Source organism: Pseudomonas sp. TH04 (genome assembly GCF_016651355.1).
In the GTDB taxonomy this organism is placed as follows: domain Bacteria; phylum Pseudomonadota; class Gammaproteobacteria; order Pseudomonadales; family Pseudomonadaceae; genus Aquipseudomonas; species Aquipseudomonas fluorescens.
Map to the genome: position 1 here is coordinate 2065691 of NZ_JAEKEA010000001.1, position 114432 is coordinate 2180122.

General features: G+C 60.1%; 107 protein-coding genes (2 of these 107 only partly in view). 46 read left to right on the forward strand and 61 right to left on the reverse strand.

The genetic code is table 11. From position 1 onward, the window contains the following. On the forward strand, positions 1-399 hold the 3' portion of the coding sequence (locus JFT85_RS09260) for an HvfC/BufC N-terminal domain-containing protein (RefSeq protein WP_201229735.1). Its footprint begins 378 nt before the window's first position; only the last 399 of its 777 coding nucleotides appear in the window; its start codon lies beyond the left edge, outside the window; the stop codon is at positions 397-399. Beyond that, a complete protein-coding gene (locus JFT85_RS09265) occupies positions 396-881 on the forward strand; it encodes a DoxX family protein (protein WP_201229737.1) in 486 nt (161 codons plus the stop codon). Before JFT85_RS09260 ends, JFT85_RS09265 begins: the two co-directional genes overlap by 4 nt. Here JFT85_RS09265 and JFT85_RS09270 read toward each other — a convergent pair. Further along, on the reverse strand, positions 878-1786 hold the full coding sequence (locus tag JFT85_RS09270) for a LysR family transcriptional regulator (protein WP_053254790.1): 909 nt from the start codon (positions 1784-1786) through the stop codon (positions 878-880). The two genes, JFT85_RS09265 and JFT85_RS09270, sit on opposite strands and share 4 nt — an antisense overlap. A gap of 103 nt (positions 1787-1889) precedes the next feature. On the opposite strand from JFT85_RS09270, the gene JFT85_RS09275 reads away from it, so the two are divergent. The 3 genes from JFT85_RS09275 (at position 1890) to JFT85_RS09285 (ending at position 4978) form a co-directional block, all read left to right on the forward strand. Continuing rightward, a complete protein-coding gene (locus JFT85_RS09275; RefSeq protein WP_069552048.1) occupies positions 1890-2489 on the forward strand; it encodes a short chain dehydrogenase in 600 nt (199 codons plus the stop codon). A gap of 97 nt (positions 2490-2586) precedes the next feature. After that, the gene (locus tag JFT85_RS09280; protein WP_053254788.1) at positions 2587-3258 is read left to right on the forward strand and encodes a COG3650 family protein; all 672 of its coding nucleotides are present in this window, start codon (positions 2587-2589) and stop codon (positions 3256-3258) included. Between the two features lie 106 nt (positions 3259-3364). Continuing rightward, positions 3365-4978, forward strand: coding sequence for an NAD(P)/FAD-dependent oxidoreductase (locus tag JFT85_RS09285; protein WP_053254787.1), 1614 nt, complete (start codon positions 3365-3367; stop codon positions 4976-4978). A gap of 59 nt (positions 4979-5037) precedes the next feature. On the opposite strand, the gene JFT85_RS09290 is transcribed toward JFT85_RS09285, so the two are convergent. Then, positions 5038-5955 carry an IS110 family transposase gene (locus tag JFT85_RS09290; RefSeq protein WP_201229744.1) on the reverse strand — a complete coding sequence of 306 codons (918 nt, stop codon included), beginning with the start codon at positions 5953-5955 and terminating at the stop codon, positions 5038-5040. A 308-nt stretch (positions 5956-6263) separates the two neighbouring features. Then, positions 6264-7358 (reverse strand): PLP-dependent cysteine synthase family protein, encoded by a 1095-nt coding sequence (locus JFT85_RS09295; RefSeq protein WP_201229746.1) that lies wholly within the window; start codon positions 7356-7358, stop codon positions 6264-6266. Between the two features lie 216 nt (positions 7359-7574). On the opposite strand from JFT85_RS09295, the gene nhaA reads away from it, so the two are divergent. The 3 genes from nhaA (at position 7575) to JFT85_RS09310 (ending at position 11451) form a co-directional block, all read left to right on the forward strand. After that, positions 7575-8750, forward strand: coding sequence for a Na+/H+ antiporter NhaA (nhaA, locus tag JFT85_RS09300; protein ID WP_069552046.1), 1176 nt, complete (start codon positions 7575-7577; stop codon positions 8748-8750). A gap of 209 nt (positions 8751-8959) precedes the next feature. Continuing rightward, on the forward strand, positions 8960-10582 hold the full coding sequence (locus tag JFT85_RS09305) for a methyl-accepting chemotaxis protein (RefSeq protein WP_053254784.1): 1623 nt from the start codon (positions 8960-8962) through the stop codon (positions 10580-10582). A gap of 548 nt (positions 10583-11130) precedes the next feature. After that, the gene (locus tag JFT85_RS09310; protein ID WP_053254783.1) at positions 11131-11451 is read left to right on the forward strand and encodes a DUF6124 family protein; all 321 of its coding nucleotides are present in this window, start codon (positions 11131-11133) and stop codon (positions 11449-11451) included. Positions 11452-11556: 105 nt separating this feature from the next. Here the strand turns inward: JFT85_RS09310 and JFT85_RS09315 are convergent, their stop codons facing one another. From JFT85_RS09315 to dinG, 6 genes are all read right to left on the reverse strand, one after another. After that, the gene (locus tag JFT85_RS09315; RefSeq protein ID WP_053254782.1) at positions 11557-12021 is read right to left on the reverse strand and encodes a glycine zipper 2TM domain-containing protein; all 465 of its coding nucleotides are present in this window, start codon (positions 12019-12021) and stop codon (positions 11557-11559) included. 263 nt (positions 12022-12284) lie between these two features. Next, positions 12285-12932 (reverse strand): pyridoxamine 5'-phosphate oxidase, encoded by a 648-nt coding sequence (gene pdxH, locus JFT85_RS09320; RefSeq protein ID WP_053254781.1) that lies wholly within the window; start codon positions 12930-12932, stop codon positions 12285-12287. A gap of 27 nt (positions 12933-12959) precedes the next feature. Beyond that, positions 12960-14138, reverse strand: coding sequence for an OmpA family protein (locus JFT85_RS09325; RefSeq protein ID WP_053254780.1), 1179 nt, complete (start codon positions 14136-14138; stop codon positions 12960-12962). A 142-nt stretch (positions 14139-14280) separates the two neighbouring features. Beyond that, complete coding sequence (locus tag JFT85_RS09330; protein ID WP_053254779.1) at positions 14281-15426, reverse strand: serine hydrolase domain-containing protein; 1146 nt, start codon at positions 15424-15426, stop codon at positions 14281-14283. A gap of 82 nt (positions 15427-15508) precedes the next feature. Then, positions 15509-17806, reverse strand: a complete 2298-nt coding sequence (locus JFT85_RS09335) for a beta-galactosidase (RefSeq protein ID WP_053254778.1) — start codon at positions 17804-17806, stop codon at positions 15509-15511. Between the two features lie 98 nt (positions 17807-17904). Continuing rightward, positions 17905-20049, reverse strand: a complete 2145-nt coding sequence (gene dinG / locus JFT85_RS09340) for an ATP-dependent DNA helicase DinG (RefSeq protein ID WP_053254777.1) — start codon at positions 20047-20049, stop codon at positions 17905-17907. A 99-nt stretch (positions 20050-20148) separates the two neighbouring features. On the opposite strand from dinG, the gene JFT85_RS09345 reads away from it, so the two are divergent. Beyond that, the gene (locus JFT85_RS09345; protein ID WP_053254776.1) at positions 20149-20613 is read left to right on the forward strand and encodes a CopD family protein; all 465 of its coding nucleotides are present in this window, start codon (positions 20149-20151) and stop codon (positions 20611-20613) included. A gap of 102 nt (positions 20614-20715) precedes the next feature. Here the strand turns inward: JFT85_RS09345 and JFT85_RS09350 are convergent, their stop codons facing one another. The 3 genes from JFT85_RS09350 to JFT85_RS09360 form a co-directional block, all read right to left on the reverse strand. Beyond that, on the reverse strand, positions 20716-21474 hold the full coding sequence (locus JFT85_RS09350; protein ID WP_053254775.1) for a hypothetical protein: 759 nt from the start codon (positions 21472-21474) through the stop codon (positions 20716-20718). After that, entirely contained in the window at positions 21467-21760 is a 294-nt protein-coding gene (locus JFT85_RS09355; RefSeq protein ID WP_053254774.1) for a DUF1145 domain-containing protein, read from the reverse strand. Before JFT85_RS09355 ends, JFT85_RS09350 begins: the two co-directional genes overlap by 8 nt. Before the next feature lie 132 nt (positions 21761-21892). Beyond that, complete coding sequence (locus tag JFT85_RS09360; protein WP_053254773.1) at positions 21893-22591, reverse strand: OmpA family protein; 699 nt, start codon at positions 22589-22591, stop codon at positions 21893-21895. A 190-nt stretch (positions 22592-22781) separates the two neighbouring features. Between JFT85_RS09360 and JFT85_RS09365 the strand changes: the two genes are divergently transcribed. From JFT85_RS09365 to pdeM, 15 genes are all read left to right on the forward strand, one after another. After that, positions 22782-23279, forward strand: coding sequence for a DUF6231 family protein (locus tag JFT85_RS09365; protein ID WP_053254772.1), 498 nt, complete (start codon positions 22782-22784; stop codon positions 23277-23279). Positions 23280-23281: 2 nt separating this feature from the next. Beyond that, entirely contained in the window at positions 23282-23752 is a 471-nt protein-coding gene (locus JFT85_RS09370) for a YchJ family protein (RefSeq protein ID WP_053254771.1), read from the forward strand. Between the two features lie 19 nt (positions 23753-23771). Beyond that, positions 23772-24254 carry an LEA type 2 family protein gene (locus JFT85_RS09375; protein ID WP_053254770.1) on the forward strand — a complete coding sequence of 161 codons (483 nt, stop codon included), beginning with the start codon at positions 23772-23774 and terminating at the stop codon, positions 24252-24254. After that, positions 24251-24451, forward strand: a complete 201-nt coding sequence (locus tag JFT85_RS09380) for an SEC-C metal-binding domain-containing protein (protein ID WP_053254769.1) — start codon at positions 24251-24253, stop codon at positions 24449-24451. The genes JFT85_RS09375 and JFT85_RS09380 overlap by 4 nt, the downstream gene beginning before the upstream one ends. Positions 24452-24714: 263 nt before the next feature. Then, complete coding sequence (locus JFT85_RS09385) at positions 24715-25359, forward strand: glutathione S-transferase N-terminal domain-containing protein (protein ID WP_069552044.1); 645 nt, start codon at positions 24715-24717, stop codon at positions 25357-25359. 209 nt (positions 25360-25568) lie between these two features. Further along, on the forward strand, positions 25569-28010 hold the full coding sequence (locus JFT85_RS09390; RefSeq protein ID WP_053254767.1) for a penicillin acylase family protein: 2442 nt from the start codon (positions 25569-25571) through the stop codon (positions 28008-28010). Between the two features lie 201 nt (positions 28011-28211). Further along, complete coding sequence (locus JFT85_RS09395; protein ID WP_053254766.1) at positions 28212-29216, forward strand: ligase-associated DNA damage response exonuclease; 1005 nt, start codon at positions 28212-28214, stop codon at positions 29214-29216. Beyond that, the gene (locus JFT85_RS09400) at positions 29213-30847 is read left to right on the forward strand and encodes an ATP-dependent DNA ligase (RefSeq protein WP_201229748.1); all 1635 of its coding nucleotides are present in this window, start codon (positions 29213-29215) and stop codon (positions 30845-30847) included. Before JFT85_RS09395 ends, JFT85_RS09400 begins: the two co-directional genes overlap by 4 nt. Positions 30848-31120: 273 nt before the next feature. Beyond that, the gene (locus JFT85_RS09405) at positions 31121-31900 is read left to right on the forward strand and encodes a transporter substrate-binding domain-containing protein (RefSeq protein WP_053254764.1); all 780 of its coding nucleotides are present in this window, start codon (positions 31121-31123) and stop codon (positions 31898-31900) included. Positions 31901-31959: 59 nt separating this feature from the next. After that, on the forward strand, positions 31960-32688 hold the full coding sequence (locus JFT85_RS09410; RefSeq protein WP_053254763.1) for an ABC transporter permease: 729 nt from the start codon (positions 31960-31962) through the stop codon (positions 32686-32688). Then, the gene (locus JFT85_RS09415) at positions 32685-33395 is read left to right on the forward strand and encodes an ABC transporter permease (protein WP_053254762.1); all 711 of its coding nucleotides are present in this window, start codon (positions 32685-32687) and stop codon (positions 33393-33395) included. Before JFT85_RS09410 ends, JFT85_RS09415 begins: the two co-directional genes overlap by 4 nt. 9 nt (positions 33396-33404) lie before the next feature. After that, a complete protein-coding gene (locus JFT85_RS09420; RefSeq protein ID WP_053254761.1) occupies positions 33405-34523 on the forward strand; it encodes a succinylglutamate desuccinylase/aspartoacylase family protein in 1119 nt (372 codons plus the stop codon). 13 nt (positions 34524-34536) lie between these two features. Then, positions 34537-35301, forward strand: coding sequence for an ABC transporter ATP-binding protein (locus JFT85_RS09425; protein ID WP_053254760.1), 765 nt, complete (start codon positions 34537-34539; stop codon positions 35299-35301). A gap of 57 nt (positions 35302-35358) precedes the next feature. Beyond that, the gene (locus tag JFT85_RS09430) at positions 35359-37839 is read left to right on the forward strand and encodes a ligase-associated DNA damage response DEXH box helicase (RefSeq protein WP_201230884.1); all 2481 of its coding nucleotides are present in this window, start codon (positions 35359-35361) and stop codon (positions 37837-37839) included. A gap of 14 nt (positions 37840-37853) precedes the next feature. Continuing rightward, complete coding sequence (gene pdeM, locus JFT85_RS09435; RefSeq protein WP_053255348.1) at positions 37854-38489, forward strand: ligase-associated DNA damage response endonuclease PdeM; 636 nt, start codon at positions 37854-37856, stop codon at positions 38487-38489. A 29-nt stretch (positions 38490-38518) separates the two neighbouring features. Here the strand turns inward: pdeM and JFT85_RS09440 are convergent, their stop codons facing one another. Together JFT85_RS09440 and dcd are read right to left on the reverse strand one after the other, a co-directional pair. Then, the gene (locus JFT85_RS09440) at positions 38519-38719 is read right to left on the reverse strand and encodes a hypothetical protein (protein ID WP_027604457.1); all 201 of its coding nucleotides are present in this window, start codon (positions 38717-38719) and stop codon (positions 38519-38521) included. A gap of 107 nt (positions 38720-38826) precedes the next feature. Further along, entirely contained in the window at positions 38827-39393 is a 567-nt protein-coding gene (dcd, locus tag JFT85_RS09445) for a dCTP deaminase (protein WP_017137166.1), read from the reverse strand. Between the two features lie 389 nt (positions 39394-39782). Between dcd and JFT85_RS09450 the strand changes: the two genes are divergently transcribed. Then, positions 39783-39992 carry a cold-shock protein gene (locus JFT85_RS09450; RefSeq protein ID WP_002554837.1) on the forward strand — a complete coding sequence of 70 codons (210 nt, stop codon included), beginning with the start codon at positions 39783-39785 and terminating at the stop codon, positions 39990-39992. A gap of 234 nt (positions 39993-40226) precedes the next feature. On the opposite strand, the gene rpoS is transcribed toward JFT85_RS09450, so the two are convergent. The 8 genes from rpoS to JFT85_RS09490 form a co-directional block, all read right to left on the reverse strand. Beyond that, positions 40227-41234 carry an RNA polymerase sigma factor RpoS gene (gene rpoS, locus JFT85_RS09455; RefSeq protein ID WP_053254759.1) on the reverse strand — a complete coding sequence of 336 codons (1008 nt, stop codon included), beginning with the start codon at positions 41232-41234 and terminating at the stop codon, positions 40227-40229. 106 nt (positions 41235-41340) lie between these two features. Beyond that, the gene (locus JFT85_RS09460; protein ID WP_069552040.1) at positions 41341-42177 is read right to left on the reverse strand and encodes a peptidoglycan DD-metalloendopeptidase family protein; all 837 of its coding nucleotides are present in this window, start codon (positions 42175-42177) and stop codon (positions 41341-41343) included. Positions 42178-42386: 209 nt separating this feature from the next. After that, positions 42387-43022 carry a protein-L-isoaspartate(D-aspartate) O-methyltransferase gene (locus JFT85_RS09465; protein ID WP_169850588.1) on the reverse strand — a complete coding sequence of 212 codons (636 nt, stop codon included), beginning with the start codon at positions 43020-43022 and terminating at the stop codon, positions 42387-42389. A gap of 41 nt (positions 43023-43063) precedes the next feature. Continuing rightward, complete coding sequence (gene surE, locus JFT85_RS09470) at positions 43064-43813, reverse strand: 5'/3'-nucleotidase SurE (RefSeq protein ID WP_069552039.1); 750 nt, start codon at positions 43811-43813, stop codon at positions 43064-43066. After that, entirely contained in the window at positions 43801-44859 is a 1059-nt protein-coding gene (truD, locus tag JFT85_RS09475) for a tRNA pseudouridine(13) synthase TruD (protein WP_053254756.1), read from the reverse strand. Before truD ends, surE begins: the two co-directional genes overlap by 13 nt. Further along, entirely contained in the window at positions 44856-45329 is a 474-nt protein-coding gene (gene ispF, locus JFT85_RS09480; protein ID WP_053254755.1) for a 2-C-methyl-D-erythritol 2,4-cyclodiphosphate synthase, read from the reverse strand. The genes truD and ispF overlap by 4 nt, the downstream gene beginning before the upstream one ends. Before the next feature lie 54 nt (positions 45330-45383). After that, positions 45384-46229 carry an S-formylglutathione hydrolase gene (gene fghA, locus JFT85_RS09485; RefSeq protein WP_053254754.1) on the reverse strand — a complete coding sequence of 282 codons (846 nt, stop codon included), beginning with the start codon at positions 46227-46229 and terminating at the stop codon, positions 45384-45386. Positions 46230-46237: 8 nt separating this feature from the next. Further along, positions 46238-47350 carry an S-(hydroxymethyl)glutathione dehydrogenase/class III alcohol dehydrogenase gene (locus tag JFT85_RS09490; protein ID WP_025855143.1) on the reverse strand — a complete coding sequence of 371 codons (1113 nt, stop codon included), beginning with the start codon at positions 47348-47350 and terminating at the stop codon, positions 46238-46240. A gap of 109 nt (positions 47351-47459) precedes the next feature. Between JFT85_RS09490 and JFT85_RS09495 the strand changes: the two genes are divergently transcribed. Then, the gene (locus JFT85_RS09495; RefSeq protein ID WP_053254753.1) at positions 47460-48356 is read left to right on the forward strand and encodes a LysR substrate-binding domain-containing protein; all 897 of its coding nucleotides are present in this window, start codon (positions 47460-47462) and stop codon (positions 48354-48356) included. 111 nt (positions 48357-48467) lie between these two features. Here the strand turns inward: JFT85_RS09495 and ispD are convergent, their stop codons facing one another. From ispD to rpsB, 23 genes are all read right to left on the reverse strand, one after another. After that, complete coding sequence (gene ispD / locus JFT85_RS09500) at positions 48468-49175, reverse strand: 2-C-methyl-D-erythritol 4-phosphate cytidylyltransferase (RefSeq protein WP_187601836.1); 708 nt, start codon at positions 49173-49175, stop codon at positions 48468-48470. Continuing rightward, the gene (gene ftsB / locus JFT85_RS09505) at positions 49172-49450 is read right to left on the reverse strand and encodes a cell division protein FtsB (RefSeq protein WP_053254751.1); all 279 of its coding nucleotides are present in this window, start codon (positions 49448-49450) and stop codon (positions 49172-49174) included. The genes ispD and ftsB overlap by 4 nt, the downstream gene beginning before the upstream one ends. A 171-nt stretch (positions 49451-49621) precedes the next feature. Further along, complete coding sequence (eno, locus tag JFT85_RS09510; protein ID WP_053254750.1) at positions 49622-50911, reverse strand: phosphopyruvate hydratase; 1290 nt, start codon at positions 50909-50911, stop codon at positions 49622-49624. Positions 50912-51068: 157 nt separating this feature from the next. Next, positions 51069-51914, reverse strand: a complete 846-nt coding sequence (gene kdsA / locus JFT85_RS09515; protein WP_010212442.1) for a 3-deoxy-8-phosphooctulonate synthase — start codon at positions 51912-51914, stop codon at positions 51069-51071. A gap of 5 nt (positions 51915-51919) precedes the next feature. Then, positions 51920-53551 carry a CTP synthase gene (locus JFT85_RS09520; RefSeq protein WP_053254749.1) on the reverse strand — a complete coding sequence of 544 codons (1632 nt, stop codon included), beginning with the start codon at positions 53549-53551 and terminating at the stop codon, positions 51920-51922. 273 nt (positions 53552-53824) lie between these two features. Further along, positions 53825-55144, reverse strand: coding sequence for a tRNA lysidine(34) synthetase TilS (gene tilS, locus JFT85_RS09525; RefSeq protein WP_201229751.1), 1320 nt, complete (start codon positions 55142-55144; stop codon positions 53825-53827). Positions 55145-55321: 177 nt separating this feature from the next. Continuing rightward, on the reverse strand, positions 55322-56269 hold the full coding sequence (locus JFT85_RS09530; protein ID WP_016976871.1) for an acetyl-CoA carboxylase carboxyltransferase subunit alpha: 948 nt from the start codon (positions 56267-56269) through the stop codon (positions 55322-55324). Between the two features lie 129 nt (positions 56270-56398). Next, positions 56399-59920, reverse strand: a complete 3522-nt coding sequence (gene dnaE, locus JFT85_RS09535) for a DNA polymerase III subunit alpha (RefSeq protein ID WP_053254747.1) — start codon at positions 59918-59920, stop codon at positions 56399-56401. A 113-nt stretch (positions 59921-60033) separates the two neighbouring features. Continuing rightward, positions 60034-60666, reverse strand: a complete 633-nt coding sequence (gene rnhB, locus JFT85_RS09540) for a ribonuclease HII (protein ID WP_053254746.1) — start codon at positions 60664-60666, stop codon at positions 60034-60036. Beyond that, the gene (gene lpxB / locus JFT85_RS09545) at positions 60663-61802 is read right to left on the reverse strand and encodes a lipid-A-disaccharide synthase (RefSeq protein WP_069552036.1); all 1140 of its coding nucleotides are present in this window, start codon (positions 61800-61802) and stop codon (positions 60663-60665) included. The genes rnhB and lpxB overlap by 4 nt, the downstream gene beginning before the upstream one ends. Before the next feature lie 2 nt (positions 61803-61804). Next, positions 61805-62581 carry an acyl-ACP--UDP-N-acetylglucosamine O-acyltransferase gene (gene lpxA, locus JFT85_RS09550; protein ID WP_201229752.1) on the reverse strand — a complete coding sequence of 259 codons (777 nt, stop codon included), beginning with the start codon at positions 62579-62581 and terminating at the stop codon, positions 61805-61807. Next, on the reverse strand, positions 62578-63018 hold the full coding sequence (fabZ, locus tag JFT85_RS09555; RefSeq protein ID WP_003172281.1) for a 3-hydroxyacyl-ACP dehydratase FabZ: 441 nt from the start codon (positions 63016-63018) through the stop codon (positions 62578-62580). The genes lpxA and fabZ overlap by 4 nt, the downstream gene beginning before the upstream one ends. Before the next feature lie 111 nt (positions 63019-63129). Then, positions 63130-64185 carry a UDP-3-O-(3-hydroxymyristoyl)glucosamine N-acyltransferase gene (gene lpxD / locus JFT85_RS09560; protein WP_053254743.1) on the reverse strand — a complete coding sequence of 352 codons (1056 nt, stop codon included), beginning with the start codon at positions 64183-64185 and terminating at the stop codon, positions 63130-63132. Between the two features lie 3 nt (positions 64186-64188). Beyond that, positions 64189-64692 (reverse strand): OmpH family outer membrane protein, encoded by a 504-nt coding sequence (locus JFT85_RS09565; RefSeq protein ID WP_003189173.1) that lies wholly within the window; start codon positions 64690-64692, stop codon positions 64189-64191. A 45-nt stretch (positions 64693-64737) separates the two neighbouring features. Continuing rightward, positions 64738-67125: an outer membrane protein assembly factor BamA gene (bamA, locus tag JFT85_RS09570; RefSeq protein WP_053254742.1), complete on the reverse strand. Its 2388-nt coding sequence runs from the start codon at positions 67123-67125 to the stop codon at positions 64738-64740. A 74-nt stretch (positions 67126-67199) separates the two neighbouring features. Next, the gene (gene rseP, locus JFT85_RS09575; RefSeq protein ID WP_069552034.1) at positions 67200-68552 is read right to left on the reverse strand and encodes a sigma E protease regulator RseP; all 1353 of its coding nucleotides are present in this window, start codon (positions 68550-68552) and stop codon (positions 67200-67202) included. Positions 68553-68606: 54 nt separating this feature from the next. Next, on the reverse strand, positions 68607-69797 hold the full coding sequence (gene ispC, locus JFT85_RS09580; RefSeq protein ID WP_053254740.1) for a 1-deoxy-D-xylulose-5-phosphate reductoisomerase: 1191 nt from the start codon (positions 69795-69797) through the stop codon (positions 68607-68609). Continuing rightward, a complete protein-coding gene (locus JFT85_RS09585) occupies positions 69794-70603 on the reverse strand; it encodes a phosphatidate cytidylyltransferase (protein WP_053254739.1) in 810 nt (269 codons plus the stop codon). Before JFT85_RS09585 ends, ispC begins: the two co-directional genes overlap by 4 nt. Further along, positions 70603-71358 carry a polyprenyl diphosphate synthase gene (gene uppS, locus JFT85_RS09590; RefSeq protein WP_053254738.1) on the reverse strand — a complete coding sequence of 252 codons (756 nt, stop codon included), beginning with the start codon at positions 71356-71358 and terminating at the stop codon, positions 70603-70605. The genes JFT85_RS09585 and uppS overlap by 1 nt, the downstream gene beginning before the upstream one ends. Before the next feature lie 17 nt (positions 71359-71375). Next, positions 71376-71933, reverse strand: coding sequence for a ribosome recycling factor (frr, locus tag JFT85_RS09595; protein WP_053254737.1), 558 nt, complete (start codon positions 71931-71933; stop codon positions 71376-71378). After that, complete coding sequence (gene pyrH / locus JFT85_RS09600) at positions 71930-72673, reverse strand: UMP kinase (RefSeq protein ID WP_003172271.1); 744 nt, start codon at positions 72671-72673, stop codon at positions 71930-71932. The genes frr and pyrH overlap by 4 nt, the downstream gene beginning before the upstream one ends. Positions 72674-72884: 211 nt before the next feature. After that, positions 72885-73748 (reverse strand): translation elongation factor Ts, encoded by an 864-nt coding sequence (gene tsf / locus JFT85_RS09605; RefSeq protein WP_053254736.1) that lies wholly within the window; start codon positions 73746-73748, stop codon positions 72885-72887. Positions 73749-73950: 202 nt separating this feature from the next. Beyond that, positions 73951-74688, reverse strand: coding sequence for a 30S ribosomal protein S2 (rpsB, locus tag JFT85_RS09610; RefSeq protein WP_003219330.1), 738 nt, complete (start codon positions 74686-74688; stop codon positions 73951-73953). A gap of 385 nt (positions 74689-75073) precedes the next feature. On the opposite strand from rpsB, the gene map reads away from it, so the two are divergent. From map to JFT85_RS09630, 4 genes are all read left to right on the forward strand, one after another. Then, the gene (gene map / locus JFT85_RS09615; protein WP_053254735.1) at positions 75074-75856 is read left to right on the forward strand and encodes a type I methionyl aminopeptidase; all 783 of its coding nucleotides are present in this window, start codon (positions 75074-75076) and stop codon (positions 75854-75856) included. Positions 75857-75923: 67 nt separating this feature from the next. Continuing rightward, positions 75924-78626: a [protein-PII] uridylyltransferase gene (locus JFT85_RS09620; protein ID WP_053254734.1), complete on the forward strand. Its 2703-nt coding sequence runs from the start codon at positions 75924-75926 to the stop codon at positions 78624-78626. Positions 78627-78804: 178 nt separating this feature from the next. After that, positions 78805-80004, forward strand: coding sequence for a succinyldiaminopimelate transaminase (gene dapC / locus JFT85_RS09625; protein ID WP_201229753.1), 1200 nt, complete (start codon positions 78805-78807; stop codon positions 80002-80004). Positions 80005-80131: 127 nt separating this feature from the next. Continuing rightward, entirely contained in the window at positions 80132-80863 is a 732-nt protein-coding gene (locus JFT85_RS09630; RefSeq protein ID WP_201229755.1) for a M12 family metallopeptidase, read from the forward strand. A gap of 33 nt (positions 80864-80896) precedes the next feature. Here the strand turns inward: JFT85_RS09630 and JFT85_RS09635 are convergent, their stop codons facing one another. Continuing rightward, positions 80897-82540 (reverse strand): Na+/H+ antiporter, encoded by a 1644-nt coding sequence (locus tag JFT85_RS09635; protein WP_201229757.1) that lies wholly within the window; start codon positions 82538-82540, stop codon positions 80897-80899. A gap of 214 nt (positions 82541-82754) precedes the next feature. On the opposite strand from JFT85_RS09635, the gene JFT85_RS09640 reads away from it, so the two are divergent. From JFT85_RS09640 to JFT85_RS09655, 4 genes are all read left to right on the forward strand, one after another. Continuing rightward, on the forward strand, positions 82755-83117 hold the full coding sequence (locus tag JFT85_RS09640) for an ArsC family reductase (protein WP_053254730.1): 363 nt from the start codon (positions 82755-82757) through the stop codon (positions 83115-83117). A 31-nt stretch (positions 83118-83148) separates the two neighbouring features. Then, complete coding sequence (gene dapD, locus JFT85_RS09645; RefSeq protein WP_053254729.1) at positions 83149-84183, forward strand: 2,3,4,5-tetrahydropyridine-2,6-dicarboxylate N-succinyltransferase; 1035 nt, start codon at positions 83149-83151, stop codon at positions 84181-84183. Between the two features lie 69 nt (positions 84184-84252). Further along, a complete protein-coding gene (locus JFT85_RS09650; protein ID WP_201229759.1) occupies positions 84253-85458 on the forward strand; it encodes an aminotransferase class V-fold PLP-dependent enzyme in 1206 nt (401 codons plus the stop codon). After that, the gene (locus JFT85_RS09655) at positions 85455-85862 is read left to right on the forward strand and encodes a SufE family protein (RefSeq protein ID WP_073637217.1); all 408 of its coding nucleotides are present in this window, start codon (positions 85455-85457) and stop codon (positions 85860-85862) included. Before JFT85_RS09650 ends, JFT85_RS09655 begins: the two co-directional genes overlap by 4 nt. A 122-nt stretch (positions 85863-85984) precedes the next feature. On the opposite strand, the gene tcdA is transcribed toward JFT85_RS09655, so the two are convergent. Then, positions 85985-86794, reverse strand: coding sequence for a tRNA cyclic N6-threonylcarbamoyladenosine(37) synthase TcdA (gene tcdA, locus JFT85_RS09660; protein ID WP_446739706.1), 810 nt, complete (start codon positions 86792-86794; stop codon positions 85985-85987). A 217-nt stretch (positions 86795-87011) separates the two neighbouring features. Here tcdA and JFT85_RS09665 point away from each other — a divergent pair, with 217 nt between their 5' ends. The 4 genes from JFT85_RS09665 (at position 87012) to JFT85_RS09680 (ending at position 92250) form a co-directional block, all read left to right on the forward strand. Continuing rightward, complete coding sequence (locus JFT85_RS09665; RefSeq protein ID WP_201229770.1) at positions 87012-89603, forward strand: glycosyltransferase; 2592 nt, start codon at positions 87012-87014, stop codon at positions 89601-89603. A gap of 254 nt (positions 89604-89857) precedes the next feature. Then, entirely contained in the window at positions 89858-91009 is a 1152-nt protein-coding gene (gene dapE / locus JFT85_RS09670) for a succinyl-diaminopimelate desuccinylase (protein WP_053254724.1), read from the forward strand. Next, positions 91009-91818, forward strand: coding sequence for a putative RNA methyltransferase (locus tag JFT85_RS09675; RefSeq protein ID WP_053254723.1), 810 nt, complete (start codon positions 91009-91011; stop codon positions 91816-91818). The genes dapE and JFT85_RS09675 overlap by 1 nt, the downstream gene beginning before the upstream one ends. 54 nt (positions 91819-91872) lie before the next feature. Then, the gene (locus JFT85_RS09680; protein WP_014717220.1) at positions 91873-92250 is read left to right on the forward strand and encodes a hypothetical protein; all 378 of its coding nucleotides are present in this window, start codon (positions 91873-91875) and stop codon (positions 92248-92250) included. A 140-nt stretch (positions 92251-92390) separates the two neighbouring features. Here JFT85_RS09680 and JFT85_RS09685 read toward each other — a convergent pair whose 3' ends face one another. Then, positions 92391-92600: a cold-shock protein gene (locus JFT85_RS09685; RefSeq protein WP_003219353.1), complete on the reverse strand. Its 210-nt coding sequence runs from the start codon at positions 92598-92600 to the stop codon at positions 92391-92393. Between the two features lie 182 nt (positions 92601-92782). Here JFT85_RS09685 and plsB point away from each other — a divergent pair, with 182 nt between their 5' ends. Genes plsB through JFT85_RS09700 form a run of 3 tightly spaced genes read left to right on the forward strand, consistent with a single transcriptional unit; the run spans position 92783 to position 96469 of the window. Continuing rightward, positions 92783-95287, forward strand: a complete 2505-nt coding sequence (gene plsB, locus JFT85_RS09690) for a glycerol-3-phosphate 1-O-acyltransferase PlsB (RefSeq protein ID WP_201229771.1) — start codon at positions 92783-92785, stop codon at positions 95285-95287. Positions 95288-95338: 51 nt separating this feature from the next. Next, positions 95339-95740, forward strand: coding sequence for a YbaY family lipoprotein (locus tag JFT85_RS09695; protein WP_201229774.1), 402 nt, complete (start codon positions 95339-95341; stop codon positions 95738-95740). Positions 95741-95779: 39 nt separating this feature from the next. Further along, a complete protein-coding gene (locus tag JFT85_RS09700) occupies positions 95780-96469 on the forward strand; it encodes a DUF4197 domain-containing protein (RefSeq protein WP_053254720.1) in 690 nt (229 codons plus the stop codon). A 507-nt stretch (positions 96470-96976) separates the two neighbouring features. Here JFT85_RS09700 and JFT85_RS09705 read toward each other — a convergent pair. The 3 genes from JFT85_RS09705 to JFT85_RS09715 are packed head-to-tail and all read right to left on the reverse strand — an operon-like array spanning position 96977 to position 101745. Further along, positions 96977-97570 (reverse strand): LysE family translocator, encoded by a 594-nt coding sequence (locus JFT85_RS09705; RefSeq protein ID WP_053254719.1) that lies wholly within the window; start codon positions 97568-97570, stop codon positions 96977-96979. Between the two features lie 2 nt (positions 97571-97572). Continuing rightward, on the reverse strand, positions 97573-100638 hold the full coding sequence (locus JFT85_RS09710; protein ID WP_069553637.1) for an efflux RND transporter permease subunit: 3066 nt from the start codon (positions 100636-100638) through the stop codon (positions 97573-97575). 6 nt (positions 100639-100644) lie between these two features. Beyond that, positions 100645-101745 (reverse strand): efflux RND transporter periplasmic adaptor subunit, encoded by a 1101-nt coding sequence (locus tag JFT85_RS09715; RefSeq protein WP_053254717.1) that lies wholly within the window; start codon positions 101743-101745, stop codon positions 100645-100647. 93 nt (positions 101746-101838) lie between these two features. Between JFT85_RS09715 and JFT85_RS09720 the strand changes: the two genes are divergently transcribed. Then, positions 101839-102474: a TetR/AcrR family transcriptional regulator gene (locus JFT85_RS09720; RefSeq protein WP_069553636.1), complete on the forward strand. Its 636-nt coding sequence runs from the start codon at positions 101839-101841 to the stop codon at positions 102472-102474. Positions 102475-102752: 278 nt separating this feature from the next. Here JFT85_RS09720 and JFT85_RS09725 read toward each other — a convergent pair whose 3' ends face one another. Continuing rightward, complete coding sequence (locus tag JFT85_RS09725; RefSeq protein ID WP_069552197.1) at positions 102753-103535, reverse strand: class I SAM-dependent methyltransferase; 783 nt, start codon at positions 103533-103535, stop codon at positions 102753-102755. 96 nt (positions 103536-103631) lie between these two features. Here JFT85_RS09725 and JFT85_RS09730 point away from each other — a divergent pair, with 96 nt between their 5' ends. After that, positions 103632-104252, forward strand: coding sequence for a hypothetical protein (locus JFT85_RS09730; RefSeq protein ID WP_053254714.1), 621 nt, complete (start codon positions 103632-103634; stop codon positions 104250-104252). 3 nt (positions 104253-104255) lie between these two features. Here JFT85_RS09730 and JFT85_RS09735 read toward each other — a convergent pair whose 3' ends face one another. The 7 genes from JFT85_RS09735 to ppc form a co-directional block, all read right to left on the reverse strand. After that, positions 104256-104954, reverse strand: a complete 699-nt coding sequence (locus JFT85_RS09735; RefSeq protein WP_187601830.1) for an extensin-like domain-containing protein — start codon at positions 104952-104954, stop codon at positions 104256-104258. A 3-nt stretch (positions 104955-104957) separates the two neighbouring features. Then, complete coding sequence (locus JFT85_RS09740; RefSeq protein ID WP_201229776.1) at positions 104958-105785, reverse strand: isocitrate lyase/PEP mutase family protein; 828 nt, start codon at positions 105783-105785, stop codon at positions 104958-104960. 27 nt (positions 105786-105812) lie between these two features. Beyond that, positions 105813-106673, reverse strand: coding sequence for a DUF72 domain-containing protein (locus JFT85_RS09745; protein ID WP_201229778.1), 861 nt, complete (start codon positions 106671-106673; stop codon positions 105813-105815). Next, positions 106673-106975: a hypothetical protein gene (locus tag JFT85_RS09750; protein WP_053254710.1), complete on the reverse strand. Its 303-nt coding sequence runs from the start codon at positions 106973-106975 to the stop codon at positions 106673-106675. Before JFT85_RS09750 ends, JFT85_RS09745 begins: the two co-directional genes overlap by 1 nt. A 160-nt stretch (positions 106976-107135) precedes the next feature. Then, a complete protein-coding gene (tsaB, locus tag JFT85_RS09755) occupies positions 107136-107822 on the reverse strand; it encodes a tRNA (adenosine(37)-N6)-threonylcarbamoyltransferase complex dimerization subunit type 1 TsaB (protein ID WP_078827827.1) in 687 nt (228 codons plus the stop codon). 90 nt (positions 107823-107912) lie between these two features. Next, positions 107913-108560, reverse strand: coding sequence for an adenylate kinase (gene adk / locus JFT85_RS09760; protein ID WP_078827826.1), 648 nt, complete (start codon positions 108558-108560; stop codon positions 107913-107915). Positions 108561-108855: 295 nt separating this feature from the next. Further along, positions 108856-111501 carry a phosphoenolpyruvate carboxylase gene (ppc, locus tag JFT85_RS09765; RefSeq protein ID WP_073637223.1) on the reverse strand — a complete coding sequence of 882 codons (2646 nt, stop codon included), beginning with the start codon at positions 111499-111501 and terminating at the stop codon, positions 108856-108858. Between the two features lie 185 nt (positions 111502-111686). Between ppc and JFT85_RS09770 the strand changes: the two genes are divergently transcribed. The 3 genes from JFT85_RS09770 to JFT85_RS09780 all read left to right on the forward strand — a co-directional run bounded on the left by JFT85_RS09770 (position 111687) and on the right by JFT85_RS09780 (position 113582). Beyond that, on the forward strand, positions 111687-112031 hold the full coding sequence (locus JFT85_RS09770) for a hypothetical protein (RefSeq protein ID WP_053254706.1): 345 nt from the start codon (positions 111687-111689) through the stop codon (positions 112029-112031). Between the two features lie 284 nt (positions 112032-112315). Beyond that, on the forward strand, positions 112316-112741 hold the full coding sequence (locus JFT85_RS09775; protein ID WP_064451039.1) for a DUF4398 domain-containing protein: 426 nt from the start codon (positions 112316-112318) through the stop codon (positions 112739-112741). 55 nt (positions 112742-112796) lie between these two features. Further along, positions 112797-113582, forward strand: a complete 786-nt coding sequence (locus tag JFT85_RS09780) for an OmpA family protein (RefSeq protein ID WP_053254704.1) — start codon at positions 112797-112799, stop codon at positions 113580-113582. 317 nt (positions 113583-113899) lie between these two features. Here JFT85_RS09780 and JFT85_RS09785 read toward each other — a convergent pair whose 3' ends face one another. Together JFT85_RS09785 and JFT85_RS09790 are read right to left on the reverse strand one after the other, a co-directional pair. Beyond that, positions 113900-114226 (reverse strand): hypothetical protein, encoded by a 327-nt coding sequence (locus JFT85_RS09785; RefSeq protein WP_053254703.1) that lies wholly within the window; start codon positions 114224-114226, stop codon positions 113900-113902. After that, positions 114223-114432 carry the final stretch of an alpha/beta hydrolase gene (locus JFT85_RS09790; RefSeq protein ID WP_053254702.1) on the reverse strand. It continues 696 nt past the right edge of the window, so 210 of the gene's 906 nt are visible here — the last part of the coding sequence; its start codon lies off the right edge, out of view; the stop codon is at positions 114223-114225. The genes JFT85_RS09785 and JFT85_RS09790 overlap by 4 nt, the downstream gene beginning before the upstream one ends.

Sequence of the window (114432 nt, forward strand, 5' to 3'; positions counted from 1 at the left end):
CCACTGCAACAACAGGCCGTGTTGCAGGCACTGCAAACCCAAACCCACTTGGGCGAACTACGCCTGCAACTGCATCCCTCACTCGCCACGTTGAACTCCGCCTACGCGATCGTCGCCGTCTGGGCAGCGCACCAGACCGAGGGGGCCATTGCCAGTTTGAATGCCTGGCATGCGCAAAGTGCCTTGGTGTTACGCCAGGGGCTGGCCGTCCAGGTATTCGCAATAGACGCAGGTTCGGTCGCGTTCATCAACAGCCTCAACCACGGCGCTGGGCTGGAAATGGCCGTGACCCAGGCCCTGGAAGCCGCCAGCGAATTCGACCTGAACCAGTGCCTGACCCTGCTGATCAGCCACGACGCCATCACTCATTTGCACACAGAACAAAAGGAATCGCCATGAACACTTCCCCTACTTGCCTGGTAAAACGGACCATCGCTCTGTTCGAAAAAATCCCCTACAGCCTGATCGCCTTTCTCGCGCGTTTTTCGATTGCTGCGGTTTTCTGGAAGTCGGGGCAAACCAAGGTCGAAGGCTTTGCCATCGACCTGATCAGCGGCACGTTCCAACTGGGCGAACCACGCCTTGCCGCCTCCACCCTGCCGCTGTTTCGCAGTGAATATCACGTGCCTTTGCTGTCGCCGGAAGTCGCCGCGCACATGGCAGCCTTTGCCGAACACTTTTTTCCGGTGTTGATTCTGGTCGGCTTGGCCACACGCTTCTCGGCCCTGGCCCTGATTGGCATGACCCTGACCATTCAACTCTTCGTCTACCCCGACGCGTACCCGACCCATGGCACCTGGCTTGCCTTGTTGCTACTGCTGGTCGCCAAAGGCCCGGGCAGCCTGTCGATTGATCACCTGATTGCAAGTCGCTACCGTTAAAGCCGGTCCAACGTTTCACCGCTGCGCTTGAACCAATCCACCAGGTAATCGGCGAGCACCTGAGTGCGGCGCGGCAAGCCGCCCTGATACGGGTGAACCAGATGCATCGGCATGCTGCGAGTCTGATAATCGCGCAAGAGCCAGCGCAATCGACCGTCAGCCAGTTCCGCCGGTAAAACGTAGGACGGCAGGCGGGCGATACCGGCGCCCACCAGTGCGGCTTTTTTCAACAGGTTGTAGTGGTTGGAAGCAAATGTGCCGCTGACCCGCACACGCAGCAGTTCGTGTTGCTGGTGGTACAGCCATTCTTCACGCCCGCTGTAGTGACTGTTCAACAGGCAGGTATGAGCTGCCAGGTCCGCCGGGGTCAGCGGCTCGCCGTGCTGTTCCAGATAGGCCGGGCTGGCGCAGGTCATCTCATGCCAGGCCAGCAATGGCTTGGCCACCAGACGCTCGTTTTCGATGGCCCCCATGCGCACGCCCAAATCAAAGCCATCGCGCGCCAGGTCCCGGTAACTGTTGCTCAATTCCAGTTCGATCTGCACCTGCGGGTACTGCTTGGAAAACTCGAGCAGCAAACCATCGAAGAAGGTTTCCCCCAACGACACCGGAACCGTCATACGCACCGGCCCGGCCAGGTCGTCCTTGAGCCGCGCCAATGCCTGTCGGGCGCGCTCCACCTGTACCACCAGCGCCTGGGCCTGGGGCAACAACGCCGCACCGGCTGCGGTCAGGCTCAACTTGCGGGTGGTACGGTGCAGCAACACCACGCAAAACCGCGCTTCCAGTTGGCTGATGCGCTTGGACAGCTGGCCCTTGCTGCACCCCAACTGCTCGGCCGCGACGGTAAAACTGCCGGCTTCGATCAGCACGGCAAACGCCGCCAGGTCATCCATCTCGCTCATGGATTGTTTCCATTTGAAAACCAAAGGTTGCCTATTAGCGCGTTTATCCGACCGAAAAGCCACACTAGACTGAAACCTCACTTACCCCTGGAGGAACAGCACGATGAAAATCCTATTGATTGGTGCCAGCGGCACAATCGGCTCGGCCGTCAAAGCAGAACTCGCCCAGCGTCACGAGGTGATCAGCATCGGTCGCACCCATGGCGACTTCCAGGTGGACATCAGTGACAGCGCTTCAATCCGCAAGCTATTCGAACAGACCGGCAAGTTCGATGCCCTGGTCTGCGCGGCTGGCAGTGTGAATTTCGTGCCGTTGGGTGACATGAGCGAAACCGATTTTGAACTGGGCCTGCGCGACAAGCTGATGGGCCAGGTCAACCTGCTGTTGATCGGCCGCGAATACGCCAACGATGGCGCCTCGTTCACCTTCACCAGCGGCATTCTCAACCGTGACCCGATCCGCACCGGCGCATCTGCCGCACTGGTCAACGGCGCACTGGATGCCTTCGTCAAAGCTGCCGCGATCGAGTTGCCACGGGGCCTGCGCGTCAATTCCGTGAGCCCGACCGTGCTGCTGGAAGCCATGGGCAGCTACGCGCCCTACTTCCGTGGCTACAAACCTGCACCCGCTGCTGATGTGGCATTGGCCTACGCGAAAAGTGTCGAAGGTTTACAGACGGGCCAGACCTTTATCGTCGGCTGAATTTTGTGTCTGTCAGAAATTCCTGAAGCCGGCCGACGGGCTTGTGGTGCGGCGTCAGCCTGCGTAACGTGGCGGCACTTGTTTGGAGACCCGATAAATGCGCGCCGCCCGTACCCTTGCCCTGTTTGCCCTGCTGCCCCTGTTCACCGCTTGCCAGATGTTCGAGAGCGAACCGGCCAAACCGTCGACTGCGGGGCTGACCCGTATGCAGGGTGAATTGACAGCGGTGGCCGGCAAACTGTTGTTCCAGCCGTGCGGCGACAAACGCAACTACGTGGTCAACGACACCGGCGGCACCAGCATCCTGCAGGAGGCCGCCTCCCTGGCCGGCCAACAGGGTGTGCTGTTTGCCGACTTGCGCGGCAAGTTTTCCGGTGTTGCCAGCGGCACCCAGGGTTCGGTAGACCTCCAGCAGCTGTATCGGGTCGAGCGCTCGACCTCGGCCTGCGATGACCCGGATTTCAAGCGCATGACCCTGCGGGCCAACGGCCACAAACCCGCCTGGGCGATGAACGTCACCGCCAAGGGCATGGTGCTCGAGCGTGAGGGCCAGCCACCCCTGGCGGTGCCCTACGTAGAAGAGCAAATGGGCGACGGCCGCTTTAACCTGATGACGGAAGCCAACAACCAACACATCGAACTGTGGGTGGCGCCGCAACGCTGCATCGACAGCGTCAGTGGCAGCTTGCAACACATGACCGCCGAGTTGCGAGTCAACGGCCAGGTACAACGGGGTTGCGCATCGTTCGGCGGCTCTCGCGACGACTGAATCAGCCCTGCGCTGTTTTAACATGACGAAAAACCGCCATTGGGGCTTATAATCGCCGGTTTGCAAAACAGCCGGCCTCTTTTCCCGCCGCCTACCGGATCCCGTCATGTTACGAATCACCGAACTCAAGCTGCCCATCGACCATCCCGAAGAAGACCTACGGCCTGCCATCGTGCAGCGCCTGGGCATCGCCAGTGATGACCTGCTCGATTTCACCCTGTTCAAACGCAGCTACGACGCCCGTAAAAAATCGTCGGAGCTGTGCTTCATCTACACCATCGACCTGAACGTGAAGGGCGAAGCCGCGCTGCTGCTCAAGTTCGCCGATGATCGCAACGTCAACCCGGCCCCGGATGTCAGCTACAAGGTGGTGGGCCAGGCGCCGCACGGCCTGGTTGAACGGCCAATCGTGGTCGGTTTTGGTCCGTGCGGGATCTTCGCCGGGCTGCTGCTGGCCCAAATGGGCTTCAAGCCGATCATCCTCGAACGCGGCAAGGAAGTGCGCCAGCGCACCAAGGACACCTGGGGCCTGTGGCGCAAAAACGTGCTCAACCCGGAGTCCAACGTGCAGTTCGGCGAAGGCGGCGCCGGGACCTTCTCCGACGGCAAGCTCTACAGCCAGATCAAGGACCCGAAATTCCACGGTCGCAAAGTGCTGCACGAGTTCGTGAAAGCCGGTGCACCGGAAGAAATCCTCTACGTCAGCAAGCCGCACATCGGTACATTCCGCCTGACCGGCGTGGTGGAAAACATGCGCGAGCAGATCATCGCCCTGGGCGGTGAAGTGCGCTTCGAACAGCGGGTTACCGACGTGCTGATCGAAGATGGCCAGTTGAACGGCGTCGTGGTGAATGACGGTGAGCAGATCCTCTCCAGGCACGTGATCCTCGCCCTTGGCCACAGCGCCCGCGACACTTTCCGCATGCTCCACGGGCGTGGCGTGTACATGGAGGCCAAGCCGTTTTCGGTGGGTTTCCGTATCGAACACCCGCAGTCGCTGATCGACGCGGCGCGCCTGGGCAAATACGCCGGGCACCCAAAACTCGGAGCTGCCGACTACAAGCTGGTGCACCACGCCAAGAACGGCCGCTCGGTCTACAGCTTCTGCATGTGCCCAGGCGGTACGGTAGTGGCAGCCACTTCCGAGCCCAACCGTGTCGTCACCAACGGCATGAGCCAGTATTCGCGTAACGAACGCAATGCCAACTCCGGCATCGTGGTCGGCATCACCCCGGAAGTGGACTACCCAGGTGGCCCGTTGGCCGGCATCGAGTTGCAGGAGCGCCTGGAGTCCCACGCCTACATCCTCGGTGGCAGCAACTACGAGGCACCGGCGCAGCTGGTGGGCGATTTCATTGCCGGTAAGCCGTCCACCGCCATCGGCAGTGTCGAACCGTCCTACAAACCGGGTGTGGCACTCGGTGACCTGGCCCTGGCCTTGCCGGACTTCGCCATTGAAGCGATTCGTGAAGCGTTGCCGGCGTTCGAGAAACAGATCAAAGGCTACTCGCTGCACGACGCCGTGTTGACCGGTATCGAAACACGCACGTCATCACCGTTGCGGATTACCCGTAACGAGTCGATGCAGAGTTTGAACGTGAAAGGCCTGTTCCCGGCGGGCGAAGGCGCGGGTTACGCCGGTGGGATTCTGTCGGCGGGTGTCGACGGTATTCGAATTGCCGAAGCATTGGCGCGGGACATGCTCGGTATCGAGGCCTAAACCGAATCTGAACAGACAGCAACTCAAATGTGGGAGCAACTGTCTTAACCCACCGTCCGTCAGCGCCATTCTGTACCGTCTCGCAGCATGGCATTTAGTCTGATCAGCAGTATCCGCATGCAGGCGATGAGCGCGACTTTCGCGCTCTTGCCTCGCTCCCTTAGAGCCTCGTAGCGCGTTTTAAAGTCTGCTTGAAAGCGGATAACAACCCAACTCGATATGTATAACGCATGCCTGACACGGGTTCTTCCTCCGTATATCTGCCGTTTTCCATTGTGGTTTCCGCTGTCGTCGTTGTAAGGGGCTATGCCCGCTAACGCCGCCACTTCTCTGCGATCCAACTCGCCCAACTCCGGCAAGTAAACCAGCAAACTGGCGGCCGCGACTTTGCCAATCCCCTTCACAGACATGAGTCGCCTGGCCTTTTCTACATCCAAATCAAACATGCCCTGAACGAGGTGTTTTTCCAGGGCTTTGATCTGCGCTTGCAGGTAGCGAATATGATCCTTGGTAGCGCTGACAACGGTTGGCAACTGAGCCTGCTGAAGTCGACGCTTATTGTCGTCGCGCTGCTGAACGAAGTGCTCACGTAATTGGATCAGTTCGCGCAGAGCTTCGCGCTCAGGAGAAATGACCTTTTCGTGAGACCCATGCAGCACTTCGGCAAAATCAGCCAGAACTGCCGCATCAATCGGGTCGGTCTTGGCATTTTTGCCCATGGCCACCGCGAAGGCTCTGGCCCGACGAGGATTGATTCGGAGCACTTGGAAATTCGTCTGTTGCAGTGCCGCCATGACCTGGCGCTCGTAGCCTCCCGTGGCCTCCAGCAATACCCGGCCAACCTCATAGCAGCTCAATCGTTTGATCAGCTCAACAAAGCCTTCAGATGTGTTTGGAATCTCGAAGCCTTCTTTCTGAGGTTGAACCCAGACAACAAGGTTTGATTTAGAGATATCGATGCCGACCCAGGAAATCATGGCAAAACCCTCTTACACTCAGGAGTGAGAGTGCTCTGGCTATGCCCACGCTTGTGATTCGAGTGGTGCTCGTCCAACTGTTCGGGCTTGTCGGCCAGAGTGGAAAGGTGGATGGCAGCTTTGCTCCCACTCGTGCTTCTAGCACCGCGGACTCACAGCTTGCCATCCACCCCTCTCACCTCAGAGTTTATTCCCAGATCAAGACACAAGCGGGCCTGCTCGCGAATGCGGTGGTTCAGTCAACGATTTTTCGACTGACCGTCCGCATTCGCGAGCAAGCCCGCTCCCACATTGGGTGTTGCGCTGTATCAGATGTTGGCGCGCAGGACGCTGTCCGGCAGCGGCTCGCCCTGTTCAACACTGGCCGCAACGGCCGCGATCAAACCGTCAAGTTCATAGCCCTGCCCCGTCAGCCACGCCTGATCGTAATAAGTGGTGGCATAGCGCTCCCCACCATCACACAAGATCGCCACGATCGACCCCGACTCCCCCGCCGCTTTCATCTGCTGCGCGGCCACCAGGGCACCAATCAGGTTAGTCCCGCTGGAGCCGCCAACCCGCCGCCCCAGCCGTTCGGCCAGGTAGTGCATGGCGGCCAGTGACAGCGCGTCCGGCACCTTGACCATGGCATCAATCACCTTGGGCAGAAACGACGCTTCAACCCGTGGCCGGCCGATGCCTTCGATGCGCGAACCGCACTCCAGGCGCAGGCTGGCGTCGCCGGTCTGGTAGTAATCAAAGAACACTGAACGTTCGGCATCGGCGCACAACACGCGGGTGCAATGCTGGCGATAACGCACATAGCGTCCCAGGGTAGCGGTCGTGCCACCGGTGCCGGGGCTTGAGATCAACCAGCTCGGTTCGGGGTAATGCTCAAAGCGCATCTGCTGGAAGATCGACTCGGCGATGTTGTTGTTTGCCCGCCAGTCCGTCGCCCGCTCGGCGTAGGTGAATTGGTCCATGAAGTGACCGCCACTTTCCTTCGCCAACCGTTCGGACTCGGCGTATATCTGCGTCGGATCATTCACCAGATGGCTCTTGCCACCGTAGAAAGCGATCTGTGCGATCTTCTCTTTCGACGTGGTGGCCGGCATCACCGCAATAAACGGCAGGCCGAGCAAGCGTGCAAAGTACGCCTCGGAGATCGCCGTCGAACCGCTGGATGCCTCGATCACTGGTGCACCCGGCTTGAGCCAGCCGTTACACAAGGCATACAGGAACAGCGAACGTGCCAGCCGATGCTTGAGGCTGCCGGTGGGGTGGCTGGACTCATCCTTGAAGTACAACTCGATACCCGGCAAGCCCGGCAATGGCAACGGGATCAGGTGTGTGTCGGCGCTGCGTTGAAAGTCCGCTTCGATGATGCGAATGGCTTCACGGGCCCAGATACGGTGGTCACTCATAGGGTGCGTCTCTAAAGATTTCAGCCCCGATTTTAGGGGGTTTCCTACACTGCACACAGATACAGTGACGTATCAATTAGACACACAATTGCTAGGCTTCGGCCCATCATCGATCCTGACCATCGCTTATAACAAATAAGAATATAACTTTTGTTTTAACAACTAACGGTACGGGTTAGGGTACCCACCTATTGAACCTGGATTGGAGAGCATCCCTTGCCTCTGCGTAGCACTTTCACCCGTTTCTTCCAGCTGGAAGCCGCCAGCGGTCTGTTGTTGATCGCCGCTGCCGCCTTGGCGCTGATCATTAATAACTCACCGTTGTCGCACCTCTACGGTGCCTTCCTCGATACCCCGGTAGTGGCGCAGATTGGCGCACTCAAAATCGCCAAGCCCGCCTTGCTATGGATCAACGATGGCCTGATGGCCCTGTTCTTCCTGCTGATCGGCCTGGAGGTGAAGCGCGAGTTGCTCGACGGTCACCTGTCCAAGCCCTCGCAAGTGGTCTTGCCCGGTGCAGCGGCCATTGGCGGCATGGTCGTACCCGCGCTGATCTACTGGGCGATCAACAAGGATTACCCCGCCGCGCTGTCCGGCTGGGCGATCCCCATGGCCACCGATATCGCTTTTGCCCTTGGCGTACTGGCCCTGCTGGGCAAGCGCGTGCCGGTGTCGCTGAAACTGTTCCTGATGACCTTGGCCATCATCGATGACCTCGGTGCAATCATCGTCATCGCCGTGTTCTATTCAGCCGACCTGTCGGGCGCCGCCCTGGCAGGTGCGGGCGCGTGTCTGGTTGCGTTGATCGCGATGAACCGCCTGGGCGTGATCAAACTCGGGCCCTATCTGATCGTTGGCCTGATCCTGTGGGTCTGTGTACTCAAGAGCGGCGTCCACGCCACGCTGGCTGGCGTGACCTTGGCGTTCTGCATTCCGCTGCGCACCAAAAACGCCGAACCTTCGCCATTGCTGACCCTGGAGCACGCGCTGCACCCGTGGGTGGCCTACGCCATCCTGCCGTTGTTCGCGTTCGCCAACGCGGGCGTATCCCTCACCGGCGTGAGCCTGGAAAGCTTCACCCACCACGTGCCCCTGGGCATCGCCGCTGGCCTGCTGATCGGCAAGACCATTGGTGTGTTCGGCCTCACCTGGCTGGCCATCAAGACCGGCCTTGCCGCCCTGCCCAGTGGCGCTAACTGGGGTCAGGTGTTCGGCGTGGCGATCCTGTGCGGTATCGGCTTCACCATGAGCCTGTTTGTCGGCTCCCTGGCATTTGTGCCGGGCGCCAGCGAATTCGCCGGCGAGGATCGGATGGGGATTCTGACCGGGTCGATCCTGGCAGCGTGTATCGGCTATGCCGTGACGGCGATGGCGAGTCGCAAGAAAGCCTGACTCCAGTCTGAAACACCCCAAAACCCCAGCCGGTCGCCCGGTTGGGGTTTTTCTTTTTCCGCCGCCTACGTTTAGCCGGCAATCCGGCTGCCCCACCTAAAGACTTTCGCTCAGCCGCCGACTAGAGGGTATGGCGATCTCACCGTCCGCGCCTGGGACACCCGCCCGACACTGCTTCCCAACGCGTTTTCAGCCCGAGCGACATGCCCATGTTCCTGAGAAATATAAGAATCGCAGCCAGAGCCTTCATCGGCTTCGCCGCTATTGCATCACTGAGTGTGTTTCTCGGCCTGTTTGCCCTCAAGCAGATTGGCGAAGTCCAGTCACAAGCCGCTGACATTCAGAACAACTGGATGCAACGCGTCAGGATCCTCGCCTTGGCCAATGCGTCCCTCGACCGTTATCGCCTGGGCGAGATGGCGCACATCCTGTCTTCCAGCGATGCCGACATGCAGACCTACGAAGACAAATCCGCCGGCCGCCTGAAAAGCGTCAAGGAGCAGCTTGGCCAATATGCAGCGCTGCTGAGCACTGCTGAGGAAAAATCACGCCTCGATGTGTTCAACCAAAGCCTCGATGGGTACGCGAAGAACCACACCGAGATGCTCAAACGCTCGCGTTCCGGCGACAAGGCCGGCGCCCGCGACTTTCTCAACAGCATTCGAGAAAGTTATGAGCAGATGACCAAGAACTTCGACCAACTGATAGACCTGGCCAACAAAGGCGCAGAACAGGCCGGCCAGACGTCCGTAGCCGCCTATCAACATGCCGTGGGTGGCATCTCAATCGTGATTCTGCTGGTGAGTGGTGGCACCGTATTGGTGGCCTGGCTGCTGACCCGAAGCATTACCGGCCCCATTATTGAAGCGGTACACGTAGCCGAAACCATTGCCAGGGGTGATCTCACCCAGCCTATCAACCCGACGGGCAACGACGAAGCCACCCGCCTGCTCCGGGCACAAGAGACCATGCGCAATAACCTGGTGCAGACCCTGCGACAAATAACCGGTTCCTCCAACCAACTGGCTGCAGCGGCCGAAGAATTGAATGCCGTGACCGCCGAAGGCAGCCGGGACTTGCAACAGCAACATGGCGAGATTGAACAGGCAGCCACTGCTGTCACTCAGATGACCACCGCCATTGAAGAGGTCGCCAGGAACGCGGCCTCCACCTCCGACCTGTCCCAGGAGTCGCGAAGCATTGCCTTGAAAGGCCAGCAGCGCATGGTTGAGGCGTTGAACGCCATCAAAGCCTTGACCCGTGGCGTGGAGGTCAGCTCCGGGCAAGTGGGCGGCCTGGCTGAACAGGCCAAAGGTATCGGCAAAGTGCTCGATGTTATCCGCACCATTGCCGAGCAAACCAACCTGCTGGCACTGAACGCGGCCATCGAAGCTGCACGTGCCGGTGAGGCCGGCCGTGGTTTTGCCGTGGTCGCCGACGAAGTTCGCGCCCTGGCCCACCGCACGGCCCAATCGACCCAGGAAATCGAACAAATGATTGGCGGTATCCAGACCAACACCGCCAGTACCGTCAACACCATGCTCGACAGCAGCACCATGACTCAGCAAACCCTGGGTCTGGCCGAACTGGCACAGCAAGCGCTGGCGGATATTCTGGCTGCCAACGATGAAATCAATGACCGAAACCTGGTGATTACCACGGCGGCCGCGGAACAAGCCGGCGTTGCCCGGGCGGTCGATCGCAACTTGCTCAATATTCAACAACTGTCGGTTCAGTCCGCAGAAGGCTCGACCCAAACCACCGCCGCCTCGCAGTCCCTCGCCAGCCTGGCGCATGAATTGAACACGATGGTGAAGCACTTCCAGATTTGAAGTGACAGGGTAAAAAACCAAAAGGCCGCTTCGGTTTTAGCCGAAGCGGCCTAGCAGGAACACGTGATAAACACACAGGGCATTCACTACGAGGCTCCACGTGCGTCGTGCAAACTTCGACATACTCGGCCCGCCATGAGTTGAGCCGTACCGTCAGTGTGCGTTCAGATCTGTGATTGCGTCCTGTGCGTAGGCAACCCCAGCCGCAAACTCATTTTTTAATACCTGCGTTTTTGCACCTTTAGAAACATGCATCAGACATTTCCCACAAGTCGCCGGGATTGCCTTGCCCCTGACCGCCCACTAATCTCCCCCCGTCGCTGACACTCAGCGATCAGGCGTCGCGGCCTGTTAACTTGATGCATAATTGCCATCGTTTTTCGTCAGCTACTCCTGTGGCTGGCGCCTCGTGTTATGGCAGCTGTGCGCGGGATACCTTCGGGTATGCCGAGTTTCAAGTTCTCGGTCCGCGAACCTGCGTACAGCTGCCACCTTCCATCGCGTCGCGGCGATCAGGGGCGGCTCCAGCCAAACTTGGAGATTTACCCATGTACAAGGTCACACCGAATCCTCCTCCGTTAGACACCGCACAGTTATTGGCACAAGCAAGCCGCGCCGCCAATCATTTCGAGCCCGACACCACCTCGTCAAATCGTTACGAGCCACTGTTTTCGATCAGTTCAGCCGCCAACACAGAGGCCTTGTTGGTAAATGCATACGAAACCCTGATAGGCGCCAGCGGGCTGACCTCTGATTTGGCAGACACAGTGGACGGAAAAACACGCAGCCAATTGTTAGCCATTGGGCAGTTACTGGAACTGGCGGGGCTTTTAGTCGACCGAGCAATGGAGCAGCAGTGCCCTGTCTAATGAAGCTAAAAGCGCTTAGCTTCAATTTGTAGACATCCTGCCCCCTAAAACAAAAACCCCAACCGGTCACCCGGTTGGGGTTTTTTGTGTTTCAACGGCCAGCGCTTAGCGAGTAACGCGGCTGGTGCCGTTAACGGTCATGATGCGCACACGGTCGCCGATGCGGAAGACTTCGTTGGCATCAACGGCCTGGACGTAGGCGCGCATGCTGCCATCGTCTTCGCGAACGGTGATTTCAACGCCCTGGGTACGGGTCAGGCCTTCTTCAGCGGCGGAACCCAGCAGGCCACCGGCAACAGCACCGATAACGCCGGTGACGATACTGCCACGGCCACCGCCAATGGCGCTGCCACCAACGCCACCCACCACGGCACCGGCAACGCTGCCGATTGGGGTTTTGGTGCCTTCGATTTTCACCGGACGCAGGGATTCAATGGTACCCATGCGAACGGTCTGTACACGACGCGCTTCGTCACGGGAGTACGAGTCGCCGGTCAGACTCGAGGCGCAGCCACCCAACAACAACGACAGGGTGGTAAAGCAGGCAACTAGTAAAACGGACTTACGCATAGCATCAACTCCAAAGGACAGGTAATCATTAGACGCCGCAGCTTGGCGCCTGTCACGGCAAGCACGCCAGAAAATTGCTTTCATTCAGCCTTAGTACAGACTGCCAGTACCAGAAAAATCGACGAACGGTAGCGCTCACCCTGTTCCGGAGAACGTCATGAAAGCGCTCTTCATTGTAGTCGCGCAAACGAACACGCCGAAGCCTCCTGTGTGGAGACTTCGGTGCGAGGGTCAGCATTCGGATGCAATGAAGAGGATGAAACTCAGGGCGCCAGGCGCTCACGCGTCCATTCGCCGGCTTGCAGGCGATAGTTCAGGCGGTCATGCAGGCGGCTGGCGCGGCCTTGCCAGAACTCGATGCGCTCAGGCAACAAACGGTAGCCACCCCAGTGCTCGGGGCAGTCGGGTTGGGTATCGCTGAAACGCTGTTCGGTCTGCTTGAGCAGCTCCTGCAGCTCTTCACGGTCACGAATGACTTGGCTTTGCGGCGATGCCCAGGCGCCAAGACGGCTGCCCAAAGGCCGAACCTGATAATAAGCATCCGACTCTTCAGGCGTTACCTTGACCACCCGCCCTTCGATGCGCACCTGGCGCTCCAGGGTGGGCCAGAAGAAGGTCATGGCCGCAAACGGCCGCGCCGCGAGTTGTTCACCCTTGGCGCTCTGATAGTTAGTGAAGAAGGTAAAGCCCTGTGCATCCAGGCCCTTGAGCAACAGGATGCGGCAGTGCGGGCGACCGTCCTGATCAACCGTTGCCAGGGTCATGGCATTGGCCTCCACCGGTGGCTGCTCGGTTTTTACCGCCTCGCCAAACCATTGGTGGAACAACGCAAACGGCTCGCCCGGGGCCTGGGCCTCGCTCAAACCGTCCCGTGTGTAGTCACGGCGCATATCGGCCAGTGCCTGGGTCATGCAGCTTTATCCTTCTGTTTCAACGGATCAGTTTTTCGCCTGGTCGTTCGCAGCCGGGGCGGCAGCCTTCGGTGCGGCTTTTTTCGCGGCAGGCTTGGCAGCGGCTTTTTTCGCAGCTGGCTTGGCGGCAGCTTTCTTGGCCGGGGCCTTTTTCGCCGGAGCCGCTTTTTTCGCAGCCGGGGCCGGCACAGGGGCTGGCGCAGTTTGCACAGCGACCATGTCAGCGACCGGTGGTTTGCCCGAGTTGTACTTGCTCAGCAACGCCAACATAGTTGTACGCTGAGTGAACAGGATTTCCATGCGACGATTCAGCGCACGGCCCTGGTTGCTGTCGTTGGCGGCACGCGGCATAAGGTCACCCATGCCACGCATCATCAGGCGATCCTGCTTCAAACCGCTGAGGCTGAAAATCGAAGCGATGGACTGCGCACGCTCGCGGGTCAACGCCTGGCTCACCGGTTCGGCACCATTGGTGTCGACGTGGCCAAGAACCAGCACCGCGGTCTTCGGATCGCCTTCAACCGCCTTGGCAACGCGGGTGAACGGGCCCAAGGTCACCGGCAGCAGCATGGCTGGACGTTTCGGGTTGTAGGAGCCATCAACCGGCGCGATCACCACGAGTACGTTCTCGCGACGCTCCAGCTGCAGGTTGCTGTCCTTGATGGCGGCGCGCAGGCGCGGCTCATAGTCGTCCAGCCAGGCTTGGGTGATTTTCGGGTCTGGCATCGGCACGTTGGTCACATCGACCTTGGCCAGTGGCTTCGGCTTGCTTTCGAAAGGCCACCACCATTTGGTCTCGGTGTCGGTCTTGGCGACAGCCGGCGCAGCGTCCGGGGTGGCAGCCGGAGTTGCAGCCTTGAGGTCGGCTTTCAGGTCGGCCTTGGCATCAGCGGCCTTTTCATCAGCGCTTTTGGAGAAGAACGGCCACCAGCTGGAACCGGTGTCAGCCTTGGCGACCGGAGCAGGTGTGGCAGCAGCGGCAGGCGCTGGAGCAGCAGCTGCGGCAGCAACCGGCGCGACAGGCTTGGCGCCCGCAGCAGGTTTGGCATCCGGTTTGGCGTCGGTTTGGGTCACTGCGTCCTTGGTAGCAGCCTTATCAGATCCAAATGACCACCAATGCCCACCTTCGGCATCATTTTGTGGTGTTTGTGCGCAGCCAGTAATAGTGAGGCACAGCGCCAGTGCCAAGGACTTGTTCGATAACATGAGATATCCACAAAATGAGAAAAAACCAGGGGGTCTGGTGACCCGTTAAACAGACGCTTACAGAACATTAAAGTTACAAAATTTCGTTCAGCGCCTTCTTATACTTGCCTTTGTAACAAAAAAACGTGAAACAGCAAGCTCTTTACAGACAACCGGCCAATATTCCGACCAACTTCTGTGCACGCGGGTCCATAAGTACATAAGGCCCCAGTGTATTAGTCACGAAACCAAACGCTACATCATGTTCAGGGTCGGCAAACCCGACCGAACCACCCGCGCCCGGGTGCCCAAACGCATGTGGGCCAAGGCCGAACGTGGCGTTAGGCAATTGCGGCTGATCCAACATGCAGCCCAAACCGAATCGGGTTTGGGTCAATAAGGTTTTATCCGGCCCAATACTGTGTTCACGTGTCAATTGTTCGAGCATGTCGGCTTCGAGCAAACTACCGTCCAACAATCCGCTATAAAAGCCTGCCAGGCTGCGCGCATTACCGTGACCATTTGCCGCTGGCTGCTGCATGCGCCGCCATTCGGGTTTATTAGTGCTGGTCAGAATAGACGGGGGATTGGCAAACGCACGTGTCGTCATGGCGTTCGGTTCGCGCATCATTACTTGAAGTAAGCGTTGCGCGGCTTCATCGCCCATATTGCCTTTGCTGCGCGCAATATGTGCCACACGATAAAACTCTTCGTCCGCCAGGCCGACATGAAAGTCCAGGCCCAAAGGCCGCGCAACCCGCGCCACAATCGACTCACCCGGCCCGCGCCCATCGGCGCGGCGCAGCAACTCGCCGACCAGCCAGCCGTAAGTGATGGCTTCGTAACCATGCCCTTGGCCCGGCGTCCACCAAGGGGCCTCGGCCGCAAGGGTGTCGACCATCAACGGCCAGTCATACAGGGCTTCAGTGGGCAGCATCTCGCGAATCGCCGGCAGCCCGGCCTGGTGGCAAAGCAACTGGCGCAAGGTGATGGTGTCTTTACCGGCCGCCGCAAACTCGGGCCAATAGTTGGCGACAGGGGCGTCGAGTTGCAACTTGCCCTCAGCCACCAATTGCAGGGCCGCCACAGCGGTGAAGGTCTTGGTGCAGGAAAACAGGTTGACGATGGTGTCGCTGTGCCAGGCCTCAGCGCCATCCTTGTCGGCGGTACCCGCCCACAGGTCGACGACTGTTTCGCCGCCGATCTGGATACACAGCCCGGCACCACGCTCCTGCGGGTCATCGAACAATGCGGCGAATGCTTCACGTACCGCTTCGAACTGGAGCGTGTAATGACCCTGAATCTGCACCTAAGCCGCCTTGGAAAACACCGTAAGAATTGGCCGACATTGTTCCAGTCCTTGTGCGATTTGTGAACCCGTCAACGATGAATCAATGGCCATTTCCAGAGTGACCGCCAGCATGCCCGGCGCCCTGCCCCGGGCCTTTGCCTTCATGCCCCGACTTACCGCCTGCATGCTCACGCAGCGCGCTGGCCGCCGTGGCCTTTTCGGCCTCTTTGCCCAGTTGCGCCACCGCTGCCAGGTTGCTTTTGCGCACGCTGTCGACAAAGCCCTGGAACGGCACATCGGTGATGCCCACCAGCCCGAAGTGGCCGTTCTCGCCGTCGAGCAGGCGCCCGGTCACCGGCTGGTCCAGATACTGGAACCAATGCACACCGACGATCGACGGCTCGGCCATGGCCTGTTTGAGGAAGTTGCCGTACGCCGCGCCGCGGTCTTCTTCCCGGGCCAGTTGAGTGACGCCGCCCCAGAACGGGCCACGGTCTGCCGAGCCAAAGTTGAACTCGGTGATCAGTACCGGTTTGTCCAGCGCGCGCAAGGCAGCGAAGTCATAACCGTCCTGAGGCTTGAGGGTGTACATATTGAAGCTCAGCACATCGCAATACTGGGCGCAGGACGCCACCGATTCAGGCGTGCTGACGGCATACCGGCCACCCAGCAACAATTGGTTGGGTGCGTGCCATTTCAGCGAATCGGAGATGGTCTTGAAGTAGGCATCGGCGAAGGTCTGCTGGAAGTATTTAAAGTCAGCTTCGATTTCCGGGTGCTCGGGGTTCGGCATCGGCGGTTCGAACCCCGGGTCTTCCATCAGCTCCCAGCCGGACAAGTGAATACCCCAGGCTTTCGAGAGGCCGTCTTCGTTACGGTATTTGTCGCGCAGTTGCTTGAGGAACGCGCGCTTGGCCGGTACGTCAGTGGTCATGCGCAGCGTGCCGTAGGCCAACGCGTAACGGGATTTGGGATCGTCACCCGGACCGGCCCAGGCCAGCTCGTTGTCGGCGAAAAAGCCGATCAGCCAGGGGTCGTCGCGGTGATCGCGGGCGGCAATCGCCACGGCGCGCTCGGTGGCCATGGCAAAACGCGGGTCGAATGGGTCGGGCATGCCGCCCCACCAATCGGTGCCGGTGCTGATGCTGGCGTAGTCACCGACAATCGACAGCGGCAAGGTGTACGGCACGCGGTCGGCGGTGGCCAAGGCTGCGTCGCTCCAGTTGCCTACGGTGTTGAAACCCCAGGCTTGCAGACGGTCGAGGGTGTGGGTGACCCAGCGCTTCTGGTCGAAACCGTCAGTGCCGTAGGCGCGCTGCAAGTTGGCGCCGTAAAAATCGTACCAACGCCCGACATTGAAGCCACGGCCCTGGTCGGCGCCGTTGCCGCCACGGTTATCGCCGCTTCCGTAATACTTGTCGAACGGCTCACCGGCCTTGGGCAATGCGGCAAACATCCACTCGCGCCCAGCCACGTAGGTCTGATTGTTGTCCGGGGCTACGGTGTTAACGCCCAGGGAGTAGAAGGGATGGCCTTGTGGCGTCACCAGGTACCAACGACCGTCGCGCTTCTCGGTGCGGAAAAACCCGCTCGCTTCAAACGCTGGGCCTTTGTTCCAGCCGCCATATTGGTCCAGGGCTGATTTGTCGCGCTCGGCCAGCCAACCTTTGAGCTGTTGCTGCTCCTTGGCGGCGGCGGCCTTGAGTTGCTCGTCGCTGCTGACTTTTTCCGGCCAACGCGCGCGCGTGGACTGGCCATAGGCATCGACCACTTCGCTGTAGGCCGCCTTCAGCACCGGCTCGAGGTCCTGTACACCGAAGCGTTCCAGCAGGATGCTTTGGGCCGCATTGGGCTTGATCATCGACAATGTCACCGAGGCCACCTGGCTGCGGTCGATCTCACCGGCGCTGCCGGCCAGCAGCACACGTTGGCCATCCACGGTGATGGGCATCGGCGGGCCAGCCTTCATGCCCTGGCTCAGCGGCGAGTTAGCTTGCAACGGGATCAACAGGGTCTGCACCGGGCCGGCCGGCAGGTCGATGCGGCTGACCAGGGTTTTACCATCCGTGCTCTGCACCTTCACGTACAGGGTCAGCGCCCAGTCCATGGCGCTCTGGATACGCAGGCTCATGGCGCCGGACTGCGACCAGTCCCACACGCCGCTCTGCGGGCTGAGCACCAGGCTCGGTTCGGCCGCCGGGTTGAAGGTGATGCGGCGCAGCACTTCGCCTTCGGCGGTTTGCTCGGCATTGTATTGGGGCAGGCTGGCGTCCTGGGTCGCCACCTTGACCACATCGGCAGGCCGGACGAAGTTGAACAGCGTTTGTTGCCCGGCAGGCGCGGCCATCAAGGGCGCGGTGAACAACAAGGCAAACAGAGCGGGCAGCGTGCGAATCATACGAACAAGGTTCTCCCAAACGGCCGGTGACTGGCCTGATGACATAAAGCGTTGGCAGTGAGATAGACCACGCAGTGGGCGAATTCGCCCACGGTGGCTCAGGAAATTTCGCGCCTGAACGGCGGCAAGGCATTGAGGATAGCTTTGCCGTAGCGCTGCGTGACCAAACGGCGGTCGAGCAAGGTGATGGTGCCGCGGTCTTCTTCGGTGCGCAGCAAGCGACCGCAAGCCTGGACCAGTTTCAAGGAGGCATCCGGCACCGAGATTTCCATGAACGGGTTACCGCCCCGCGCTTCGATCCATTCGGCCAGGGCCGCCTCGACCGGATCATCCGGCACCGAGAACGGGATTTTGGCGATCACTACGTGTTCGCAGTAGGCTCCGGGCAAGTCCACGCCTTCGGCGAAGCTGGCCAGGCCGAACAGCACGCTCGAATCCCCACCATCGACCCGTGCCTTGTGCTTGTTCAGGGTCTCCTGCTTGGACAGGTTGCCCTGGATAAACACTTGCTTGCGCCAGTCGCGGTCGAGGCCGTCGAACACGTCCTGCATCTGTTTACGCGAAGAAAACAGCACCAGCGTACCGCGCGAACCTTCAACCAACTCCGGCAGGTCGCGGATAATCGCAGCCGTGTGCGCCGCGGCATCGCGCGGGTCGGCCTTGAGGTCCGGCACCCGCAGCACGCCCGCGTCGGCGTGATGAAACGGGCTCGGGACCACAGCGGTGACGGCTTTTTTCGGCAACCCGGCACGCATGCGGAAACGATCAAAAGTGCCCAAAGCCGTCAGCGTGGCCGACGTTACCAGGCAGCCGTAGGCCACGTTCCACAGATTGCGGCGCAGCATTTCGGCGGCGAGGATCGGGCTGGCGTTGACCTCGATATCAAACAGCGCGCCGCTTTCCGACAAGGTCAGCCAGCGCGCCATCGGCGGGTTGTCTTCCGGGTCTTCAACGGTGAAGGCGGTCCACAGCTCCCAGTTGCCTTGGGAACGCGACAGCAGGCTGCCGAACAACGGGTACCATTCTTCGGCCTGGTTGCTGGCGATGCCGATGTTGACCTCGCCGTCCATGCCTTCCTTGAGCAGGTCAGTCAAACGGGTAAACAGGTCGGTCAGGCGCGAAAAGCCCTTTTTCAGTTCAATGCCCATTTCGCGCATGTGCTCGGGGATCAAACCGCCAACAAAGCGATGACGCGGCCGCTCCCGGCCTTCCACGTCTTCACCGGGCTTGAAATCGGCCACCTGCTCACAGGCACTGAACATGAATTGCTGCTGGGTCTTGATCTCCCGCGCCAGCTCCGGCACTTGCTCGATCAGCTTGCCCAGGTCGCCGGGCAGCGGGTGTTGAGCCAGCAGTTTGGTGAGGTTCTTGGCGGTGGTTTCCAGCCAATCGGCGGTGGAGCGCAGGCGCGTGTAGTGGGCGAAGTGGCCGATGGCTTTATCCGGCAGGTGGTGGCCTTCGTCGAATACGTAAAGGGTGTCGCGCGGGTCCGGCAATACGGCACCGCCGCCCAGGGCCAGGTCAGCCAGGACCATGTCGTGGTTGGTGACGATCACGTCGACCTTGCCCATGCCTTCGCGGGCCTTGTAGAAGGCGCACTGGCCGAAGTTGGGGCAATGGCGGTTGGTGCACTGGCTGTGGTCGGTGGTCAGGCGCGCCCAGTCGGCATCTTCCAGGGCGGTGGGCCAGCTGTCGCGGTCGCCGTCCCATTTATTGCCGGCGAGCTTCTCGATCATGCTGGTGAACAGCTTCTGGCTGACTTCATCAACCTCGATCTTGAAGCCTTCTTCTTCGAACAGCGAAGCCGTGGCGGTTTGTGCGTGGCCTTCCTGCAGCAATACATCGAGCTTGGACAGGCACATGTAGCGGCCACGGCCCTTGGCCAGGGCGAAAGTAAAGTTCAGGCCGCTGTTGCGCATCAGGTCGGGCAGGTCTTTGTAGACGATCTGCTCTTGCAGCGCGACAGTGGCGGTGGCGATCACCAGGCGTTTGCCTGCAGCCTTGGCGGTAGGGATCGCGGCCAGGCTGTAGGCCACGGTCTTGCCCGTACCGGTGCCGGCCTCGACGGCCACGACTGCGGGGTCGCCACTGCGCCGACCTTCGTCGTCGGTGTCGATATCCCCGAGGACTTTGGCCACTTCGGCGATCATCAGGCGTTGGCCGTAGCGCGGTTTCAAGCTCTTGGCTTCGAGAAAACGCGAATAGGCGCCCTGGATCGTGGTTTTGAGTTCAGTGCTGATCATGGATTGTCGGGCGCAAAAAACGCTGGATAAATTTTCAGTGGTTCGGATCGGCCGCTATCATACCCCGCTAATTAATCCCGCGCAGAACGGAGTACCACAATGACCGCGTTTAGCCTCGCTTACACCCTGCATGTACTGGCCGCCCTGATCTGGGTTGGCGGTATGTTTTTCGCCTGGATGATCCTGCGCCCCGCCGCCATGGCGGCACTTGAGGGCCCTGCCCGGCTCAAGCTGTGGGCAAATGTGTTTCAACGTTTCTTCGTATGGGTCTGGGTCGCGGTGCTGGTTTTGCCGATCAGCGGCATCGGCCTGCTGCAACTGCGTTTCAGCGGTTTCGAAACCGCGCCGCGCTATGTGCAGGTGATGATGGGGTTATACCTGGTGATGACGGCGCTGTTTATCCGCATCCAGGCATTGAAGTTCCCGGAACTGCGCGCAGCGGTGGCCGCTGAGGATTGGCCGGCGGGTGCGGCTGCGCTGGGGCAGATTCGCAAGCTGGTGGGGATTAATTTGATCGTGGGGCTGGTGGTGGTGGCGATGGCTTCGGCTCGGCCGATGTTCTGAGGCGATCGTTAGTCCGCCATCGCGGGCAAGCCCGGCTCCCACATTGAAATGCAATCACCTGTGGGAGCCGGGCTTGCCCGCGATGGCGTCAGACCCGTCGACTCAGAGCCGCTGAATAGTCACAGCCCCTGCCGGCCCAGCCGGCCCCGGTTGCCCTTCCAGCCCTGGGCGTCCCTTGGCGCCGCCATCGGCGCGATACACCAGGCAACCTTTAGACTGCCCACCTTTGCCGGGCTTGCCCGCTGTTCCGGCCAGGCCACCCGCTCCGCCATCGACCCAGACCTTGATCTGTTCAGCCGGGAAGCTCTGTGGCAACTCGACGCGCACCTGCGCGCCCGCCGCGCCTGGCAGACCATCGCCACCGTTATCGCCATTGGCGCCACGCCCCGCCGAACCCCAGGTGCAACCGGGGTCCACGCCGTTGGCACCATCCAGGCCGGCATACCCTTGGGCGCCGGCGCCACCTCGAGCATCCACCGACAATTGTTCGGCGGTCAGGGCATTGATACGCAGGACCAGATCCCGCCCGGCCTTGGCTGGCCGTTCATGGGTGCCCGGGGCACCGCGCGAGGTGATCTGGCTGCCATGCTCAAGTTGCGCATTGCGCACCTGCAATTGCAGCGCAGTATTGCCGGGGGCGATCGCGATACGCGCTTCGCGGCCCAGGTGCAACTCATCCACGCTGACCTGAGTGATCGTCGCCGGGACCAACAATGTGCCGTAGTCCGCCACATCCAGGCGTTCGAGCTGCAAAACGCTGGTGCTGCTGGGCAGACGCATCAACGAGTTGGTTTCAACACTGACACTTTGGGCCAGGGCGATGGGGCTGACCAACAGGGCCAACAGAAAAACCTTACGCATGACTGGCCTCCTTGTTCGTTTCATTAAACTCTGCAGGCGCCGACAGGCCCCGCACATGGAACATCCCCACCAGCAGAATCTGCAAGCGGTCACGCCAGGGGTGGGCACGGTGCTTCACGCTGCTGTTGAACAACAGCAGTTCCAACAAGTGGGTAAGGAACAGCAGACTGCCGGCCAGGCTGACCAACAGGTGAAACGGATTAGTCAGCGGCCGGAACAGATTGACCAGCACCACGCCCCAGAACAGCAACGTCAGACATTTTCCCAGCCCCCAAAACACTTTCATCCCGCATGCCCCTGCCTATTATTCTTTGGGCGCACAGTACCGACTTCTGCAGGCGATTTGCCAGTGAAGGATGAAAAAACTTGAGGGGGATCGCCGGCAATGCCCCTGTGGCTCGCACAGGGGCAAGGGTGGTCAGCGGTTGATTTGGATTTCCACGCGGCGGTTCAATGCACGCCCTTCAGCGGTTTTGTTGTCTGCTACCGGGTGGCTTTCGCCCGCGCCGGTCACCGACACAAAGTTACTGCGCGGTACACCGGAACTGATCAAGTAGTCGGTGACCGAATGGGCGCGTTTTTCCGAGAGCCTTTGGTTATAGGCGTCTTTACCGACGCTGTCGGTATGCCCACTGACCCGCAGTTGCGCGCTTGGGGCTTCTTTTTTCAGGCGAGTGGCTATCACGTCGAGTTTGGTTTTATCCGCCGCCGTCAACTTGGCCGAGTCGAACTGGAAGTGGACATCACGAATCACGATGGTCTCTTCCTTGACCACGACAACTTCCTCAACCACCGCTGCCTGCACAGGCGCGGGTGGGCAACCGTTGGCGTCGACCTGCACCCCTTTCGGCGTGCCTGGGCACTTGTCGCGGCTGTCCGGCACACCATCGCCATCTTCGTCGCCATCACCATGTACCCAGCAATAGGCACCGGCCATGCCGCCGACCAGCAACGCGCCATAGCCGGCGTACGCCGAACTTTTTGTGGCGCCAATCGCGGCACCGGTCACACCACCGACGGCTGCACAGGTGGGCCAATCGGTTTTTTGCAAACCTGCGCAACCTGTCAATACTCCGGTTAGCAGAACCAAGGGTAGAGCTGTCCGCATGATGCTCATGTGCTTTCTCCTGAGGGTATCGGCGGGGGCCGATGGGTGGAGTAAAGACCGCTCTTTTCATCTGCGCCAGTACGCCACACCCCCGGTTTCATTGAGGATCGCTGCTCTTGGCGGACTTTTCGCCGCCGCCCGCTCTAGGCCCGCACGCTCAGCCGCGCTAGTCTCTAGGGTCATGATGTGAGGATCTCTGATGACCGCTGGCATTTCTTCCCGTACACCCCAGCAAGCCCTGGCCGCTTTGCTCGATTTACACCAACCCAAACGCCTGTTGCTGTTGGGTGCCAGCCAGTTTCCGGCGCTGGAGGCCTTTCAGGCCGAGCATCCGCAGACCCAAGTGTCGATCGCCCCGCCCGGGCCGTTGCCGGCAGAACTGGCGGCGCAGCGTTTTGACCTGGCATTGGTGGTCGATTGCCTGGAGCATCTGTCAAAACCGCAGGGCCTGACCCTGCTCGGCGGCATTCGCAACCTCAACAGCAGCCGCATTGCGGTGTTGGTGGACCTGAGCGCCTGCGGCTGGAAAGACACCGACTTCTTCTCCCTGGCGTTGCAAGCCGGCGAGCGCTTCCAGCGTGACGATCAGGTCCTGACGCTGTTCACCTATGATCTGCTTGACTATAAACAAGTGCCGGACTGGCTCAACGCCCGCTTCTGGGCCAACCCGGAAAACTTCGGAAAGTATTGGTGGTAACCATGAGTACATCCATATGCCCCTGCGGCAGTGGCAACCTGCTGGATGCCTGCTGCGGCCATTATCACGCCGGCCACCCCGCGCCCTGCGCCACCGCGCTGATGCGCTCACGCTACAGCGCCTATGTGCTGGGCCTGGTGGACTATCTGGTGGCCACCACCGTGCCGGCGCAGCAAGCCGGCCTGGACCGCGCTGCCATCGGCGCCTGGAGTGCCCAGAGCACTTGGCTGGGCCTTGAAGTGGAAAGCTCGGAGGTGTTCGGCGGCCAGCCCGAACATGCCTTTGTGACCTTTACCGCACGCTGGCACGACGGTAGCGGAGAACACAGCCACCGTGAGCAATCTTCTTTCGTACAGAATGATGGGCGCTGGTACTTCATTGACCCGACGGTTGAAGTGAAGGTTGGGCGCAATGATGTATGTTTGTGTGGCAGCGGGCAGAAATTCAAGAAGTGCTGTTCCGGCTACCTCTAATCAACTCAAGGATAACGCCATGCTCCGGATGTACAGCTTGATGCTGGCGTTGACCCTGAGTCTGACCGGGTGTGCTTCATGGTTCGAAGACGACACGCCCGCGCCTCACGTCTCGCTGGTGAAAGTTGAAGTGGTACGGGCCAAGTTGCTGGAACAAAAGTTCAAGCTGTACTTTCGCGTGGACAACCGTGACGACGCGGACCTCACGGTGCGCGGGTTGATCTACAAAGTCACCCTGGGCAGTTTCGTGCTGACCGAAGGCGAGTCCAACGAATGGCTCACCATACCGCCGCGAAGCCATGGGTTTTTCCGGGTGTCGGTGCGTACCAACCTCTGGCCAAAGATTCGCGATGTGGTGCAGATGTTGAAAAACCCCACCAAGCCCGTCCCCTATCGTCTGGAAGGCGAGCTGAAAACCGGATTATTCATCGGTAATGACGTGCAGGTCGCCCACAATGGCGAGATAATCCCCGGCGATTTTATTCCGGAGCGACATCGATGACTCAGCAACCCCATGTCCATGGTCCTGACTGCAACCACGATCACGATCACCATGATCACGACCACGGCCATGTCCACGGCCCGAACTGCGGCCACGCTCACCAGGAGCCGGTGCGCAACACCCTGAAAGACGTTGGTCGCAACGACCCTTGCCCATGCGGCAGCGCGAAGAAATTCAAGAAGTGCCACGGGGCCTGATGCCCTGAGTGCAGTCAATGTGGGGGCTGGCGTGCCTGCGCCCACATTTGCACGTGATTTCAGTTCAGGGTTTCTCTGAAACAGCAACAGCCCCTGCCATCCCCCCGCCCTCGCGATGACTCACATTCAAGCGCCCGTGATGCGCCCGCCCAAAGGTGTGCGCGGTGTAAAACGCTTCTAACGGTAGCGCTAAATGTTTCATTGAATTTTCGCGCCCCAAACATCACCTATACCTACAGGCATTCGCTCATTTGGAGAGCTTCATGATCGACCTGTATTACTGGACTACCCCCAACGGTCACAAAGTATCGCTGTTTCTGGAAGAAGCCGGTCTGCCCTACAAGGTGCACCCGATCAATATCGGCCAGGGCGACCAGTTCAAGCCGGACTTCTTGAAGATCGCTCCCAACAACCGTATTCCGGCCATCGTCGATCAGCACCCGAGCGACGGCGGCGCGCCGATTTCGCTGTTTGAATCAGGCGCAATCCTGCTGTACCTCGCGGAAAAAACCGGCCAGTTCATTCCCAAAGACCTGCGCGGTCGCCAGGAAGCGTTGCAATGGCTGTTCTGGCAAATGGGTGGGCTTGGGCCGATGGCCGGGCAGAACCATCACTTCAGCCAGTTCGCACCAGAGAAAATCCCCTACGCGATTAAACGCTACGTAGATGAAACCGCGCGCCTGTATGGCGTGCTGGACCGGCGCCTGGCGGATCGTCCGTTCGTGGCGGGCGAGGCGTACAGCATTGCTGACATGGCGATTTACCCGTGGATTGTTTCCCACAAATGGCAGAGCCAGCGTCTGGAGGATTTCCCCCACGTTCATCGCTGGTTCAACAGCATCAAAGAGCGGCCGGCGACGGTTCGGGCGTATGAACTGGTACAGAAGGTGAATCCGCCCAAATCCTGATTCAAAGTCTTGCTCGGTGAAACTGTGGGAGCGGGCTTGCTCGCGAACGGGGTGGTTCAGTCAGACCTTGATTGACTGACACACCGCGTTCGCGAGCAACCCCGCTCCCACCTATGATTTGCGCAAGACCCAAACTCCTGCTTGCGTCGTTTCGCCGCGCTCACTAACGTAGCGCCTTTAATGACGCTACCCCCCGCAGGAGCTTTGCCATGGCCTCGCCAGCCCTCTCACATTTTCTTCCCCGGTTCGGCGTTGCCGCGGCAGTAGCCAGTGCATTAAGCCTGGCCGGTTGCCAGATCCAGAGCACCCAGGACACCCTGCCTCCCGTCGCCGGTGTGCAGCCGATCAAAGGCCTGGCACAGAATGTTTCGGTGCGCCGCAACGCCCAGGGCATGCCGCTGATCGAAAGCAACACCTTCCATGACGCGCTGTTCAGCCTTGGTTATGTGCACGCCAGCGATCGCATCACGCAGATGGTCACCTTGCGCCTGCTGGCTCAGGGCCGGCTGGCGGAAATGTCCGGCGCGGACATGCTGGACGTCGACCGTTTCATGCGGGCCGTTAACCTGAAAAAAAGCGCCGGCGAGCTGTATAACGCCTCCTCACCGCGCCTCAAGCGCTTCTTTGAAGTGTATGCCCGTGGCGTCAACGCCTACCTGTTCCGCTACCGCGACAAGCTGCCGCCGGACTTGGCCCAGACGGGCTACAAGCCGGAGTACTGGAAACCGGAAGATTCGGCACTGCTGTTCTGCCTGCTGAATTTCAGCGAGTCGAGCAACCTGCAGGAAGAGCTGTCGTCGTTGGTGCTCGCGCAAAAGGTCGGCGTCGACAAACTCGCCTGGCTTACCCCAAGCGCGCCGGACGAGCCGATCCCGCAGGCCGAAACCGACAAGCTCAAAGGCGTCAACCTCAGCCAGATCACCGGCCTGGCCGGGCTGGAAAGCGTCGGTCAGCAGTTGAGCAGCGTGAATGCGCTGGCCGTTACCACGTCAAGCAACTGGGCCATCGGCCCGCAACGCAGCCGCAGCGGCAAAAGTTTGCTGGCCAACGACCTCGCGGCCCAGCCACAAGCACCGTCGCCTTGGAACTACGTGCAGATTCGCGCGCCGAAATACCAGGCGGTCGGCGCCTCAATTGCCGGCCTGCCGACCCTGCTGTCGGGCTTCAACGGCAAAGTGGCGTGGAGCATGAGCGCCGTCAAAGGCGATACCCAGGACCTGTTCCTGGAGAAGGTCAAGCGCCAGGGCAGCGCGTTGTACTACGAGAACAACGGCAAATGGCTGCCGGCCGCCGTACGTAACGAAACCTACTTCGCCAAGGGCCAGCGGCCGATTCGCGAAGTGGTGTACGAAACCCGCCACGGCGCCCTGCTCAACAGCAGCCAGGCCCTGACCAGCGGTTTCGGCCTGGCCCTGCAAACCGCCGATTTCAAAGACGACAAGAGCCTGGATGCATTCTTCGACCTGTCCCGCGCACAAAGCGCCGGCAAGGCCTCGGATGCGACCCGGGAAATCCGTGCCATCGCCCTGAACATGATTTTCGCCGACGCCAGCAGCATTGGCTGGCAAGTCACCGGCCGCTTCCCCAACCGCCGCGAAGGCGAAGGCCTGCTGCCCTCGCCGGGCTGGGACGCGCGTTTCGACTGGGATGGTTACGCCGACGCGATGCTGCACCCCTACGATCAAGACCCGGCCCAAGGCTGGATCGGCACCGCCAACCAACGCACCGCGCCACGCGGCTATGGCATGCAGCTGTCCAACTCCTGGGATGCACCGGAACGCAGCGAGCGTCTGGCGCAACTGGCCAACGCCGGCAAGCATGACGCGCGCAGCATGATCGCCATGCAGTACGACCAGACCACCACGTTCGCCGCCAAACTCAAGAGCATGTTCCAGGCGCCGGGCATGGCCCAGCCGCTGAAACAGGCAATCGAGGCATTGCCGGCAGCCGAAGCGGCCAAGGCGCGCGAGGCGCTGACTCGCCTGATGGCTTTTGATGGCCGCCTGGCGCCGACTTCCGCGGACGCAGCGATCTACGAGCTGTTCCTGCAGGAAAGCACCAAACAGATCTTCCTCGACGAACTCGGCCCGGAAAACAGCGCCAGCTGGAAAGCCTTTATCAGCAACGCCAACGTGTCCTACTCCGCCAACGCCGACCACCTGCTGGGCCGCGAAGACAGCCCGTTTTGGGATGACGTGCGCACCGCGCAAAAAGAAGACAAGCCGGCGATCCTGGCCCGCAGCCTCGCCGCCGCAATCAGCGCCGGCGACAGCCAGCTGGGCAGTGATCGCAAAGCCTGGCAGTGGGGCAAGTTGCACAGCACCACCTGGAAAAACACCAGCGGCCAAGTGATTCGTGGCCCATTCGCCAGTGGCGGCGACCACAACACCTTGAACCCGGCGCCGTATCGCTGGGGCCAGGACTTCGCGACGACCCAAGTGCCGGCGCTGCGCATGATCGTCGACTTTGGCCAGGCCGAACCGATGATGGGCCAGGGCGGCATCGGCCAGTCCGGCAACCCGGCCAGCCCGAACTATGCGAACGGCATCGACCCGGCGCTCAAGGCGCAATACCTGAGCTTCCCGATGCAGCCGCAGAATTTTGACAAGGTATATGGGAAGACCCGGTTGACCCTGACGCCCGGCAAGTAACCCGGTTTTTGACTGAAGAAACCGAATCAAACCGGTGGGAGCGGGCTTGCTCGCGAATGCGCTCGATCAGTCACTCAAGAATGGGCTGAACCCGCGCTTTCGCGAGCGAGCCCGCTCCCACATTGACCTTACGCATTCCGATAGAACTTCTCGCCCCACCGTCCCCTCATACCTGATAAGCCCATTGCCCGCGGCACGCCCATGGACCTTGTCATCGCCCGGCCCGAAGGCCTCTACTGCCCCGCCGGTGATTTTTACATCGACCCTTGGCGCCCCGTCGAGCGCTCGGTCATCACCCACGCCCACGGCGACCACGCCCGCACGGGCAACCAGCACTATCTGGCGGCCGCGCCCGGCGAAGGCATCCTGCGCTCGCGGTTGGGTCAGGACATCAACCTGCAGACCCTCGCCTACGGTGAAAAACTCCTGCACCACGGCGTCACGTTGAGCTTTCACCCCGCCGGGCATGTGCTCGGCTCAGCCCAGGTGCGCCTGGAATACCAGGGCGAAGTCTGGGTCGCATCCGGTGACTACAAGGTAGAACCCGATGGCACGTGCGCGCCTTTCGAGCCGGTGCGTTGCCACACCTTTATCACCGAATCCACGTTTGGCCTGCCGATCTATCGCTGGCAGCCCCAGGCGCAGATCTTCGCCGGGATCAATGATTGGTGGCAGGCCAATATCGCCGCCGGCAAGGCCAGCGTGCTGTTCTGTTATTCCTTCGGCAAAGCCCAGCGCATCCTGCACGGCATCGATGCCAGCATCGGCCCGATCCTCAGCCACGGTGCGGTCGAACCCTTGAACCGCGTGTACCGCGAGGCCGGGGTCTATATCCCCGAAACCCTTTATGCTGGCGACGTTAACAAAACCGACCCGCTGCTGCGCCAAGCCTTGATCATTGCGCCACCCTCCGCCGGAGGCAGCAGCTGGATACGTCGCTTCGGCGACTACAGCGACGCGTTCGCCAGCGGCTGGATGCGCCTGCGCGGCACTCGGCGACGGCGCGGTGTGGACCGCGGCTTTGTGCTGTCCGACCACGCCGATTGGCCCGGCCTGTTGTGGGCCATCGAGCAAACCGGCGCCGAGCGGGTGATGGTCACCCACGGCTCCGTAGGCGTATTGGTGCGCCACCTGCGCGAAAAAGGCCTGGACGCCCAGGGCTTCACCACCGAATACGGTGATGATGAAGAAGAGGCCACGGCATGAAAGCATTCGCCGAGTTGTACGCCAACCTCGACGCCACCACGTCCAGCAACGCCAAGCTTGCCGCGCTGCAAACCTACTTTCGCCAAGCACCGCCACAGGATGCCGCGTGGGCCGTGTACTTCCTGTCCGGCGGGCGGCCGCGTCAACTGGTGCCCACACGCTTGCTGCGGGACATGGCCACCGAAGCGTCGGGCATTGAACCCTGGTTATTCGAGGAAAGTTACCAGTCCGTCGGCGACTTGGCGGAGACCATTTCCCTGCTGTTACCGGAATCGACCTACACCTCGGAAGACGGTCTGGCGGTATGGCTGGAAGAAAAGCTCCTGCCCCTGCGCGGTCTGCCGCCGCTGGAACTGGCCGAACGCCTGCCGGCGTTATGGGCGCAACTGGATCAACCGAGCCTGATGGTGTGCATCAAATTGATCACCGGCAGTTTTCGCGTGGGTGTGTCTAAATTGCTGGTCACCCGCGCCCTTGCCGCCATGGCCGACCTCGACAGCAAACGCGTGGCCCAGCGCTTGGTGGGCTACACCGACCTGTCCAACCGTCCGACAGCCGAAGGCTACCTCAAGCTGATCGCCGCCGAATCGTCCGACGAACATGCGCAACGCGGCGGCCAACCTTATCCATTTTTCCTCGCCCACGGGTTGGCCCAACCAGTGGAGCAATTCGACGCCCTGCTCGGCTCCCCCGCCGACTGGCAGGTGGAATGGAAATGGGACGGCATCCGCGCGCAACTGGTCAAGCGTGAAGGTCGCCTATGGGTCTGGTCTCGGGGGGAAGAGCTGGTCACCGAACGATTTCCTGAACTGCACAGCCTGGTGAGTGGGCTGCCGGATGGCACGGTAATCGACGGCGAAATCGTGGTGTGGAAGGACGCAGTGCAGCCTTTCGCACGCCTGCAACAGCGCATCGGCCGCAAAACCTTAAGCAAAAAAGTCCTTGAGGACGCGCCGGTCGCCGTTTTGGCCTACGACCTGCTGGAATACCAGGGCGAAGACTGGCGCAACCACACCCAGGCCGAGCGCCGCGCCCAGCTTGAGCAGGTGATTGCGCAGTGCAACCAACCGATACTGTTGCCATCACCGCTGCTGACCGGTGACAGCTGGGCGGACCTCGCCCAACAACGTGAGGACTCTCGCCGCCTCGGCGTGGAGGGCATGATGCTCAAGGCGCGTGAGGGTCTCTACGGCGTAGGCCGTACCAAGGACATGGGCGTGTGGTGGAAATGGAAAGTCGACCCGTTCAGCGTCGACGCCGTGTTGATTTACGCCCAGCGCGGCCATGGCCGCCGTGCCAGCCTGTATAGCGACTACACCTTCGCGGTGTGGGACGGCCCGCCGGGAACTGAACGCACGCTGGTGCCGTTCGCCAAGGCGTATTCGGGCCTGACTGACGAAGAAATGCGCAAGGTCGATGCCATCGTGCGTAAAACCACGCTGGAAAAATTCGGCCCGGTCAGCAGTGTGACGCCGAGCATGGTGTTTGAACTGGGGTTCGAGGGGATCGCCCTGTCCAAGCGGCACAAGAGCGGGATTGCGGTGCGGTTTCCGAGGATGCTGCGCTGGCGCCAGGATAAGGCGGTGGACGAGGCCGACAATCTGGGAGCGCTGCAGGACTTACTGGCCTGACGCTTCTTCTGCAATCCCCTCAATGATTGTGGGAGCAGGCCAGCTCGCCGGTTTTTATCCGCATGCGCCTCTAAATGGTGCGCTGAAAAATTCATGCCCATTTTCGGGCATCTCCTACACTCAGAACTCCCTCGTCCTTCCTTTTAAAACAATCATTCGGAACGACATTCGGAACTATGGTGCAGAAATTGCTACCTGTGATCCGTCTGACACCGTTCAGTAACAGTCATAAACGCGCCACAAGCGCTTATCTTGGTTTCCAGGGATTACATAATGAAAAAAGCATTGCTGACCCTTTCTGCACTGGCTCTGTGCATGGCTGCTGGTGTTGCTACAGCCAAGGAATACAAGGAATTGCGTTTTGGTGTCGATCCTTCCTACGCGCCGTTCGAATCCAAGGCCGCCGACGGCAGCCTGGTAGGCTTCGATATCGACCTGGGCAATGCGATCTGCGCCGAGCTGAAGGTCAAGTGCAAGTGGGTCGAAAGTGACTTTGACGGCATGATTCCAGGCCTCAACGCCAACAAGTTCGACGGCGTGATTTCCTCGATGACCGTGACCGAAGCCCGTGAAAAGGCGATCGACTTCTCCAGCGAGCTGTTCTCCGGCCCGACTTCGCTGGTGTTCAAGAAAGGCGCGAACTACTCCACGCCTGAGTCGCTCAAGGGCAAATCCGTGGGTTACGAGCAAGGCACCATCCAGGAAGCCTACGCCAAGGCCGTATTGGATAAAGCCGGTGTCACCACCAAGGCTTATGCCAACCAGGACCAAGTGTACGCCGACCTGACTTCCGGTCGTCTCGACGCTTCGGTGCAGGACATGCTGCAAGCCGAACTGGGCTTTTTGAAGTCGCCAGCGGGCGCTGGCTACGAAGTCAGCAAGGCCATCGATGACCCACTGTTGCCATCCAAAACGGCGGTCGGTATCAAAAAAGGTAACAAAGACCTCAAGGCCCTGCTCGATAAAGGTATCAAAGCGTTACACGATGATGGCACCTACGCCACCATCCAGAAGAAACACTTCGGCGATCTGAACCTGTACAGCGGTAAATAACACCCTGGCGCCCACCTTTTTCAGGTGGGCGCTTTTTTATCGCCATAGGTCCTGAATTCATGTTTGAAGATCTTTTGCAAACCCTGGGGCTGAGTGCCTTCAGTTTGAAGGGGTTCGGCCCGCTGTTGCTGCAAGGTACGTGGATGACCGTGAAACTGTCGGTCGCCTCCCTGGCCGTCAGCGTTCTACTGGGCCTGATCGGCGCCAGCGCAAAACTGTCCAGCGTCAGCCTGATCCGCATCCCCGCCCAGCTCTACACCACCTTGATTCGCGGCGTGCCCGACCTGGTGCTGATGTTGCTGATTTTCTACAGCCTGCAAATCTGGCTGACCGGTTTTACCGACTTCATGGAATGGGACTACATCGAGATCGACCCATTCAGCGCCGGGGTTATCACCCTGGGCTTCATCTACGGTGCCTACTTCACCGAGACCTTTCGCGGCGCCATCCTCGCGGTGCCCCGTGGTCAGCTCGAAGCCGCGACCGCCTATGGGCTGACTCGCGGGCAGCGGTTTCGCTTTGTAACTTTCCCACAGATGATGCGCTTTGCCCTGCCGGGCATCGGTAACAACTGGATGGTGATGCTCAAGGCCACCGCGCTGGTGTCGATCATCGGTCTCGCTGACCTGGTCAAGGCTGCCCAGGATGCGGGCAAGAGTACCTATCAACTGTTCTACTTCCTGGTAATCGCGGCATTTATCTACTTGCTGATCACCAGCGCCTCTAACTTCGTCCTGCGTCGGCTTGAACGTCGCTACTCCGCTGGGTCCAGGGAGGCCGTGCGATGATCGAACTTCTGCAGCAATACTGGCGCCCCTTCCTTTATAGCGACGGCCAGCACATCACCGGGCTGGCGATGACCATGTGGCTGCTCAGCGCCTCGCTGGTGTTTGGTTTTCTGGTGTCGATCCCGCTGTCCATCGCCCGCGTGTCGCGCAAACGCTATATTCGCTGGCCAGTGCAGTTCTACACCTACCTGTTTCGTGGCACGCCGCTCTATATCCAACTGCTGATCTGCTACACCGGGATCTACAGCATTGCCGCCGTACGCGCGCAGCCGGTGCTGGATGCGTTCTTTCGCGACGCGATGAACTGCACCATCCTGGCGTTTGCCCTCAATACCTGCGCCTACACCACCGAGATTTTCGCCGGGTCGATCCGCAGCATGGCCCACGGTGAGGTCGAGGCGGCCAAGGCCTATGGCCTGAGCGGTTGGAAGCTGTATGCGTATGTGATCATGCCGTCGGCCCTGCGCCGCTCATTGCCGTACTACAGCAATGAAGTGATCCTGATGCTGCACTCGACCACCGTGGCCTTTACCGCAACGGTGCCGGACATTCTCAAGGTTGCCCGGGACGCCAACTCGGCCACCTACATGACCTTTCAATCATTCGGTATCGCCGCACTGATCTACCTGACCGTGACCTTTGCCCTGGTCGGTCTGTTTCGTCTGGCGGAGCGCCGCTGGCTGGCCTTCCTCGGGCCGAGCCACTAAGGAGCATTCATGCGTCATCAGGTACACGAACTGATCGCGCCGGTGCCAGGTACGGCGCGGCAGATTCACAGTTTCCACTTCGGCCCGGAACAGGCTGAAGGCAAGGTCTACATCCAGTCATCGCTGCATGCCGATGAACTGCCGGGCATGCTGGTGGCCTGGCACTTGAAGGCGCGTCTTGCCGAGCTGGCCGCTGCCGGACGGCTGCTGAGTGAAGTCGTGTTGGTGCCGATCGCCAACCCGGTGGGCCTGGAACAGGTGTTGATGGACATCCCACTGGGCCGCTACGAACTGGAAAGCGGGCAGAACTTCAATCGCCTGTTTGTCGACCTCAGCGACGAGGTTGGTAATCAGGTCGAAGACCTGCTGGGAGAGGACCCCAAGCATAACGTCGAACTCATTCGCGACGCCCTGAGCCTGGCCCTTGCGGCGCACACCGCGCAGACCCAGTTGCAATCCCAACGCCTGGTGCTGCAACGCCTGGCCTGCGACGCTGACATGGTGCTGGACCTGCATTGCGACTTTGAAGCCGTGGCGCACCTGTACACCACGCCCGAGGCCTGGCCGCAGGTGGAGCCATTGGCGCGCTATATCGGCTCGGAAGCCAACTTGCTCGCCACCGATTCCGGCGGGCAGTCCTTTGATGAGTGTTTCACCCTGGTGTGGTGGCAGTTGCAGCAACGCTTCGGCGAGCGCTTCCCGATTCCCATGGGCAGCTTTTCGGTGACCGTCGAACTGCGCGGCCAAGGCGACGTCAACCACGGCCTGGCCGGCCTCGATTGCCAGGCGATTATCGACTATCTGATTCACTTCGGCGCCATTACCGGCGACGCTGCGCCATTGCCCGACTTGCCCTACCCGGCCACCCCACTGGCGGGTGTCGAGCCGGTCACCACGCCCGTCGGCGGCTTGCTGGTGTTCAGCGCCCTGCCGGGCGAATACCTAGAGGCGGGGCAACTGATCGCTGAAATCATCGACCCTATTACTGACCGCGTAACGCCCGTGCACTGCAAAAATGCCGGCCTGCTTTACGCCCGTTCGCTGCGGCGCATGGCCACTGCCGGCATGGTGATCAGCCATGTCGCCGGCACTGAAGCCTACCGCAGTGGCTACCTACTTTCGCCTTGAGGATGCACGCCCCATGTACAAATTGACCGTTGAAGGCCTGCATAAAAGCTATGGCGACAATGAAGTGCTCAAAGGTGTCTCGCTCAAGGCCAAGACCGGTGACGTGATCAGCCTGATCGGCGCCAGTGGCTCGGGCAAGAGCACCTTTTTGCGCTGCATCAATTTTCTGGAAACCCCCAATGACGGCGCGATGACCCTCGACGGCCAGCAGATCCGCATGGTCAGCGACCGCCACGGCATGCGCGTGGCCGACGACGCCGAGCTGCAACGCCTGCGCACGCGCCTGGCGATGGTGTTCCAGCATTTCAACTTGTGGAGCCACATGAGCGTGCTGGAAAACATCACCATGGCCCCGCGCCGGGTGCTGGGTTGCAGCAAGAAGGACGCCGAAGACCGCGCCCGTCGCTACCTGGACAAAGTGGGTTTGCCAGCGCGCGTGGCCGATCAATACCCGGCGTTCCTGTCCGGTGGCCAGCAGCAACGCGTGGCCATCGCCCGTGCCCTGGCCATGGAGCCTGAGGTGATGCTGTTCGACGAACCCACCTCAGCCCTCGACCCGGAACTCGTGGGCGAAGTGCTGAAAGTGATCCAGGGGCTGGCCGAGGAAGGCCGCACCATGATTATGGTCACCCACGAAATGAGCTTTGCCCGCAAGGTGTCGAGCCAGGTGCTGTTCCTGCACAAAGGCCTGGTGGAAGAGCAAGGCACGCCCGAAGAGGTGCTGGGCAACCCGAAGAGCGAGCGCCTGCAGCAATTTCTGAGCGGTAATTTGAAGTAAACCTTTGCGGCGCCTGGAGGGTCTTTGAAAGACAACCTCCAGAGCGTCAGCCGTCCCATGGCAAAACCCCTCGACTTCGCAAAACACTGGTTTGCCGCCAAGGGCTGGAAGCCGTTCGCCTTTCAAAAGGCCGTATGGGCAGCGGTCAAGGAGGGCCAGTCGGGGTTGCTGCATGCCAGCACCGGCGCGGGTAAAACCTACGCGCTGTGGTTTGCCGCCCTCAATCGTTTCGCCATCACTCGCCCGCCCGCCACCGGCAAACGCAAAGCGCCTGCTGAGCCGCTCAGCGTGTTGTGGATCACGCCCATGCGCGCATTAGCCGCCGACACCGCCCGCGCTCTGGAAGCGCCGCTTGCGGCCTTGCAGATTCCCTGGAGCGTCGGCCTGCGCACCGGCGACACCAGCAGCAGCGAACGCGCACGCCAGACGCGTCGGCAACCTACCGCGCTGGTCACCACACCGGAAAGCCTGACGTTGATGCTGGCGCGTGCCGACAGTGAAACGAGCCTGGCGCATCTGCGCATGGTGATCGTGGATGAGTGGCATGAACTGATCGGCAATAAACGCGGGGTACAACTGCAACTGGCGTTGGCGCGTTTGCGGCGCTGGCATCCGGAGCTCGTGGTGTGGGGCATTTCGGCAACGCTGGGTAATCAGGCCCACGCCTTGGAGGTCCTGGTCCCACAGGGCGGCGGGATCAATGTGCAGGGGCAAACGGCTAAACAGCTGAAGGTCGACACCCTTTTGCCGCCCGTTGCCGAGCGTTTTCCCTGGGCCGGGCATATCGGTTTGAAAATGTTGCCGCAGGTCGTGGCCGAAGTGGATACCAGCAGCAGCTGCCTGGTGTTTACCAATACCCGGGCGCAGTCGGAGATCTGGTACCAGGCGTTGCTGGAGGCACGCCCGGATTGGGCCGGCGTGATTGCTTTGCACCACGGCTCGTTGTCGCGGGAGACGCGTGACTGGGTGGAGCGGGCCTTGAAGGATGGCCAGTTGAAAGCGGTGGTGTGTACCTCCAGCCTGGACCTGGGCGTGGATTTCCTGCCGGTGGAGCGGGTGCTGCAGATCGGCTCGGCCAAAGGCGTCGCGCGCTTGATGCAACGCGCGGGGCGCTCCGGCCATGCGCCGGGGCGGCCGTCACGGGTGACGCTGGTGCCAACCCACAGCCTCGAATTGGTGGAAGCGGCAGCGGCGCAGGATGCCATCGCCCTGCGGCACATCGAAGCCCGAGAATCGCCTTACAAACCATTGGATGTGCTCGTACAGCACCTGGTCAGCATGGCCCTGGGCGGTGGGTTTATCCCCCAGGCGCTGCTGGCGGAGGTGCGCGGTGCCTGGGCGTATCGCGACCTCACAGACGCCGATTGGGCCTGGGCGCTGGGGTTTGTGCGCCATGGCGGCCTGTCACTGACTGCCTACCCGGACTATCGCCGTGTGGAGCCCGACGAACAGGGTATCTGGCGTGTGCCGGATGCCCGCCTGGCGCGCCGTCACCGCATGAGCGTGGGCACGATCGTCAGCGACGCCAGTATTCAGCTGAAATTCTGGAGCAAGGGCGGTGGCGGCAAGAACCTGGGCAGTGTCGAGGAAGGCTTTATCGCCCGACTCAAACCCGGGGATGGTTTTCTGTTTGCCGGGCGTTTACTGGAGCTGGTGCGGGTGGAAAACATGACCGCCTATGTGCGACGCAGCACCGCGAAAAAAGCCGCCGTGCCGCGCTGGAATGGCGGGCGCATGCCGCTCTCCAATGAATTGGCCCAAGCGGTGGTTGAGCGTTTTGATGCCGCCGCGCACGGGCGATATGACGGCCCTGAGATGCGGGCGGTGCAACCGTTGCTGCACACTCAGTTGCGCTGGTCGGGCCTGCCAACACGCGAGCATTTACTCGCCGAAGCCCTGAAATCGCGGGAAGGCTGGCACCTGTTTCTCTACCCGTTTGCGGGGCGCCAGGTGCATCTGGGGCTGGCGAGTCTGTTGGCGTGGCGGGTCAGCCAACTGCAACCGGTGACCTTTTCGATTGCCGTGAATGATTACGGCTTGGAACTGTTGAGCGCCACGCCGGTGGACTGGCCGCTTTTATTGAACGGGGCGCTGCTGAGTCCGGCGAATTTATTGCCGGATGTAGCGGCCAGCCTGAACGCAGGTGAACTGGCCCTGCGCCGCTTTCGCGAAATCGCACGCATCGCCGGGCTGGTTTTTGCCGGCTACCCCGGCGCGCCGAAAAGCACCCGTCAGGTGCAGGCGTCCAGCGGCTTGTTCTATGAAGTGTTCAAGCAATACGACCCGCAGAACCTGCTGCTGACCCAGGCTGGGGAAGAAGTCCTGCGGGACGAGTTGGATATTCGTCGCCTGGAAGACACCCTGCGCCATCTGGTGGCGCTGAAACTGGACCTGCATGCGATCGAACGGCCTACACCGCTGGCCTTCCCACTGCTGGTTGAGCGGATGCGCGAAAGCATGAGCTCGGAAAAGCTGTCCGAGCGCATTGCGCGGATGGTCCGGGACCTGGAAAAAGTCGCAGACAACGGGGAGCGCTAAGCGTGTATTCAGTGATGCTTGAGGGTGAGGACGTGTGGTTGTTGGCTGAAAAGGCGATGTACTGGCCTGCTCGCCAGTGCCTGCTGATTGCCGATGCACATTTTGGCAAAGCCTCGGCCTATCGCAGCCTGGGGCAGCCAGTACCACAGGGGACCACGTCGGAAAACCTGCAACGCCTGGACCGGCTGCTGTCGGCCTTGCCGTGCGCGCAGGTGATCTTTCTCGGGGACTTCCTGCATGGCCCCGGCTCTCACGCCAGCGGCACCCTGAGCGCCTTGAGGGCCTGGCGGGAGCGCAATCGCGAGCTGAGCCTGACCTTGATTCGTGGCAATCACGATAAACGCGCAGGTGACCCGCCGGCTGACTTGAGGATTGAGGTGGTGCCCGAGCCGCTGCTGATGGGGCCGTTTGCGCTACAGCATGAGCCCGACGCCCACGCCAGCCACCACGTACTCGCAGGGCATGTGCATCCGGTGTATCGGTTGCGTGGCAAAGGTCGCCAGAGCTTACGGCTGCCGTGCTTTCAGATCGGCTCACGCATCAGCTTACTGCCAGCGTTTGGCGCGTTTACCGGTGGTTTTGCAGTGGAACACAGCGTGGATCAGCAGATCTTTGTGATCGGCGATGAGGACGTCTGGCCGGTGCGCTGACGTGCCGGCCATGTCCCTGCCCTGACGAATCAGGCGACAGGCGCGGGTGGCGGCTCATCCGGAAGTGTTGGTTCACCGGGCTCGGTGGGCTGCTGGGGCCAATCTTCGTCAGGTTGACCAGGGATTCCGCCCGCATACGCTGGGTCGGCCATCAGGGACCAGGCCAAAACACCAATCTGGTTGGGTTCAAGCCGGGCGAGTTCAGCGCTGATACGCGGGTCAATCTTCATAAAGTACTCCTCAAGCGTGGCTCGGTGCGTTTTGCACGCACCGAGGCAGTACACCCAATAGAGTCAATTCCCGCTGACTAATTCCCTTTACGTGTAAGACCTTTCGATCAAGCGCGTGGGAGAGTGACGCCACGCTGGCCCTGATACTTGCCGGCGCGGTCTTTATAGGACACTTCACAGGCTTCGTCGGACTGCAGGAACAGCATTTGCGCCACGCCTTCGTTGGCGTAGATCTTGGCTGGCAACGTGGTGGTATTGGAGAACTCCAGGGTCACATGGCCTTCCCACTCGGGCTCCAGCGGCGTCACGTTAACGATGATGCCGCAGCGCGCGTAGGTGCTTTTACCCAGGCAGATGGTCAGCACGTCACGGGGAATACGGAAGAATTCCACGGTGCGCGCCAGGGCAAAGGAGTTTGGCGGAATGATGCACACGTCGCTCTTGACGTCGACGAAGCTCTTTTCGTCGAAGTTTTTCGGATCGACGATGGCCGAGTTGATGTTGGTGAACACCTTGAATTCATCGGCGCAACGCACGTCGTAGCCGTAGCTGGATACACCGTAGGAAATCACGGGAGCCGCGCCTTCGCCACGGATCTGGCGCTCAACGAAGGGCTCGATCATGCCGTGCTCTTGCGCCATGCGGCGAATCCACTTGTCCGATTTGATGCTCATGGCGGGTGTCCTGAATAGCGAGGTGGAAAAATTCTGTTGGGCATCTTACCGGGGCCGGCCGTGGGGTTCAAAGGGCGTGGGGTTTTTCTTGATGAATGCGCTGCCTGCTATAAGGCGCAGCCAGTCGGGCCGGGCCCCGCGCTACGGCGCTGGACGACTGTAAATACCACCGCCAGTCACGAAAATAGAGAAACCTTCGGAAATACCATTGGCACGTTCCGGAAAAAGGGTTAAGGTGGCGCCACTGTGCTGCTTGTGTCACTGAGAATCTCTACACGATATGTTGAATTTCGATCCAACCATCTCCAAGAATTTTTCCTGCTCTTTGCACTCAGTCTCGGCCAGGGCTTTTCCTGAGTCGCAGTTAACTTTGTCCAAGGAGATACACCATGTCTAATCGCCAAACTGGTACCGTTAAGTGGTTCAACGATGAAAAAGGCTTCGGCTTCATCACTCCACAATCCGGTGACGACCTGTTCGTTCACTTCAAAGCTATCCAATCCGACGGCTTCAAAAGCCTGAAAGAAGGCCAACAGGTTTCTTTCATCGCTACCCGCGGTCAGAAAGGCATGCAAGCTGAAGAAGTTCAAGTTATCTAACTTGTACTGACTTAGTCGAAAAAACCCCGCCCTTAAAAGCGGGGTTTTTTTATGCCTGGGATTTGGCTCTACGCCAATAGAATTCCGGGCACAAAAAAATGTGGGAGTGAGCTGTATGTGGAAGCTGGCTTGCCTGCCCCAGCATCGACTCGGTGTAACTGATGAACCGAGGTGATGCTAGCGCAGGCAAGCCAGCGTCCACACACGCCTACTCCCACATTTCGTATAGCGTCTTTACTGGAACAACGACTCACTCGACAAGCCATTCTTCTCGAGGATCTCACGCAAGCGCTTGAGGCCCTCTACCTGGATCTGCCGCACCCGCTCACGGGTCAGGCCAATTTCCAGGCCTACATCCTCCAGGGTGCTGCTCTCATGGCCACGCAGGCCGAAGCGGCGAATCACCACTTCACGCTGCTTATCCGTGAGCTCAGACAGCCACTGGTCAATGCTTTGGGAAAGATCATCGTCCTGCAACAGCTCGCAAGGATCCGTCGGGCGATCATCCGTCAGGGTGTCCAGCAGGGTTTTATCCGAATCCGGACCCAGCGAGACATCGACCGAAGACACGCGCTCATTCAAGCCAAGCATGCGCTTGACCTCCCCTACCGGTTTTTCCAGCAGGTTGGCGATCTCTTCAGGCGAAGGTTCATGATCGAGTTTTTGTGTGAGCTCTCGCGCTGCCCGCAGGTAGACGTTGAGCTCTTTGACCACATGGATCGGCAACCGGATCGTGCGGGTCTGATTCATGATCGCCCGTTCGATGGTCTGGCGGATCCACCAGGTGGCATAGGTTGAAAAGCGGAAGCCCCGCTCAGGGTCGAACTTCTCCACCGCCCGGATCAAGCCCAGGTTGCCCTCTTCGATCAGGTCCAACAGGGACAGACCACGATTGACATAACGCCGGGCGATTTTAACCACCAGCCGCAGGTTACTTTCAATCATGCGCTTACGCCCGGCCGGATCGCCCTTTTGCGACAAGCGCGCAAAATGGACTTCTTCTTCGGGCGTCAGCAGAGGGGAAAAGCCGATCTCATTGAGGTACAGCTGCGTTGCGTCGAGCGCCCGCGTGTAGTCAATGTACTTGTGTTGCTTTAACGCGGTGGAGTTCTTGGATTTGGTGCGAACTGAAGGTGTAGCAGACCCTTCATCATTCGACATCGATTCCTTATCGGTGAGTATCTCAATAGCGAGATCCTCATCGTCGATGTCAAACTCCGGCGCTTCTTTACTGAGAGCCATTGTTATAGTCCTTTGGTGAGTTCGACCTCAAGCTCAAGCGACGCCTATATCCTTGGCAACGCTGGAGCCTGTTCCTTCTACGTGAGGGAACAGGCTGTGCAACACATCAACGACGGGGTAGGAATTGCAGCGGATCTACAGGTTTCCCTTGGCGGCGAATCTCAAAGTGCAGTTTCACCCGGTCTGTACCAGTTGACCCCATTTCGGCAATTGTCTGTCCGACTTTGACCTGCTGCCCCTCCCGAACCAACAGCCTACGGTTGTGGCCGTAAGCACTGACGTAGGTATCGCTGTGTTTGATGATGACCAGCTCGCCGTAGCCCCGTAAACCACTCCCGGCGTAAACCACTGTCCCATCAGACGCAGCTAAAACAGGCTGTCCCAAATCCCCGGCGATATCAATGCCTTTATTCAAACTACCGTTTGAAGAGAATTTTCCAATCAATACACCGTTTGAAGGCCATCCCCAGCCGGTCGGAGCCGGCCCGGCAGGCGGCAACGGCGCGGGTGCCGGCTTGCTCGCAACCGTAGACGTGGCGGTGCCTGCAGGTCGGGTGATGACGGTCCTTCTGCTCGAGGACGACGGCGAAGATCCGGAATTTGTCACAACTGCCGTAGGGGTTGAGCCCGTGCGGCCATCGAAGCGGATGGTTTGCCCGGGATGGATCGTATAGGGCACAGGAATATTGTTACGCGCTGCGAGTGCCTTGTAATCCCACCCATAACGGAAGGCGATCGAGAACATCGTGTCCCCCTTTCGCACTACATATTGCCCGGTGGTGACCGTCGGCTTTTGCGGCGCGGCGCTGTTTCGGTCGACAACCCGCGCACCGCTGGATGGGGAGCTTGAGCAACCCACCAACAAGGAACTCAAGACAAGGCCAAGCACCAGTCGCTGAAAGCTTGTTTTACTCATACGCTGCGCAAGACCTGTGAGACTCACCCGCCGCTCCCTTTGTGGTGGCTGAACATGAACGCCTGTATCAGGCTTGAAATATGACGCAAGTATAACTGGGCATTGGTGTTTTACCGGCACACGACTGAAACGAAAAATTCATCATGTTTAATCACGGCTTCCAATCACGTTGACTCTATAAGCCCGGCTGTAAGACACATCCCCACCCACAGAATTCACTGTTTGCGAATAAATGATCAGGCCAGCGGGCCATTGAGCAACGGCACGAAGCGCACAGCGCCGAGCACATGCCGGGAAAAGCCTTCGTCCTCTCGGATAATGAGCATCAATTGTTGCACTTCGCCGGAGCCCACCGGGATGACCAACCGCCCGCCAGGCGCCAGTTGATCGAGCAACGCTTGCGGCACGTCGGTCGCGACAGCCGTGACGATAATGCCGTTATAGGGCGCCAGCGCAGGCCAGCCTTCCCAACCATCGCCCCAACGGAACACCACGTTGCGCAGGTTGAGCTCCACCAGGCGCTCCTTGGCGCGATCCTGCAGGACCTTGATGCGCTCCACCGAGAACACCCGCTCCACCAGTTGCGAGAGCACGGCAGTCTGGTAACCCGAACCGGTGCCGATCTCCAGCACCTTGTCCAACGGCCCGGCCGCCAACAGCAGTTCGCTCATGCGCGCGACCATATACGGCTGTGAGATGGTCTGGTTGTGGCCAATCGGCAATGCGGTGTCTTCATAGGCGCGATGGGCCAGGGCCTCATCGACAAACAGGTGCCGCGGCGTGCGCCGGATAACTTCCAGCACCTGGGCGTTGGACAGGCCTTCTTCATACAGGCGCTGGATCAAACGCTCGCGGGTACGCTGGGAGGTCATCCCGATGCCACGACGCAACAGGTCGTCTTGTTCACGCGCCATCAACGCAGCCCCTCGAGCCAGCCATCCAGACTACTGAAGGCATCACTGAAGGTGCGATCAAGCTGCAACGGGGTAATCGAAACATAACCTTGCATCACCGCATGAAAGTCCGTGCCCGGCCCACCGTCCTCGGCGTCGCCCGCTGCGGCGATCCAATAGCCTTCCTTGCCACGCGGGTCGACCACTTTCAATGGCGCCGCCGCCCGGGCGCGATGGCCCAGGCGCGTCAGCTGGATGCCGCGAATATGGTCGAGGGGCAAATTGGGAATATTGACGTTGAGTACCGTACGCGGCGGCAAGTCCAGGGAGCCGTGGGCTTCCACCAGCTTGCGCGCGAAGTACGCCGCCGTCGCCAGGTTATCCAGTTGCCGTGAAGCAAACGAAAATGCGAATGAGGTACGGCCCAGGAATCGCCCCTCAAGGGCCGCCGCCACGGTGCCGGAGTACAACACGTCGTCGCCCAGGTTGGCGCCGAGGTTGATACCCGAGACCACCAGGTCAGGCTCCTGCTCCAACAAACTGTTGATTGCCAGGTGCACGCAATCGGTCGGAGTGCCGTTCACACTGATAAAGCCATTAGCCAGAACGTGCGGGTGCAACGGACGATCGAGCGTCAGCGAACTGCTGGCGCCGCTCTTGTCCTGGTCCGGGGCAACCACCACGCACTCGGCGTAATCTTCCAGCGCTGCATAAAGCGCGGCAAGACCGGGTGCGGTGGCACCGTCATCGTTTGATATCAGAATACGCATGGGTTGTCCGTCGGCCCCACCGGCACCAGATCAACAAGCTCGCGCACCAACACAGTGGCGAAGCATCCGGCCGGCAGGACGAATTCCAATTGCAGAATGTCAGGACCGGGATAATGCCACGTCAACCCGCCAATGGGCAGTCGAAGAATGCGACGTTCCTGGCTCATGCCGGCATTCACCAGCCAATCGCGCAGGTCGGCTTCACTGGCGGCAACCGCCTGTTCCAGCGCATGGGTTGCACCGCTCGCCGGCGAATCACCCTCGCCCCACTGCGGCCCGGTCGGGTGCAGGTCCAGAATTGCCAGGCGCGGGTCGCTGCATTCAGCCTCCCCCGCCGGAAAAAAACTGCGGCTGTCGGTAAACGCGAGCAAATCGCCGACCTGGGCACGCTGCCAGGAGCCGTCAGCGACACGTGCTGCCAACACTTTGTTAAACAGAAAGCTACGCGCGGTGGACAGCAACCGCGAACGCACATTGCGCTGCTCAGGCAACGCCTTGCGCGCCGCCCACGCACGCGCGTCCACCACGTTGCCACCGTTGTGGCCAAACCGCTGGGTACCGAAATAATTAGGAATGCCATGCTGGGCAATCAGTTGCAAACGCGCGTCGATCGCGGCGGTGTCGCCGGCCAGTTGGGTGAGGCGCAGGGTAAAGCCGTTGGCCGAATGCGCACCGCGTTGCAGCTTGCGTTTGTGGCGGGCGATTTTAAGGATCTTGAGGGTGTCGTTTTCCGCACCGCTCATGTCCGGGTCGGCCTTGCCTGGCAGTTGCACGCTGAACCACTGGCGGGTCAACGCCTGGCGATCCTTGAGGCCGGCATAGCTGACGGTGCGCAAGGGCACGCCAGCAGCCTTGGCGATTCGCCGTGCAGCTTCTTCGGTATTCAGGCCACGCTTTTCGACCCACAGCCACAGGTGCTCACCGTCGCCGGTCAGCGGGATATCGAGCACTTCGTCGACCTGGAAATCTTCCGCCGTAGCCTTCAGGACTGCGCTGCCCAGCGCCTCGCCGTAGGCCCGCGGGCCCAACAGTTCCAGGTCGTTCATGCGCGCAGCAACAAGGCGACGGAGTGCACCGCAATGCCCTCTTCACGACCGGTAAACCCGAGCTTTTCGGTGGTGGTGGCTTTCACGTTCACTTGATCCAATTCAATTTGCAGGTCCATGGCAATCAGCGCGCGCATCGATTCGATGTGCGGGGCCATTTTCGGCGCCTGGGCCACGATGGTGTTATCGACGTTGCCGACTTTCCAGCCCTTGGCGTGGATCAGGCCAACCACATGGCGCAGCAACACACGGCTGTCCGCGCCCTTGAAAGAAGGGTCGGTGTCCGGAAAGTGCTTGCCGATATCCCCCAACGCGGCCGCGCCGAGCAAAGCATCGCTCAAGGCATGCAGCACTACGTCGCCGTCGGAATGAGCCAGCAACCCATGGTGGTGTGCAATGCGCACGCCGCCCAGGGTGATGAAATCGCCTTCAGCGAAACGGTGCACATCGTAGCCGTGGCCAATACGCATAAAAAAACGCCCCGATTTAATTCAGGGCGTGATTCTACCTACTTTTGCCTCACATTAACCGAGCAAAGCACGACCATGGTGTCGCAAATGGTCTTCGATGAAGCTGGCGATGAAGAAGTAGCTGTGGTCATAACCCGGCTGCAGGCGCAGTTCGAGTGGATGGTTGGCCGCCTTGGCCGCCTGCTGCAACGCTTCAGGCTTGAGTTGCACGGCCAGGAAATCATCGCGATCCCCCTGATCGACCAACAGAGGCAGCTTTTCCGAGGCTTCGCTGATCAGCACGCAGGCATCCCATTCACGCCATTTGGAGCGTTCTTCGCCCAAATAACGGGAAAAGGCTTTCTGGCCCCACGGGCAGTCCATCGGGTTGTTGATCGGCGAAAATGCCGACACCGATTGGTAACGACCTGGGTTGCGCAAGGCACACACCAACGCACCATGACCGCCCATGGAATGGCCGCTGATGCCGCGCTTATCCGACGCGGGGAAATGCGCTTCAACCAACGCCGGCAATTCCTGCACCACGTAGTCATGCATCCGATAGTGCTTGGCCCAAGGTTCCTGGGTGGCATTCAGGTAGAAACCCGCCCCCAGGCCGAAATCCCAAGCGTTATCCGGATCGTCCGGCACACCTGGCCCGCGCGGGCTGGTGTCCGGTGCGACGATGATCAACCCCAGTTCGGCGGCCATCCGATGGGCGCCGGCCTTCTGCATGAAGTTCTCGTCGGTGCAGGTCAACCCGGACAGCCAGTACAGCACCGGTAACGTGCCACCCTGCTCTGCTTGCGGCGGCAGGTAGACGGCAAACGTCATATCGCAACCGAGCACATCGGAATGATGCTTGTAGCGTTTATGCCAGCCGCCGAAGCTCTTCTGGCACGACAGGTTTTCCAGACTCATGGCCGACCTCAGAAGTGGATGACGGTACGAATGCTCTTGCCTTCATGCATCAGATCAAACGCTTTGTTGATGTCTTCCAGGCCCATGGTGTGGGTGATGAACGTGTCCAGCGGGATCTCGCCGGTCTGGGCCATTTCCACGTAGCTTGGCAATTCAGTACGACCGCGCACGCCGCCGAACGCCGAACCGCGCCAGACGCGACCGGTCACCAGCTGGAATGGGCGAGTGGCGATTTCCTGGCCGGCGCCGGCAACACCGATGATCACCGACTCGCCCCAGCCTTTGTGGCAGCACTCGAGCGCGGCGCGCATCAGTTGCACATTGCCGATGCACTCGAAGGAAAAGTCCACGCCGCCGTCGGTCAAGTCGACAATTACGTCCTGAATTGGGCGGTCGTAGTCTTTCGGGTTGATACAGTCGGTGGCACCCAGTTGCTTGGCAATTTCGAACTTGGCCGGGTTGATGTCGATGGCGATGATGCGGCCGGCCTTGGCTTTGACCGCGCCGATCACTGCCGACAGGCCGATGCCGCCCAGACCGAAGATCGCCACGGTGTCGCCTGGCTTGACCTTGGCCGTGTTGATCACGGCACCGATGCCGGTGGTGACGCCGCAACCCAGCAGGCAGACCTTTTCCAGCGGCGCTTCTTTAGGAATCTTGGCCACGGAGATTTCCGGCAACACGGTGTACTCGGAGAAGGTCGAGGTGCCCATGTAGTGGAAAATCGGCTGCCCCTTGTAGGAGAAGCGCGTGGTGCCATCGGGCATCAGGCCTTTGCCTTGGGTGGAGCGGATGGCCTGGCACAGGTTGGTCTTGCCCGACAGGCAGAATTTGCACTTGCCACATTCCGGGGTGTACAGCGGGATCACGTGGTCACCGACAGCAACCGAGGTCACGCCCTCACCGATCGCTTCAACCACCGCACCGCCTTCATGGCCAAGGATCGACGGGAAAATGCCTTCCGGGTCGGCGCCCGACAAGGTGTAGGCGTCGGTATGGCACACGCCGGACGCGACCACCCGCAACAGCACCTCGCCAGCCTTGGGCATGGCGACATCCACTTCAACAATCTCAAGGGGCTTTTTCGCTTCGAAGGCTACGGCAGCGCGGGACTTGATCATCCGTGTTTCTCCAGGGAGTTAAAAACTGAGGCAGTGAGTGTAAAACATGGCTGACTGATTAATAATCCAGGCAAAAGCAAAACTTTATTGCTGTACAGGGACAATCAACATGTTGGAAAACCGCTGGGAAGGCATCGATGAGTTTGTCGCCGTGGCTGAATGCAGCCAATTCACCGCGGCGGCCGAACGGCTGGGCGTGTCTTCATCGCATATCAGCCGGCAGGTAGCGCGCTTGGAAGAGCGGTTGCAAACCCGCTTGTTGTATCGAAGTACGCGCAAGGTAACGCTGACCGAAGCCGGCCAGACCTTCCTGCAACATTGCCAGCGCTTACAAGATGGTCGTGAAGAAGCCTTACGCGCGGTGGGCGACCTCACCAGCGAACCCAAGGGCATGTTGCGCATGACCTGTGCGGTGGCGTACGGCGAGCGCTTTATCGTGCCGCTGGTCACGCGATTCATGGGGCTGTATCCGCAATTGCGCGTGGACATCGAGCTGAGCAATCGCCAGTTGGACCTGGTGCATGAAGGCCTGGACCTGGCGATCCGGCTGGGCCGCCTGCAAGACTCGCGCATGGTTGCCAGTCGCCTGGCCCCTCGACGCATGTACCTGTGCGCGTCGCCGTCCTACTTGGCTCGGTACGGTCGGCCACATAGTTTGTCGGAATTAAGTCGGCATAACTGCCTGATCGGCAGCTCGGACATTTGGCAACTGGCGCAGGATGGGCGGGAATTTTCCCAACGGGTGCAGGGAAACTGGCGTTGCAACAGTGGGCAAGCGGTACTGGATGCAGCGCTGCAAGGGGTGGGGTTGTGCCAACTGCCGGATTATTACGTGCTGGAGCATTTGCACAGTGGCGCGCTGGTGTCGCTGCTGGAGGCGCATCAGCCACCGAATACGGCGGTGTGGGCGCTGTATCCGCAGCAACGGCATTTGTCGCCGAAGGTCAGGAAGCTGGTGGATTTTTTGAAGGAGGGGTTGGCTGAACGGCCGGAGTACAGCGCGTAATTTAGGGCGACTGTTCGGGCCTCATCGCGGGCAAGCCGGACTCCCACAGGGAATTGCATTTCAACTGTGGGAGCTGGCTTGCCTGCGATGAAGTCGACACGGTGTCACTGACTATCTGCGGTTTGCCCACCGCAGCCGGAGCCATTCCAGATCTTCCGGGCGGGTGACCTTGATATTGTCCGCGCGCCCTTCGATCAGGCGCGGCGCCTGGCCCGACCATTCCATGGCCGAGGCTTCGTCGGTGATCACTGCGTCTGCCACCAGGCTGTCGGCCAGGGCGCGATGCAAGGCACCCAGGCGGAACATCTGCGGCGTATACGCCTGCCAGATCAGGCTGCGATCGACGGTTTCCACCACACGGCCGTGCTTGTCGACACGCTTGAGGGTGTCGCGCGCCGGCACGGCGAGCAGGCCGCCAACCGGATCATCGGCGAGTTCCGCCAACAACGTGTCGAGGTCATCACGGCTCAGGTTAGGGCGCGCGGCGTCGTGCACCAGCACCCAGTCGTCATCGCTGGCGCCAAGCGCATTGAGTTGCAGCAACGCATTGAGTACTGAACCCGAGCGCTCGTCGCCGCCGTCCGCACGCACAATGCGAGGGTCGCTGGCACACGACAGGCTTGGCCAATAGGGGTCATCTACAGCAAGACTGACCACCAGCCCCTTGAGGCCAGGATGATCGAGAAAACAGCCGAGGCTGTGTTCGAGAATAGTGCGCCCGCCCAGTTGCAAGTACTGCTTGGGACGGTCCGCGGCCATACGGGCACCAACGCCCGCGGCAGGAATCACGGCCCAGAAGGCCGGTAACGACGGGTTCATTGGGCCAACTGGTAGAGGGTTTCGCCCTCCTTGACCATGCCCAACTCATGACGAGCCCGTTCTTCAACGGTCTCCATCCCTTTTTTCAGCTCAAGCACTTCGGCATCGAGGACGCGATTGCGCTCCAGCAGGATTTCGTTTTCGGCGTGCTGGTCGGCAATTTGCTGGGTCAGCTCTTTCACCTGCGCAAAGCTGCCATTACCGACCCATAGGCGGTACTGCAGGCCAGCCAGCAATAAGAGCAAGACGAGGAACAACCAATTGGGACTGCGCATCGAAATCCGGGTATCCAGTAAAAAAAGACAGCCATGCAAAACTTTTGAAGCAACTGATAGCACGAAGCCTGGATGAACCAGGCTTGTGCTTGATAGCCCTCAGATTAGCGTCGAAATTCACACTGTCGTGTTATTTCCGACGCAACCCGTCGACTTTTTACCATTTAACACTCAGCCGCGAAACTCGCTGCGACCGTTGTATTTGGCCTTACCTGCCAGTTGCTCTTCGATACGCAGCAATTGGTTGTACTTGGACACGCGGTCGGAACGGCACAGGGAGCCGGTCTTGATCTGGCCGGCCGAAGTGCCCACCGCCAGGTCGGCAATGGTCGAATCTTCGGTTTCGCCGGAGCGGTGCGAGATCACGGCGGTGTAGCCCGCGGCCTTGGCCATCTGGATGGCTTCCAGGGTTTCGGTCAGGGTGCCGATCTGGTTGAACTTGATCAGGATCGAGTTGGCGATCTGCTTGTCGATGCCTTCTTTGAGGATCTTGGTGTTGGTCACGAACAGGTCGTCGCCGACCAGTTGGATTTTCTCGCCGATCTTGTCGGTGAGGACTTTCCAGCCCGCCCAGTCGGACTCGTCCAGGCCATCTTCGATCGAGATGATCGGGTAGCGCTCGGTCAGGCCTTTGAGGTAGTCAGCAAAACCTTCGGAGGTGAACACGTGGCCTTCGCCGGACAGGTTGTATTTACCGTCCTCGTAGAACTCGCTGGCGGCGCAGTCCAGAGCCAGGGTCACGTCGGTGCCCAGCTTGTAGCCCGCGTTGGCCACGGCTTCGGAGATCACTTTCAGTGCATCTTCGTTGGACGCCAGGTTCGGGGCGAAACCACCCTCGTCACCCACCGCGGTGCTCAGACCACGGGCCTTCAACACAGCTTTGAGGTGATGGAAAATCTCGGTGCCCATGCGCAGGCCTTCGGAGAAGGTCTTGGCGCCAACCGGCTGTACCATGAATTCCTGGATGTCGACGTTGTTATCAGCGTGCTCGCCGCCGTTGATGATGTTCATCATCGGCACCGGCATCGAGTACACACCCGGCGTGCCGTTCAGGTTGGCGATGTGGGCGTACAGCGGCAGGTCCTGGTCCTGGGCGGCGGCCTTGGCAGCGGCCAGGGACACGGCGAGGATGGCGTTGGCGCCCAGGCTGCCTTTGTTTTCAGTGCCGTCGAGCTTGATCATCGCGTGGTCCAGGGCTTTCTGGTCCAGCGGGTCCTTGCCCAGCAACAGGTCACGGATCGGGCCGTTGATGTTGGCTACAGCCTTGAGTACACCTTTGCCCAGGTAACGGCTCTTGTCGCCATCACGCAGTTCCAGCGCTTCGCGCGAACCGGTAGAAGCACCGGACGGCGCGCAGGCGCTGCCGATGATGCCGTTATCGAGAAGCACGTCGGCTTCGACGGTGGGGTTGCCACGGGAGTCGAGAACTTCACGACCTTTGATGTCGACGATTTTTGCCATTGTTGTAAACACTCCAAAGTTGACGAAAACGACGCAGCTGAAGGAAATCTTTTGACCGACCGCAAGGGTGGAACAACGGGGCAGGCTTGCAGGCGACAAGGCTCAGGCCCGCAGGCCTGAGCGTAAAGCGAGGGAAAGTCTACCGGAGAAATGCCGCTTACGCGGTCTCTACCGTCGGAAAACTCTTGACCAGTTCGTCCAACTGCTTGAGCTGGGCCAGGAATGGCTCCAGCTTGTCCAGGCGCAGGGCGCACGGACCGTCGCATTTGGCGTTGTCCGGGTCCGGGTGGGCTTCCAGGAACAGGCCCGCCAAAGACTGGCTGATGCCGGCCTTGGCCAGGTCCAGTACCTGGGCACGCCGCCCGCCAGCGGAATCGGCACGACCACCGGGCATTTGCAGCGCGTGGGTCACGTCGAAAAACACCGGGTACTCGAACTGTTTCATGATGCCGAAACCGAGCATATCCACCACGAGGTTGTTGTAGCCGAAGCTCGAACCGCGCTCGCAGAGGATCAACTGGTCGTTACCCGCTTCCACGCACTTGTTCAGGATATGTTTCATTTCCTGAGGCGCGAGGAACTGGGCTTTCTTGATGTTGATCACAGCGCCGGTCTTGGCCATGGCGACCACAAGGTCGGTCTGGCGCGACAGGAAGGCCGGCAGCTGGATGATGTCGCACACCTCGGCGACCACGGCAGCCTGTTCAGGCTCGTGGACGTCGGTGATGATCGGCACGCCGAAGGCTTGCTTGATGTCCTGGAAGATCCGCATGCCTTCTTCAAGGCCTGGGCCGCGATAGGAGGTCACGGACGAACGGTTGGCCTTGTCGAAGCTGGCCTTGAACACGTAGGGGATACCGAGTTTCTCGGTGACCTTGACGTACTCTTCACAGACCTGCATCGCCATGTCGCGGCTTTCCAGCACGTTCATGCCGCCGAACAGCACCATGGGCTTGTCGTTGGCAATCTCGATGTCGCCTACGCGAATGATCTTCTGGGCCATCAGGTTCACGCCTTCTTCTGATGTTGCGTCAGTGCTGCTTTAACGAAACCGGTGAACAACGGGTGACCGTCGCGCGGGGTCGAGGTGAACTCAGGGTGGAACTGGCACGCCACGAACCACGGATGATCCGGCGCCTCGACCACTTCAACCAGCTTGCCATCACCGGAGCGACCGGAGATCTTCAGGCCGGCTTCTTTGATCTGCGGCAGCAGGTTGTTGTTCACTTCGTAGCGGTGACGGTGACGCTCGACGATCACATCCTTGCCGTAGCAATCGTGGACCAGCGAGCCCGGCTCCAGCAGGCAGTCTTGCGCACCAAGGCGCATGGTGCCGCCCAGGTCGGAGCTTTCGGTACGGGTCTCAACGGCGCCGGTGGCATCTTCCCACTCGGTGATCAGGCCGACGACCGGGTGGCCGCTGGCGTGATCGAACTCGGTGGAGTTGGCGTCTTTCCAGCCCAGCACGTTGCGAGCGAATTCGATAACGGCCACTTGCATGCCCAGGCAGATGCCCAGGTACGGCACCTTGTTTTCACGAGCGTACTGCACAGCGGTGATCTTGCCTTCCACGCCACGCAGGCCGAAACCGCCGGGAACGAGGATCGCGTCAACGCCTTCGAGCAGTGCGGTGCCCTGGTTCTCGATGTCTTCGGAATCGATGTAGCGCAGGTTGACCTTGGTACGGTTGCTGATACCGGCGTGGCTCATCGCTTCGATCAGCGACTTGTACGCGTCCAGCAGTTCCATGTACTTGCCGACCATGGCGATGGTGACTTCGTGCTCAGGGTTGAGCTTGGCATCAACCACGGCTTCCCACTCGGACAGGTCCGCACCGTTGCACTGCAGGCCGAAACGCTCGACCACAAAATCATCCAGGCCTTGCGAATGCAGGATGCCCGGGATCTTGTAGATGGTGTCGGCGTCTTCCAGGGCAATCACCGCACGCTCTTCAACGTTGGTGAACTGCGCGATCTTGCGACGCGAGGAAATGTCGATCGGGTGATCGGAGCGGCACACCAGCACGTCCGGCTGCAGGCCGATGGAACGCAGTTCCTTGACCGAGTGCTGGGTTGGCTTGGTTTTGGTTTCGCCCGCGGTAGCGATGTAAGGCACCAGTGTCAGGTGCATCAGCATCGCGCGCTTGGCGCCGACTTCGAAACGCAACTGGCGGATGGCTTCGAGGAACGGCTGGGATTCGATGTCACCTACGGTGCCACCGATCTCGACCATCGCCACGTCGGCATCGCCTGCACCCTTGATGATGCGGCGCTTGATTTCGTCGGTGATGTGCGGGATCACCTGGATGGTTGCACCCAGGTAGTCACCACGGCGCTCCTTGCGCAGCACGTGCTCGTAGACACGGCCGGTGGTGAAGTTGTTGTTCTGGGTCATGGTCGTGCGGATGAACCGCTCGTAGTGGCCCAGGTCCAGGTCGGTCTCGGCGCCGTCGTGTGTGACGAACACTTCACCGTGCTGGAACGGGCTCATGGTGCCCGGGTCAACGTTGATGTACGGGTCCAGCTTGAGCATGGTGACCTTAAGTCCCCGCGCCTCCAGGATGGCCGCCAATGAAGCGGAGGCAATGCCTTTCCCCAATGAAGAAACAACACCGCCCGTGACGAATATGTAGCGCGTCATGAAAAACCCTAGAAGTCTGCGTTAAAGCGGTCCGAGCCGCCGGGGAAAGCGAAGGAAGGCCGAAGCCCCCGATCACCTGCATTAATCACAGTGCACCTTTCAAAAAAACCGCCGCGTTGTGACAGACCAGCAATGAAACACCGGTACGTTGATCGCTACACATTTTTTGGAATCGCCCAGCAAAGACTGCTTGGTAATCGGCAACTCCTGCAATTCAGTCGAATCCACAGAAGTTGTATCAAGAAGGGAGCGTAGTCTACCGGAAAGGCTCTATCAGCTCAAACCTTGATCGCACGTCTGTGGCATCCAATGTAATTGCCAGTCGCCCGGCGATATCACCCCTAACCACGCAAGGCTGGGGACAGCCAGCAATTGTTCACCCTGATAGAGCAGCGGCAATCTGCCACGCATGAAGCCCGGCAGCCCACATTCGTTAAGCAAACGCTTCAGGTCACGCCGGCCTCGGCCCGGCACGTCAATGATTTCGCCGCCCTGGCGGTAACGGATCATCAATGGCCCTGCGGGGGCCTTGCCGACAAATCTCAGCTGGCCATTGCCGGGTAACTCTAGAGGGTTTTGCGGCTGCGACCAGCTCACTGACGCGTCGGAAAATTCCGACCAAGTGGAAGGCAGCCACCAAATGCGCTCGCCACAACGGTGCACCTGGCCGTCGGCCAGGCCCCACCGTGGTTGCGCGTCGGCCTTGGCGTCGCGCAGGGAATACCAGCTGGCCCAGTGGTCGCTGTCGGGTAACCGAGTAAGAGGGTTGAGCCAATGGCGCAGGGCATTGCGCTGACGGGCATCGGAAAGCTCGCGTAACGGCGCAAGGGCCAACGACGGCAAGCACAACCAGGGAAATGCCGAGGGTTGGTCGGCGGCTTGCAGGTCCATCAATGCCAATTCGTCCAACAGACCCTGGGCTTCGCTGAGGTGTTCGGCAGTGCGGGCCAGGCTTGCGACAGCTTGAGGCCAACGCTCCGCCAGCACCGGGACGACACGATGGCGCAGGTAATTGCGGGAAAACCGCGAATCGGCGTTGGAAGGGTCTTGGATCCACGTCAACTGGTGTTGCTGGGCGTAGGCCTCCAACTCAGCACGCGAGGCATCCAGCAATGGTCGCACCAAGTGTCCATCCGCCAACGGGCGATGCACGGGCATTGCCGCCAACCCGCGCACGCCCGCCCCGCGCAACAGGCGAAACAGCAGGGTTTCGGCTTGGTCATCACGATGCTGGCCGGTGAGCATCACCTGCCCTGCCCCGGTCACCTCGGCAAACGCCCGGTAGCGCGCATCACGCGCCGCCCGCTCAAGGCTGGCACCCGACTGAACGTGCACATGCGCCACCCGCAAGGGCACGCCCAGCTCGTCACATACGGCTTGGCAATGACTTGGCCAGGCATCGGCGGCAGCTTGCAGGCCATGGTGGATATGGATGGCGCTGAGAGGCGGCAGGGTTTCGGTGTTTGCCAGGGAGGCGAGGAGGTGCAGCAGGACGGTTGAATCAAGCCCACCGGAGAATGCGATATGCCAGGCCGGGGCGTTGCGCCAGGGCGCAAGGTTTTGCAGGAGTTTGGCGGGTAAGGTAGGGCTCATCAAAAATACCGGCGCAGAACTGGAATACGGCAGCCAAGCATACACACAGCAAATGTGGGAGCGGGCTTGCTCGCGAAGGCGGTGTGTCAGTCACTGAATAGGTCGACTGATACAGCGCATTCGCGAGCAAGCCCGCTCCCACATTCGTACGGCTTTGCCTGTCAGATCAGTGTCTGATCAGAGACCGTAGCTCATCAGGCGCTCATAACGACGGGCCAGCAGTGCCTCGTTATCCAGCTTCTTGAGCATCGCCAGTTGCGAGCCCAGCTCGGCGCGGATGGTCGCCGCAGCGGCAGCCGGGTCACGGTGGGCGCCGCCCAATGGCTCGGCGATAACCTTATCAACGATGCCCAGGCCTTTGAGGCGATCGGCGGTGATACCCATGGCTTCGGCAGCGTCCGGCGCCTTTTCGGCGGTTTTCCACAGGATCGAAGCGCAACCTTCCGGCGAGATCACCGCGTAGGTCGAATATTGCAGCATGTTCAACTGGTCGCAAACCCCGATGGCCAGCGCACCGCCGGAACCACCTTCACCAATCACGGTGGCGATGATCGGGGTTTTCAGGCGGGCCATCACGCGCAGGTTCCAGGCGATCGCTTCGCTCTGGTTACGCTCTTCGGCGTCGATACCTGGGTAGGCACCCGGGGTGTCGATGAAGGTCAGGATCGGCATTTTGAAACGCTCGGCCATTTCCATCAGGCGGCAGGCCTTGCGGTAGCCTTCAGGGCGCGGCATGCCGAAGTTGCGGCGTACCTTTTCGCGCACTTCGCGGCCTTTCTGGTGACCGATCACCATCACCGGCTGGTCGTCCAGGCGAGCGATACCGCCCACGATGGCCGCGTCGTCGGAGAAGTGGCGGTCGCCGTGCAGCTCGTCGAACTCGGTGAAAATGTGCTGAATGTAGTCCAGGGTGTAGGGACGGCGCGGGTGGCGAGCCAGACGCGCGATCTGCCAGCTGGTCAGCTTGCCGAAGATGTCTTCGGTGAGCGTGCTGCTCTTGTCTTGCAGGCGAGCGATCTCATCGCCGATGTTCAGCGAATTGTCATTGCCGACCAGGCGCAGTTCTTCGATCTTGGCTTGCAGGTCAGCGATCGGCTGTTCGAAATCAAGAAAATTCGGGTTCATAAGCGTCCGTCTTGGGTCGACGGCCAAGGGGTGCCTGGCCAGCCGGTTGTCTATTCGCGCCCTACCTTAAGGGAGAGGCGCGTTTAGGTCGAGATTAAATGTTCAGTCGAGATCAGACGTATCTGACCGTCAACGGTATTGGAGGAAGACGTTGTCTCGCCCGAACTGGTCACGCAAAGCTTGAATCAAGCCATCAGCAGGATCAATTCGCCACGTCTCACCAAACTGCAGCATCGCCTTGGCGTCATTGCCGGTGTACTCCATGGTCACCGGGCACGCGCCGCGGTGGCGTTTGAGCAGGTCACCCAACCAGCGTAGCTGATCGCCTTTGAGCGCTTCGGTCTTGACCTTCAAACGCAGGCTTTCCGCCAAATTGGTACGTGCATCTTCCATGCTCATCACCCTTTTGATCCGCAGGCGCAGGCCGCCGGAGAAGTCATCGTTGCTGACCTCGCCTTCCACCACCACCATGGCATCGGTTTGCAACAACGACTGGGCGGAGTGGAAGGCATCGGCAAACAGCGACGCCTCGATCCGGCCCGAGCGGTCATCGAGGGTGATAAAGCCCATCTTGTCGCCCTTCTTATTTTTCATCACCCGCAGGGCGATGATCATGCCGGCGACGGTCTGGGTGTCACGCGCCGGTTTCAGGTCGATGATGCGCTGACGGGCGAAACGGCGAATTTCGCCTTCGTATTCGTCAATCGGGTGGCCGGTCAGGTAGAGGCCCAGCGTGTCTTTCTCACCCTTGAGCCGTTCCTTGAGGGTCAATTCCTTGGCCTTGCGGTGGTTGCCGTACACGTCCGCGTCTGCTTCGACGAACAACCCGCCAAACAGGTCGGCGTGGCCGCTGTCATGCGTGCGGGCAGTCTGTTCGGCCGCCTTGATCGCTTCTTCCATGGCGGTCAGCAGCACCGCACGGTTGCGGTCGATATTGGCCTGATACGCTTTCGGCTCATCATGGAAGTACGGGCCGAGACGATCGAGTGCGCCACTGCGGATCAAGCCATCGAGGGTGCGCTTGTTGATGCGCTTGAGGTCAACCCGCGCACAGAAATCGAACAGGTCCTTGAACGGCCCATCCTGGCGCGCCTCAGTGATTGCCTCCACCGGGCCTTCGCCCACCCCTTTGATCGCGCCCAGGCCGTAGATGATGCGGCCTTCGTCGTTCACCGTGAACTTGAACTCCGAGGCGTTCACGTCCGGCGCGTCGAGGCGCAGCTTCATCGTGCGCACTTCCTCGATCAAGGTCACGACCTTGTCGGTGTTGTGCATATCCGCCGAGAGTACTGCAGCCATGAACGGCGCTGGGTAGTGGGCTTTCAGCCACGCGGTCTGGTACGAAACCAGGCCGTAGGCGGCGGAGTGGGATTTGTTGAAGCCATAACCGGCGAATTTTTCCACCAGGTCGAAAATGTTACCGGCGAGGTCGGCGTCGATATTATTGGTGGCGCAACCTTCAATGAAACCGCCCCGTTGCTTGGCCATTTCCTCGGGTTTTTTCTTACCCATGGCGCGACGCAGCATGTCCGCACCCCCGAGGGTGTAACCGGCCATGACCTGGGCAATCTGCATCACCTGTTCCTGATACAGGATGATGCCGTAGGTCGGCGCCAGTACCGGCTTGAGGCCTTCGTACTGGTAGTCGGAGTGCGGATACGCCAGCTCGGCACGGCCGTGCTTACGGTTGATGAAGTCATCCACCATGCCCGATTGCAGCGGGCCTGGACGGAACAGCGCCACCAGTGCGATCAAGTCTTCCAGGCAGTCGGGCTTGAGCTTTTTAATCAGCTCTTTCATGCCGCGCGACTCAAGCTGGAATACCGCCGTGGTTTCGGCTTTTTGCAGCAACTGGTAGGTAGGCTTGTCGTCCAGCGGGATAAACGCGATATCCAGCGGTTCTTCGTTGACCTTGGCGCGCTCGCGGTTAATCGTCTTGAGCGCCCAGTCAATGATCGTCAGGGTGCGCAGACCGAGGAAGTCGAACTTCACCAGGCCGGCCGCCTCCACGTCATCCTTGTCGAACTGAGTGACCAGGCCGTCGCCTTCTTCATCGCAATAGATCGGCGAAAAGTCGGTCAGCTTGGTCGGCGCGATTACCACACCACCGGCGTGTTTACCGACGTTACGCACCACGCCTTCGAGTTTGCGCGCCATGTCCCAGATTTCAGCGGCTTCTTCATCGACCTTGATGAAGTCACGCAGGATTTCTTCCTGCTCGTAGGCTTTTTCGAGGGTCATGCCGACTTCGAACGGGATCATCTTCGACAGACGATCCGCCAGGCCGTAGGACTTGCCCTGTACTCGAGCCACGTCCCGGATCACCGCTTTCGCCGCCATCGAACCGAACGTGATGATCTGGCTCACGGCGTTGCGGCCGTACTTCTCAGCCACGTACTCAATCACACGGTCGCGACCGTCCATGCAGAAGTCGACGTCGAAGTCGGGCATGGAAACCCGTTCCGGGTTCAGGAACCGTTCGAACAGCAGGTCATATTCCAGCGGGTCGAGGTCGGTAATCTTTTGCACATAGGCCACCAGCGAGCCAGCACCCGACCCCCGGCCAGGACCTACCGGTACGCCGTTGCTTTTGGCCCACTGGATAAAGTCCATAACGATCAGGAAGTAACCGGGGAAGCCCATCTGGATGATGATATCCAGCTCGAAATTCAGCCGATCAACGTAGACCTGGCGCTTGGCGTCGTAGTCTTCGGTGGTGTCCTTGGGCAACAGAACGGATAGACGCTCCTCCAGGCCATCGAACGACACCTTGCGAAAGTACTCATCGATGGTCATGCCATCGGGAATGGGAAAGTTGGGCAGGAAGTGCTTGCCCAGCTTCACTTCGATGTTGCAGCGTTTGGCGATCTCGACGGAGTTTTCCAGGGCTTCGGGCAGGTCGCTGAACAACTCGGCCATTTCGTCGGCGCTTTTGAGGTATTGCTCCTCGCTGTAGTTCTTCGAACGACGCGGGTCATCCAGGGCCCGGCCTTCGCCGATGCACACGCGGGTTTCGTGAGCTTCGAAATCTTCCTTCTTGATAAAACGCACATCGTTGGTCGCGACCAGCGGCGCGCCCAGCTTGTCAGCCAGGGCCACGGCAGCGTGCAGGTGCTCTTCATCATTGGGGCGATTGGTGCGCTGGACTTCCAGATAAAAGCGGTCCGGGAACACCTGCATCCACTCGCGGGCCAGCACCTCGGCTTCCTGAGGGTTGCCGCCGAGCAACGCGATACCGATCTCACCCTCTTTGGCTGCCGAGAGCATGATCACGCCCTCGCTCGCTTCGGCCACCCACTCGCGCTCGATGATGATCGAGCCGTTACGCTGACCGTCGATAAAGCCACGGGAAATCAGCTCAGTGAGGTTGCGGTAACCCACGCCGTTCATCGCCAGCAGGCTGATGCGGCTCAGGGGGTTATCCGGGTCTTTGTTGGACAGCCACAGGTCGACGCCGCAAATTGGCTTGATGCCGGCACCCATGGCGTTCTTGTAGAACTTGACCAGGGAACACATGTTGTTCTGATCGGTAACCGCGACCGCAGGCATATTCATGCCCACCAGGGTTTTGACCAGTGGTTTGATCCGTACCAGGCCGTCGACCAGGGAGTATTCAGTGTGCAGGCGTAGGTGAACGAATGAAGCCGGCATAGTGATCCTGTCTTAAACGTAGAAACAACAAAGCCCGGAAATCCGGCATTTAAAGCTACTGCGCTTTAAAGGCCGGATTGTACCGGGCCTTGGCAAAAACATCAGCCTCGCGACTAAACCTCGCTGAGGCTTTCCCGCGCCTCGTAAGCCAGGCGGACCGGGGCGAACGAGCGCCGATGGATCGGCGTCGGGCCCAGGCGCGCCAGGGCTTCCAGATGAACGGGCGTCGGGTAGCCTTTATGGCCTCCGATACCGTAGCCGGGGTAGATCAATTCGAAAGCAGCCATTTCACGGTCACGGCTGACCTTGGCCAGGATCGACGCGGCGGCGATGGCCGGCACCTTGCTATCACCCTTGACCACGGCTTCTGATGGCATCGTCAATTTAGGGCAACGGTTGCCATCGATCATCGCCATTTTCGGGGTGATGTGCAGGCCTTCCACCGCGCGCTGCATGGCCAGCATGGTCGCATGGAGGATGTTCAACTCGTCGATCTCTTCGACTTCGGCACGGGCGATATGCCAGCTCAGCGCTTTTTCGCAAATCTCGTCGTAGAGCTTTTCACGCCGCGCCTCGGTGAGTTTTTTCGAGTCGTTGAGGCCGAGAATCGGGCGGTTCGGGTCGAGAATCACCGCCGCCGTCACGACGGCGCCACACAGCGGGCCACGCCCTACTTCGTCGACACCGGCGACCAGCGCGTGAGCTTCGGCGACCAGGCTGAAGTCCAGGCCCATTTGCGTTGTCATAAAGCGTCCTGTTGTTGGCCGATCAAGGTCAATACGGCGTCGGCCGCCTGGTTCGACGCGTCACGGCGTAAAGTGCGGTGGATATCGTCAAAACCACGGGTCTGCTCTTCTCCGCCGTCGATCAAGGGCAGTAGCGTTTGCGCCAGCGCTTCAGGCGTTGCATCGTCCTGCAACAACTCCGGCACCAGCAGGCGCTGGGCCAGCAGGTTGGGCAAGGAGATGTAAGGGCTTTTGACCATGCGCTTGAGAATCCAGAACGTCAGCGGCGCCAGACGATAGGCCACAACCATTGGGCGCTTGTACAGCAGCGCCTCCAGGGTCGCCGTGCCCGAGGCGATCAGTACCGCATCACAGGCTGCGAGGGCCAGGTGCGATTTGCCATCGAGCAAGGTCAACGGCAGATTGCGCCCTTCAAGCAGCGTCTCGATTTGTGCACGCCGTTGCGGGCTGGCACACGGCAAGACGAAGCGAATACCAGGCTTCATGGATTGAAGACGTTCGGCCGCATCAAAAAACACGCTGGCCAGGCGCCCGACTTCGCCACCTCGACTGCCCGGCATCAGCGCTACGAGCGGGCCGTCGGGTAAACCCAGTTCGGCGCGCGCAGCAGCGCGATCCGCTTGCAACGGTATGGTGTCGGCCAGCGTGTGCCCGACAAACCGTACCGGCACGCCCTTTTCTTCGTAGAACCTGGCCTCGAATGGCAACAAGGTCAGCATCAAGTCGCAGCCTTCGCGGATCTTCAGCACGCGCTTCTGGCGCCACGCCCACACGGACGGGCTGACGTAATGCACGGTCTTGATACCGGCCTGACGCAACTTGAGTTCGATGTTGAGGGTGAAGTCCGGCGCGTCGATTCCGATAAATACGTCGGGCTTTTCTTCGATCAGTGTCTGAATCAGTAGCTTACGCCGCGCCAACAGCTCACGCAGACGGCCCAATACTTCCACCAGCCCCATGACCGAGAGGCGCTCCATGGGAAAGTAAGAAGTCAGACCTTCAGCCTGCATGAGTGGGCCGCCCACGCCAATAAACTCCACCGCAGGATGCTGGGCCTTAAGGGCCCGCATCAGGCCTGCGCCGAGAATATCGCCGGAAGCTTCACCGGCCACCAGCGCGATACGCAGATTGGCCATGATCAGCGGGTGATGCCGCGGGTCGATGCCTGGATAGAGTCGCGGAACACCGCAACTTCCGGGAACAACGCTGCCGGCTCGGTCAGTTCGGTCAGGGCCTGTTCGACCGTCAACCCTTGGCGGTAAACCACCTTGTAGGCACGGCGCAGGGCGTGAATAGCGTCTTCGCTGAAACCGCGACGGCGCATGCCTTCGAAGTTCATGCTGCGGGCTTCGGCAGGGTTGCCGAAGACCGTGACGAATGCCGGAACGTCCTTGCCGATCGCCGTACCCATGCCGGAAAAGCTGTGGGCGCCGATGTGGCAATACTGATGCACCAGGGTGAAACCGGACAGGATCGCCCAATCGTCAACGTGCACGTGGCCAGCCAGTGCCGTGTTGTTGACCAGGATGCAATGGTTGCCGATCACACTGTCATGGCCGATGTGCGCATAGGCCATGATCAGGTTGTGGTCACCCAAGGTGGTTTCGGCACGATCCTGCACGGTGCCACGGTGAATGGTCACGCCTTCACGGATGATGTTGTGATCACCGATTACCAGGCGTGTTTCTTCACCCTTGTACTTCATGTCCGGGGTGTCTTCGCCTACCGAGGAAAACTGGTAGATGCGATTGTGTTTGCCAATGCGGGTCGGACCTTTGAGGATCACGTGTGGCCCGATGACAGTCCCCTCGCCGATTTCAACACCTGCGCCGACGATCGACCAAGGGCCGACCTCAACGTCGGCGGCCAGAATGGCCGACGGATCGATGATTGCGCGAGGGTCAATCAAACTCATAGTTTGCGTTCCGCGCAGATGATCTCAGCGGAGCACACCGGCTTGCCGTCCACCGAGGCCTGGCACTCGAACTTCCAGATCTGGCGTTTGCAACTGATGAACTTGGCTTCCAGGATCAACTGGTCACCCGGGGTGACCGGGTTACGGAAGCGCAGCTTGTCGGAGCCCACGAAATAGTAAAGCGTGCCATCGGCAGGCTTGAGGTCGAGCATTTTGAAACCAAGGATACCGGCAGCCTGGGCCATCGCTTCGATGATCAACACGCCCGGCATGATTGGATGCGCAGGAAAGTGACCATTGAAGAACGGTTCGTTGATGCTGACATTCTTGTAGGCACGAATGCGCTTTTCCTCGACATTGAGGTCCACTACACGATCCACCAGCAGGAACGGGTAACGGTGGGGCAGGTATTCGCGAATCTCGTTGATGTCCATCATTTCGGGGGGAAGCCTGTAATAAAGATTGGGGGCGGGCGGACTAAACGCACGCCCCGCTAGCAAATCAAGGAGGCAGTCTAGCGGCTGTGCACACTTGATATGGAAATGGTATCAGCCTTCTGATGAAGCATTACCGCCAGGGGTCACGTCCCCAACACGCTTTTCCAGCTGCTTGAGGCGGCGAGCCATGTCGTCAAGTTGCCTCAAGCGCGCTGCACTCTTGCGCCATTCAGCCGCAGGCTGCATGGCCGTACCGGAAGAGTAGGCGCCCGGCTCGGTAATCGAGTGGGTCACCATGGTCATGCCGGTAATGAAGACGTTGTCGCAAATATCGATATGCCCCACCAGCCCAACGCCACCGGCGAGCATGCAATGCTTGCCGATCTTGGTGCTGCCGGAAATCCCGACGCATGCTGCCATGGCGGTGTGATCGCCAATCTGCACGTTGTGGGCGATCTGGATCTGGTTATCGAGCTTCACGCCGTTACCTATCACGGTATCGGCCAAGGCCCCACGGTCGACTGCGGTGTTGACGCCGATTTCGACGTCATCGCCGATCAGTACGCCGCCGACCTGGGCAATCTTGTGCCAGACACCTTTGGAGTTGGCAAAACCAAACCCTTCACCACCGATCACGGCACCCGACTGAATCACCACCCGCTCACCAATACGCACGTCGTGGTAAAGCGTCACGCGAGGGGCCAGCCAGCCATCGGCGCCAATTTCACAGCGCGCGCCGATAAAGCAATGAGCGCCCACCGTGACACCCGCAGCAATACGTGCACCGCTCTCAATCACTGCAAACGCGCCAATACTGGCTGCAGGATCGACCTGGGCATCGTCAGCGATCACCGCTGAAGGATGAACACCGACAGCAGCTTTAGGCTTTGGATCGAACAGGTGCGACGCCCGGGCATACGCCAGGTAAGGGTCGGCCACCACCAGCGCATCCCCGGCAAACCCTTCGGCGTCAGCGGCCTTCAGCAACACGGCTGCGGCTTGGCTGTCGACCAGGTATTTACGGTATTGGGGATTTGCGAGGAAGCTCAACTGAGCTGGGCCAGCCTCCTGCAAGGTGGCTAGCCCAGTGATTTCTTTCTCCTTGGTGCCACGCAAGGTGGCCCCAAGGAACTCGGCCAACTCGCCGAGTTTGATAGTCGCGGTCATGGCTTACTTCAGCTGGTTCATGCGCTCGATCACCTGACGGGTGATGTCGTATTGAGGCTTGACGTCAATCACGGCGCCGCGCTCGAACACCAGGTCAAAGGCACCTTTCTTGATGACTTCTTCCACAGCGCTGTCGAGTTTCGGCTTGAGCTGCTTGAGCATTTCACGGTCAGCAACGGCTTTGGCTTCGTTCAGTTCCTTGGACTGGAACTGGTAGTCGCGGGCCTTTTGCTTGAACTCAAGCTCCAGACGCTCACGCTCGCCTTGCTGCATCTTGTCACCACCGGCTACCAGACGATCCTGGATGCCTTTGGCGCTGCTTTCCAGAGTCTTCAGCTTGGTCAGTTGCGGACCGAACTTCTTCTCGGCATCCACGGCATAACGCTTGGCGGCGTCGGATTCCAGCAGAGCCATCTGATAGTTCAGAACGGCGATTTTCATTTCGGCGAAGGCCGGTGTGGTTACCAGCACAGTGGCCAGCAGAACCAATTGAGTCAACTTACGCACGATGTACTCCTACAGAATCCGTTGTCGTTATCTTGGGTCAGACGCTTAGAACGTCTGGCCGAGGGAGAATTGGAAAATCTGGGTTTCAGCGTTATCCGGTTTCTTGATCGGCATGGCCAGAGCAAAGCTCAATGGGCCAAGCGCGGTCACCCAAGTGACACCCACACCTACGGAGCTGGCGAGGTTGCTCAGGCTGATATCGTTACACTCAGTCTGCGACTTCACGCCACTCGGGTTGGTGATCTGCTGGCACTTGGAGTCGAACACGTTACCCACGTCCCAGAACAGCGAGGTCCGCAACGAACGCTGATCCTTGACGAACGGCAGCGGGAACAGAAGCTCCGCACCACCCTGGATCAGCACGTTACCACCGAATGCCAGAGGGTCATTGTTGGAGTCAACGGTAGTGCCTTGGTTACCGGTTACCGCTTGACCACGGCTCGGGGTACCACGTGGGCCCAGGGTACTGTCCTTGAAGCCACGGACCGAGTTGAAACCGCCCGCATAGTAGTTCTCGTAGAACGGCAACCCACTGGTCGAACCATAACCATCGCCATACCCCAGCTCAGTGTGCAGGCGCATGGTGTAGTTATCGCTCAGCGGCTGGAACAACTGGCCACGGTAGTCGAGCTTGAAGAACGACAGGTCGCTGCCCGGCGTGGTGGCTTCTGCAGTCAGGCTTTGCGAATGACCACGGGTTGCCAGCACACCTTTGTTCAGGGTGGATTCCGACCAACCGACCGAAGCCTTGAAGTTCAGGAACTGATCACCTTCTCGGCGCACGAAGTCGAAGATCTCATCCGTGGTGTACACACCCGTCTTGATCTTGTCCTGCTGCGCGGTAAAGCCGAAGGTCAAGCGCGAAGTCTCGCTGATCGGGTAACCGATATTGACACCGGCACCGAGGCTGTCGATCGCATAGCTTGCAACGTCAACGTTGAGGTCTTTGTAGTCGGTGGTGCGGTAGAAGGCGTTGTAGCCCAGGCTCACACCGTCAGCTGTCCAGTAGGGGTCGACATAACCGAAGTTATAGCGGCTCTGGTATTCGCTTCGGGTCAGGCCGATGGAGACCTTGTTACCGGTACCAAGGAAGTTGTTCTGGGTAATCGAACCACCGAGGATAAGGCCGGCACTCTGTGCGAAACCGACGCTGGCGGTGATCGAACCCGACGCTTGCTCTTCTACGGCGTAGTTCACGTCAACCTGGTCATCCACACCCGGTACGGCCGGGGTTTCGACGTTGACTTCCTTGAAGAAGCCCAGGCGCTCAAGACGGGTCTTGGACTGGTCGATCAGGTAAGTCGACGCCCAGCCACCTTCCATCTGACGCATTTCACGACGCAGCACTTCGTCCGCAGACTTGGTGTTGCCACGGAAGTTGATGCGGTTCACGTAGGCACGTTTGCCCGGGTCGACAACGAAGGTGATGTCCACTGTGTGGTCTTCATCGTGCGGGGTAGGCACGCCGTTGACGTTGGCGAAGGTGTAGCCTTCGTTACCCAGACGTCGGGTGATCAGCTCGGAGGTGGTGGTCATCAGCTTGCGCGAGAACACCTGATCTTTCTGCACCAGCAACAGGGACTTGACCTGGTCTTCAGGGACTTTCAGGTCGCCGCTGAGCTTCACGTCACGAACGGTGTACTTCTCGCCTTCGTTGACGTTGACAGTAATGTAGACGTGTTTTTTATCCGGGGTGATGGAGACCTGGGTCGAAGCGATATCCATGTTGATATAGCCACGGTCCAGGTAGTAGGAACGCAGACGCTCCAGGTCACCGGACAGTTTTTCACGGGCGTACTTGTCATCGTTCTTGAAGAACGACAACCAGTTGGTGGTCTTGAGCTCGAACAGGTCGATCAGGTCGTCATCGGCGAACTTGGTGTTGCCGACCACGTTGATGTGCTGGATCGCCGCCACGGTGCCTTCGTTGATGTTGACCTTGAGGCCGACACGGTTACGAGGCTGCGGGATCACTTCAGTTTCCACGGTCGCAGAGTAGCGGCCCTGGGCAACGTACTGGCGTTGCAGTTCGTTACGCACACCCTCAAGGGTGGCGCGCTGGAAGATCTCGCCCTCGGCCAGGCCGGATTGCTTGAGGCCCTTCATCAAGTCTTCAGTAGAGATCGCCTTGTTACCCTCGATCTGGATACTGGCGACGGAAGGTCGCTCAACGACAGTGATGACCAGGACGTTGCCTTCGCGACCCAGTTGGATATCTTGAAAGAACCCGGTTTTGAACAGCGCACGAGTGGATTCCACCAGGCGACGATCATCCGCCTGTTCCCCGACGTTCAACGGCAAGGCACCAAAGACGCTACCGGCGGAAACCCGCTGGAGGCCGTTGACGCGAATATCGGAGATAGTGAAGGACTCGGCGTGAACTTCGGCGATCATCAATACGGTGAGAACCGCAGTTAGCAGCAGACGTTTCATGAAGTCCTTTCTTATTCCAACTGGCAATAAACAAACTGCCGCAAAATGCGGCAGATTCGCAATTCAGCGAAGCGTTACAGTCGTCCCAGATCGTTGACCAGAGCTAACAACATCACCCCGACCACCAAACTGATACCGATCTGTATCCCCCAACCCTGCACACGATCCGACAAGGGGCGACCACGCACCCACTCGACCAGATAAAACAACAGATGCCCCCCATCCAGTACTGGAATGGGCAGCAAATTCAGAACTCCAAGGCTAATACTCAGATAAGCCAGGAAATTCAGGAAATCCGCGACACCCGACTGGGCAGAAGCGCCCGCCACTTTAGCAATGGTTATCGGCCCACTCAAGTTTTTTACCGAGAGCTCGCCGAACAACATCTTCTTGAGCGATTCGAGGGTCAGCACACTCATGGTCCAAGTGCGCTTTGCACCCTCGCCAATCGCGGCCAACGGCCCGAAGCTGACCTCCCGCACCATCGAGGGCGGCCACTCGACACCTTTCACCCCAGCACCCAGGTAACCCCCGGCTGCCTTGGCTTCCCCGCGAACCGACAAGGTTACAGGGACGTCGATTTGAGCACCATCGCGCTCAACTTTCAGCACAATTTTGGTATCAGGCCGTACACGCACCAGGTCGACCACCTGTTGCCAGTCGCCCAGTGCCTGGCCATCAAGCGCCAGCAGGCGGTCGCCGGTTTTCAGACCTGCGGCCTGGGCCGGGCCTTTCGAATCGAGCTCGGCAAGCACCGGCGGCAACGCGGGACGCCATGGGCGAATCCCCAGGGACTTGATCGGATCAGGCTCATCCGCACCCTTGAGCCAGTGGTCGAGCGCCAATTCACGCGGCGTTTCGGTGGTGGAGTCCTGATCGCGCACCACCACATTGATGGTGCCGCTTTCACCCATGCGGCGCACCAATTGCAAATTGACAGCACCCCAGCCAGTGGTCGGTTCGCCATCAATGGAAACAATTTCCTGCCCAGCGACCAGGCCAGCCTTGGCCGCCATGCTGCCCGCCTCGACCGCCCCAATCACCGGGCGGACCTGTTGGCTGCCCAACATGGCCAAGACCCAGAAGAACACCATCGCCAACAGGAAGTTGGCGATCGGGCCGGCGGCAACAATAGCGATGCGCTGACGAACGGTCTTGCGATTGAAGGACTGGTCCACTTGATCTGCCGGCACTTCACCTTCGCGCTCGTCGAGCATCTTGACGTAGCCGCCAAGCGGAATCGCGGCAATCACAAACTCGGTGCCACGACGGTCGTGCCAACGCAACAACGGCATGCCGAAACCGACGGAAAAGCGCAATACCTTGACGCCGCAACGACGCGCCACCCAAAAGTGGCCGAATTCGTGGAAGGTAACCAGCACACCCAGAGCAACCAGGGTGCCGACAATCATGTAGAGCGCACTCATCTAATTTCTCCGCATTCCAATCCAGTACCTGAAGGCTAAAACCTGCCCCACAGACTAACGCACGTTGCGGTTCAACCATGCTCCGGCCAGGGTACGGGCCTTTGCATCGGCCTCGAACACTGCCCCCAAATCATTCACAGCCACGACAGGCTCAAGACTCAATACGTCTTCGATGATACTCGCGATCTGCGGAAAACGGATGCGCTGCTCGAGAAACGCTGCCACAGCCACTTCGTTGGCCGCATTGAGCATGGCCGGTGCGCTGTTACCCGCCTCGGCCGCTTGCCGGGCCAGACGCAGGCACGGGAAGCGTTGCTCATCCGGCGCCTCGAAGTCCAGCCGAGCAATGGCGAACAAATCCAACGGTGCAACGCCGGAGTCAATCCGCTCCGGCCAAGCCAACGCATTGGCAATCGGCGTACGCATGTCAGGATTACCCAACTGCGCCAACACCGAACCGTCGACGTAGTCGACCAGGGAATGAATCACACTTTGCGGATGGATCACCACCTCGACCTGATCAGGCCGCGCATCGAACAACCAGCACGCCTCGATCAACTCCAGGCCCTTGTTCATCATGCTCGCCGAATCCACGGAGATTTTGCGCCCCATGGACCAGTTCGGGTGCGCGCAGGCCTGGTCAGGCGAGACATGTTCAAGGTCAGCCAGCGGAGTTTGACGGAACGGACCACCAGAAGCCGTAAGGAGAATCCGTCGAACGCCAACCTGGCTCAAGCCGCGGGCGAAATCACCGGGCATGCACTGGAAGATCGCGTTGTGCTCACTGTCGAGCGGCAGCAGCACCGCGCCGCTCTTGCGTACCGCCTGCATAAAGAGTGTGCCGGACATGACCAGCGCCTCTTTATTGGCCAGCAAAATCTTTTTGCCAGCATCTACCGCTGCCAGTGTCGGACGCAAACCCGCCGCCCCGACAATGGCTGCCACGACGGTATCCACCTCGGCATCGGACGACACCTGGCACAAGCCCTCCTCGCCCACCAAGACTTGCGTGGCAAGGCCAGCGGCCCGCAGATCATCCTGCAAGCCGCGAGCAGCCGTTGCTTCAGGCACTACCGCGAAACGTGGCGCGTGGCGCACACACAGGGCCAGCAACTCGCTCAACCGCGTAAAGCCGGTCAGGGCAAACACTTGATAGCGGTCAGGGTGGCGCGCGATCACATCCAGCGTACTCAGCCCGACCGACCCGGTCGCGCCCAGCACGGTCACCTGCTGCAGGCGGCTCACGAAGCCGTCATCCACAACAGCACGGCAAAAATCGGAATCGCAGCGGTGAGGCTGTCGATTCGATCCAGCACGCCGCCATGGCCTGGCAGCAGGTTGCTGCTGTCCTTGATCCCGGCCTGCCGCTTGAACATGCTTTCAGTAAGGTCACCGACCACCGAAATAAACACCACGATTGCCGTCCCCAACAACGCCAGCAGGATCTCGCTCAGCGACCAGTCGCGCACAACACCGACCACCAGCGTGATCAGCAACGTCAGCGCCAGGCCGCCGTAAACGCCTTCCCAGCTCTTGCCCGGGCTGACGGCGGGTGCCAGCTTGCGCTTGCCGAAGGCACGGCCGGAGAAATAGGCACCAATATCGGCACCCCACACCAACACCATCACGGCCATGATCAACCAGTTACCCATCGGCGAATTCTTGATTTCCACCAAGCCTTGCCAGGCCGGCAGCAGGATCAACAAGCCAATAACCAGTTTGCTGGCAACACTGGACCACTGAGCACTGGTGCGCGGATACGTGAGCACCAGGAAGGTCGCGAGCGCCCACCACAGCACCGCAGCCCCTAAAACCCAAGGCACGACGGTACTCGACAAGGTATGCATCAGGAACAGCAGCAGCGCCACAACCGCGGCGTATACCACACGCGGCAATTGGCCGTTGAAGCCTGCCAGGCGCGCCCACTCCCAGGCACCCAAGGTCACCACCAGGCCGATAAACAGCGCAAAGCTGGATCCGTCGAGCAGGAAAAAACCGCACAGGGCAATCGGCAGCAGGATCAGTGCTGTGATGATTCGTTGTTTAAGCATTAAACCCGGGCTCCAGCTTCGATCTGCTCGCTCGTTTTACCGAAGCGACGCTGACGGGAAGCGAAATCGGCCAGCGCATTACGCATGGCATCGTGTTTGAAGTCCGGCCAGAACAGGTCGGAGAAGTACAGCTCGGTATAGGCCAGCTGCCACAGCAGGAAATTGCTGATGCGGTGCTCGCCGCCGGTACGGATGCACAAATCTGGCAACGGCAGGTCGCCGGTTACCAGACAGGTTTGCAACAGTTCGGGCGTAATGTCGTCGGGCCGCAAATGCCCGGCCTGGACTTCGCGAGCAAGGCGCTGTGCAGCCTGGGCGATATCCCACTGACCACCGTAGTTGGCTGCAATTTGCAACACAAAGCGGTCGCTGCCTGCGGTGATGGCCTCGGCTTCGCGCATGGCCGCTTGCAGTTCCGGGTGGAACCGCGAGCGATCACCAATGATACGCAGGCTGATGTTGTTGTCGTTGAGACGCTTGGCCTCACGACGCAAGGCTTTGAAGAACAGGTCCATCAAGGCGCTGACTTCTTCGGCCGGCCGTTGCCAGTTCTCACTGGAGAACGCAAACAGAGTCAACACTTCGACCTTGGCCTCAGCACACACCTCAATCACGGCGCGCACTGCATCGACACCCGCTTTATGCCCGGCAACACCCGGCATAAAGCGTTTTTTCGCCCAGCGATTATTCCCATCCATGATGATCGCGACATGGCGCGGCACCGCGGAGGGCACAGTCTGCTTGGTCTTTTCCATGAAGGCGTCCTGACCCCTTATACGGCCATCAGGTCCTTTTCTTTTTCCTCGAAGGCTTTGCTGATTTTGCCTTCGAAATCCTTGATCAGCTTATCGATATCAGCAGCAGCACGACGCTCTTCGTCTTCACTGATTTCTTTATCCTTGACCAGCTTCTTCAGCTCACCCATGGCATCACGGCGAATATTGCGCATGGCAACCCGTGCATCCTCAGCCGCAGCGCTCGCCTGCTTGGTGAAGCCCTTACGGGTTTCTTCAGTCAGAGCCGGCATGGAGATCAGCAGCAACTCGCCCAGGTTGGTCGGGTTGAGGTTCAAGCCAGCGCTCTGGATAGCTTTGTCAACAGCGCCGAGCATGTTGCGCTCAAAGGCCACGACCTGCAGGGTACGCGAGTCTTTAACGGTGATATTCGCGACTTGCGTGATGGAGGTATCAGCACCGTAGTACGGCACCATCACGCTACCCAAGATGCTTGGGTGAGCCTTACCGGTACGAATCTGGCCAAATGCATGGGCCAGAGACTCCAGGGATTTCTGCATACGCTCTTGAGCGTCTTTCTTGATTTCGTTGATCATTGTTGGCCTTCCTCGATCAGAGTCCCTTCCGCACCGCCGTGTACGATATTCAGCAGGGCACCGGGCTTGTTCATGTTAAATACGCGCAGCGGCATCTTGTGGTCGCGGCACAGGCAAATAGCCGTCAGGTCCATCACGCCCAGCTTGCGATCCAGTACTTCATCGTAGGTCAGATGATCGAACTTCTCGGCATGCGGGTCTTTGAATGGGTCTGCGGTGTATACACCGTCCACCTTGGTGGCTTTGAGCACTACGTCAGCATCGATTTCGATGGCGCGCAGGCAAGCAGCCGAATCCGTGGTGAAAAATGGGTTGCCGGTACCGGCAGCGAAGATCACCACTTCTTTGGCGTTGAGGTGGCGCATGGCTTTGCGGCGATCATAGTGATCGGTCACGCCGACCATGGAAATAGCCGACATCACGATTGCCGAGATATTGGCACGCTCCAAAGCGTCACGCATGGCCAGGGCGTTCATCACAGTGGCCAGCATCCCCATGTGGTCGCCGGTCACCCGATCCATACCCGCAGCACTCAGTGCCGCGCCGCGGAACAGGTTACCACCGCCGATCACCAGGCCGACCTGGACACCGATACCAACCAGTTGGCCGACTTCCAGTGCCATGCGGTCGAGCACCTTGGGATCGATCCCGAACTCTTCCGAGCCCATCAGGGCCTCGCCGCTAAGCTTGAGTAGAATGCGTTTATAGCGAGCCTGATAACCACTGCCCTGCTGAGCCATTGCGAATCTCTCCTGCGGCGTATTTTTTAAAAATTCTTTGCGAGCCGTTTACGGCTTGCGTTCACTCTAGCTGGACGCTATCACAGCGCCATCGGAACACGGCTTTGTAAGCCAGTTCCGAAAGGAAACCAAATAAAATTGGCCTTCCCATTTGAAAAGAGGCTGCGCGCGTGAGCGGGCAGCCTCTTTCGGGCGACAGTTGAAAACTGTCTTATTGCTTGGCGGCAGCCAGCTGGGCAGCAACTTCTTCAGCGAAGTTGTCGACCGGCTTCTCGATGCCTTCGCCTACTTTGTAGTAAGTGAAGGAAACGATTTCAGCACCGGCTTTCTTGGCCAGTTCGCCAACCTTGATTTCAGGGTTCTTCACGAACGCCTGCTCAACCAGGCTCGCTTCAGCCAGGAACTTGCTGATACGGCCTTTGATCATGTTTTCAACGATGTTTTCCGGCTTGCCGGCGATCTTGTCAGCGTTGAGGCTCAGGAACACGGCTTTTTCGCGTTCGATTGCGTCAGCGGAGACTTCCGATGGCAGCAGGAATTCAGGGTTGCTGGCCGCTACGTGCATAGCGATGTCTTTAGCCAGTTCAACGTCGCCGCCTTTCAGGGCAACCACAACGCCGATTTTGTTGCCGTGCAGGTAGCCACCAACCACATCACCTTCGATGCGAGCCAGGCGACGGATGTTGACGTTTTCGCCAACCTTGCCGACCAGTACCAGACGGTCAGCTTCTTGAGCTTCGATCAACGGCTCAACGGTGGTCAGCTTGTCGTCGAATGCTTTTTTGACGCTGGCAGCAACGAACGCCTTGAAGTCGTCCTGCAGAGCCAGGAAGTCGGTCTGCGAGTTCACTTCCAGCAGAACTGCGGCTTTACCGTCTTCAACCAGAGCGATAGCGCCTTCAGCAGCAACGTTGCCTGCTTTCTTGGCAGCCTTGATGGCGCCGGAAGCACGCATGTCATCAATGGCTTTTTCGATGTCGCCGCCGGCCTTGGTCAAGGCCTTTTTGCAATCCATCATGCCTTCGCCGGTACGCTCACGCAGTTCTTTAACCAACGCTGCAGTAATCTCTGCCATTTCAAAATCCTCTTGGATAGGTTTTCAACCATTCCACCCGATCAAACGGGCGATCAATTCTTCCCGAATCTCCGTTGTAGGCCGCTGCACGTTACAGAGCAATGATGCGCTGCCACAAGTGGGCGCCAACAAATGGTTTTCGAGGTGGCAAAAAGGGGGCCAAGCCCCCTTTTTGCTTACTGAGTCAACGCCAGGGCGTCAATTACTCAGCTGCGGCTACCGGAGCTTCTTCAACGAACTGCTCGGTACCACCAGCAACGTGGTTGCGGCCACGGATTACAGCGTCAGCCATCGAACCCATGTACAGCTGGATAGCGCGGATTGCGTCATCGTTGCCTGGGATGATGTAGTCAACGCCTTCCGGGCTGCTGTTGGTATCGACTACGCCGATAACCGGGATGCCCAGCTTGTTGGCTTCGGTGATCGCGATGCGCTCGTGATCAACGTCGATAACGAACAGTGCGTCAGGCAGACCGCCCATGTCCTTGATACCACCCAGGGAACGATCGAGCTTTTCCAGGTCGCGAGTGCGCATCAGCGCCTCTTTCTTGGTCAGCTTGGCGAAAGTACCGTCTTCGGCTTGCACTTCAAGGTCACGCAGACGCTTGATGGAAGCACGGATGGTTTTGAAGTTGGTCAGCATGCCGCCCAACCAGCGGTGATCGACGTACGGCGAACCGCAACGTGCTGCTTCTTCAGCAACGATCTTGCCAGCGGAACGCTTGGTGCCGACGAACAGAATCTTGTTTTTGCCCTGGGCCAGACGCTCTACGAAAGTCAGCGCTTCGTTGAACATTGGCAGGGTTTTTTCAAGGTTGATGATGTGGATCTTGTTACGCGCGCCGAAAATGTACTTACCCATTTTCGGGTTCCAGTAACGGGTCTGGTGACCGAAGTGCACACCGGCCTTCAGCATATCGCGCATGTTGACTTGGGACATGATAGTTCCTTAATAAGTCGGGTTTGGCCTCCACGTATCCCAATGACCAACCAGCGGCATTCGCCTCCGGCACCCAGGTCATCGTGTCGACACGTGTGTGGATTTAAGCTCTACGGGGCATCCCCGGAAAGCGGCGCATTTTATACCACATGAAGGACGAAAACGAAACCCGCAATCACATTTGCCGTCTTCGGCTTTTGCGCAAGCCTTTGAATAGAGCCAATATGCCCCCACCTTATAGAGAGAAGCGATCGTCAGACGCTCATGATTTGCCGCCCGCGTCTGTTAGAATCACGTTTTTTGGGGCTTGTGCGAATTCTGTAACCTTTTGTCGCACGCCCGTAAACCGTATTGATTTCAGCGCGTCGCGCTAGAGAGAACCTGTATGACCGTTACCTTGAAAACCGCCGAAGACATCGCAGGCATGCGCGTTGCTGGCAAACTGGCTGCCGACGTGCTGGAAATGATTGCCGAACACGTCAAGCCGGGCGTCACCACCGAGGCCCTGGACCGTATCTGCCACGACTATATAGTCGACGTGCAAAAAGCCATTCCTGCCCCGCTCAACTACAAGGGCTTCCCCAAGTCGATCTGCACGTCGATCAACCACGTGGTCTGCCACGGTATTCCGGGCGATAAACCGTTGAAGGACGGCGACACCCTGAACATCGACGTCACCGTGATCAAAGATGGCTATCACGGCGACACCAGCCGCATGTTCCACGTTGGTACCGTGCCAGTCTGGGCCGAACGCCTGTCCCAGGTCACCCAGGAATGCATGTACAAGGCTATCGAGATCGTAAAACCCGGCTGCCGCCTGGGCGATATCGGTGAAGTGATCCAGAAGCACGCTGAAAAGAACGGTTTCTCGGTGGTCCGCGAATTCTGTGGCCATGGCATCGGCAAAGTGTTTCACGAAGAGCCGCAGATCCTGCACTACGGCCGCGCCGGCACCGGCATGGAACTGAAAGCGGGCATGACCTTCACCATCGAGCCGATGATCAACCAAGGCAAGGCTGACACTAAGGTGCTGGGCGACGGTTGGACCGCCATCACCAAGGACCGCAAGCTGTCGGCCCAGTGGGAACACACCCTGCTGGTCACCGACACCGGCTATGAGATCTTCACGTTGCGCGCAGACGATACGATCCCACGCGTTTCGGCTTAAAAATGTTGCCTCGGTTTTCCCCTGCAACCCTGTGACTGACTGAATAGATAGAAAGGAAAGCCGATCGATGCCCCAGGTGGATCCCGAACTCTTCGACCGCGGCCAGTTCCAGGCCGAACTGGCACTGAAGGCAAGCCCCATTGCCGCCTTCAAGAAGGCTATCCGCCAGGCCCGCGAGGTGCTCGACGAGCGCTTTCGCAGCGGCCGGGACATTCGTCGGCTGATCGAGGACCGCGCCTGGTTCGTCGACAACATCCTGCAAAAAGCCTGGGAACAGTTCAGCTGGAGTGAAGACGCCGATATCGCCCTGGTGGCGGTCGGCGGTTATGGCCGCGGCGAACTGCACCCCTACTCCGACATCGACCTGCTTATCCTGCTGGACAGCGCCGATCATGAGATCTTTCGCGATTCCATCGAGCGTTTTCTGACGTTGCTGTGGGATATCGGCCTGGAAGTCGGCCAAAGCGTGCGCTCGGTGGACGAATGCGCCGAAGAGGCTCGCGCCGACCTGACGGTTATCACCAACCTGATGGAAAGCCGCACCGTCGCAGGCCCAGAGCGCCTGCGCCAGCGCATGCTGGAAGTCACCAGTACCGCGCACATGTGGCCGAGCAAGGACTTCTTCCTGGCCAAGCGTGCCGAACAGAAAGCCCGGCACCACAAATACAATGACACCGAATACAACCTGGAGCCCAACGTCAAAGGCTCGCCGGGCGGGCTGCGGGATATCCAGACGATCCTGTGGGTTGCCCGTCGCCAATACGGCACCCTGAACCTACGCGCACTCGCCGGTGAGGGTTTCCTGGTAGAAAGCGAAAACGCACTGCTGGCGTCGTCCCAGGAGTTCCTGTGGAAGGTGCGCTACGCCCTGCACATGCTCGCCGGGCGCTCCGAAGACCGCTTGCTGTTCGACCATCAGCGCTCCATCGCCACCTTGCTGGGGTTTGAAGGCGAAGATGCAAAAACCAGCATCGAGAGCTTCATGCAGCAGTATTACCGGGTGGTCATGAGCATTGCCCAGCTCAGCGACCTGATTATCCAGCACTTCGAAGAGGTGATCCTGGCCCCCGAAGACGAAGCACCGCCGCAGCCGATCAACTCACGCTTCCAGTTGCACGACGGCTATATCGAGGCGCGCAACGACAACGTGTTCCGTCGCACGCCGTTCGCCATGCTGGAAATCTTCGTGCTGATGGCACAGCAGCCTGAAATCAAAGGCGTCCGTGCCGATACCATCCGCCTGCTGCGGGAAAACCGGCACCTGATCGACGACGACTTTCGCAACGACATTCGCAACACCAGCCTGTTTATCGAGCTGTTCAAATGCAAGATCGGCATCCACCGCAACCTGCGGCGGATGAACCGTTACGGCATCCTCGGGCGGTACCTGCCGGAGTTCGGCTTTATCGTCGGGCAGATGCAGCACGACCTGTTCCACATCTACACCGTGGACGCTCACACCCTGAACCTGATCAAACACCTGCGTAAGTTGCAGTACACCCAGGTGTCGGAGAAATTCCCGCTGGCCAGTAAGCTGATGGCCAAGCTGCCCAAGCCCGAGCTGATTTACCTGGCAGGCCTGTACCACGACATCGGCAAAGGCCGTCATGGCGACCACTCGGAGATCGGCGCGGTCGATGCCGAGGCGTTCTGCCAGCGTCATCAACTGCCACTGTGGGACAGCCGCCTGATCGTATGGCTGGTGCAGAACCACTTGGTGATGTCGACGACCGCCCAACGCAAGGACTTGTCCGACCCGCAGGTGATCCACGATTTCGCCGGGATCGTCGGTGACGAAACCCGTCTCGACTATCTCTATGTGCTGACCGTCTCCGACATCAATGCCACCAACCCGACGCTGTGGAACTCCTGGCGCGCCAGCCTGCTGCGCCAGCTCTACACCGAGACCAAGCGCGCGCTGCGCCGTGGCCTGGAAAACCCGGTGGACCGCGAAGAGCAGATCCGCCGCACGCAAAGCGCGGCCCTGGATATCCTCGTGCGCGGCGGCAACGATCCGGACGATGTCGAGCAGTTGTGGTCGCAACTGGGTGACGATTACTTCCTGCGTCATACCGCAGGTGACGTGGCCTGGCACAGTGATGCGATCCTGCAGCAGCCGGCCGATGGCGGGCCGCTGGTGCTGATCAAGGAAACCACCCAACGCGAATTCGAGGGCGGCACGCAGATCTTCATCTACGCGCCCGACCAGCACGACTTCTTCGCCGTGACCGTGGCCGCCATGGACCAGCTCAACTTGAACATCCACGACGCGCGGGTCATCACCTCAAGCAGCCAGTTCACCCTCGACACCTACATCGTGCTTGATACCGACGGCGACTCGATCGGCGACAACCCGGCACGGGTGAAAAAGATCCGCGAAGGCCTCACCGAAGCCCTGCGCAACCCGGACGACTACCCGACCATCATCCAGCGCCGAGTGCCGCGCCAGCTCAAGCACTTCGCCTTTGCGCCCCAGGTGACCATTTCCAACGACGCCCAGCGCCCCGTGACGGTGTTGGAACTCAGCGCACCGGATCGCCCAGGCTTGCTGGCGCGAATCGGCGGGATATTCCTGGAGTTCGACCTGTCGCTGCAAAACGCCAAGATTGCGACCCTCGGCGAGCGCGTGGAAGACGTGTTCTTTATTACCGATGCCGATAATCAGCCATTGTCCGACCCGGAGCTGTGCCTGCGTTTACAGGCAGCGATCGTGCAGCAATTGAGCGTGACCCAGGAACCCGGCGTCGAGCTGTCCAGACTGACGATATGAACACTCAATTTGACTGTATGGGCAGGCTTGGGTGACAGCGGGCCTGCGCGCGAATGCAGTGCTGCAGTCGACATCTACAGTGGCTGACATCGCGCTTTCGCGAGCAAGCGCGCTCCCACACTTGAATTGCTTTGCCTAACAGACCGCATGCTTCCAACCGAATTTGACGAGATTTGCGATGAACAACGCCCTGAACCAGCTGCAGCCCTACCCGTTCGAGAAACTGCGCGCCCTGCTCGGCAGCGTCACACCGAACCCGAGCAAGCGTCCGATCGCACTGTCCATCGGCGAGCCTAAGCACACATCCCCGGCATTCGTGGCCCAAGCGCTGAGCAGCAACCTCGACCAGATGGCGGTGTACCCGACCACTCTGGGCATCCCGGCGCTGCGCGAGGCCATCGGCGCCTGGTGTGAACGCCGCTTCAACGTGCCCAACGGCTGGCTGGACCCGGCGCGCAATATCCTGCCGGTCAATGGCACCCGCGAGGCGCTGTTTGCCTTCACTCAAACCGTGGTTAATCGCGGTGCAGATGCGCTGGTGGTGAGTCCGAATCCGTTCTACCAGATCTACGAAGGCGCGGCGTTCCTGGCCGGGGCCAAGCCGCACTACCTGCCGTGCCTTGACGCCAACGGTTTCAACCCGGATTTCGACGCGGTGTCACGGGACATCTGGAAACGTTGCCAGATCCTGTTCCTGTGCTCCCCGGGCAACCCGACCGGCGCACTGATCCCGGTAGACACCCTGAAAAAACTCATCGCCCTGGCCGACGAATACGACTTCGTGATCGCCGCCGACGAGTGCTACAGTGAACTGTACTTCGACGAACAAACCCCGCCGCCGGGCCTGCTGAGCGCCTGCGTCGAACTGGGCCGCCAGGACTTCAAGCGCTGCGTGGTGTTCCACAGCCTGTCCAAACGCTCCAACCTGCCGGGCCTGCGCTCCGGTTTTGTCGCCGGCGACGCCGATATCCTCAAGGCGTTCCTGCTGTACCGCACCTATCACGGCTGCGCGATGCCGGTGCAAACCCAGCTGGCAAGCATTGCCGCCTGGCAGGACGAAGCCCACGTGCAGGCCAACCGTGACCTCTACCGGGAAAAGTTCGACGCCGTGCTGGCGATTCTCAAGCCGGTCATGGATGTGCAAAACCCGGACGGCGGTTTCTACCTGTGGCCGAATATCGAAGGTGATGACGCCGCGTTCTGCCGGGACTTGTTCGTTGAAGAACACGTGACCGTCGTGCCGGGCTCGTACCTGTCGCGTGAAGTTGATGGTTTCAACCCAGGCGCAGGGCGTGTGCGCATGGCGCTGGTTGCACCACTGGCCGAATGCGTGGAAGCCGCCGAGCGGATTCGCGACTTTATCCAGCGCCGCGGTTGATCGAGGTGCCGCCTCCGCACCGCGGGGGCGGCCGTTACCGACTCATCCGGAAACCCAAATTCCGGAACAGAAATCCGTAAAAACCCCAACCCAAGCTGATCTCACTTCAACGCTTCGGTGAACCCCCATGACGTTTCCAATCCCGGCCCATTACGCGCCTGCCTATGCTGTGCACGACGCGCCAGCCGACGCCGTCGCCCCCCCACACCCCGCCCTCATCAGAAATAAACGCGGCGTAGCGGATCCAGCCAAAACATGGCCTCAACATTCAGTTTTGAACATTGCTTTGTTGAACATGACGCAAGAACAAAAGAAGTGGGTAAAGCACAACATTAATCAGTGGGCGCCCCACACCAATTTCTATTACAAATTTGTTGATACCGCCAACGGCGACATCAGAATCATCGCGAACAATCACGCCAGTAGCGCATGGTCAAAGGTGGGCACCGATGCCAAAAAAGTAGCGCAGCCCACTCCCACAATGAGCATTGGCTTTAAGGGCTCGCCGGCCAACATCGCGGCCACGATCCAGCATGAGTTCGGGCATGCCCTGGGTTTGAAGCATGAACACCAGCACCCTGATCAACCATTGGCATTCAATGAACAACAGATTTATGAGGATTATGAGGCGCGGGGAAAATCCCCATGGCAAGCCGATCACAACATCCTTCAGAAACTTACGCACGATAAAGTAAGCGTCTCGCCCTACGATCAGACTCCATCATGCACTACCGATTTCCCGCCTCATGGCTCAGCAACGGCAAACCTGTCCCGCCCAACAGACACCTGTCCGAGGGCGATAAGCGCTTCATGCAGTCACTCTACCCAGCGGATAATTCACTCTTCGGAAAACTGCTGAACACCTCGATCCGGGCGATGATCAACACCTGAGTTATTTAATACTGCCCAAGTTCGCTTCACTCATGTCCAGGTCCGCCAATACTTCTCGAAGTACATCATCACCAATCTGATGATGGCGACTCAGGCTGTACAACTCCAAGCGCTGCGCGCGCAAGGCCTTGAGCCGCAACTTGCGCTCCAACTGGTCCATCTGCTGCGCCAGCGCCTGGGCTTCGGCGGAGTCGTTGAACACCTCCAATTGATGGCGATATTCCGACATCAGCCGCGCCTTGAGCTCAGCGGCCAACGCCGCCTGGGCAGCGTCCTGGGTTTCGATCTCTGCCGGCTCTTCAGCTTCAAGGGCACGGATTGCCGCCACGGCGGTCTTTTTCCACGCCTCACGCACCTCGTTATGGCGCTTTTCGTCGGGGCTCTGTTCGATGCCGCGCAACAGCAACGGCAGGGCGATACAGGCGGCGATCAATGACAGCAGAATCACGCCGGCCGCGATGAAAATCAGCAGGTCACGCTCAGGAAAATCCTGCCCCGGCGCCAGCAGCAAAGGCACCGACATCACACCCGCCAGGGTCACCGCCCCACGCACCCCACCGACGGTCAGCAGCCAGCAGGAACGGGCGGTCGGCACCAGGGTCAGTTCGCTTTTCCCACGTAATCGACGCAGCAGGCCTGACAGTCGCCAGATGCTCTGCACCCAGATAAAGCGCAGCACCACCAGCACCAGGAAGATCGCCACCACCTCCATGCAGCGATACAACAAGGCGGGCCACAGCGTCGGCTCATGGCTGACCACGGCCTTGATGATGTCGGGCAGTTGCAGGCCCAACAGCAGGAAGATCAGCCCGTTGAACGCAAACTCGAGCAGCGACCAGACACTGCGGTTGAGCAAACGTGTACTGGTCTGGCGTGGCAACAGGTCGAGCCAGCTTTGCATCATGCCCGCCGCCACCGCCGAGAGAATGCCCGAGGCGCCCAGGCGTTCAGCCAATACATAGGCGGCAAACGGCAGCAGCAACATGAACACCACGTGAGTGGCCGGGTCGTCCCAGCCCCGCGCGATCATCCATGTGCGCAGCCGGCCGACCAGCCAGCTCAGTGCCACGCCCACCGCCAGGCCACCCACGGCAACCAGCACGAAGGTCAGGCTGGCATCCGCCAGGGAGAACACGCCGGTCAATGCCGCCGCCAGGGCGAACTTGAAGGTCACCAGCCCCGAGGCATCGTTCATCAACGCTTCGCCCTGGAGCATGTGCATCAGCGGCTTGGGCAAACGATTTTGAGCAATGGCTGACACCGCCACAGCATCCGTCGGTGATAGAACCGCGGCGAGGGCGAAGGCCACCGGCAACGGGATCGCCGGCAAAATCCAATGAATGAAGTAGCCAGCGCCGACCACGGTGAACAGCACCAAGCCCACCGCCAACGTCAGAATCGGACCGCGTAATCGCCACAACTCGCGCTTGGGCATGCGCCAGCCATCGGAGAACAACAAGGGCGGCAAAAACAGAAACAGGAACAGTTCGGGGTCCAGCGCCACATGCAGCCCCAAGGTCGGCCAGGCCAACAAGGCACCCGCAGCGATCTGCACCAAGGGTAAAGGAAGAGGAATCACACGCCCGACAAGACGCGAAACGCTGACCAGCATCAGCAGGATAAGAACGGTATAGGCGGTTTGCATAACGCGGGTTTCCCGGACAATCGACTTGCAACGACACACATCAGGCAACAACTGGCCGTTGAAGTGCCATATTACCCGGCTATGTTACTTGCCTATGCTGCGTGCTGGCTTTTGCACAAACGTCGCACGATGCTGACCAGCGGCACCCAAATGCGCCAGGCATGGCATAATCCGAGACCTTTCGTTTTCCATTGGCCCAAAGGGGGGCAATTCCTTGACCGCTTCAAGCAAAACGTTGCACCTTTTCGGCATCAAAGCCTGCGACACCATGAAAAAGGCCCGCACCTGGCTCGATGAGCACGCTGTGAGCTATGCGTTCCACGACTACAAAACGGCCGGTATCGACCGCGAACACTTGACCCAATGGTGCAACGAGCACGGTTGGCAGGTGGTTTTGAACCGTGCGGGCACCACCTTTCGCAAACTCGAAGACGAACGCAAAGCCGATCTCGATCAGTCGAAAGCCATTGAATTGATGCTCGCACAACCCTCGATGATCAAGCGCCCGGTGCTTGATCTCGGTGACAGAACCCTGATTGGCTTCAAGCCAGATAGTTATTCGGCGGCCCTCAAGTAGGCCAGCCTTCCATTTTTGTAGAGGTAACAGCATGTCCAATTCCCTGTTCAGCCTGGGCTTCGGCGTCGGCACTCAGAACCGCCAAGGTGCTTGGCTGGAAGTGTTTTACGCACAACCGCTGCTCAACCCGTCGGCCGAAATCGTCGCGGCCATCGCGCCGATCCTCGGGTACACCGAAGGTAACCAGGCCATTACGTTCACCGTCTCCCAGGCCCTGCAACTGGCTGACGCACTCAAAGGCGTCGACGCTGCCCAAGCCGCCCTGCTGAGCCGCCTGGCTGAAAGCCACACGCCGCTGGTCGCGACCCTGTTGGCCGAAGACGCTGCACTGACCTCCACGCCTGAGGCCTACCTCAAGCTGCACCTGCTGTCCCATCGCCTGGTCAAGCCGCACGGCCTGAGCCTCGCCGGTGTGTTCCCGCAACTGCCGAACGTGGCCTGGACCAGCCAGGGCGCCATCGACATCAATGAGCTGGCCGAACGTCAGTTGGAAGCCCGCCTGCGTGGCGAGCTGCTGGAAGTGTTCTCGGTGGACAAGTTCCCGAAAATGACCGACTACGTGGTACCGGCCGGCGTGCGTATCGCTGACGCTGCGCGTATCCGCCTGGGCGCCTACGTGGGCGAAGGCACCACCGTGATGCACGAAGGTTTCGTCAACTTCAACGCTGGCACCGAAGGCCCGGGCATGATCGAAGGCCGGGTATCGGCTGGCGTCTTCGTCGGCAAGGGTTCGGACCTGGGCGGCGGCTGCTCGACCATGGGCACCCTGTCGGGTGGCGGCAACATTGTGATCAAGGTCGGCGAAGGCTGCCTGATCGGCGCCAACGCCGGCACCGGCATCCCGTTAGGCGACCGCAACACCGTGGAATCGGGCCTGTACATCACCGCCGGAACCAAAGTCGCACTGCTGGACGAGCAGAACCAACTGGTCAAAGTGGTCAAGGCGCGTGAGCTGGCCGGTCAACCTGACCTGCTGTTCCGCCGTAATTCCGAGACCGGTGCCGTGGAGTGCAAAACCCACAAATCGGCCATCGAACTGAACGAAGCGCTGCACGCTCACAACTAAGCAGCCACTCGATGCCACTAGCGGGCCGTGCCTTCGGGTTGCGGCTCGCTTATACGAGTCTTGAACACCATGCTTGTGCCCTCTCCCTGGCGCGCCGATTTTCCGGCCATCGCCACCCTGCAACGGCAAGACCAGACCTACCTGGACAACGCCGCGACCACGCAAAAACCCCAAGCCCTGCTGGATGCCATCAGCCATTACTACGCTAACGGCGCCGCCAATGTGCACCGTGCCCAGCATTTGCCCGGCGCCCATGCGACCCAGGCGTTTGAAGACAGTCGCAGCAAGGTCGCGCAGTGGTTGAACGCAGGTGACAGCGGGCAAATCATCTTTACCCACGGCGCAACCTCTGCGCTGAACCTCCTGGCTTATGGCCTGGAGCATTTATTCAATGCGGGCGATGAGATTGTCATCAGCGCCCTGGAACACCACGCCAACCTGCTGCCCTGGCAGCAATTGGCCAAACGTCGCGCGCTCACGCTGGTGGTATTGCCGCTGGGTGATGACGGCGTGATTGACCTTGACGCCGCCACCACCTTGGTCGGCCCGCGCACCCGCCTGCTGGCGGTGAGCCAGTTGTCCAACGTGCTGGGCGCCTGGCAACCGCTGGAGGCCTTGCTGGCACTCGCCAAGAACCAAGGCGCACTGACCGTGGTCGATGGCGCTCAAGGTATCGTCCATGGTCGGCACGATGTGCAGGCCCTGGGGTGCGACTTTTATGTATTTTCCAGCCACAAACTCTACGGCCCGGACGGCGTCGGCGTGCTCTACGGCCGCAACGATGCCCTGCACCACCTGCGTCACTGGCAGTTTGGCGGCGAGATGGTGCAACAGGCGGACTACCAAAGCGCCAGCTTTCGCCCTGCCCCGCTGGGATTTGAAGCCGGCACGCCGCCGATTGCCGGCGTGATCGGCCTGGGCGCTACGCTGGATTACCTGAGTTCGCTGGATCAGCCGGCAGTGGTCGCCCATGAAGCCGCGCTGCACGACTACCTGCTGCGCGGGTTGCAGGCACGCAATGGCATCCGCGTCTTGGGCTCGCCGCAGGTAGCTTTGGCCAGTTTTGTGGTGGACGGCGTGCATAACGCCGACCTTGCGCACCTGCTCACCGAGCAAGGCATTGCCGTGCGGGCCGGGCACCATTGTGCGATGCCGCTGCTCAAGGCCATGCAGTTGTCGGGGGCGATCCGCGTGTCCCTGGCGCTGTACAACGATTCCGATGACCTGGAGCGTTTCTTTGAAGCGCTGGACCAGGCGCTGGATATGTTGCGATGAGCTTGCCGGTGGAGGCCGTCAGCGCGCTGGAGTCGTTTCAAGCCGTGGGCAGCTGGGAGCAACGCGCCCGGATGCTGATGCAATGGGGCGAGCGGTTGCCGGCTTTGGCGGATGCGGACAAGGTCGACGCCAACCTGGTGCAGGGCTGTGAAAGCCTGGTGTGGTTGGTCGGCCGCTTGCAGGACGGTCACTGGCAGTTTGCCGCGAGCAGCGAGGCGCGGATGATTCGTGGCTTGGTGGCATTGCTGCTGGCGCGGGTCAACGGGCTGTCTGCGGCCGAGTTGCAGGCCGTCGACCTGCCTGACTGGTTTGCACAGTTGGGGCTGTCGCGACAGTTGTCGCCGTCACGCAGTAATGGCCTCAATGCAGTCCTGCAGCGCATGCGGGAATTGAGCCGTACATAAGACTAAATATGGGAGCGGGCTTGCTCGCGAATGCGCTGGTTCAGTCAATGATGTATCGACTGACACTCTGCCTTCGCGAGCAAGCCCGCTCGCACATTTCGATCTATGTTCGGCTGTAAGATTTAAGTGGGTTTGACCCGCTCAGACGGCCTGCGCACCCCGGCGACAATCTTGTCCACGGCCTTGGTCGCCGCCACCATGCCGAAGGTGGCCGTCACCATCATCACCGCGCCAAACCCACCGGCGCAGTCCAGCTTCACGCCGTCACCGACAAAACTTTTCTGCAAACAGATGCTGCCGTCCGGCTTGGGATAGCGCAGCTGCTCGGTAGAGAACACACACGGCACGCTGTAATGGCGGGTCACGGTGCGCGAGAAACCGTAGTCGCGGCGCAGCGTGGAGCGCACTTTCGACGCCAACGGGTCGTTGAAGGTGCGGTTCAGGTCACACACCTGGATCAGCGTCGGGTCGATCTGCCCGCCCGCGCCGCCGGTGGTGATGATCTGGATCTTGCGACGTTTGCACCAGGCAATCAGCGCCGCCTTGGCGTTGACGGCGTCGATGCAGTCGATCACGCAATCGATATTCGGGGTGATGTATTCGGCCATGGTATCGCGCGTGACGAAGTCCGCCACCGCATGCACCGTGCAGTCCGGGTTGATGCCGCGCAGGCGCTCGGCCATGACTTCGACCTTGGGCTTGCCCACGGTGCTGTCCAGGGCGTGCAACTGGCGGTTGCTGTTGCTGACACAGACATCGTCCAGGTCAAACAGCGAAATCTCGCCTACCCCGCAACGGGCGATGGCTTCCGCCGCCCAAGACCCTACGCCGCCGACGCCGATGATCGCCACATGGGCCGCTTTCAAGCGTTCCAGGCCTTCAATGCCATACAAGCGGGCGACGCCTGCAAACCGCGGATCTTCTGTGCTCATGACCAATACCCCAAAAACCGGCGCGCATTATGGACTACGCAGCGACAAGTTCGAAGCGACAAGCTACAAGTAAAGAACTTAGCGGGTGTTTCGCTGACTAAAGTCCGGCTTTTCTCTGTCTGCTATACGCTCAGGGACGGGCCGGTGTAGGATGCGCGCCGTTCGGCGTAGGCCGACACCTCTTTTCGTTCCACACCCTTTGGAACCCGAAATCGCCATGTCATCGCGTAAATTTGGACTCAACCTGGTGGTGGTGCTGGCAATTGCCGCGCTGTTCACCGGTTTCTGGGCGCTGATCAACCGCCCGGTCACTGCCCCCAACTGGCCCGAACAGATCTCCGGGTTTTCCTACTCGCCGTTCCAGCAAGGCCAGTTCCCGCAGAAAGACCAGTACCCCAGCGACGAAGAAATGCGTCGCGACCTCGAGATCATGAGCAAGCTGACGGACAACATCCGTACCTACTCGGTCGACGGCACCCTGGGCGATATCCCCAAGCTGGCCGAAGAGTTCGGTCTGCGCGTGACCCTGGGTATCTGGATCAGCCCGGACCTTGAACGTAACGAACGTGAGATCCAGCGCGCCATCGAACTGGCCAACAGTTCGCGCAGCGTCGTGCGGGTAGTGGTCGGTAACGAAGCGTTGTTCCGGGAAGAAATCACCCCACAAGCGCTGATCGTGTTGCTGGACCGCGTGCGTGCCGCGGTAAAAGTGCCGGTGACCACGTCCGAGCAATGGCACATCTGGGAAAAGAACCCGCAACTGGCCAAGCACGTCGACCTGATTGCCGCGCACATCCTGCCGTTCTGGGAATTCATTCCGGTGGACAAGGCCGGCCAGTACGTACTCGACCGTGCCAAGGACCTGAAAAAACTGTTCCCGAAAAAGCCACTGCTGCTGTCGGAGGTTGGCTGGCCGAGCAACGGCCGCATGCGCGGGGGCAATGAAACATCCCCGGCAGACCAGGCGGTTTACCTGCGCACACTGGTGAACAAGCTCAACCGCCAAGGCTACAACTACTTCGTGATCGAGGCCTTCGACCAGCCGTGGAAAGTCAGTGACGAAGGTTCAGCCGGCGCTTACTGGGGTGTGTACAACGCCGCGCGTCAGCAGAAATTCAACTTTGAAGGCCCGGTGGTCGCGATCCCGCAATGGCGCGTGCTGGCCATCGGCTCGGTGGTGCTTGCACTGCTCTCGCTGACCTTGCTGATGATCGACGGCTCGGCCCTGCGCCAGCGTGGCCGGACCTTCCTGACCTTCATCGCGTTCCTGTGCGGGTCGGTGCTGGTGTGGATTGGCTACGACTACAGCCAGCAATACAGCACCTGGTTCAGTGTGACCGTCGGGATCTTGCTGGCCCTCGGCGCGCTGGGCGTGTTTATCGTGTTGCTGACCGAGGCCCACGAATTGGCGGAAGCGGTATGGACTCACAAACGCCGGCGTGAATTCCTGCCGGTCGAAGGTGATTCGGACTACCGCCCGAAAGTGTCGATCCATGTGCCGTGCTACAACGAGCCGCCGGAGATGGTCAAACAGACCCTCGACGCGCTGGCCGCCCTCGATTACCCGGACTACGAAGTCCTGATCATCGACAACAACACCAAGGACCCAGCGGTTTGGGAACCGGTGCGCGACTACTGCGAAACCCTCGGCCCGCGCTTCAAGTTCTTCCACGTCTCGCCCTTGGCCGGTTTCAAGGGCGGCGCGCTTAACTACCTGATCCCGCACACCGCCAAGGATGCCGAAGTGATCGCGGTGATCGACTCGGACTACTGCGTGTCGCCGAACTGGCTCAAGCACATGGTGCCGCACTTCGCCGACCCGAAAATCGCCGTGGTGCAGTCGCCGCAGGATTATCGCGACCAGAACGAAAGCACCTTCAAGAAGCTCTGCTACGCGGAATACAAAGGCTTCTTCCATATCGGCATGGTCACCCGTAACGACCGCGACGCGATCATCCAGCACGGCACCATGACCATGACCCGTCGCTCGGTACTCGAAGAACTGGGCTGGGCCGACTGGTGCATCTGTGAAGACGCCGAGCTGGGCCTGCGCGTGTTCGAGAAAGGTCTGTCGGCGGCGTATTACCACGACAGCTACGGCAAAGGCCTGATGCCGGACACCTTTATCGACTTCAAGAAACAGCGTTTCCGCTGGGCCTACGGGGCGATTCAGATCATCAAGCGTCACACCGCCAGCCTCTTGAGCGGTAAAGGCACCGAGTTGACCCGCGGCCAGCGCTACCACTTCCTCGCGGGCTGGTTGCCGTGGGTGGCGGACGGTATGAATATCTTCTTCACCGTCGGCGCGCTGCTGTGGTCGGCGGCGATGATTATCGTGCCGACCCGTGTCGACCCGCCGCTGCTGATTTTCGCGATTCCGCCGTTGGCGCTGTTCGTGTTCAAGGTGGGCAAGATCATCTTCCTGTACCGCCGTGCAGTCGGCGTGAACCTCAAGGATGCGTTCTGCGCGGCCCTGGCCGGGTTGGCGTTGTCTCACACCATCGCCAAGGCGGTGCTGTATGGCTTCTTCACCACCAGCATCCCGTTCTTTCGTACACCGAAAAACGCGGATAACCACGGCTTCTGGGTAGCCATTTCCGAAGCGCGCGAAGAAATGTTCATCATGCTGCTGTTGTGGGGCGCGGCGCTGGGGATCTACCTGGTGCAGGGCCTGCCGAGCAATGACATTCGCTTCTGGGTCGTGATGCTGCTGGTGCAATCGCTGCCGTACGTGGCGGCGTTGATCATGGCGTTCCTCTCGTCGCTGCCAAAACCGGCACCGAAGGGTGAGCCGGCAACGGCAGAGTAAAAACGTGCGCAATGCACTAAACGGCGGCCTCTGGCCGCCGTTTTGCTATAAGATAACGGCCGTTTTGTGAGACTTGGCCTAGCCCTGCTTTCTGTGCGAGCTGGCTTGCCTGCGATGCAGACGCCGCGGCCTGGCAGGTACACCGCGGCGATGCTATCGCGGGCCAGCCAGCTCCCACATTGAACCTGCGCCATTTCAAGATCTGTATCCACATTCGTCCTGCGCGCCCCTTACACGCTTCCCGGAGTTTCCCCATGACGGCCCATGCCGACCTTTCGCCGACCCTTCAACTCGCTATCGACCTGATCCGTCGCCCGTCGGTCACACCGATTGACGCCGACTGCCAGAAGCTGATGATGCAGCGCCTGGGCGACGCCGGTTTCAAGCTTGAGCCAATGCGCATCGAAGACGTGGACAACTTCTGGGCCACCCACGGCAAACACGAAGGCCCGGTGCTGTGCTTTGCCGGCCACACCGACGTGGTCCCGACCGGCCCGGTGCAGGCCTGGCAGAACGACCCGTTCGACGCGCTGATCGATGAAAACGGCATGCTGTGCGGCCGTGGCGCGGCAGACATGAAAGGCAGCCTGGCGGCAATGCTGGTGGCGTCCGAGCGGTTCGTCACCGACTACCCGGACCACAAGGGCTCGGTCGCTTTCCTGATCACCAGCGATGAAGAAGGCCCGGCGCACCATGGCACCAAGGCGGTGATCGAGCGTCTGGCGGCACGCAAGGAGCGCCTCGACTGGTGCATCGTCGGCGAACCGTCGAGCACCTCTCTGGTCGGCGATGTGGTCAAGAACGGCCGTCGCGGCTCTCTCGGCGCGACCCTGACCGTGCGCGGTGTACAAGGCCACGTGGCGTATCCGCACCTGGCGAAGAACCCCATCCACCTGGCCGCACCGGCCTTGGCGGAACTGGCCGCCGAGCATTGGGACAACGGCAACACCTTCTTCCCGCCGACCAGCTTCCAGATTTCCAACCTCAATTCCGGCACCGGCGCCACCAACGTGATCCCCGGTGAACTGACGGCAGTGTTCAACTTCCGCTTTTCGACTGAATCCACGGTGGAAGGCCTGCAACAACGCGTTGCGGCGATCCTCGACAAACATGGCCTGGACTGGCACGTGGAATGGGCCTTGTCCGGCCTGCCGTTCCTCACCGAACCGGGCGCGTTGCTGGATGCGGTATCGGCCAGCATCAAGGCAATTACCGGCCGCGAGACCCAGGCGTCCACCAGCGGCGGTACGTCCGACGGGCGCTTCATCGCCACGCTGGGCACCCAGGTGGTAGAGCTGGGCCCGGTCAACGCGACGATCCACCAGGTCAACGAACGCATCCTGGCCAGTGACCTCGACGTGCTGACCGAAATCTACTACCACACCCTGATCAAGTTGCTCGCCTGATGCTCGCCTGCCCCATTTGCAGCGCACCGCTCAATGCGGTGGACAATGGCGTGGCGTGCCCGGTCGGGCACCGTTTTGACCGTGCGCGCCAGGGTTACCTGAACCTGTTGCCGGTGCAGCACAAAAACAGCCGCGACCCGGGCGATAACCTGGCCATGGTCGAGGCGCGCCGCGACTTCCTCAACGCCGGGCATTACGCACCGGTGGCCAAGCGCCTGGCCGAACTGGCCGCCGAGCGCGCGCCACAGCGTTGGGTGGACATCGGCTGTGGCGAGGGTTACTACACCGCGCAAATCGCCGAAGCCTTGCCCGAGGCTGACGGCTACGCGCTGGACATTTCCAAGGAAGCGGTCAAGCGCGCGTGCAAACGCAACCCGGCCCTGACCTGGTTGATCGCCAGTATGGCCCGCGTGCCGTTGGCCGATGCCAGCTGCCAGTTTCTCGCCAGCGTGTTCAGCCCATTGGACTGGCAGGAGGCCAAACGCCTGCTCAGCCCCGGCGGCGGCTTGATGAAGGTCGGCCCGACCGCGGGCCACCTGATGGAGCTGCGCGAGCGCCTGTACGACGAAGTGCGTGAATACACTGACGACAAACATTTGGCCCTGGTGCCGGACGGCATGAGCCTCGCCCACAGCGAAACCCTGGCGTTCACCCTGAGCCTGGCCGAACCCCAGGACCGCGCCAACCTGCTGGCGATGACGCCCCATGGCTGGCGTGCGAGTGCCGAGCGCCGCGCCGAGGTGATTGAGGCGGCCGAGCCGCTGCAGGTCACAGTGTCGATGCGCTACGATTATTTCGTGCTTCAATAACCAACTTTTAAGCATCCGCGAATGGATTTTCGAATCCCGCAACGAGGAACATCCATGCGCCAACCTGATATCGAGATTTACCTGAAGGACGCCGACGTCGACCACAAGGCGATTGCCGCCTGGCTGGGCGCTGCCCTGGGCCCGTGCACCGACTGGGTCCAGAAAGGCCAGACCTACAAGTGCAAGGCCGGCAGCGTGCCGGTCACCTGGCTGCCAAAAGCCGTCGGCAAATGGAACAGCCTGTACCTGGAAAGCGACCAGACCCCATGGGACGACGACATCGCCTGCGCCCGCGCGGCGTTTGCTGCGCTGAACGTCGAAGTGCGTTGCGCGCCGGGTACCTGGGTTGAGGAAGAAGGCGAGGAAAGCGCTGACACCTGGATTCGCATCAGCGTGGACGGTGAAGAGCAGATCACCTGGAAGACGGCCTGAAGCTGATTTGTGAACCCCATTAAATGTGGGAGCGGGCTTGCTCGCGAAAGCGGTGGATCAGTCGCCTTTACAGTGACTGACACACCGCTTTCGCGAGCAAGCCCGCTCCCACAAGGGTTCAGCGGTGCAGCAAAAACAGGTTACAGCCCGACGACATCCTCTGCCTGCAACCCCTTCTCGCCGGTCACCACGGCGTATTCCACCTGCTGGCCCTCGGCCAATGAGCGGTGGCCTTCACCGCGAATGGCGCGGTAGTGCACAAACACATCCTTGCCGTCTTCACGCTGAATAAAACCATAGCCTTTTGCATCGTTGAACCACTTCACATTGCCGGTTTCACGCGTTGCCATCTGTCTTACTCCCACTTGCATTTTTATTGTTGAGTCGTGCGCATTGAACTGCCGAGTATAAGACAGGCTCAAAAACGATCAACTCAAGTTTACATCGCTGCTTTTTTGCCGATTTTCGGCGAATACGGCACACTACCCGCCCGAGCGCCTGCTCGGTTTTTTCCACTTGAAGCAGCACGCCTATGACCCGCTCCCCGTTCCGCCGTCTGGTGTTTGGCACCTTGCGCCGACTGTTGTACCTCTGGGTTCGCTCCGAGACGATCAACCAGTCGTCCCTAACCCTTAACCTCGACCGCAGCCGGCCGGTGTTCTACGTCCTGCAATCGCCCTCCCTCACCGAATTGGCCGTGGTCGATACCGAGTGCACCAAGGCCGGCCTGCCGCGCCCGGTGCTGCCGGTATCGGTGGGCCCGCTGATCGAACCCGCCGCGTTCTTCTACCTCACGCCGGAGCCGGACTGGCTTGGCCGCCAGGACAAGCGCGGCGCACCGCCAACCCTGAACCGGCTGGTCAACACCCTGACCGAACACGCCGAAGAGAATGCACAAATCATTCCCGTCAGCGTGTTCTGGGGGCAGTCGCCCGAGAGCGAGTCCAGCCCGTGGAAACTGCTGTTTGCCGACAGTTGGGCCGTCACCGGCCGTCTACGCCGGCTGTTAAGCATTCTGATCCTGGGCCGCAAGACCCGCGTGCAATTCTCTGCGCCTATCAACCTGCGTGAATTGATCGAGCACAATAAAGGTCACGAACGCACCGTGCGGATGGCCCAGCGCATCCTGCGTGTGCACTTTCGTAACCTGAAGACCGCCGTGATCGGCCCTGACCTGTCCCACCGCCGCAATTTGGTGAAGGGCCTGGTCAATATGCCGTTGGTGCGCCAAGCCATCAGCGAGGAAGCCGAACGCGAAAAAATCACCCCGGAAAAAGCCAAGGCCCAGGCCCTGCGCTACGGTAACGAGATCGCCTCGGACTACACCTACACCGCGATCCGCTTTCTGGAAGTGGTACTGAGCTGGTTCTGGAACAAGATCTACGACGGCATCAAGGTCAATAACATCGAGGGTGTGCAAAAGGTCGCCCAGGGTTATGAGGTGATCTATGTGCCTTGCCACCGCAGCCATATCGACTACCTGCTGCTCTCGTACCTGCTGTTCAAGAATGGCCTGACTCCACCGCACATCGCCGCCGGCATCAACCTGAACATGCCGGTAATCGGCAGGCTGTTGCGCCGTGGCGGTGCGTTTTTCATGCGCCGCACCTTCAAGGGCAACCCGCTGTATACCTCGGTGTTCAACGAATACCTGCACACGCTGTTCACCAAGGGTTTCCCGGTGGAGTACTTCGTGGAAGGCGGGCGTTCGCGCACCGGGCGTATGCTGCAACCGAAAACCGGGATGCTGGCCATTACCCTGCGCAGTTTCCTGCGCTCTTCGCGCATGCCGATCGTGTTTGTGCCGGTGTATATCGGCTATGAGCGTGTGCTGGAAGGCCGCACTTACCTCGGCGAGCTGCGCGGCGCGAGCAAGAAAAAAGAATCGATCTTTGATATTTTCAAAGTGGTCGGCGCGCTCAAGCAGCGATTTGGCCAAGTCGCGGTCAACTTCGGTGAACCGATCAAACTGGCCGAGTTTCTCGACACCGAGCAACCCGACTGGCGCAACCAGGAACTGGGGCCGAACTACAAACCCGCCTGGCTCAACGAAACCACCAACCGCCTCGGTGAGCAGGTGGCGCGCCACTTGAACGAAGCCGCCGCAGTCAACCCGGTGAACCTGGTGGCACTGGCGCTGCTGTCCACCACCCGCCTGGCCCTGGACGAACAGGCCATGGCGCGTCAGTTGGACCTGTACCTCGCGCTGCTGCGTCGCGTGCCGTACTCGCCGCATACCACCTTGCCGGAAGGCGATGGCATGGCGTTGATCAAGCACGTCAAGGACATGGACCTGCTGTCCGAGCAGAGTGACGCCCTGGGCAAGATTCTGTACCTGGACGAGCAGAATGCCGTCCTGATGACCTATTACCGCAACAACGTGCTGCACATCTTCGCCCTGCCCGCGCTGCTGGCAAGCTTCTTCCAAAGCAGCTCGCGGATGAGTCGCGAACAAATCCTGCGTTACACCCGCGCGCTCTACCCGTACCTGCAATCGGAGTTGTTTATCCGCTGGTCGCTGGAGGAGCTGGACGCGGTGGTCGACCAGTGGCTTGAGGCGTTTGTCGAACAAGGCCTGCTGCGCTTCGAAAACGAGGTCTACCTGCGCCCGGCCCCAAGTTCGCGGCACTTTGTGCTGCTGACGTTGCTGTCCAAGAGCATCGCCCAGACCCTGCAACGCTTCTACATGGCGATCTCGCTGCTGCTCAACAGCGGCCAGAACAGCATCAGCGCCGAAGAGCTGGAAGACCTGTGCACAATCATGGCCCAGCGCCTGTCGATCCTGCATGGCCTCAATGCCCCGGAATTCTTCGATAAGAGCCTTTTCCGACATTTTATCCAGACGTTGCTGGAGGAAGATGTGCTGCGCCGCGATGCCGCCGGTAAGTTGAGCTACCACGACCTGCTGGGTGAGCTGGCCGAAGGCGCGGCAAAACGCGTGTTGCCGGCCGATATTCGCCTGTCGATCCGCCAGGTGGCGTTGCACCGTGTCGATGGCGCCGCCGAGGCACCGGCCACGCCTGAAGAAAGCCGCTAGATTGAATGAGGCGTCGGGGGGATTCCGGCGCCGTTGAAAAGGAGCTGCACCATGAAAAAGATCATCCTCCTCGGCCTGACCGCCCTGCTCGGAGCCTGCCAGTCCATGAACCCCGCCGCCAAAGCCAGCCTCGACGGTGAAGTGTTCTACCTGCAACGCATCGCCCTGCCGCCCACCGCCACCTTGAGCGTCAGCCTGCAGGACGTGTCCTTGATGGACGCCCCGGCCGTGACCCTGGCTGAACAGAAAGGCCCGGTAAAAGGCCAGGTACCACTGCCGTTTCACCTGAGCTACGACCCCGCCCACATCAAGCTAGGTCACACGTACTCGGTGAGCGCTCGCATCGAGCTGGATGGCAAGCTACTGTTTATCACCACCGAACGGCACGCTGTACAGCTGAACGGCCAAGACCCGCAACCACTGCGCCTGCGGGTGGATGCGGTCGCACACTGATACTTTCCAGCCCCTAAGCCCGATCAAAAGGAAGCGCCCATGCTCCGTAACTCCCTTCGCCTCACGGCCCTGTGCGCCGGCCTGCTGCTTGGCGCCAACGCCATGGCCCTGTCACTTGGCAACCTGTCCCAGGCTGACGCCAGCGGCGGCCTCAAGGATGCACTGACCCAAGGCGCGCAGATTGCCGTGAAACAACTGGGCGTACCCGGTGGTTTCAGCAACAACCCACAAGTGAAGATTGGTCTGCCAGGCAAGCTGGGCAAAGTGGCCGACAAGCTGAAAATGTTCGGCATGGGCGATCAAGTCACGCAGTTGGAAACCAGCATGAACAAGGCGGCTGAAACCGCCGTGACCCAGGCGCAACCGATTCTGGTCAATGCGGTAAAAAACATGAGCGTGACCGACGCCAAGGGCATCCTCACTGGCGGCCAGGACTCGGCGACTCAGTACCTGAACAAAAGCAGCCGCGAAGAGATCCGCGCCAAGTTCCTGCCGATCGTCAAGGCTGCCACCGACAAGGTTGGCGTCGCCCAGCAATACAACGCCCTGGCGGGCAAGGCGGCGGCCTTTGGCGCGGTTGATGCCAAAAGTGCCAATGTCGAAAGCTACGTGACCGAACAGGCGCTGGATGGCTTGTTCAAAATGATTGCGCAGCAGGAAGAAACCATTCGCAAGAACCCTGCGGCGGCAGCCACCAGCCTGGCGAAGAAGGTGTTTGGCGCGCTGTAATGCCCCAGCGTCACCCTTCACTCTGCTGCGCCCAGGTGGGTCCTCACACACCTGGGCGCAGTTGTCTTGCGCTAGCGGCCTAGCGACTCAACGAAACAGCGGATACAAAGGCCTGTACGGCTGTGGCTGTGGCTGTGGCTGTGGCTGTGGCTGTGGCTGTGAGTGCGGTTTACCGTAGCTCGGCTTGGCGGGTTGGGTGTGACCCACCACTGGCTGAACGGAATGAGGGCGGTGAGGCCCGGGCTTTCCATGATCCGGCCTCTGCGGCCTGGTGGTCTCGACCTGTTTGCAAGGCAAATGATTGCCCAACAACGCGCCGAAAAACGCCCCTTTAAAAGCAGCAATTTCAGTAAAAAACGACATATGGCACTCCATAAACTCATTGAATCGGGCCCGACCGCCAACAGGCGAAGTCGAAACCCGTGCCTGTTCATCAGGCAATGCTGAGTGGAGTGAAAAAGAGGAACGTTCCACCGCCGCCGATAGCGGTTTGCATCGGCATGTAAATCAATGAATAACCGAGCCCGCCAGCCGCCCTAGCATGATCGTCGCGAAACAGCCGATAGCCACGGACGTCGCGCGGTTGATCTTCAAGGGCGTGAACCACGTCTTCTGAATGCCTTCAAAGCGGCTGCCCAGCACGATCCACGCCGCCCCTACCGGTATCACCACCATCGCAAGGGTGGCCATGAACCCCACATAGCCTTGCAGCGACGTAAAGGCGTCGGCCGGTGCGATAAACGAAACGATCAGCAGGCCTTTGGGGTTCATCACGGTGAGCCAGAAAAAATACAGGCCGGAAAAACCGTCGCCGGCCGCAGTGACAGCGCTGCTTTTGCGCTGCCACAGCCTGAACGAGACATACAGCAGGTAGCAGGCCGCCCCCAGTTGCGTGATGTTCAACATCCCTGGCGAATAGGCCGCGAGATAAAGCAACGCCACGCCCCACACCGACACCTGCAGCAAGTAGGCCAGGCATTCGATAAAGACCAGCGTCCACGACGCCCGATAGCCGAACAACACCCCCGCACGGAACAGCAGGGTGTTGGTCGGGCCTGGGGCGAGCAACAACAACATCAGGGCTGAAACGGTGGCCAGCATGATTACGCGACGTCCTTCCTCACTCGGAACCACGCAGCATACAGGGCCGGCAAGAACAATAGGGTCAACGCCGTTGCCACGATCAATCCGCCCATAATCGCCACCGCCATCGGCCCGAAGAACACGCTGCGTGACAGCGGAATCATCGCCAGCACCGCCGCCAGGGCTGTCAGTACAATCGGGCGGAAGCGTCGGACGGTGGCTTCGATGATCGCCTGCCACGGTGCCAATCCAGCCTTGATGTCTTGTTCGATCTGGTCCACCAGGATCACCGAGTTGCGCATGATCATCCCCGACAAGGCGATGGTTCCCAACATGGCGACAAAGCCGAAGGGTTGACGGAATACCAACAGGAACAAGGTCACCCCGATCAAGCCCAGCGGTGCCGTCAGAAACACCATCGCCGTGCGTGAGAAACTGCGCAGTTGCAGCATCAGCAGGGTCAGCACCACCACAATGAACAAAGGCACACCGGCCTTGACCGAGTTCTGGCCACGGGCAGAATCCTCGACGGTGCCGCCGACTTCGAGCAAGTAGCCGTCCGGCAGTTCTGCGCGCACGTCAGCGAGCGTTGGCAGAATCTGCTGCACCAGCGTCGCCGGTTGTTCCTTGCCGTAGATGTCGGCGCGCACGGTGACGGTCGGCAGGCGGTTGCGATGCCAGATAATGCCCTCTTCGAAGCCGTATTCGAGGGTAGCAATCTGCGACAGCGCCACGCTTTTGCCATTGTCGGTCGGCACCGCCAGGCTTGGCAGCAATGACAACTCGGTGCGCTCATGCACGGTGCCGCGCAGGAGGATTTCGATCAACTCGTTGTCCTCGCGAAATTGGCTGACGGTGGAACCGGTCAGCGAACTCTGCAGGAACTTCGACAGGTTGGCGGTGCTTACGCCGAGCGCACGGGCGCGGTCCTGGTCGATATTGAGGTAGACGACTTTGCTCGGTTCTTCCCAGTCCAGGTGCACGTTGACCACATGGGTATTTTCGCGAACCTTGGCCGCCACTTTGCGGGCCAAGGCACGAACTTCCTCGATGTGTTCGCCGGTCACACGAAACTGCACCGGATAGCCCACTGGCGGGCCGTTCTCCAGGCGCGTGACCCGCGAGCGCAGGTCGGGGAATTGTTCGTTAAGGGTTTCGATCAACCAGGTGCGCAGGCCTTCACGCTCTTCGATGGTTTTGGCCAGCACCACAAATTGCGCGAAGCTCGCGGCCGGCAATTGTTGGTCCAGGGGCAGATAGAAACGCGGCGAACCCGTGCCAACGTAGGCCACATAGTTTTCAATGCCTGCGTGCTCCTTGAGCAAGGCTTCCAGGCGTTTGACCTGGTCGGCGGTGTTGCTCAGTGAGGCGCCTTCCGCCAGTTTCAGGTCAACCATCAATTCCAGGCGACCGGAAGCGGGGAAGAACTGTTGCGGCACAAATCGGAACAGCGCCACCGAGCCGATAAACAGCAGCAAGGTCAGGACAATCACGGTCTTGCGGCGACGCACACACCATTCAACCAAACGCCTTACACGTTGGTAGAACGGCGTGCCGTAGGGGTCGGGGCCATCGGTGCCGTGTTTGGCCGCGTGAATTTTCGCCAGGTCCGGCAGGAGTTTTTCTCCCAGGTACGGCACAAACACCACCGCAGCGACCCACGAGGCCAGCAGCGCGATGGTCACCACCTGGAAGATCGAGCGGGTGTATTCGCCGGTGCTCGATTGTGCGGTGGCAATCGGCAGAAAGCCCGCCGCCGTGATCAAGGTGCCCGTCAGCATGGGGAACGCCGTGCTGGTCCAGGCGAAGCTGGCGGCCTTGAGCCGGTCGTAACCCTGCTCCATTTTGATCGCCATCATTTCCACGGCGATGATGGCGTCGTCGACCAGCAAACCCAAGGCCAGCACCAACGCGCCGAGGGAGATTTTGTGCAGGCCGATACCGAGGTAATACATTGTGGCAAAGGTCATCGCCAGCACCAGCGGAATCGCCAGGGCCACTACCATACCGGTGCGCACCCCCAGTGAGAAAAAACTCACCAGCAAGACGATGGCCAACGCCTCGGCCAATACCTGTACGAACTCACCGACGCTGGTTTTCACTGCCGCCGGCTGATCCGACACCTTGCGCAGTTCCATGCCAGCCGGAAGGTTCTTCTGCAGGCGTGCGAATTCACCTTCAAGGGCCTTGCCCAATACCAGAATGTCGCCGCCATCGCGCATGGCCACCGCCAGGCCGATGGCGTCCGCGCCCATATAACGCATGCGCGGCGCCGGCGGATCGTTGAAGCCACGGTGGATGTCGGCCACGTCGCCAATACGGAACGTGCGGTCCCCCACGCGAATCGGGAAATTGCGGATCTCCTCCACGGTTTTGAAGTTGCCTGACACGCGCAGCTGCACACGTTCGGTCGGGGTTTCAAAGAAGCCGGCCGTAGAGACGGCGTTCTGCTCCTGCAATGCCTGCTGCACTGCCGCCAATGGCAGGCCGAGGGTGGCGAGCTTGAGGTTGGACAGTTCGATCCAAATCTTCTCATCCTGTAGCCCAAGCAGCTCGACCTTGCCCACATCCGGCACACGTTGCAGCTGAATCTGAATGCGATCGGCGTAGTCCTTGAGCACCGCGTAGTCGAAGCCATCGCCGGTCAGCGCGTAGATATTGCCGAAGGTGGTGCCGAATTCATCGTTGAAAAACGGCCCCTGGATATCCGGCGGCAAGGTCTGGCGGATGTCACTGATCTTCTTGCGCACCTGGTACCACAGGTTCGGAATCTGCGCGGAATGCATCGCGTCGCGGGCCATAAAGGTGACCTGGGACTCACCGGGCCGCGAGAAGGACACGATGCGCTCGTAGTCCCCCGTCTCCATGAGTTTTTTCTCGATACGCTCGGTGACCTGGCGCGAGACTTCCTGGGCGGTGGCCCCGGGCCAATTGGTCTTGATGACCATGGCCTTGAAGGTGAACGGCGGGTCCTCGCTTTGCCCCAGCTTGGTGTAGGACAGCGTGCCGACCACCGCCAGCAGGATCATCAGGAACAGTACGATCTGGCGATTACGCAACGCCCATTCGGAAAGATTGAAACCCATCGGGGACTACTCCTTGGCCGCCAGATTCACAACTCGGTTGGAGCGATCCACCGGGCGCACTTGCTGGCCCTCATGGAGCACATGCACGCCCGCTGCAATCACCCAATCGGTGGGGGCCAAGCCTTCGAGGACCGGCACGGTTTTTTCGCCGAAGGCGCCAATGCGCACCGGTGTGCGTTTCAGCGTGTTGTCCGCTTGCACACGCCACACATAGGACGCGCCGTTCTCCGCACTGAGCGCAGACAGCGGTACCGACAGAGGAATTACGCCGTCAGCCTGGATGAACACTCGGGCGCTCTGGCCCAGTTCGGCCGGGACTTTGCCACCTGTGAAGGCGACGCGGGCGGCGAAGGTACGCGACTTGGGATCAGCCGCAGGCGACAACTCACGGATGCGCCCGGCAAAGCGTTGGTCTGGCTGGCTCCACAATTCCACCGACACCGGCTGACCAATCTTGAACCGGCCGAAGCCTTGCTCGGGCAGGCTGATCAGCACTTCGCGCTCACCATCGGTGGCCAGGGTGAACACCGTCTGGCCGGCGGACACCACTTGGCCGACTTCCACCGCGCGCTTGGCAACAACACCGTCCTGGGGGGCGCGCAGCACCGCATAGCCGGCCTGGTTGCTCGACACATCAAATTCAGCCTTGATCTGCTTCAGGCGCGCTTCACCGGATCGGTAAAGGTTTTCCGAATTGTCGTACTGCGAGCGGCTGACCATCTGACGGTCCATCAGGGTCTTGTAACGGTCACGCTCGGCGCGCACCAGGCTCAGGTTGGCCTCGGCGGCGGCGACCTGGGCACGGGTGGCTTCCAGTTGCAGGCGCACATCCTGTGGGTCGAGCTCTGCCAGCGGCTGGTTAGCCTTGACCCGCTCGCCCTCCTCCACCCACCGCTTGCTGACTTTACCGCCGATACGAAAGGCCAGATCCGGCTCATACCGGGCGCGCACCTCACCCGGATAGCTGTCCATCGCCTGGGCCGAAGGCTGCGGTTGCACCACCATGGCCGGGCGGACGGTGGTTTGGGCCGCTTCTTCATGGCCGCAGGCGGCCAACAGGAAGACCAGGCTGACAGGCAACGCAAGGGGCAGGAAAGTGCTGCGCATGCTGAAGGACCTTTCGCAAATGGAGCTAGGAATAATTATACTGGCCAGTATGTTATTAATACCAAACTCGCCAGTCCAGTATTAAAGGTGAAAATGTCCGACAATCCAGTGAACACCAATAGCCCCGGGCGTCCCAAGGACATGGCAAAACGCCAGGCAATCCTCGAAGCAGCTAAAATCCTGTTTTTGAGCAATGGCTACGCGAGCACCAGCATGGATGCCGTGGCCCTCGAGGCCGGCGTGTCAAAACTGACGGTCTACAGCCACTTCACCGACAAAGAGACGTTGTTCACCGCCGCCGTCGTGGCCAAGTGCGAGGAGCAACTGCCGGTGATGTACTTCGAATTGCCCGAAGGCATCCCGGTGCAGACTGTGTTGCTGAATATCGCGCGGGGGTTCCATCGGCTGATCAACAGCGAGGAGTCGGTGAACCTGCATCGCCTGATGATGACCACCGGCAATCAGGACGTGAAACTCTCGCAGATCTTCTTTGAAGCCGGCCCCATGCGCATGCTGCAGGGCATGGAGCGCCTGCTCAGCCGGATCGACCAGAGCGGCGCCCTGAGCATCGACAAACCGTTGACGGCGGCCGAGCATTTCTTTTGCCTGCTCAAGGGCACGGCGAACTTCTGCTTGCTGTATGGCTGCGGCGGGCCACTGGATGAAGAAGCCGCCGAAGCCCATGTGCAGGAAGTGGTGGGGTTGTTCATGCGGGCTTATCGGCCCTGAAGCCTTGCGCCGCCCGCACCGGCGCTATCGCAGGCAAGCTAGCTCCCACCGGTGACCGTGTTCTCATGCTGGAATGCATTCTCCTGTGGGAGCAGGGCTTGCCTGCGATGAGCATAGGTATCTACACATTTTTTTACGGATTGAGTGCTGTGGTTGTCGGGGGGCGCTGAGTACATATCCGTTGCTGCGGTAACGGATATGTACTCAACCTACCTAACCCCTCACAGGCTTAAAGCGACACAAAGAGTTGCGTAGATACCTATACCGCGATGAGGCTCTCAAGGCTTGAGTGCTTTCTTCGGATAGATGTCATACCGGCTCGATTTACCATCCAGCGCATGGCTCGGCTTCGGCCCTTCAATGCACGGCGCTTTGCGCGGACGCTTGACCACCACCCGGTGGCTGGCCAACGCCAGCGCGGCCGCCAGCAACGCCGGTGCGTCGGGATCATCGCCAACCAGCGGCCGAAACAAACGCATTTCCTTCTTCACCAGGGCGGTTTTCTCACGATGAGGGAACATCGGGTCCAGGTAGATCACCTGCGGCGGTTCGCCCTCCCAATTGAGCATCACATCGATGGAATTGCCCTTGAGCAGCTTCATGCGCGCCACAATAGGCGCCACTTCAAAATCATCCGCGCCACGTGCCAGGCCGTCTTCGAGCAAGGCGCCAATCAGCGGTTGACGCTCGATCAGGCTCATCTCGCAGCCCAGGCTGGCCAACACGAACGCGTCCTTGCCCAAGCCTGCCGTGGCATCCAGCACACGCGGGCGTACCCCCTGAGCAACGCCGACCGCCTTGGCGATCATCTGCCCGCTGCCTCCGCCGTACAAACGCCGGTGAGCTGCGCCGCCCTCGACAAAATCCACGCGCACCGGCCCCGGTGCGTCAGGCCCAAGCTGCTGGAGTTGCAGGCCGTGCTCCCCAACTTGCAGGGAAAAGTCCGCTTCCTCCAGGTGCAACGGCAGGCCCAGCAACGAAGCCCACTGCTCGGCACGCGCCGTAAAACCTTCGGCCAAGGCCTCGACCCGAATGCGGCTGGCCGCTGGTAGTTCGCTCATCAATCGCTACGCTCAAAAATATTAAGGATCGGCACATAACGGCCGATAAAAACAACAGTCAGGTATTTTGCCAGAGCTGAGCGTCGACCGAGAAAAATGTCAGACATTCTTCCCCTAACTATCGGTGTACTGCCGACCCATAACCACTACGGCCTGCGTAATACTCAAGCGCTGGCCGGCGTGAGTCATGTGTGGCAGGACTTCTTCGCCCGTGCGTTGGCCGAGCAGCTCGGCGACACGCCGCAGGCGCTCGCCGCCAAGGCACCGGCACCGAGAGACCCGGCGCTGGAACCCAGCGAAGGCGCCGACCTGTTGTCACAGATCCTCACCCAGCGTGAGTGCGATGTGAAGGAAACCGAGATCGCGCCGCCGGAGCCACTGTTCCTGCCCATCGCCGAATTTGAAACCGAGTTGCTGCCACCGCCCCCTGTACCGTTCCCGGCAGAAGAAATCGTCGCCCAGCAGCGCCAGCAAACCTTTGAAAGCAGCTGGGTACGCCCGATTGTCCTGAACGCCGGTCAACCACTGCCCGCGCCAGGCCCGGCACCGGAACCACAGCCCTTGCACCTGCCGATTGCCGAGTTCGAACTGGACCTGCTGCCACCACCCGCCACGCCGTACCCGACCGAAGCACTGGCAGCGCAACAGAAAGCGCTGGACTTCGATTACCACTGGGCGCGCCCACTGATCGTCAACAACCTGCGCCTCGCCGCCTGACCCTCAGCGGCACACCCACCAGGGCCCCATGTCCAGATGGAAGTGGTTACGATGGGCCGCGTTATAGTCCGGGCTCAACACCACGTTGAAATCCGCGCAGGCTGCCTCTCGCACCTGCCGCAAAAACCGCGCGCCATCGCCTGCTCCCGGCCAGTCCTTGAGCACACTGATGCTGCGCCCATCCGCCAGGCGGAAGCCGGCAATGTCCAGGGCGTTCGCCGATGCATGTTGACTGAGCCGCCCGTCCGCGCGGTTATACACGTTGCGACAGGCAAAGCTGCCCAAGTGATCGACCCGCGTCACCGCCTGGCCAAATACCGCCTGGGCGGCCGGTTGCAGGCTATGGCGCTCGAACAAGGCAAACGCTACGGCCAGTGGGCAACTGGCAAGAAAGCTGCTGCTCAAGGCCAGGTCGGCGCCTTGCACGCGCAAGACGTTGCGCAATGGGCACGCGGCGTCAGCCGGACTGTCTGCCTGATGGCTGACGCGTAAACCAGAGGTTTTCAGCACCTGCTCGCACAGCGCCGGATCATCCTGCAGCCGCCCGAGTTTGAAGCGCGTCAACAGGTTCGGGCGGGTGCGCACATCCAGCGGCGCCCAGGGGTTCCATTCATTGGGCAACGGCACCCAGCCTCGCCACACACCCAAGGCAAACACCCCGGCCAGCACCAGCAGCGCACCGAGCACTTTAAAAAAACGCACGGCTTAGCCCTTGAAGAACTGGTTGGCCTGGCTGAACGGCATCTTGCGCTCGGTGAAGCTAAAGGTGCCCAACGCGTACACCTCCTGCGCGGCGCGGTAAAACTCGCCATACGCCGCCAACGCCATGGCCGAGCCGACACTGATGCGCCGCACGCCCATCTCGCTCAATTGCGCCACGCTGAGGTTCAAGCCGCCGGACATCAACACGTTCACCGGCTTGGGCGCAACGGCCTTGACCACTGCAAGTATTTCCTCGGCGCTGCTTAGCGCAGGGGCATACAGCACGTCGGCACCGGCTTCGGCGTAGGCCTGCAACCGGCGGATGGTGTCAGGCAAATCCAGGCGGCCATGCAGGAGGTTTTCCGCGCGGGCGGTCAGCGTGAACGCGAACGGTAAACTACGCGCTGCGGCAACCGCCGCTTCGACGCGTTGAACAGACAAATCGAACGGGTAGATTGGATCGACGGCAATGCCCGTGGCGTCTTCGATGGAGCCGCCGACAATTCCCGTAGCCGCTGCGCGCAGGATGGTTTGAGCGCAGCCTTCGGGCGTATCGCTGAAGCCGTTTTCCAGATCCGCCGCCACCGGTAGCGCGGTCGCCCGGACAATCGAAGTAGCATTAGCCAACGTGTCCTCCAGCGACAACGCACCTTCCGCATCCGGCCGCCCCAGGCTGAACGCATAGCCCGCACTGGTGGTGGCCAAGGCTTCAAAGCCGAGGCTGGCCAGCATGATTGCGGAGCCCGCATCCCATGGGTTGGGCATCACGAACGCGCGATCACGTTCATGCAACGCCTTGAAGGTTTCGGCGCGAAGGGTTTGGGCATCCATGACTCACTCCTGGCGGAAAAAGGAGCCCTAGAGTAACCCCAGTTGCTCCGCTTCGGGTTCTCGATGCAAGGTCGGCAGCGGCGGCAGGCCCGGCAAACGGGCCATCAGTTTTTCATGAAAGCGCAGCGCCAGTTGCGCAGCGAGCCGGTTATCCGAGGTGTGCAGGAATACGTAGGGTGTGCGCCCCTCTTCGATCCAGCCGGCGACTTTTTCCACCCACGGCAGCAAAAACGGGTCGTTGGCCTCCAGCTCCGGGTGGCCGATGAAACGCACTTGGGGAAACTGGGTCAGCGCCGCTGGGCGCGGCGGCACCTTGGGCTTTTTCGATTGGGCGTGCAATACCGCGGCCGAGGTCGACGTGCAACTGAACAAGGCTCTGGGGTCGAGGCAGATCCGCTCGACACCACGGTCACGTAACAAGCGGTTGAGCGTGCGTTCGGCATCGCCCTTGGCGAAGAACTCCGGGTGGCGGACTTCCACGGCCAACGGGCGTTCCAGGCCATCAATAAAACCGGCGAGCTCGCCGAGGCGTTGCGGCGAAAAGCTCGCCGACAGTTGCAGCCACAATGGCGAAACACGCGCACCCAATGGGCTCATCAGGCCGACAAAACTTTCCGCCGCCGGCAACTGCTCGCGCAAGTCGCCACCGTGGCTGATGTCGCCCGGGAATTTGGCGGTGAAGCGAAAATCTTCAGGCATGATTTCAGCCCAGCGCTGCACCGTGGCGGCCGAGGGGCGAGCATAGAAAGTGGTGTTGCCTTCAACGGCGTTGAAGACCTGGGAGTACAGGGCGAGGTAATCGCTGGAGCGCGAGTCGGCCGGGTACAGGTACTCGCGCCAGGCGTTTTCACTCCAGGACGGGCAACCAATAAAGTAAGGCAGGCGCATCAGATGTGGATGTCGAGACCCAGCACTTCCATATCCCATTCGACAAAGCCGGCGGTGGTCAGGTAGCTGGCCAGGGCGGTGGCGACGCTTTTGCTCATGGAACGGTGGAACACCATGTCTTGCTGACGGGCGGGAAGACCACTGATACGTGCACCGGCGGACGCCTGGGCGTTGGACTGCACGTCGGACTGGACCTCAATGAAGTCCGGCGAATCCTCGACGGAATCGTCTACCGTCACGTTCGCCTTACGTGGCTTACGCTTGAGGGGGTAGGACTGTGAGGAAAAGCCGTCTATACGCATACATGCAGACTCGGTATCAATGATGGCAATTTAGCGGCACTTTCCGATGTGCGCAAATGCTCTGGTGATAACTAGAACACATAATTTGTAAAAGGTTTACAAACCCGGTCAAATTCTGACGATTGGCGAAAATCGCCACAAAAATCTCGCTTTTTTGGCGTCAAATAATCCCGCGCTCAGCCTTGGTTTGCGCCACTTTATCGCGCAGATAAACCGGTGCAGCCTGATCGGCGGGGATCGCTTCGCCACGCTCGAAAGCGAAGCGCGCCAGGGTCAACAGGTCTTCGGCATGCGGCAACATGGCGGCGTCCTGGCCGACCACGTGCACATTGATACGCTCGCCATAACCCCAGCCGGTACCGGCGCCAAACCAGTCACCGCTGGCATCCACGGGCAACGCGCTGACTTGCGGCGGTTGCACGGCTTCCACGCCCACCAGGCGCATTTCGCCAGCTGTCTCGCGGTAGCATCCCCAATAGACTTCATCCATCCGTGCATCAATGGCCGCCGCCACTTGCGAGGCGCCGTGCTCACGCAGCGCACGCTGGGCCAGTACCGCGAGGTTGGATACCGGCAACACCGGGCGTTCCAACGCAAACGCCAGGCCCTGCACCACGCCAATCGCAATGCGAACGCCGGTAAACGCGCCCGGGCCACGGCCAAAGGCAATGGCATCGACCGCAGCAAGGCTGGTGCCGGCGTCTTCGAGCAGTTGCTTGATCATCGGCAACAGCTTCTGCGCATGCAGGCGCGGGATCACCTCGTAGTGGCTCGTTACCTTGCCATCGTGCAGCAAGGCAACAGAGCAAGCTTCAGTCGCGGTGTCCAGGGCCAGCAGGGTGCTCATCGGTGTCGGTGTCCAAATCGGAAAAAAGTGCGCCAGTATAAACAACAACGGCCCGCAAGCGGGCCGTTGTGCATGCAGCTAAGCGTTTGATCAGCTCAGCGCTTGCAGCACCTTGGCGGTGATCGCTTCTACCGAGCCCACACCAGGAATGTGGCTGTACTTCGGCTTACCTTGAGCAGCCGACAGTTTCTGGTAGAAGTCCACCAGTGGCTTGGTCTGGGAATGGTAGACCGACAGACGATGGCGCACGGTTTCTTCGGTGTCGTCCTTGCGCTGTACCAGGTCTTCGCCAGTCACATCGTCCTTGCCTTCAACCTTGGGCGGGTTGTAGACGGTGTGGTACACGCGGCCCGAGGCCTCGTGAACACGACGACCGGCGATACGCTGCACGATCTCTTCGTCTTCAACCGCGATTTCAACCACGGCATCCAACTCGACGCCCGCCTTCACCAGGGCTTCAGCCTGGGGAATGGTGCGTGGGAAGCCGTCGAACAGGAAACCGTTCTTGCAGTCGTCCTGGGTGATGCGTTCCTTGACCAGGTTGATGATCAGGTCATCGGAAACCAGGCCACCGCTGTCCATCACGCTTTTTGCGATCAGGCCCAGCTCGGTGCCAGCCTTGACGGCCGCGCGCAGCATGTCGCCGGTGGAGATTTGTGGAATGCCGAATTTTTCAGTGATGAACTTTGCCTGAGTACCTTTACCGGCCCCGGGAGCTCCCAGCAGAATGACGCGCATCGATGTGCTCCTCAATTTTTTATAGAGATGACGCTCGGATTCGCCGCGTGGGGCCAATCTCGTAAAAATATGGCTCGTGAAAATATGGGCCCAAGCCGATCAAAACCCCAAAGGCTGATCAAGATACACAGCAGGCCCTATCCATACAAGCCGCCGAAAGTCGGAGTAACCCGCGCAGGGCATGCGTCATAGGCCGGGTGTGCCTGGGTGCAACCCGGCCGCGCAAACGCCGACCGCCCCTTTCAGGGCGGCCGTCATTGTTTATCTGCAAGTCGTTGAGAACACGCAAGAAACCTTATCCGGTGTTGCGCAAACCGGCGGCAATACCGGCCACGGACACCAGCAGCGCCTGTTCCAGAGGGCTGTCCTGCGCTGCCTCCTGCCGACGCGAGCGCGCCAGCAACTCGGCCTGCAACAGGTGCAGCGGGTCGAGGTAGGTGTTACGTAAACGGATAAACTCCAGGGTGTCTGGGCTGTGGGCCAGCAGTTGCGACTGGCCAGTCAGGCCAAGGACCACGCTGCACGCCTGCGACAATAGGTCGCGTAAGTGCGCACCCAATGGCAGAAGGTCAGGCTGCACCAGACGCTCGTCATATAAACGCGCTATATCGGCATCGGCCTTGGCCAGCACCATTTCCAGCATATCGATGCGGGTGCGAAAGAACGGCCATTGCTCACGCATCTGCCCCAGCAACTCGCCTTCGCCGCGCTCCAGCGCCTTGCTTAAGGCCGCTTCCCAGCCGAGCCAGGCAGGTAGCATCAGGCGGGTTTGGGTCCAGCCGAAAATCCACGGGATCGCCCGCAGGCTTTCGATACCGCCCGCACGCCGCTTGGCCGGGCGACTGCCCAAGGGTAAGCGGCCCAGTTCCTGCTCCGGCGTGGACTGGCGGAAGTACTCGACGAACTGGGGATTTTCTCGCACGACGGCGCGGTAAGCGCTGACACCGTCTGCTGCCAATTCGTCCATCAAATGGCGCCAGGCCGGCTCGGGCGGCGGCGGTGGCAACAGCGTGGCTTCCAGCACTGCGGCCAGATAGAGGTTGAGGTTCTGCTCGGCAATGTCCGGCAAGCCGAACTTGAAGCGGATCATTTCGCCTTGTTCGGTGGTGCGGAAACGCCCCGCCACCGAGCCGGGCGGTTGCGACAGGATCGCCGCGTGTGCCGGACCACCGCCACGCCCAACGGTGCCGCCACGACCGTGGAACAACAGCAGTTCCACCTGCTGCTCGCGGCAGATATCCACCAACCGTTCCTGCGCCCGGTACTGCGCCCAGGCGGCCGCTGTGGTGCCGGCGTCCTTGGCGGAGTCCGAGTAACCGATCATCACTTCCTGCGGGCCTTGCAAGCGCGCGCGGTAGCCCGGCAATTGCAGCAGCCGCTCCATCACCGGCCCAGCGTTATCCAGGTCGGCCAGGGTTTCGAACAGCGGGACCACGCGCATCGGTCGTTGCACGCCCGACTCTTTAAGCAGCAATTGCACGGCCAGCACGTCCGACGCGGCGCCCGCCATCGAAATCACGTACGAGCCGAGCGACGCGGCCGGTGCGGCGGCAATTTCCTTGCAGGTATTCAACACCTCGGCGGTGTCCGCCGACGGTTTGAAATAACCCGGAAGCAACGGTCGACGGTTGGTCAGCTCTTTGGTCAGGAAGCTGATACGCGCCTCTTCATCCCAGTCTTCGTAGCGACCCAGGCCCAGGTAATCGGTGATTTCAGTCATGGCCGCCGAATGGCGACTGGAATCCTGGCGCACATCCAGCCGCACCAGGAACAAGCCGAAGGTCACCGCACGGCGCAGGCAATCGAGCAGCGGGCCATCGGCGATCACGCCCATGCCGCACTCGTGAAGCGACTGGTAGCACAGCTCCAGCGGGTCCAGCAGGTCGCGGTTGTTCTGCAAGACCTCAACGGGCGCCGGGGTGTTGGCGCTCAACGCGGTGTGCGCCCATTGCCGCGTGGCACGCAGGCGCTCACGCAATTGCTTGAGCAAGGCGCGATACGGCTCGACGCTGTCGCCGACCTTGGCGTGCAACGCCGGGCTGGCCTGTTGCATCGACAACTCGGACGCCAAGTGGTCGATATCACGCAAATACAAATCCGCCGCCATCCAGCGCGCCAGCAACAGCACTTCGCGGGTGACCGGCGCGGTGACATTCGGGTTGCCATCACGGTCGCCGCCCATCCACGAGGCAAACCGAATCGGTGCGGCCTCCAGTGGCAGGTGCAGGCCAGTGGCCGCGTGCAAGGCGTGGTCAGCCTTGCGCAAGTAATTGGGGATGGCCTGCCACAACGAATGCTCAATGACTGCAAAGCCCCACTTGGCTTCATCCACCGGGGTGGGCCGCACGCGGCGGATTTCTTCGGTGTGCCAGGCTTCGGCGATCAACCGCTGCAAACGTTCGCGGATCTGCTCGCGCTCGGCCGTGGTGAGGTCGCGGTGATCCTGCAGCGCCAGTTGCGCGGCGATCGCATCGTATTTCTGGATCAGGGTGCGGCGCGCCACTTCAGTCGGGTGGGCGGTCAGCACCAATTCAATCTCCAACCGCGCCAACTGGCGGGCCAGGGATTCGTTGCTATGACCTTCGCTTTGCAAGCGGGCCAGCAGTTCCGGCAATACGCGGGATTCGAACGGTGCCGGTTGCGACTCATCGCGCCGGTGGATCAATTGATACTGCTCGGCGATGTTGGCCAGGTTGAGGAACTGGTTAAAGGCTCGTGCCACAGGCAACAGTTCGCTTTCCTGCAATTGGTTCAAGCTGGCGCTGAGTTCCTCGCCGGCGGTTTGCTCGGCTACGCCACCTCGGCGGTCGGCCTTGGCGCCTTTGCGGATCTGCTCGATCTTGTCGAGAAAATCATCGCCGTATTGCTCTCGAATGGTGTTGCCCAACAGCTCACCCAGCAGGTGAACATCCTCACGCAAGCGTGCATCGATATCACTCATCAGCCAATCTCCAGCCAGAAATCCGGGACGCGCAGGCCTTCCAGAGTGCCGCTCGCATCGGTTTCTGACAAGACACTTTAAACCTTGCCGGTTACAGCTAGTCTCAACAGTGAGTCGTCGCGTTTATCCACGCAGGCGGCTGGACACTCATCACCGCCTGCCATCGCGGGCTTATTGAGGTTGCCATGAAAATTCGAGAACTGGCCCAGCATTGGGAAGAGACCGCCAAGGGTCGCCTGACCAAAACCGAGTATGCGATCCATCTGGACATGGAGTCCGCCGCACGGCTGGCCGCGATCGCCGAGATGTACCCCAAGCGCCACCCCGAAGAACTGCTCGGTGAGCTGATCGGCGCCGCCCTTGAAGAGCTGGAAGCCAGCTTTCCCTACATCAAGGGTCAGCACGTGATCGCCACCGATGAAGAGGGGGACCCGCTGTACGAAGACGTCGGCCCTACTCCGCGTTTTCTCACCCTGTCGCGGCGCTATCTGCATGATTTATCAGCCGGTACCGACGAACAGAAGCACTGATTACCCTCCGTTAAACCCCTTCCAACCCCAGGTATTCCGGGCCTCGCGCAGGCTCGGCGTACCTTTGCGCAAAGCAAAAGTTCAAACTTTTAAACGCTGACCAAACAGTCAGATATTTTTTTAGGCAAATCGCCATCTTCTCTGAACTTTTGAAAAAAGCATCAGGTCACAGCCAGTAAGCCATCAGTTGGAACGGCCGTTTGAAAAGGCACCACGCGCTTTACCGCCGGGGCCGCGACCGCAGACCAACGAAATGGATTTTGATGTTTTTGAGGAGTAATCCAATGGAGTTGAAGACGATGAAGACCAGCACTGCCAAATCCTCGTTTAACCACCTGCGCGGGCTCAAATTGGCCGCGCTGGCAATCGGCACCAGCTTCGTACTGGCGGGCTGCGCCGGTAACCCACCGACCGAGCAATACGCCGTGACCCAATCTGCGGTGAACAGCGCCGTCAGCGCCGGGGGTACCGAGTACGCCGCTGTGGAAATGAAGTCGGCTCAGGACAAGCTCAAAGAAGCTGAAATCGCGATGCACGACAAGAACTACGACAAGGCGCGTCAGCTGGCCGAACAAGCCGAATGGGATGCCCGCGTCGCTGAGCGCAAAGCCCAGGCGGCCAAGGCTGACCAGGCTGTGAAGGACTCCCAGAAAGCTGTTCAGGAGCTGCGTCAGGAAGGCATGCGCCCGGCTGTTATCAAACAGCAATAAGCCGCCGCCACTGATTGCAGTGCACCCGATATCGAATTGAAAGGACGACACGACTATGCGTAAACAACTGATGATCCCTGCCCTGCTGGCGATGAGCGTTGCTCTGGCGGCCTGCTCCACCCCGCCGAACGCGAACCTGGAAAACGCACGGACCAACTTCTCGGCCCTGCAAGCCAACCCGAATGCCACCAAGGTAGCGGCGCTGGAAACCAAGGACGCCCAGGATTGGCTGGACAAGGCTGACAAGGCCTACCGTGACAAGGAAGACCAGAAGAAAGTCGACCAACTGGCCTACCTGACCAACCAGCGCGTTGAAGTGGCGAAAGACACCATCGCCCTGCGCCAATCCGAAGCCCAGCTGAAAAACGCCGGCGACGAACGTGCCCGCGCCCTGCTGCAAGCCCGTGATGCGCAGATCAAGCAACTGCAAGACAGCTTGAACGCCAAGCAGACTGATCGCGGCACCCTGGTGACCTTCGGTGACGTGCTGTTCGCCACCAACAAGTCCGACCTGAAATCCAGCGGCCTGGTGAACATCACCAAGCTGGCGCAGTTCCTGCGTGATAACCCGGACCGTAAAGTGATCGTCGAAGGCTACACCGACAGCACCGGTTCCGACTCGTACAACCAGAGCCTGTCCGAACGTCGTGCGGCGTCCGTACAGCGTGCACTGGCTCAACAGGGCGTGGATATCTCGCGCATCGTGACCCAGGGTTACGGCAAGGAATACCCGGTTGCCGACAACGGCAGCGTCTCGGGCCGTGCCATGAACCGCCGCGTTGAAGTGACCATCTCCAACGACAACCAGCCAGTGAAGCCACGTTCGTCGATGGCGAACTGATTGACTGAAGCTGGATAAAAAAACCCACCTTACGGTGGGTTTTTTTTCGGCTATCCGAAGGTAATGGGACGCTCCGGCTCGTCCGCATGCATGACCTTTTTGCGCTCATCGGTGTTGTCCGACAGCCGCTCCATCAGCTGCCTTAGCCCCTCAGCTTGCGCATCCTGCCGCGTCAGCGACTCATGCCCTCTGGCCATGTCCAGCATGTTGCGTATTGCGCCAATATTTATGACCACCTTCCCCGCCCCGTTTGCGTAAGTTACATCGCCCTCTGTGGCGTGTTACGCAAGACGGTTCCAGATATTTCGGTGATCGGGCTATTCCTGCAGTTGCGGGGTTTCCTGCCCCATGCAACGCACCGCTTGCTTCTTGTTGTTGACCAGCACGCCACTCAAGCCTTTCTGCTCGGTATCGAACATCACCAATACGCCATCAACGCATTGCGCGATTTGTGCGGCCGGGGTCAGGGAAATTTTATAGTCCTCGCCCGGTACGGTCTTGAGCATCGTGAAGTCGCTGAGCAGCAATGCATCTTCCGGCTTGGCGAAGTGCAGGTAGCCATAGAACCACAGGCAACCGACGGTACCGATGATGGTGCCGATACCGGTGAGGATCAGCGGGATCATATTGCGTTCTTCGCTCATTGCGGGCTCTCTGATGAATCAACTTTAGGAACAGGGTAATTCGGAATTTCACCCAGGCGGCGCAGGCCGTTGAAGTGCTGCGGGTCGTCCAGGTAACGCAGCATCACGGTTTGCCAGGTCTTGTCGGCAAAGGTCTGCACATGGCCGCCACGGGTCAACTGCAACACCCTCGGCGGCGGCGCGGCCTGATACAGGCGAATACCGTT

Bases quoted from the DNA above. Each gene is read 5' to 3' on its own strand.
- ispD (WP_187601836.1), bottom strand. From the start codon at position 49,175: ATGAACCCGTCGTTACCGGCCTTCTGGGCCGTGATTCCTGCCGCGGGC.
- JFT85_RS09290 (WP_201229744.1), bottom strand. From the start codon at position 5,955: ATGATTTCCTGGGTCGGCATCGATATCTCTAAATCAAACCTTGTTGTC.
- JFT85_RS09750 (WP_053254710.1), bottom strand. From the start codon at position 106,975: ATGCGTATAGACGGCTTTTCCTCACAGTCCTACCCCCTCAAGCGTAAG.
- rseP (WP_069552034.1), bottom strand. From the start codon at position 68,552: ATGAGTGCGCTCTACATGATTGTCGGCACCCTGGTTGCTCTGGGTGTG.
- JFT85_RS09440 (WP_027604457.1), bottom strand. From the start codon at position 38,719: ATGAAGATTGACCCGCGTATCAGCGCTGAACTCGCCCGGCTTGAACCC.
- JFT85_RS09720 (WP_069553636.1), top strand. From the start codon at position 101,839: ATGTCCGACAATCCAGTGAACACCAATAGCCCCGGGCGTCCCAAGGAC.
- pdeM (WP_053255348.1), top strand. From the start codon at position 37,854: ATGCTTGAGGGTGAGGACGTGTGGTTGTTGGCTGAAAAGGCGATGTAC.
- JFT85_RS09385 (WP_069552044.1), top strand. From the start codon at position 24,715: ATGATCGACCTGTATTACTGGACTACCCCCAACGGTCACAAAGTATCG.
- JFT85_RS09740 (WP_201229776.1), bottom strand. From the start codon at position 105,785: ATGGATGCCCAAACCCTTCGCGCCGAAACCTTCAAGGCGTTGCATGAA.
- JFT85_RS09270 (WP_053254790.1), bottom strand. From the start codon at position 1,786: ATGAGCGAGATGGATGACCTGGCGGCGTTTGCCGTGCTGATCGAAGCC.
- JFT85_RS09450 (WP_002554837.1), top strand. From the start codon at position 39,783: ATGTCTAATCGCCAAACTGGTACCGTTAAGTGGTTCAACGATGAAAAA.
- JFT85_RS09285 (WP_053254787.1), top strand. From the start codon at position 3,365: ATGTTACGAATCACCGAACTCAAGCTGCCCATCGACCATCCCGAAGAA.
- JFT85_RS09635 (WP_201229757.1), bottom strand. From the start codon at position 82,540: ATGCAAACCGCCTATACCGTTCTTATCCTGCTGATGCTGGTCAGCGTT.
- pyrH (WP_003172271.1), bottom strand. From the start codon at position 72,673: ATGGCTCAGCAGGGCAGTGGTTATCAGGCTCGCTATAAACGCATTCTA.
- JFT85_RS09650 (WP_201229759.1), top strand. From the start codon at position 84,253: ATGCTTGTGCCCTCTCCCTGGCGCGCCGATTTTCCGGCCATCGCCACC.
- surE (WP_069552039.1), bottom strand. From the start codon at position 43,813: ATGCGTATTCTGATATCAAACGATGACGGTGCCACCGCACCCGGTCTT.
- bamA (WP_053254742.1), bottom strand. From the start codon at position 67,125: ATGAAACGTCTGCTGCTAACTGCGGTTCTCACCGTATTGATGATCGCC.
- JFT85_RS09710 (WP_069553637.1), bottom strand. From the start codon at position 100,638: ATGGGTTTCAATCTTTCCGAATGGGCGTTGCGTAATCGCCAGATCGTA.
- JFT85_RS09360 (WP_053254773.1), bottom strand. From the start codon at position 22,591: ATGAGCATCATGCGGACAGCTCTACCCTTGGTTCTGCTAACCGGAGTA.
- fghA (WP_053254754.1), bottom strand. From the start codon at position 46,229: ATGAGTCTGGAAAACCTGTCGTGCCAGAAGAGCTTCGGCGGCTGGCAT.
- JFT85_RS09745 (WP_201229778.1), bottom strand. From the start codon at position 106,673: ATGCGCCTGCCTTACTTTATTGGTTGCCCGTCCTGGAGTGAAAACGCC.
- JFT85_RS09775 (WP_064451039.1), top strand. From the start codon at position 112,316: ATGGAGTTGAAGACGATGAAGACCAGCACTGCCAAATCCTCGTTTAAC.
- ispF (WP_053254755.1), bottom strand. From the start codon at position 45,329: ATGCGTATTGGCCACGGCTACGATGTGCACCGTTTCGCTGAAGGCGAT.
- JFT85_RS09395 (WP_053254766.1), top strand. From the start codon at position 28,212: ATGGACCTTGTCATCGCCCGGCCCGAAGGCCTCTACTGCCCCGCCGGT.
- JFT85_RS09335 (WP_053254778.1), bottom strand. From the start codon at position 17,806: ATGATTCGCACGCTGCCCGCTCTGTTTGCCTTGTTGTTCACCGCGCCC.
- JFT85_RS09365 (WP_053254772.1), top strand. From the start codon at position 22,782: ATGACCGCTGGCATTTCTTCCCGTACACCCCAGCAAGCCCTGGCCGCT.
- JFT85_RS09275 (WP_069552048.1), top strand. From the start codon at position 1,890: ATGAAAATCCTATTGATTGGTGCCAGCGGCACAATCGGCTCGGCCGTC.
- rnhB (WP_053254746.1), bottom strand. From the start codon at position 60,666: ATGACAACGCAAATGGGCCTGGACTTCAGCCTGGTCGCCGAAGCTCAC.
- JFT85_RS09730 (WP_053254714.1), top strand. From the start codon at position 103,632: ATGTCAGACATTCTTCCCCTAACTATCGGTGTACTGCCGACCCATAAC.
- JFT85_RS09410 (WP_053254763.1), top strand. From the start codon at position 31,960: ATGTTTGAAGATCTTTTGCAAACCCTGGGGCTGAGTGCCTTCAGTTTG.
- JFT85_RS09685 (WP_003219353.1), bottom strand. From the start codon at position 92,600: ATGGCAACGCGTGAAACCGGCAATGTGAAGTGGTTCAACGATGCAAAA.
- JFT85_RS09420 (WP_053254761.1), top strand. From the start codon at position 33,405: ATGCGTCATCAGGTACACGAACTGATCGCGCCGGTGCCAGGTACGGCG.
- JFT85_RS09495 (WP_053254753.1), top strand. From the start codon at position 47,460: ATGTTGGAAAACCGCTGGGAAGGCATCGATGAGTTTGTCGCCGTGGCT.
- dapC (WP_201229753.1), top strand. From the start codon at position 78,805: ATGAACAACGCCCTGAACCAGCTGCAGCCCTACCCGTTCGAGAAACTG.
- pdxH (WP_053254781.1), bottom strand. From the start codon at position 12,932: ATGACCCAGGCACTGGCCGATATGCGCCGTGACTACACACGGGACGGT.
- tilS (WP_201229751.1), bottom strand. From the start codon at position 55,144: ATGAGCCCTACCTTACCCGCCAAACTCCTGCAAAACCTTGCGCCCTGG.
- rpoS (WP_053254759.1), bottom strand. From the start codon at position 41,234: ATGGCTCTCAGTAAAGAAGCGCCGGAGTTTGACATCGACGATGAGGAT.
- JFT85_RS09310 (WP_053254783.1), top strand. From the start codon at position 11,131: ATGTACAAGGTCACACCGAATCCTCCTCCGTTAGACACCGCACAGTTA.
- JFT85_RS09280 (WP_053254788.1), top strand. From the start codon at position 2,587: ATGCGCGCCGCCCGTACCCTTGCCCTGTTTGCCCTGCTGCCCCTGTTC.
- dapD (WP_053254729.1), top strand. From the start codon at position 83,149: ATGTCCAATTCCCTGTTCAGCCTGGGCTTCGGCGTCGGCACTCAGAAC.
- JFT85_RS09655 (WP_073637217.1), top strand. From the start codon at position 85,455: ATGAGCTTGCCGGTGGAGGCCGTCAGCGCGCTGGAGTCGTTTCAAGCC.
- fabZ (WP_003172281.1), bottom strand. From the start codon at position 63,018: ATGATGGACATCAACGAGATTCGCGAATACCTGCCCCACCGTTACCCG.
- JFT85_RS09405 (WP_053254764.1), top strand. From the start codon at position 31,121: ATGAAAAAAGCATTGCTGACCCTTTCTGCACTGGCTCTGTGCATGGCT.
- JFT85_RS09585 (WP_053254739.1), bottom strand. From the start codon at position 70,603: ATGCTTAAACAACGAATCATCACAGCACTGATCCTGCTGCCGATTGCC.
- JFT85_RS09465 (WP_169850588.1), bottom strand. From the start codon at position 43,022: ATGACCTCCCAGCGTACCCGCGAGCGTTTGATCCAGCGCCTGTATGAA.
- JFT85_RS09400 (WP_201229748.1), top strand. From the start codon at position 29,213: ATGAAAGCATTCGCCGAGTTGTACGCCAACCTCGACGCCACCACGTCC.
- lpxA (WP_201229752.1), bottom strand. From the start codon at position 62,581: ATGAGTTTGATTGACCCTCGCGCAATCATCGATCCGTCGGCCATTCTG.
- plsB (WP_201229771.1), top strand. From the start codon at position 92,783: ATGACCCGCTCCCCGTTCCGCCGTCTGGTGTTTGGCACCTTGCGCCGA.
- tcdA (WP_446739706.1), bottom strand. From the start codon at position 86,794: ATGAGCACAGAAGATCCGCGGTTTGCAGGCGTCGCCCGCTTGTATGGC.
- truD (WP_053254756.1), bottom strand. From the start codon at position 44,859: ATGAACGACCTGGAACTGTTGGGCCCGCGGGCCTACGGCGAGGCGCTG.
- JFT85_RS09350 (WP_053254775.1), bottom strand. From the start codon at position 21,474: ATGCGTAAGGTTTTTCTGTTGGCCCTGTTGGTCAGCCCCATCGCCCTG.
- JFT85_RS09705 (WP_053254719.1), bottom strand. From the start codon at position 97,570: ATGCTGGCCACCGTTTCAGCCCTGATGTTGTTGTTGCTCGCCCCAGGC.
- JFT85_RS09785 (WP_053254703.1), bottom strand. From the start codon at position 114,226: ATGAGCGAAGAACGCAATATGATCCCGCTGATCCTCACCGGTATCGGC.
- tsaB (WP_078827827.1), bottom strand. From the start codon at position 107,822: ATGAGCACCCTGCTGGCCCTGGACACCGCGACTGAAGCTTGCTCTGTT.
- JFT85_RS09315 (WP_053254782.1), bottom strand. From the start codon at position 12,021: ATGCGTAAGTCCGTTTTACTAGTTGCCTGCTTTACCACCCTGTCGTTG.
- rpsB (WP_003219330.1), bottom strand. From the start codon at position 74,688: ATGTCCCAAGTCAACATGCGCGATATGCTGAAGGCCGGTGTGCACTTC.
- JFT85_RS09415 (WP_053254762.1), top strand. From the start codon at position 32,685: ATGATCGAACTTCTGCAGCAATACTGGCGCCCCTTCCTTTATAGCGAC.
- dcd (WP_017137166.1), bottom strand. From the start codon at position 39,393: ATGAGCATCAAATCGGACAAGTGGATTCGCCGCATGGCGCAAGAGCAC.
- JFT85_RS09530 (WP_016976871.1), bottom strand. From the start codon at position 56,269: ATGAACCCGAATTTTCTTGATTTCGAACAGCCGATCGCTGACCTGCAA.
- JFT85_RS09620 (WP_053254734.1), top strand. From the start codon at position 75,924: ATGCCCCAGGTGGATCCCGAACTCTTCGACCGCGGCCAGTTCCAGGCC.
- ppc (WP_073637223.1), bottom strand. From the start codon at position 111,501: ATGAGTGATATCGATGCACGCTTGCGTGAGGATGTTCACCTGCTGGGT.
- tsf (WP_053254736.1), bottom strand. From the start codon at position 73,748: ATGGCAGAGATTACTGCAGCGTTGGTTAAAGAACTGCGTGAGCGTACC.
- JFT85_RS09725 (WP_069552197.1), bottom strand. From the start codon at position 103,535: ATGAGCGAACTACCAGCGGCCAGCCGCATTCGGGTCGAGGCCTTGGCC.
- JFT85_RS09305 (WP_053254784.1), top strand. From the start codon at position 8,960: ATGTTCCTGAGAAATATAAGAATCGCAGCCAGAGCCTTCATCGGCTTC.
- JFT85_RS09490 (WP_025855143.1), bottom strand. From the start codon at position 47,350: ATGATCAAGTCCCGCGCTGCCGTAGCCTTCGAAGCGAAAAAGCCCCTT.
- JFT85_RS09345 (WP_053254776.1), top strand. From the start codon at position 20,149: ATGACCGCGTTTAGCCTCGCTTACACCCTGCATGTACTGGCCGCCCTG.
- JFT85_RS09675 (WP_053254723.1), top strand. From the start codon at position 91,009: ATGCTCGCCTGCCCCATTTGCAGCGCACCGCTCAATGCGGTGGACAAT.
- map (WP_053254735.1), top strand. From the start codon at position 75,074: ATGACCGTTACCTTGAAAACCGCCGAAGACATCGCAGGCATGCGCGTT.
- dinG (WP_053254777.1), bottom strand. From the start codon at position 20,049: ATGATCAGCACTGAACTCAAAACCACGATCCAGGGCGCCTATTCGCGT.
- JFT85_RS09265 (WP_201229737.1), top strand. From the start codon at position 396: ATGAACACTTCCCCTACTTGCCTGGTAAAACGGACCATCGCTCTGTTC.
- JFT85_RS09325 (WP_053254780.1), bottom strand. From the start codon at position 14,138: ATGTTATCGAACAAGTCCTTGGCACTGGCGCTGTGCCTCACTATTACT.
- ftsB (WP_053254751.1), bottom strand. From the start codon at position 49,450: ATGCGCAGTCCCAATTGGTTGTTCCTCGTCTTGCTCTTATTGCTGGCT.
- JFT85_RS09695 (WP_201229774.1), top strand. From the start codon at position 95,339: ATGAAAAAGATCATCCTCCTCGGCCTGACCGCCCTGCTCGGAGCCTGC.
- JFT85_RS09390 (WP_053254767.1), top strand. From the start codon at position 25,569: ATGGCCTCGCCAGCCCTCTCACATTTTCTTCCCCGGTTCGGCGTTGCC.
- JFT85_RS09715 (WP_053254717.1), bottom strand. From the start codon at position 101,745: ATGCGCAGCACTTTCCTGCCCCTTGCGTTGCCTGTCAGCCTGGTCTTC.
- JFT85_RS09630 (WP_201229755.1), top strand. From the start codon at position 80,132: ATGACGTTTCCAATCCCGGCCCATTACGCGCCTGCCTATGCTGTGCAC.
- JFT85_RS09665 (WP_201229770.1), top strand. From the start codon at position 87,012: ATGTCATCGCGTAAATTTGGACTCAACCTGGTGGTGGTGCTGGCAATT.
- JFT85_RS09770 (WP_053254706.1), top strand. From the start codon at position 111,687: ATGAAAATTCGAGAACTGGCCCAGCATTGGGAAGAGACCGCCAAGGGT.
- JFT85_RS09375 (WP_053254770.1), top strand. From the start codon at position 23,772: ATGCTCCGGATGTACAGCTTGATGCTGGCGTTGACCCTGAGTCTGACC.
- JFT85_RS09355 (WP_053254774.1), bottom strand. From the start codon at position 21,760: ATGAAAGTGTTTTGGGGGCTGGGAAAATGTCTGACGTTGCTGTTCTGG.
- lpxB (WP_069552036.1), bottom strand. From the start codon at position 61,802: ATGGCCAATCTGCGTATCGCGCTGGTGGCCGGTGAAGCTTCCGGCGAT.
- JFT85_RS09295 (WP_201229746.1), bottom strand. From the start codon at position 7,358: ATGAGTGACCACCGTATCTGGGCCCGTGAAGCCATTCGCATCATCGAA.
- dapE (WP_053254724.1), top strand. From the start codon at position 89,858: ATGACGGCCCATGCCGACCTTTCGCCGACCCTTCAACTCGCTATCGAC.
- JFT85_RS09430 (WP_201230884.1), top strand. From the start codon at position 35,359: ATGGCAAAACCCCTCGACTTCGCAAAACACTGGTTTGCCGCCAAGGGC.
- adk (WP_078827826.1), bottom strand. From the start codon at position 108,560: ATGCGCGTCATTCTGCTGGGAGCTCCCGGGGCCGGTAAAGGTACTCAG.
- kdsA (WP_010212442.1), bottom strand. From the start codon at position 51,914: ATGGCCCAGAAGATCATTCGCGTAGGCGACATCGAGATTGCCAACGAC.
- JFT85_RS09425 (WP_053254760.1), top strand. From the start codon at position 34,537: ATGTACAAATTGACCGTTGAAGGCCTGCATAAAAGCTATGGCGACAAT.
- uppS (WP_053254738.1), bottom strand. From the start codon at position 71,358: ATGGAAAAGACCAAGCAGACTGTGCCCTCCGCGGTGCCGCGCCATGTC.
- JFT85_RS09700 (WP_053254720.1), top strand. From the start codon at position 95,780: ATGCTCCGTAACTCCCTTCGCCTCACGGCCCTGTGCGCCGGCCTGCTG.
- JFT85_RS09680 (WP_014717220.1), top strand. From the start codon at position 91,873: ATGCGCCAACCTGATATCGAGATTTACCTGAAGGACGCCGACGTCGAC.
- dnaE (WP_053254747.1), bottom strand. From the start codon at position 59,920: ATGCCGGCTTCATTCGTTCACCTACGCCTGCACACTGAATACTCCCTG.
- JFT85_RS09380 (WP_053254769.1), top strand. From the start codon at position 24,251: ATGACTCAGCAACCCCATGTCCATGGTCCTGACTGCAACCACGATCAC.
- lpxD (WP_053254743.1), bottom strand. From the start codon at position 64,185: ATGACCGCGACTATCAAACTCGGCGAGTTGGCCGAGTTCCTTGGGGCC.
- JFT85_RS09520 (WP_053254749.1), bottom strand. From the start codon at position 53,551: ATGACGCGCTACATATTCGTCACGGGCGGTGTTGTTTCTTCATTGGGG.
- eno (WP_053254750.1), bottom strand. From the start codon at position 50,911: ATGGCAAAAATCGTCGACATCAAAGGTCGTGAAGTTCTCGACTCCCGT.
- JFT85_RS09780 (WP_053254704.1), top strand. From the start codon at position 112,797: ATGCGTAAACAACTGATGATCCCTGCCCTGCTGGCGATGAGCGTTGCT.
- JFT85_RS09370 (WP_053254771.1), top strand. From the start codon at position 23,282: ATGAGTACATCCATATGCCCCTGCGGCAGTGGCAACCTGCTGGATGCC.
- frr (WP_053254737.1), bottom strand. From the start codon at position 71,933: ATGATCAACGAAATCAAGAAAGACGCTCAAGAGCGTATGCAGAAATCC.